This is a genomic window from Alistipes sp. cv1 (assembly GCF_900240235.1).
Taxonomy (GTDB): Bacteria; Bacteroidota; Bacteroidia; order Bacteroidales; family Rikenellaceae; genus Alistipes_A; species Alistipes_A hominis.
In genome coordinates this window covers 57,672-173,014 of record NZ_OEPW01000008.1, presented here as the reverse complement: position 1 = coordinate 173,014, position 115,343 = coordinate 57,672, and the positions used below count along the sequence as shown (strand labels likewise).

Annotated in this window: 98 protein-coding genes and 2 pseudogenes (2 of these 100 cut by a window edge); 67 read left to right on the top strand and 33 right to left on the bottom strand. The window is 54.9% G+C overall.

All coding sequences use genetic code 11. The features are described from left to right. The 14 genes from C1A08_RS12490 to C1A08_RS12425 form a co-directional block, all read left to right on the top strand. Positions 1-91 carry the 3' portion of a hypothetical protein gene (locus tag C1A08_RS12490; protein ID WP_101573888.1) on the top strand. 683 nt of this gene lie to the left of the window's left edge, so 91 of the gene's 774 nt are visible here — the last part of the coding sequence; its start codon lies off the left edge, out of view; its stop codon occupies positions 89-91. Positions 92-146: 55 nt separating this feature from the next. Beyond that, complete coding sequence (locus tag C1A08_RS12485) at positions 147-578, top strand: hypothetical protein (protein WP_055205245.1); 432 nt, start codon at positions 147-149, stop codon at positions 576-578. Next, positions 575-1,579: a hypothetical protein gene (locus C1A08_RS12480; RefSeq protein WP_101573886.1), complete on the top strand. Its 1,005-nt coding sequence runs from the start codon at positions 575-577 to the stop codon at positions 1,577-1,579. Before C1A08_RS12485 ends, C1A08_RS12480 begins: the two co-directional genes overlap by 4 nt. 3 nt (positions 1,580-1,582) lie before the next feature. After that, positions 1,583-3,955 carry a hypothetical protein gene (locus tag C1A08_RS12475; protein ID WP_101573884.1) on the top strand — a complete coding sequence of 791 codons (2,373 nt, stop codon included), beginning with the start codon at positions 1,583-1,585 and terminating at the stop codon, positions 3,953-3,955. 3 nt (positions 3,956-3,958) lie between these two features. Beyond that, a complete protein-coding gene (locus C1A08_RS12470) occupies positions 3,959-4,567 on the top strand; it encodes a hypothetical protein (RefSeq protein ID WP_101573882.1) in 609 nt (202 codons plus the stop codon). Positions 4,568-4,587: 20 nt separating this feature from the next. Continuing rightward, positions 4,588-4,854, top strand: coding sequence for a hypothetical protein (locus C1A08_RS12465; protein WP_101573880.1), 267 nt, complete (start codon positions 4,588-4,590; stop codon positions 4,852-4,854). Positions 4,855-4,937: 83 nt separating this feature from the next. Beyond that, entirely contained in the window at positions 4,938-5,204 is a 267-nt protein-coding gene (locus tag C1A08_RS12460) for a hypothetical protein (RefSeq protein ID WP_101573879.1), read from the top strand. 70 nt (positions 5,205-5,274) lie between these two features. Continuing rightward, positions 5,275-6,519, top strand: coding sequence for a hypothetical protein (locus C1A08_RS12455; RefSeq protein WP_101573877.1), 1,245 nt, complete (start codon positions 5,275-5,277; stop codon positions 6,517-6,519). Positions 6,520-6,542: 23 nt separating this feature from the next. Further along, a complete protein-coding gene (locus tag C1A08_RS12450; RefSeq protein WP_055205238.1) occupies positions 6,543-7,079 on the top strand; it encodes a hypothetical protein in 537 nt (178 codons plus the stop codon). Between the two features lie 73 nt (positions 7,080-7,152). Beyond that, complete coding sequence (locus C1A08_RS12445; RefSeq protein WP_101573873.1) at positions 7,153-8,376, top strand: phage portal protein; 1,224 nt, start codon at positions 7,153-7,155, stop codon at positions 8,374-8,376. Positions 8,377-8,388: 12 nt separating this feature from the next. After that, positions 8,389-8,856 (top strand): DUF6712 family protein, encoded by a 468-nt coding sequence (locus C1A08_RS12440; RefSeq protein WP_055205236.1) that lies wholly within the window; start codon positions 8,389-8,391, stop codon positions 8,854-8,856. Positions 8,857-8,867: 11 nt separating this feature from the next. Beyond that, positions 8,868-9,287 carry a phage holin family protein gene (locus C1A08_RS12435; RefSeq protein WP_055205235.1) on the top strand — a complete coding sequence of 140 codons (420 nt, stop codon included), beginning with the start codon at positions 8,868-8,870 and terminating at the stop codon, positions 9,285-9,287. Next, positions 9,284-9,781, top strand: a complete 498-nt coding sequence (locus C1A08_RS12430; RefSeq protein ID WP_101573871.1) for a transglycosylase SLT domain-containing protein — start codon at positions 9,284-9,286, stop codon at positions 9,779-9,781. Before C1A08_RS12435 ends, C1A08_RS12430 begins: the two co-directional genes overlap by 4 nt. Next, positions 9,756-10,247, top strand: a complete 492-nt coding sequence (locus C1A08_RS12425) for a hypothetical protein (protein ID WP_055205233.1) — start codon at positions 9,756-9,758, stop codon at positions 10,245-10,247. Before C1A08_RS12430 ends, C1A08_RS12425 begins: the two co-directional genes overlap by 26 nt. Positions 10,248-10,262: 15 nt before the next feature. Here C1A08_RS12425 and C1A08_RS12420 read toward each other — a convergent pair whose 3' ends face one another. After that, positions 10,263-10,817: an NUDIX hydrolase gene (locus C1A08_RS12420; RefSeq protein WP_101573914.1), complete on the bottom strand. Its 555-nt coding sequence runs from the start codon at positions 10,815-10,817 to the stop codon at positions 10,263-10,265. 281 nt (positions 10,818-11,098) lie between these two features. On the opposite strand from C1A08_RS12420, the gene C1A08_RS12415 reads away from it, so the two are divergent. The 5 genes and pseudogenes from C1A08_RS12415 (at position 11,099) to C1A08_RS12395 (ending at position 17,025) form a co-directional block, all read left to right on the top strand. Next, positions 11,099-12,922 (top strand): DEAD/DEAH box helicase, encoded by a 1,824-nt coding sequence (locus C1A08_RS12415; protein WP_101573869.1) that lies wholly within the window; start codon positions 11,099-11,101, stop codon positions 12,920-12,922. 213 nt (positions 12,923-13,135) lie between these two features. Beyond that, positions 13,136-13,405, top strand: coding sequence for a co-chaperone GroES (locus C1A08_RS12410; RefSeq protein WP_055205230.1), 270 nt, complete (start codon positions 13,136-13,138; stop codon positions 13,403-13,405). Between the two features lie 41 nt (positions 13,406-13,446). Further along, entirely contained in the window at positions 13,447-15,081 is a 1,635-nt protein-coding gene (gene groL, locus C1A08_RS12405) for a chaperonin GroEL (RefSeq protein ID WP_055205229.1), read from the top strand. A gap of 618 nt (positions 15,082-15,699) precedes the next feature. After that, a pseudogene (locus C1A08_RS12400) lies at positions 15,700-15,920 on the top strand (efflux RND transporter periplasmic adaptor subunit); the annotation flags it as partial. After that, a pseudogene (locus C1A08_RS12395) lies at positions 15,886-17,025 on the top strand (TolC family protein). The pseudogenes C1A08_RS12400 and C1A08_RS12395, both read left to right, overlap by 35 nt. 255 nt (positions 17,026-17,280) lie before the next feature. Here C1A08_RS12395 and C1A08_RS13575 read toward each other — a convergent pair. Both C1A08_RS13575 and dnaK read right to left on the bottom strand, forming a co-directional pair. Beyond that, positions 17,281-17,412 (bottom strand): helix-turn-helix domain-containing protein, encoded by a 132-nt coding sequence (locus C1A08_RS13575; protein WP_145996579.1) that lies wholly within the window; start codon positions 17,410-17,412, stop codon positions 17,281-17,283. A gap of 207 nt (positions 17,413-17,619) precedes the next feature. Continuing rightward, entirely contained in the window at positions 17,620-19,566 is a 1,947-nt protein-coding gene (dnaK, locus tag C1A08_RS12390; protein WP_081032614.1) for a molecular chaperone DnaK, read from the bottom strand. Between the two features lie 283 nt (positions 19,567-19,849). Between dnaK and C1A08_RS12385 the strand changes: the two genes are divergently transcribed. Continuing rightward, the gene (locus C1A08_RS12385; protein WP_055205217.1) at positions 19,850-20,614 is read left to right on the top strand and encodes a M48 family metalloprotease; all 765 of its coding nucleotides are present in this window, start codon (positions 19,850-19,852) and stop codon (positions 20,612-20,614) included. 21 nt (positions 20,615-20,635) lie between these two features. Further along, positions 20,636-21,547 (top strand): glycerophosphodiester phosphodiesterase family protein, encoded by a 912-nt coding sequence (locus tag C1A08_RS12380; protein ID WP_101573867.1) that lies wholly within the window; start codon positions 20,636-20,638, stop codon positions 21,545-21,547. Between the two features lie 79 nt (positions 21,548-21,626). Here C1A08_RS12380 and C1A08_RS12375 read toward each other — a convergent pair whose 3' ends face one another. Beyond that, on the bottom strand, positions 21,627-23,996 hold the full coding sequence (locus C1A08_RS12375) for a family 78 glycoside hydrolase catalytic domain (RefSeq protein ID WP_101573865.1): 2,370 nt from the start codon (positions 23,994-23,996) through the stop codon (positions 21,627-21,629). A 254-nt stretch (positions 23,997-24,250) separates the two neighbouring features. Between C1A08_RS12375 and C1A08_RS12370 the strand changes: the two genes are divergently transcribed. Then, positions 24,251-24,787 carry a DUF4251 domain-containing protein gene (locus C1A08_RS12370; protein ID WP_101573863.1) on the top strand — a complete coding sequence of 179 codons (537 nt, stop codon included), beginning with the start codon at positions 24,251-24,253 and terminating at the stop codon, positions 24,785-24,787. Positions 24,788-24,806: 19 nt separating this feature from the next. After that, positions 24,807-25,388 carry a DUF4251 domain-containing protein gene (locus tag C1A08_RS12365; RefSeq protein ID WP_055205221.1) on the top strand — a complete coding sequence of 194 codons (582 nt, stop codon included), beginning with the start codon at positions 24,807-24,809 and terminating at the stop codon, positions 25,386-25,388. Between the two features lie 101 nt (positions 25,389-25,489). On the opposite strand, the gene C1A08_RS12360 is transcribed toward C1A08_RS12365, so the two are convergent. Beyond that, positions 25,490-26,809: an acetyl-CoA hydrolase/transferase family protein gene (locus C1A08_RS12360; RefSeq protein ID WP_101573861.1), complete on the bottom strand. Its 1,320-nt coding sequence runs from the start codon at positions 26,807-26,809 to the stop codon at positions 25,490-25,492. A gap of 150 nt (positions 26,810-26,959) precedes the next feature. Between C1A08_RS12360 and C1A08_RS12355 the strand changes: the two genes are divergently transcribed. Then, entirely contained in the window at positions 26,960-28,492 is a 1,533-nt protein-coding gene (locus tag C1A08_RS12355; protein ID WP_180951583.1) for a hypothetical protein, read from the top strand. Between the two features lie 781 nt (positions 28,493-29,273). Next, positions 29,274-30,470, top strand: coding sequence for an MFS transporter (locus tag C1A08_RS12350; RefSeq protein ID WP_101573912.1), 1,197 nt, complete (start codon positions 29,274-29,276; stop codon positions 30,468-30,470). 56 nt (positions 30,471-30,526) lie between these two features. Here the strand turns inward: C1A08_RS12350 and C1A08_RS12345 are convergent, their stop codons facing one another. Further along, entirely contained in the window at positions 30,527-30,757 is a 231-nt protein-coding gene (locus tag C1A08_RS12345; protein ID WP_055205419.1) for a winged helix-turn-helix domain-containing protein, read from the bottom strand. A 222-nt stretch (positions 30,758-30,979) separates the two neighbouring features. Here C1A08_RS12345 and C1A08_RS12340 point away from each other — a divergent pair, with 222 nt between their 5' ends. From C1A08_RS12340 to C1A08_RS12330, 3 genes are all read left to right on the top strand, one after another. Next, positions 30,980-32,350 (top strand): aldehyde dehydrogenase family protein, encoded by a 1,371-nt coding sequence (locus tag C1A08_RS12340; RefSeq protein WP_101573857.1) that lies wholly within the window; start codon positions 30,980-30,982, stop codon positions 32,348-32,350. Between the two features lie 211 nt (positions 32,351-32,561). Continuing rightward, complete coding sequence (gene ffh / locus C1A08_RS12335) at positions 32,562-33,890, top strand: signal recognition particle protein (RefSeq protein ID WP_055205226.1); 1,329 nt, start codon at positions 32,562-32,564, stop codon at positions 33,888-33,890. Between the two features lie 18 nt (positions 33,891-33,908). After that, entirely contained in the window at positions 33,909-34,784 is an 876-nt protein-coding gene (locus tag C1A08_RS12330; protein ID WP_101573855.1) for a bifunctional 5,10-methylenetetrahydrofolate dehydrogenase/5,10-methenyltetrahydrofolate cyclohydrolase, read from the top strand. Here the strand turns inward: C1A08_RS12330 and C1A08_RS12325 are convergent. Together C1A08_RS12325 and C1A08_RS12315 are read right to left on the bottom strand one after the other, a co-directional pair. Then, the gene (locus tag C1A08_RS12325) at positions 34,775-35,428 is read right to left on the bottom strand and encodes a porin family protein (protein WP_257937126.1); all 654 of its coding nucleotides are present in this window, start codon (positions 35,426-35,428) and stop codon (positions 34,775-34,777) included. The two genes, C1A08_RS12330 and C1A08_RS12325, sit on opposite strands and share 10 nt — an antisense overlap. A 107-nt stretch (positions 35,429-35,535) precedes the next feature. Further along, positions 35,536-36,375 (bottom strand): aldo/keto reductase, encoded by an 840-nt coding sequence (locus C1A08_RS12315; RefSeq protein WP_101573853.1) that lies wholly within the window; start codon positions 36,373-36,375, stop codon positions 35,536-35,538. 244 nt (positions 36,376-36,619) lie between these two features. Between C1A08_RS12315 and C1A08_RS12310 the strand changes: the two genes are divergently transcribed. From C1A08_RS12310 to C1A08_RS12265, 10 genes are all read left to right on the top strand, one after another. Beyond that, the gene (locus C1A08_RS12310; protein ID WP_257937125.1) at positions 36,620-37,891 is read left to right on the top strand and encodes a DUF418 domain-containing protein; all 1,272 of its coding nucleotides are present in this window, start codon (positions 36,620-36,622) and stop codon (positions 37,889-37,891) included. A gap of 8 nt (positions 37,892-37,899) precedes the next feature. Then, positions 37,900-38,922: an aldo/keto reductase gene (locus tag C1A08_RS12305; protein WP_101573851.1), complete on the top strand. Its 1,023-nt coding sequence runs from the start codon at positions 37,900-37,902 to the stop codon at positions 38,920-38,922. Beyond that, positions 38,922-40,043, top strand: a complete 1,122-nt coding sequence (locus C1A08_RS12300; protein WP_101573849.1) for an alpha/beta hydrolase — start codon at positions 38,922-38,924, stop codon at positions 40,041-40,043. Before C1A08_RS12305 ends, C1A08_RS12300 begins: the two co-directional genes overlap by 1 nt. Continuing rightward, a complete protein-coding gene (locus tag C1A08_RS12295; protein WP_101573847.1) occupies positions 40,040-40,594 on the top strand; it encodes a flavodoxin in 555 nt (184 codons plus the stop codon). The genes C1A08_RS12300 and C1A08_RS12295 overlap by 4 nt, the downstream gene beginning before the upstream one ends. 109 nt (positions 40,595-40,703) lie before the next feature. Next, the gene (locus C1A08_RS12290) at positions 40,704-41,510 is read left to right on the top strand and encodes a helix-turn-helix domain-containing protein (protein ID WP_101573845.1); all 807 of its coding nucleotides are present in this window, start codon (positions 40,704-40,706) and stop codon (positions 41,508-41,510) included. A 2-nt stretch (positions 41,511-41,512) separates the two neighbouring features. After that, positions 41,513-42,037, top strand: a complete 525-nt coding sequence (locus tag C1A08_RS12285; protein ID WP_055206262.1) for a Crp/Fnr family transcriptional regulator — start codon at positions 41,513-41,515, stop codon at positions 42,035-42,037. A 63-nt stretch (positions 42,038-42,100) separates the two neighbouring features. Then, the gene (locus C1A08_RS12280; protein ID WP_306345985.1) at positions 42,101-42,538 is read left to right on the top strand and encodes a DUF4405 domain-containing protein; all 438 of its coding nucleotides are present in this window, start codon (positions 42,101-42,103) and stop codon (positions 42,536-42,538) included. Between the two features lie 121 nt (positions 42,539-42,659). Then, positions 42,660-43,112 carry a nuclear transport factor 2 family protein gene (locus tag C1A08_RS12275; RefSeq protein WP_101573841.1) on the top strand — a complete coding sequence of 151 codons (453 nt, stop codon included), beginning with the start codon at positions 42,660-42,662 and terminating at the stop codon, positions 43,110-43,112. Positions 43,113-43,129: 17 nt separating this feature from the next. Beyond that, positions 43,130-44,269, top strand: a complete 1,140-nt coding sequence (locus C1A08_RS12270; RefSeq protein ID WP_180951582.1) for a cupin domain-containing carboxymuconolactone decarboxylase family protein — start codon at positions 43,130-43,132, stop codon at positions 44,267-44,269. After that, positions 44,266-45,327 carry an alpha/beta hydrolase gene (locus C1A08_RS12265; protein ID WP_101573839.1) on the top strand — a complete coding sequence of 354 codons (1,062 nt, stop codon included), beginning with the start codon at positions 44,266-44,268 and terminating at the stop codon, positions 45,325-45,327. The genes C1A08_RS12270 and C1A08_RS12265 overlap by 4 nt, the downstream gene beginning before the upstream one ends. 194 nt (positions 45,328-45,521) lie before the next feature. Here C1A08_RS12265 and C1A08_RS12260 read toward each other — a convergent pair whose 3' ends face one another. Both C1A08_RS12260 and C1A08_RS12255 read right to left on the bottom strand, forming a co-directional pair. Beyond that, positions 45,522-46,652: an AAA family ATPase gene (locus C1A08_RS12260; RefSeq protein WP_101573837.1), complete on the bottom strand. Its 1,131-nt coding sequence runs from the start codon at positions 46,650-46,652 to the stop codon at positions 45,522-45,524. A 1,006-nt stretch (positions 46,653-47,658) separates the two neighbouring features. Next, a complete protein-coding gene (locus C1A08_RS12255; protein WP_145996578.1) occupies positions 47,659-48,081 on the bottom strand; it encodes a DUF6047 family protein in 423 nt (140 codons plus the stop codon). A 196-nt stretch (positions 48,082-48,277) separates the two neighbouring features. Between C1A08_RS12255 and C1A08_RS12250 the strand changes: the two genes are divergently transcribed. From C1A08_RS12250 to C1A08_RS12210, 9 genes are all read left to right on the top strand, one after another. After that, the gene (locus C1A08_RS12250) at positions 48,278-48,580 is read left to right on the top strand and encodes a hypothetical protein (protein WP_101573834.1); all 303 of its coding nucleotides are present in this window, start codon (positions 48,278-48,280) and stop codon (positions 48,578-48,580) included. A 121-nt stretch (positions 48,581-48,701) separates the two neighbouring features. Then, entirely contained in the window at positions 48,702-48,899 is a 198-nt protein-coding gene (locus C1A08_RS12245; protein ID WP_101573832.1) for a hypothetical protein, read from the top strand. Between the two features lie 726 nt (positions 48,900-49,625). Beyond that, the gene (locus C1A08_RS12240) at positions 49,626-52,211 is read left to right on the top strand and encodes a zinc-dependent metalloprotease (protein ID WP_180951581.1); all 2,586 of its coding nucleotides are present in this window, start codon (positions 49,626-49,628) and stop codon (positions 52,209-52,211) included. Positions 52,212-52,258: 47 nt separating this feature from the next. Continuing rightward, the gene (locus tag C1A08_RS12235; RefSeq protein WP_101573822.1) at positions 52,259-55,000 is read left to right on the top strand and encodes a TonB-dependent receptor; all 2,742 of its coding nucleotides are present in this window, start codon (positions 52,259-52,261) and stop codon (positions 54,998-55,000) included. Positions 55,001-55,033: 33 nt separating this feature from the next. Beyond that, positions 55,034-56,284: a DUF4876 domain-containing protein gene (locus C1A08_RS12230; protein WP_172970775.1), complete on the top strand. Its 1,251-nt coding sequence runs from the start codon at positions 55,034-55,036 to the stop codon at positions 56,282-56,284. Positions 56,285-56,305: 21 nt separating this feature from the next. Continuing rightward, positions 56,306-57,907: a DUF6850 family outer membrane beta-barrel protein gene (locus tag C1A08_RS12225; RefSeq protein ID WP_101573818.1), complete on the top strand. Its 1,602-nt coding sequence runs from the start codon at positions 56,306-56,308 to the stop codon at positions 57,905-57,907. A gap of 36 nt (positions 57,908-57,943) precedes the next feature. Further along, the gene (locus C1A08_RS12220) at positions 57,944-58,489 is read left to right on the top strand and encodes a hypothetical protein (protein ID WP_101573816.1); all 546 of its coding nucleotides are present in this window, start codon (positions 57,944-57,946) and stop codon (positions 58,487-58,489) included. Between the two features lie 2 nt (positions 58,490-58,491). Continuing rightward, positions 58,492-59,070: a PepSY-associated TM helix domain-containing protein gene (locus C1A08_RS12215; RefSeq protein ID WP_228385804.1), complete on the top strand. Its 579-nt coding sequence runs from the start codon at positions 58,492-58,494 to the stop codon at positions 59,068-59,070. Between the two features lie 54 nt (positions 59,071-59,124). Next, positions 59,125-59,331 (top strand): hypothetical protein, encoded by a 207-nt coding sequence (locus C1A08_RS12210; protein ID WP_101573814.1) that lies wholly within the window; start codon positions 59,125-59,127, stop codon positions 59,329-59,331. 220 nt (positions 59,332-59,551) lie between these two features. Here the strand turns inward: C1A08_RS12210 and C1A08_RS12205 are convergent, their stop codons facing one another. From C1A08_RS12205 to C1A08_RS12165, 9 genes are all read right to left on the bottom strand, one after another. Further along, positions 59,552-60,181 carry a TetR/AcrR family transcriptional regulator gene (locus C1A08_RS12205; RefSeq protein WP_101573812.1) on the bottom strand — a complete coding sequence of 210 codons (630 nt, stop codon included), beginning with the start codon at positions 60,179-60,181 and terminating at the stop codon, positions 59,552-59,554. A gap of 7 nt (positions 60,182-60,188) precedes the next feature. After that, positions 60,189-64,391 (bottom strand): acyl-CoA dehydratase activase-related protein, encoded by a 4,203-nt coding sequence (locus C1A08_RS12200; protein WP_101573810.1) that lies wholly within the window; start codon positions 64,389-64,391, stop codon positions 60,189-60,191. 243 nt (positions 64,392-64,634) lie between these two features. Then, the gene (locus C1A08_RS12195; protein ID WP_101573808.1) at positions 64,635-66,056 is read right to left on the bottom strand and encodes an OmpA family protein; all 1,422 of its coding nucleotides are present in this window, start codon (positions 66,054-66,056) and stop codon (positions 64,635-64,637) included. 17 nt (positions 66,057-66,073) lie between these two features. Next, positions 66,074-66,640, bottom strand: a complete 567-nt coding sequence (locus tag C1A08_RS12190) for a DUF3575 domain-containing protein (protein ID WP_055203614.1) — start codon at positions 66,638-66,640, stop codon at positions 66,074-66,076. 84 nt (positions 66,641-66,724) lie between these two features. Further along, the gene (locus C1A08_RS12185; RefSeq protein ID WP_101573804.1) at positions 66,725-68,989 is read right to left on the bottom strand and encodes a hypothetical protein; all 2,265 of its coding nucleotides are present in this window, start codon (positions 68,987-68,989) and stop codon (positions 66,725-66,727) included. Positions 68,990-69,026: 37 nt separating this feature from the next. Continuing rightward, complete coding sequence (locus tag C1A08_RS12180) at positions 69,027-71,000, bottom strand: fimbrial protein (protein ID WP_101573802.1); 1,974 nt, start codon at positions 70,998-71,000, stop codon at positions 69,027-69,029. 7 nt (positions 71,001-71,007) lie between these two features. Then, positions 71,008-72,417, bottom strand: a complete 1,410-nt coding sequence (locus C1A08_RS12175; protein ID WP_101573800.1) for a fimbrial protein — start codon at positions 72,415-72,417, stop codon at positions 71,008-71,010. 6 nt (positions 72,418-72,423) lie between these two features. Continuing rightward, positions 72,424-73,320 (bottom strand): FimB/Mfa2 family fimbrial subunit, encoded by an 897-nt coding sequence (locus C1A08_RS12170; RefSeq protein WP_101573798.1) that lies wholly within the window; start codon positions 73,318-73,320, stop codon positions 72,424-72,426. Between the two features lie 79 nt (positions 73,321-73,399). Continuing rightward, a complete protein-coding gene (locus C1A08_RS12165; protein ID WP_101573795.1) occupies positions 73,400-74,629 on the bottom strand; it encodes a hypothetical protein in 1,230 nt (409 codons plus the stop codon). A gap of 523 nt (positions 74,630-75,152) precedes the next feature. Here C1A08_RS12165 and C1A08_RS12160 point away from each other — a divergent pair. Beyond that, a complete protein-coding gene (locus tag C1A08_RS12160) occupies positions 75,153-75,755 on the top strand; it encodes an RNA polymerase sigma-70 factor (RefSeq protein WP_101573793.1) in 603 nt (200 codons plus the stop codon). A 218-nt stretch (positions 75,756-75,973) separates the two neighbouring features. Further along, positions 75,974-77,011: a FecR family protein gene (locus C1A08_RS12150; RefSeq protein WP_101573789.1), complete on the top strand. Its 1,038-nt coding sequence runs from the start codon at positions 75,974-75,976 to the stop codon at positions 77,009-77,011. A gap of 84 nt (positions 77,012-77,095) precedes the next feature. On the opposite strand, the gene C1A08_RS12145 is transcribed toward C1A08_RS12150, so the two are convergent. Further along, positions 77,096-79,012, bottom strand: coding sequence for a discoidin domain-containing protein (locus C1A08_RS12145; protein ID WP_101573787.1), 1,917 nt, complete (start codon positions 79,010-79,012; stop codon positions 77,096-77,098). A 794-nt stretch (positions 79,013-79,806) separates the two neighbouring features. Between C1A08_RS12145 and C1A08_RS12140 the strand changes: the two genes are divergently transcribed. The 4 genes from C1A08_RS12140 to C1A08_RS12125 are packed head-to-tail and all read left to right on the top strand — an operon-like array spanning position 79,807 to position 82,928. Continuing rightward, on the top strand, positions 79,807-80,877 hold the full coding sequence (locus tag C1A08_RS12140; protein ID WP_101573902.1) for an NAD(P)H-dependent flavin oxidoreductase: 1,071 nt from the start codon (positions 79,807-79,809) through the stop codon (positions 80,875-80,877). A gap of 43 nt (positions 80,878-80,920) precedes the next feature. Continuing rightward, positions 80,921-82,114 (top strand): DEAD/DEAH box helicase, encoded by a 1,194-nt coding sequence (locus C1A08_RS12135; RefSeq protein ID WP_055203362.1) that lies wholly within the window; start codon positions 80,921-80,923, stop codon positions 82,112-82,114. A gap of 27 nt (positions 82,115-82,141) precedes the next feature. Continuing rightward, positions 82,142-82,582, top strand: a complete 441-nt coding sequence (locus C1A08_RS12130; RefSeq protein ID WP_055203360.1) for a cold-shock protein — start codon at positions 82,142-82,144, stop codon at positions 82,580-82,582. Positions 82,583-82,613: 31 nt separating this feature from the next. Further along, positions 82,614-82,928, top strand: a complete 315-nt coding sequence (locus tag C1A08_RS12125) for an RNA recognition motif domain-containing protein (protein WP_055203358.1) — start codon at positions 82,614-82,616, stop codon at positions 82,926-82,928. Between the two features lie 150 nt (positions 82,929-83,078). Here the strand turns inward: C1A08_RS12125 and C1A08_RS12120 are convergent, their stop codons facing one another. The 4 genes from C1A08_RS12120 to C1A08_RS12105 form a co-directional block, all read right to left on the bottom strand. Beyond that, positions 83,079-85,661 (bottom strand): sensor histidine kinase, encoded by a 2,583-nt coding sequence (locus tag C1A08_RS12120; RefSeq protein WP_257937119.1) that lies wholly within the window; start codon positions 85,659-85,661, stop codon positions 83,079-83,081. Positions 85,662-85,926: 265 nt separating this feature from the next. Next, the gene (locus C1A08_RS12115; RefSeq protein ID WP_101573783.1) at positions 85,927-87,972 is read right to left on the bottom strand and encodes a sialate O-acetylesterase; all 2,046 of its coding nucleotides are present in this window, start codon (positions 87,970-87,972) and stop codon (positions 85,927-85,929) included. A gap of 28 nt (positions 87,973-88,000) precedes the next feature. Then, the gene (locus tag C1A08_RS12110; RefSeq protein ID WP_101573781.1) at positions 88,001-89,002 is read right to left on the bottom strand and encodes a hypothetical protein; all 1,002 of its coding nucleotides are present in this window, start codon (positions 89,000-89,002) and stop codon (positions 88,001-88,003) included. A 225-nt stretch (positions 89,003-89,227) separates the two neighbouring features. Then, positions 89,228-89,614 carry a hypothetical protein gene (locus C1A08_RS12105; protein ID WP_101573779.1) on the bottom strand — a complete coding sequence of 129 codons (387 nt, stop codon included), beginning with the start codon at positions 89,612-89,614 and terminating at the stop codon, positions 89,228-89,230. Positions 89,615-90,047: 433 nt separating this feature from the next. On the opposite strand from C1A08_RS12105, the gene C1A08_RS12100 reads away from it, so the two are divergent. Beyond that, the gene (locus tag C1A08_RS12100) at positions 90,048-90,701 is read left to right on the top strand and encodes a porin family protein (protein ID WP_055203349.1); all 654 of its coding nucleotides are present in this window, start codon (positions 90,048-90,050) and stop codon (positions 90,699-90,701) included. Between the two features lie 153 nt (positions 90,702-90,854). Here the strand turns inward: C1A08_RS12100 and C1A08_RS12095 are convergent, their stop codons facing one another. The 3 genes from C1A08_RS12095 to C1A08_RS12085 form a co-directional block, all read right to left on the bottom strand. After that, positions 90,855-91,388, bottom strand: a complete 534-nt coding sequence (locus C1A08_RS12095; RefSeq protein ID WP_101573777.1) for a GNAT family N-acetyltransferase — start codon at positions 91,386-91,388, stop codon at positions 90,855-90,857. A 1-nt stretch (position 91,389) separates the two neighbouring features. Next, positions 91,390-92,319, bottom strand: coding sequence for an EamA family transporter (locus C1A08_RS12090; RefSeq protein ID WP_101573900.1), 930 nt, complete (start codon positions 92,317-92,319; stop codon positions 91,390-91,392). 93 nt (positions 92,320-92,412) lie between these two features. Next, the gene (locus C1A08_RS12085) at positions 92,413-92,979 is read right to left on the bottom strand and encodes a Crp/Fnr family transcriptional regulator (protein ID WP_101573775.1); all 567 of its coding nucleotides are present in this window, start codon (positions 92,977-92,979) and stop codon (positions 92,413-92,415) included. Between the two features lie 176 nt (positions 92,980-93,155). Between C1A08_RS12085 and C1A08_RS12080 the strand changes: the two genes are divergently transcribed. Then, positions 93,156-93,971, top strand: a complete 816-nt coding sequence (locus C1A08_RS12080) for a glycerophosphodiester phosphodiesterase (RefSeq protein ID WP_101573773.1) — start codon at positions 93,156-93,158, stop codon at positions 93,969-93,971. Between the two features lie 217 nt (positions 93,972-94,188). Here the strand turns inward: C1A08_RS12080 and carB are convergent, their stop codons facing one another. Next, positions 94,189-97,413: a carbamoyl-phosphate synthase (glutamine-hydrolyzing) large subunit gene (gene carB, locus C1A08_RS12075; RefSeq protein WP_101573771.1), complete on the bottom strand. Its 3,225-nt coding sequence runs from the start codon at positions 97,411-97,413 to the stop codon at positions 94,189-94,191. Positions 97,414-97,717: 304 nt separating this feature from the next. Here carB and C1A08_RS12070 point away from each other — a divergent pair, with 304 nt between their 5' ends. Continuing rightward, the gene (locus C1A08_RS12070) at positions 97,718-99,052 is read left to right on the top strand and encodes a sigma-54-dependent transcriptional regulator (protein WP_101573769.1); all 1,335 of its coding nucleotides are present in this window, start codon (positions 97,718-97,720) and stop codon (positions 99,050-99,052) included. Positions 99,053-99,168: 116 nt separating this feature from the next. Here C1A08_RS12070 and C1A08_RS12065 read toward each other — a convergent pair whose 3' ends face one another. Further along, positions 99,169-99,666, bottom strand: coding sequence for a Dps family protein (locus C1A08_RS12065; RefSeq protein ID WP_055203329.1), 498 nt, complete (start codon positions 99,664-99,666; stop codon positions 99,169-99,171). A gap of 493 nt (positions 99,667-100,159) precedes the next feature. Between C1A08_RS12065 and C1A08_RS13570 the strand changes: the two genes are divergently transcribed. From C1A08_RS13570 to C1A08_RS12025, 8 genes are all read left to right on the top strand, one after another. Beyond that, the gene (locus C1A08_RS13570) at positions 100,160-100,279 is read left to right on the top strand and encodes a potassium-transporting ATPase subunit F (RefSeq protein ID WP_194285235.1); all 120 of its coding nucleotides are present in this window, start codon (positions 100,160-100,162) and stop codon (positions 100,277-100,279) included. 22 nt (positions 100,280-100,301) lie between these two features. Continuing rightward, entirely contained in the window at positions 100,302-101,999 is a 1,698-nt protein-coding gene (gene kdpA, locus C1A08_RS12055) for a potassium-transporting ATPase subunit KdpA (protein WP_101573767.1), read from the top strand. Between the two features lie 13 nt (positions 102,000-102,012). Further along, the gene (gene kdpB / locus C1A08_RS12050; RefSeq protein ID WP_055203323.1) at positions 102,013-104,046 is read left to right on the top strand and encodes a potassium-transporting ATPase subunit KdpB; all 2,034 of its coding nucleotides are present in this window, start codon (positions 102,013-102,015) and stop codon (positions 104,044-104,046) included. An 18-nt stretch (positions 104,047-104,064) separates the two neighbouring features. Beyond that, positions 104,065-104,658 carry a K(+)-transporting ATPase subunit C gene (locus C1A08_RS12045; protein ID WP_101573765.1) on the top strand — a complete coding sequence of 198 codons (594 nt, stop codon included), beginning with the start codon at positions 104,065-104,067 and terminating at the stop codon, positions 104,656-104,658. Positions 104,659-104,725: 67 nt separating this feature from the next. After that, a complete protein-coding gene (locus C1A08_RS12040) occupies positions 104,726-105,460 on the top strand; it encodes a hypothetical protein (protein ID WP_081032515.1) in 735 nt (244 codons plus the stop codon). 3 nt (positions 105,461-105,463) lie between these two features. Further along, a complete protein-coding gene (locus C1A08_RS12035) occupies positions 105,464-106,585 on the top strand; it encodes a sensor protein KdpD (protein WP_055203319.1) in 1,122 nt (373 codons plus the stop codon). Position 106,586: 1 nt separating this feature from the next. Next, positions 106,587-108,299 carry an ATP-binding protein gene (locus C1A08_RS12030; RefSeq protein ID WP_055203317.1) on the top strand — a complete coding sequence of 571 codons (1,713 nt, stop codon included), beginning with the start codon at positions 106,587-106,589 and terminating at the stop codon, positions 108,297-108,299. Between the two features lie 209 nt (positions 108,300-108,508). After that, positions 108,509-109,378 carry an aldo/keto reductase gene (locus C1A08_RS12025; RefSeq protein ID WP_101573763.1) on the top strand — a complete coding sequence of 290 codons (870 nt, stop codon included), beginning with the start codon at positions 108,509-108,511 and terminating at the stop codon, positions 109,376-109,378. Between the two features lie 62 nt (positions 109,379-109,440). Here the strand turns inward: C1A08_RS12025 and C1A08_RS12020 are convergent, their stop codons facing one another. From C1A08_RS12020 to C1A08_RS12010, 3 genes are all read right to left on the bottom strand, one after another. Then, positions 109,441-109,785: a hypothetical protein gene (locus C1A08_RS12020; protein WP_101573761.1), complete on the bottom strand. Its 345-nt coding sequence runs from the start codon at positions 109,783-109,785 to the stop codon at positions 109,441-109,443. A gap of 598 nt (positions 109,786-110,383) precedes the next feature. Continuing rightward, positions 110,384-110,896, bottom strand: a complete 513-nt coding sequence (locus C1A08_RS12015) for a hypothetical protein (RefSeq protein ID WP_101573758.1) — start codon at positions 110,894-110,896, stop codon at positions 110,384-110,386. Beyond that, positions 110,889-111,512 (bottom strand): hypothetical protein, encoded by a 624-nt coding sequence (locus C1A08_RS12010; protein WP_101573756.1) that lies wholly within the window; start codon positions 111,510-111,512, stop codon positions 110,889-110,891. The genes C1A08_RS12015 and C1A08_RS12010 overlap by 8 nt, the downstream gene beginning before the upstream one ends. Positions 111,513-112,214: 702 nt before the next feature. Here C1A08_RS12010 and C1A08_RS12005 point away from each other — a divergent pair. Beyond that, on the top strand, positions 112,215-112,403 hold the full coding sequence (locus C1A08_RS12005) for a helix-turn-helix domain-containing protein (RefSeq protein WP_257937117.1): 189 nt from the start codon (positions 112,215-112,217) through the stop codon (positions 112,401-112,403). A 598-nt stretch (positions 112,404-113,001) separates the two neighbouring features. Here C1A08_RS12005 and C1A08_RS11995 read toward each other — a convergent pair. After that, positions 113,002-113,613: a Panacea domain-containing protein gene (locus C1A08_RS11995; protein ID WP_101573752.1), complete on the bottom strand. Its 612-nt coding sequence runs from the start codon at positions 113,611-113,613 to the stop codon at positions 113,002-113,004. 497 nt (positions 113,614-114,110) lie between these two features. Here C1A08_RS11995 and C1A08_RS11990 point away from each other — a divergent pair, with 497 nt between their 5' ends. Both C1A08_RS11990 and C1A08_RS11985 read left to right on the top strand, forming a co-directional pair. Beyond that, positions 114,111-114,677 carry an ORF6N domain-containing protein gene (locus C1A08_RS11990; RefSeq protein WP_101573750.1) on the top strand — a complete coding sequence of 189 codons (567 nt, stop codon included), beginning with the start codon at positions 114,111-114,113 and terminating at the stop codon, positions 114,675-114,677. Between the two features lie 96 nt (positions 114,678-114,773). Further along, positions 114,774-115,343 carry the 5' portion of a linear amide C-N hydrolase gene (locus C1A08_RS11985; protein WP_101573748.1) on the top strand. 477 nt of this gene lie beyond the right edge of the window, so 570 of the gene's 1,047 nt are visible here — the first part of the coding sequence; it begins with the start codon at positions 114,774-114,776; its stop codon lies beyond the right edge, outside the window.

Below are 115,343 nucleotides of genomic sequence, written 5' to 3'. Positions count from 1 at the left end.
TTTCCGGATCGACGAGATCGAGCCGGTACGCCGAATGAATTGCCACGATTTTATGGATCTCGTGCAGAGCCGCATTAAAATGAACGGATAAACGGCTCTTTTCCGGACGATTTCGATGAAAAAACATCCTGTAAAACAAACTCAAAATGCCCAGAAATCAACTTTCGGCCCTGATCCGAAAAACCGCCGAGAAACTCGGCTATCACTTTTACGAAGGCTTCGAGTACCGCATGAACGAATGCGCGCTGAAATTTCCGGCCGTATGGCTGTCGCCGCCGAAAACGAGCCGTGTCGAAGGAAGGCGGGAACGGAAGATTACCTACCGCGTCGTACTGCAGCTGATGCAATGCAACCGCAAATTCGACGAATCCGCAAAAAATAGGGTATGGGACGGGCTGGAACGGGATGCCCTACGGCTCACCGACCGGCTGACCCCGCAGCAAAACGTCTTTTGCACGGAAAACATCTCGATGGCTCCGGCCGAATTCACGCTGACCCGACAGGGAGAACTATCGCTGCGGGTGGAATTCGACGTCCGCACGGACGATTGTCAAACATCAACCGACGAATCCCTATGAAAATCACCAAAATCCCCGCGCCGTACTCCCCGGCTTACCGGGACGCGCTGTTCCGGATTTCGGCAACGGCCGACGAAATCGTGGAGCTCGACATTTTCGACCACGCAGGTACCGGAATCATCGGCAGAAAAAGGCTTTACGGGTCGACTGTATACGACGTGAACGTAGCCGGCTACGCACAGGGGCAGTTCGAAGTGGCCCCGCTGCGAACCGTGCAATGCACGTTCGTCGCCCCGCCGAAACGGATCGTGAACCTGACGGTCGGATCGGGCAGCACGCGCAGCACGACCCGGCTGAACGCGGGGATACGAACGATCTATTCCTACGAAAAACTATCGGCGTCGCCGGAAACCCGGACGATCGGGCCGGAAGAGAGCGACGAAATCGCCGTCATCGCGGAAGGCGGAACGCTGAAAGCGGTCGCGGTCGTTGCGGGCACTCCGGCGACGCCGGTCACGCTGGCTACGAAAAACGATGCCGACGGGTTGCACGTATTCGGGTTGAAAATGGCGGACATGCGGGCGAAACTCAGGGCTGCCGGACTGAGAGAACCGACCGAAGGAGAAATCGTAACGGTCCGCATCCTGGACGGCGAGGACGAAGAGATGGCCTGCCAGCGGTACCAGGTAGCGCCGACCGGCGAACAGAACGTCCGAATATGCTGGTGGAACGGATACGGCCAGATCGACTACCATACGATGCGGTGCGTCCTGAGCAACGGATACGACATCCGCAAAGAGCGCGTATACACGGCCGACGGCTACCGCACGACCGGTTGTAGCCGGGAAAACAGGCTATCGCTGGCCTCCGATTTCGTCAACCGCGAAACGATGGAATGGCTGAGCGGAATCGCCGTAGCGCCCGGAGTGTGGATGGAGCAGAACTATGCGTTCGTCCCGCTGGACGTCCTGACCGAAACGGTAACGACCGTGTCCGAAACGCTCTCGCAACTGCAATTGACCGTCCGCAAAAGCGCCCGGGAAATCTACCAACACCAGTAAACCATGATGAAACTGTTTATCGACGGCAAACAGGCCGATACCGACCAGACGACCGCCGTGTCGATTTCGCTCGGAATCGCCTCGATCACCAAAATCGAAACCGGAAGGACGGGATACTCGAAAACGATCCGCGTGCCGATGACCGCACGCAACCGACTGCTGTTCGGCAACCCGGAAGAGATACACGCGGCCGAGCAGTTCAACCAGCAGCCGCATACGGCACGCATCGAAGCGGACGGCTGCACGGTACTCGAAGGCTCCCCGATGATGACCCGGTGCGAAAGTACGCCGGCAGGAGAGGGATGGTACCGAATCAACATCATCGGGGCCGGCAAAGAGTGGGTGCAAAAAGCAGCGGCGGAGATGTTCAATGAAATCGGGATCGCTTTTGAACATACGATCACGGCGGACATGGTCAAACAAAGCTGGACATGGGACGAACCGGTGCGTTTTTTCCCCGTGCAGCGCGACCGGTTCGCCGTAGCATCCGACACCGTTCAGCAGGGCGTTCGGATGCTGACCTTTACGGACTACCATCCGTTCTTGAACGTACGGGCGCTGGTCGATGCGATCGCGGCCGCAGGAGGTTATACGGTCGCGTCGACGTTCATGGACAGCGCATTTTTCCGGGCGCTGTACATCAGCGGGCGCTATCCGGAAAAAGAAGTCGAACCGCTGGCCGAACGGATGGGATTCCTCGCCGGACGGTTCGCCGATGCAACGGCCGTAGCGGACCGGTTCGGCAGGGTTTACGCCGATCCGCTGACCACGATCTCGTCGGTCGGGAACATCGTCGACACGGCCGATCCGGACGACATCTCCGACGGAGTTTCCGTGGCGGGCGTCTACAACCGCAACGGCTGCTTCCGGAAAGACGGGCAGCGGGCGGCTTATTACCCGACGGAGAGCGTAGCCGTAGGATTCGAATACCGGCTCCGTTACCGTTCGGACTACCGGATCGCCAGCCGGACGGCCCTGAAATGCTTCGACCGGGTCTACCTCGACGACAACATCGAACACCGCTACCAGGTGACCAACCGCAACGAAGACCGGCGAGAAACGTATCGCGACGGATGGAGCTACCGGCTGATCGTCTTCGACCACGCCGAAGCGAACACATACCGGTTTACCCACGAACTCGCAACGGACGGAACAACCTCCATCGTGAAAACCTTTTCGTCGCGGAGCACCCTAATCGAACCGCAAACCGGACAGACGATATCCAATCCCCGGTTATGGATCCAGTCGGGCGGCACCTACCTGCCGTTCACCGGGGACTGGGCGCTGTACGACGGCTATGTCGCCGAAACCGGACAAATCGACATCGAACTGACGGTCAGAAGTTCGGCAGCGACGGCATCTCCGTCGACCCCCCGCTATTTCCACCGGTTCCATTTCGGCGGAGCGGACGAAGGCATGGAGCTGACACTCGGCCGGGAGACGACGCTCAGGCCCGTTTTCATGCCGCATCCGTGCGAAGGGACGACCATCGGATTTGCCGACGTCGCGGCGCACGAGATCCGGCAGATCGCGCTGATCAATGCATTGAAACAGTTGTTCAATCTCTATTTCTACTCCGACACGCTGACCAGGACGCTCTATGTGGAACCGCGCGAAACATTCTACCGGAACGACGTCGTCGTGGATTGGAGCGAAAAAATCGACCGCAGCCGGCCCGTCGCGGTCGAAGAACCCGGCGCAGACCTGGCGCAGCACTTCACGCTGCGTTACCAGCCAGGAGACGGCAGCGCAGCCCGGTGGGACGAGTCCCACAAAGAGATCCTAGGACGCTGGAGCGCGCCGATCCTGAACCGGTTCGCCAAAGAAGGTGAACAAATTTACAGCAACCCGATCTTCACGCCGACCCTGAACAAAACCGGCGAGTATCCCGATGCGCCGGAAGCTTCGCTCGCCCAGGTCGGCGACCGCGACCGCAGCGGTAACGCGGAAGAGAATGAAAACCTGAATTTCCCACCGAAAATCGTCCGGTACTACGGTATGACCGCGCTGGACGGACATCCGTGGGGATGGCCGTCGTACGACAGCCAGTACCCCAAAATCGCGTTCCACGATCCGCAGGGGGAACAGCCGTTCACACTCTGTTTCGAAGACCGGGACGGAGCGGACGGATTGCACCGATATTACGACAAAACGGTGGAGCTATACAACCGGGGACGGAGAATCACGCTATACCTGTATCTGAAGCCGGAGGACATCGAACCGCTGATCGTTCCGAATACGCTGTGTCACGATTTCAGAGCCCTGTTCCGGCTGACGATCGCCGGGGAGACGCTGCTATGCCGGCTCGAAGAGATCTGCGACTACAATCCCGCTGGAGGACAATCTACGAAATGCATTTTTCTAAAAAACGTATAATCCATGAACACAGAACCCTATCGAATCTTCTGGGACGACGAGCTGTGGCTCGCCCGGCGGCTGCGGGAAGCGTCGGCAGACCCGGCCGGCGAAGACCGACGGCAAACGGCGTCCGGGAAAAAAGACGGCGGCATCTCGCGGATAACGGACGGAAAATCTCCGAACGGGGAAAGCCGCGTTCCGCAGCCGTTCGCCGGAACGGAAATTCCCGGTGAAAAGCGACTCCCGGCAGCGACTTCCCGCCAAACCGAGCCCGAAACGGAAACGGCTTTCAACCCCGCAGGTCCCGAAACGAAGCATTCCGGATACGGGCAGGCGACGGCGGCTTACGCACCTGCGACCGAACCGTTTCCGGCAATCCAGAAACCGGTCGATCCGACCCGTCGGCAAAACGGGTCGGGATACGGATCGCAAAACGAAACGTCACCGTACCCGCAACGAAGCGGGAACGACGATGAGCGCGGTTCCTCCCGGCTGTCGGAAGAGTCGCGCCGCGCAATCCGCGAAACCGTAAACGAACGGTTGTCGGAATTGAGGGTGTACGTGCTCGAATCGGACATCACCGAAGCGCAGCAGGCCGTTAAAAGCGTCGTGGAACAAGCATCTTTCTGAAAGCCATAAATCCGGAAAATATGACACGTTACGAAAAAGAACTGATCCGCATGATCGGCATACGGTTCGGAGAGCTCGCTCCGCAACAATTGGTCGAAAAACTGACCAGAATCGGCGTGATCGACATCACGCTGTGCAAAGTACTGACGATCCGGGAATTCGTAGCCGCACTGCAAAAGAACGGGATGAAAAAGATCGACGCGATGTGGATGGCGTCCGAACAATTCGCCTGCACCTACGAATACGTGCGCAAATGCATGTACTACTATACCGACGTAAACCTGTAACGAAAAGTCGGTTTTCGTAGAAAAAATTTCCGTGACGAACCGCGTACCTTCGCAGCACCATACAAACCACCAAACAATCAACCATGACAACGATCCGAGAACAATGGAACGCCCTACTGGGCAGGCTCGGCCTCGCTTCCGACACGGAGAACGGGGTGAGCGACAAACAACTGGAAACGCTGAACGAAGCGTTGGCGGAACCAGCCGACACGCCGGCCGAAGAGACGGCCGCCGGACAAACGGTAACGGCGACCCGAACGCTTCCGCACGAAGACCCATCCCCGACGGAAACACCCCGTTCGGCCAACCAGGCGGCCTACGACAGCGATCTACGCAATTTCAGACGATAAGGCCGGACTGCGTAAAGTAATATTTACTTTATAAAAGAACACTAAAACATTTTTGTAAACTATAAAAATTATGGCAAAAATCGAAAACCCTAAAAACTACACCGGACGCGACCTCGAAACGATCTTTTTTCGGCCGATGCTGAGCGGGTCGGACGCCGTCGACCTGGGCATCAAAATCCTGTACAACACCCCCGTTCCGACGACGCTCCAATTCTGGAAACGGGCGGGGGACATCCTGCAAAAATACACGGCGAGCGGCTGGAACGGAGGAGAAAGCGCAACCAAATTTCAAAAGCAGATCCAACTGTCGAAAGTAAAGGCGGAAGTCGGATACTCGGCCGACGACTACTTCAACATGGTTTACGAAACGATTGCCGGACGCAGCGACGTCAACCTGGACGACCTGTCCGGGACGGAACTGGAAGCCGCCGAAACGTCCCTGTTCCGGGAAGCCGTCGCGGAAAGCATCCGTGCGACGATGTGGCTCGGGGACACCGAACGCAACGGGCAGTTGGCAACCTTCGACGGATTCGTCAAACGCCTGCTCGCGGACAGCGGGCCCGGTGAAAACGACGTACCCTGCTTCTACCTGCCGGAAAATTTTGCCGGCAACAGCGACACCGACGCTGCCGAAAAAGTGTTCAAGAAGCTGTGGGAAGATGCGCCGGAAGTTCTGAAAGCGTTCAAACCGCAAGGCAATCTGGTTTATCTGGTAACGTCGGATATCTATGCCAGATACGAGGAAGAACTCGATAACGTGGTACTCGAATCGGCTTATCTCGCCAAGCAAAACGGACGCGAAGCGCTCTCATACCGAGGGATACCGGTAATCGACATCCAAGTAACGCCTTACCTGAAAACGTGCGGGGACATGCCGCAGACGTTCGCGCTGCTCACCGACCGTAGAAATCTGGCGATCGCGGTCAACACGGCCGACTTCCCGGGAACCGAAATCCGGATGTGGTACAATCCCGATCAGATGGAAAACCGACAACGGGCCATCTTTATGGCCGGATGCGACTACCTGCTCCCCGAAATGGTTTCGATGGCGGTCGGAGGCATCTCCGCGACACTGTCCTCGGACGGCATCGACGCTTCGGGCGGAGCGGTCAGCATCACCGTAAAAGGATACCGCGCCGTGAACAGCCTAACGGCGCAGGGACTCGCAAACGACGACAGCCCGGTAGGAGAAGCCGTCCCGCTGACCGGGGAACAGGGCGTTTTCGGCGGAACGCTGACCGGAAGCGGTATTGTCAAAATCCGCTGCACCGTCACCTACCTCAACGGGGAGAGCGGAGAATTCATCATCCAGTAATCAACCGATAAAACAGACCGATTATGTCATTGTCAAATTACGCCCGATCCAGAAGCCGACGAAACGGAGGGATCCGCCTGATCGGACTGGTCGAACAGAGCGACGTGGCCGAAGTGACCTACGCGAGCGCGGAGAAAGGATACTCCGCGATCCGGCTCGACGAAGACTGTTATTTTTCGAAATACGAATTCCGGGAAGATGAAGCCGAATACCGGGAGACCGTTTCGGTCGTCAACGGGGCGCAGGTCGTCACCCACGAGCTGATCTTCACGCTCGATAAGATGGGCAACGACAGCTCCCCGGCGATCACCTCGATCGCCGACGCCGCACGCAACGGGCTGATCGCCCTGCTGACGACTCCGAACGGGGATTCGTTCTTGGTGGGCTACTCCGTCGAGTTCGAAAAAGAACGGCCACTGAGACTCGTTTCGGCCAACGGAACGACCGGAAAACAGCTTGCCGAAGGAACGAACGAAGTCATCACGCTGCGCAGCCAAGACGTTTCGAAAGCCAAACCGTTCTTCGGGGATATGGAAACGCTGTTCTCCGCAGCCGGATAGCAATCGAAACCAACGGGAAACGGGAGCCGGCAACGAACGCTCTCCTGTTTCCCGTTGAAAAAAACTCATTCCGATGAAAACGAAAAATACATCCAGAAACCTGTATGTGCGCGGGAATACGGTCAATCCGTTCGCAGCGGCCGGCCCCGACAAGGCGGGAAACGAACGTTACTGGCGATGGGGATCGGACAACCTGTTCCCGAATGCCCTGGCGCTGATGTCGCGCCGGTCGCCCACACACCGGAGAATCATCAACGACAAAGCGGATTACATCTCGGGCAAAGGATTCACCTGCGATCCGGAACGCCGAACGCTGGCGGCCATCGCGGAACGGGCGAACGGGGCCGGAGAATCGCTGCGCGTGATCCTCAATAAACTGGCATTCGACAAATCGCTGTTCGGAAACGCATTTCTCGAAATAGCGACCGACCCGGACGAAACATCCCTGTCGCTGTTCCACCAGGACGCCTCGCGGTGCCGGGTCGCACGGGACGGAACGCACATCTTGCTGCACCACGACTGGACCACATTCACATTGCAGCAGGCCAAATCGCTGCCGCTCTACCCGGCATTCGAACCGGCCCCGGACGGGACGCTGCGGTCGATCGTTCATTATAAAGACTACGAACCGATGTTCGAACACTACGGACTGCCGGCCTACATCGCCGGACTGAACGTATCGGCGATCGCCTACAAGACCGACCAATGGAACATCAGCCGGTTGGACAACTCGTTCCAACTGTCGGGCATCATGGTGCTGGACGGAGACGTGGATAACGAACAGGACGCTTACGACATCATCTCGGCCGCAGAAAAACGATTCGCCGGAAAACCGGGACAGGTGATGTTCATGGTCAAAAACACCGAAGAGACGGACAACTCGAAATTCGTACCCATCGCCTCGGCCAACGAGGGAGACTGGAAACTGCTGCACGACCAGGCTACGTCGGACATCGTGGTCGCACATTCGTGGTTCCGGTCGCTGAGCGGACTGGACTATACGACCGGATTCAACGCCGAACGCATCCTGCACGAATATGAAATCGCCCTGAACACGCTGATTCTCGGAGAACAGCAGGAACTGCTGGAACCGATCCGGACGGTCATCGAACGCTGTCTGCACTGCGAGGCGGCGTCGTTGCAAGTCATCAACCGCCCTCCCACCCGATCGAAACCGCTGTACATGAAAGTGTGGGAAGCCCGCAAAAACGACGGGCTGAGCTACGACCCGGACGATCCGGAACAGAACCTCTACCTGGCGCAGATCACCAAATACGCGCTCCGCAACATCGACTAAACACGCAAAGACATGACCGACTTACTGATTACCGCCGCCGAAGTGCTGGAAACGGCCTTCCCGTCGAACGAATACGTTCCGGAAGGGATGATCGTCCCGGCCCGAATCGAAACGGCGCAACTGGGATTCCTGCGCCCGGTATTCGGCAAACTGTACGACAAACTGGGCGAAGAACCGTACGCGGCTTTTTGCCGGACATATATAAAGCCCGCGCTGGCTTACTACGTACGCTACCTGATGGTAGACGAACAGTGCGCCGCGATCGGTGCGGCCGGCATCCGGCAGAACAAATCCGCCTACACGGAAGCCGTCCCGGACAGCCGGCTGCACCGGCTGCGCAGGCAGGCGCGCAACGATGCCGACACGCTGCTGGACAAGGCGATCGACTACGTGGAAAACAATCCGGCGATGTTCCCGGAATACGACCCGAAAGAAAATATCCGCCGCCGGGTCTTGATAAAAGGCGGATTCATTCTGTAAAAACGCCTCGTATGAAACAAATGATCGGAACGATCTCTTCGGTCGCGGCCCTGTTCGCGCCGGTGCAACCGCTGGTATGCTGCGCGCTGGCATTCGTATGCGTCGATTTCGCAACGGGCGTCGCGGCGAGCTACAAACGCGCCGGACGCATGAAACGCCCGTGGGCCTTCGAAAGCGACAAGGCATGGAGAACCGTCTACAAGCTGGTCTTCGTCACGGTAGGCATCGCTATGACGTGGCTGATCGACACCTGCATCCTCCCGTTCGCAGGGCTGCGCCTGGCCAACCTGTTCACAGGATTCGTCTGCGGCGTGGAGCTGTGGAGCTACCTGGAGAATGCAGCCGAAATATCGGAACACCCGCTGTTCCGGAAACTAAAAAAATACATGAAACAGGAAATCGACCGAAAACTCGAAAAAGATTCGCTATGATCTACGAAAACAAAGTCCCGCCGGCATTCGCCGGTAAAGTAAAACAAATCGCGGCCCGACTCGGCGTCAACCCGGATCACCTGATGGCGATCATGTGGAGCGAAAGCCGCCTCGATCCCTCGGCGCGGAATCCGCGCGGCGGGGCCGTCGGGTTGATCCAGTTCATGCCGGCTACGGCGGAAGGACTCGGAACGACCGCAGAAAAACTATTGAAAATGACCGGGGAAGAACAGCTCGATTACGTCGAACTGTTTTTCAGGCCCTATGCCGCACGCTGCCGGACGTTCGCAGACCTCTATCTGGCTTGTTTTTTCCCGGCCGCCATCGGCAAACCGGACGGATACGTCCTACAGACCCGGCGGCTGCCGGCCCGTGTGATCGCCCGGCAGAACCCGATTTTCGACACCGACGGAGACGATAGGATCACCGTCGGCGAATTCCGAGCAAAACTGAAATCGCTGATTCCCGATGCGCTGCATCCGTACCTTTTTTAAATGCGGTCTGCCGGTACTGCTGACGGCGACGGTCGCAGGGAGCGGCTGCAGGACAAGCAGGAACCTGCAATCGCACGACCGGCAGTCGCTGCGCGACACGACGGCGACCGTCCGATCGGAAAAAGACAAGGTTGCGGAACAACTGACCGACGACTGGGAAAACTGGGAGATCGTCCGTACCGAATACGTTTTGAAAGGCCGCGACACCGTCCCCGATACGATGCGACGGATACCGGCGGGAATCAAACGGGTCACCCGCGTACGAGGTATCAGACACAGCACCTCGGTCAATAAAAAAGAAGAACAGGAAAAAACGGCGCAATCCGTACGACTCCGCCGGACGGAATCGCAAACGGAGACTGCGAAAACCGTAAAAAAATCCTCCGCCGGACGAATTGCACTGTATGCGATCGGGCTGGTCGCACTGTGGCTGGCGCTCCGTTCGATCGGAAAACGGTTATTGTAAAACCGGATCGAAACTCTAAAGCAAGCGATTCTCGGCAAAATACCGCCAAAGCGGAGCCGCATGCAACGCTTGTTTGACCCGGTCGGTCAACAGCAGATCACGGACCTCGTCCTGTGAAAGCAAGTGCACGGTCAGGTCTTCGGTCGCTTCGAGATGCTGCTCCGAAACGGGTTCGACATCCTCGGCGACAAAACAATGGGTCAGGTTGGTATGCGTAGACGGATTGGCCGAAACGGTCATCAGCTCGCGCCACGTTCCACGGCCGTAACCGGTCTCCTCAAGCAACTCCCGTCGGGCGGCGGCGAGCGGCGAGGCATCCTCCGGATCGCAAACCCCGGCACACAGTTCCATCAAGGCGCACCCCAGACCGTGCCGGTACTGACGAATGAAAACGAACTTCCGATCGCGGGTAATCGCAATCGTATTCACCCATTCCGGATATTCGAGAACGTAGTATTCGGGAACCGGATTCCCGTTAGGCAGCACGATGGATTCCCTGCGCACCGTAAGCCACGGACGGTTGAAAAGATACTCGCTCTGCAATACTTTCACTTTTTTCTCTTCGGACATTTTACACTCTTTAAACGCAACGGCAAGTTTACTCAAAATTTTCCGGGCTGCAAAACGATTTCAGGAAATCGGACAGACACCGGTAAGTCCGGAACAAAAAACGTGATACTGAGAGGAAAACCGCGACAAAAACAAAATTTGTCGCGGTTTTCCATTTATTTACGTATCTTTGCCGCAAATTTATGATTTGTCACTTGTATCGGAATTGCGTCGCCCTGACGCCATGACCTAAAAAATTTACATGTCGGTCATATTTTACACCACAATAACTATACATATACATGGTTCAATTAGAAGAATTCGGAGCGCTCGGACTGACCGATGTCACCCTCGAAGCCATTAAAGCGAAAGGCTTCGAAACCCCGTCTCCGATCCAGAAACTCACGATCCCCGTTCTGCTCGACGACGAAAAAACAAACGATATCATCGCACAGGCCCAGACCGGCACCGGTAAAACCGCCGCTTTCGGCCTGCCAATCCTCGAACGACTGCGCCCGCAGAAAGGAGCGACCCAAGCGCTGATTCTGGTTCCCACCCGCGAACTGGCCCTGCAGGTTACCGAAGAAATCCTATCGTTCAACGCCAAACGCAAACTCGTCATTTCGCCGATCTACGGAGGAGCTTCGATGACCGAACAACTGCGGCGTCTGGGCAAAGGCATCGATGTCGTAGTCGGCACGCCCGGCCGCATCCTCGACCACCTGCGTCGCGGAACACTGGACATCAAGGCCCTGAAATACCTGATCCTCGACGAAGCGGACGAAATGCTCAATATGGGCTTTATCGAAGACGTCGAAGAAATCTTGTCCAATACGAACGACTACCGCCGCATCCTGCTGTTTTCGGCGACCATGCCCGAACGGATCATCCGCCTGTCGAAAAAATACATGCGCGACGTGGAAATCCTGCGCGTACCGGCACAAGAAGTCACCACCGAACTGACCGACCAGATCTACTTCGAAGTGCGCGACAGCGACAAATTCGACGCGCTGACGCGAATCATCGACGTCGAACCCGAATTTTACGGGATCGTCTTCTGCCGCACCAAGATCGGCGTGGACGAAGTGGTCAACAAGCTGACCGAACGCGGGTATGCGGCCGAAGGACTGCACGGCGACGTTTCGCAGGTACAACGCGAAAAAATCCTGAAACGATTTAAGAAAAAGCTGGCCAATATACTGGTAGCCACCGACGTGGCGGCGCGCGGGATCGACATCAACAACCTGACCCACGTGATCAATTATTCGCTGCCGCAGGACACTGAATCCTACGTGCATCGGATCGGCCGCACGGGCCGCGCCGGCAATACCGGTACGGCGATCACGTTCATCTCGCATTCGGAATACCGGCAGTTCAGTTCGCTGAAACGGGAAATCAAAGTGGACATCAAGAAAGTCGCCCTGCCGTCGGCGCAGGACGTCGTCGAGATCAAAAAGACCAAGATCAAGGACGACCTAATCGAAATCGTCGAAAGCGAGTCGTACCGCAAATATACCGAAATGGCCGGCGAGGTGCTGCAAAACCTCGACCCGGAAGTGGCGCTGGCGGCCCTGCTGAAACTGGCGTTCAAAAACGAACTCGAAGAGAGCAGCTACCCCGAAATCCGTTCGATCAACGTCGACCGCAAAGGAACGGCGCGGCTGTTCATCTCGATCGGCAAAATGGACGGTTTCGACGCCCGCAAACTGACCGACATGCTGAAACGCGAGTGTCGGCTGCCGGACAACAAGATCGACGACGTACGGGTGATGGATAGCTATTCGTTCGTAACCGTGCCGTTCTCGGACGCCCGGCAGGCGATCCGCCAGCTCAACGACATCAACCGCGGAGGACGCCCGATCGCGGAACTCGCCAAAGACGGCGATTCCGGCGAAAACAAGGAACGTTCGGGACGGGACTTCCGGAAAGAGAAGCGCAAAGGCGCGCGGAAAGAGGATCGGAAAACGGAACGCAGGGACGCCGCCCGCAAATCCGGCGGAAATCCGAAAAAAGACGACTTCGACTGGAACAACGTCCAGTGGGATGCGGTCAATCCGGCAGCCGGCTGGGGCGGCAAAGCGGGCTTCGACAAACGGGCCGGCGGTAAGAAACGCGGCAAACGGTAACGCGCATACCGAAAACACACGGCCATTCATGTCAAAGTGACAGGGCAAACTGACAGAGAAAGGACTCCTTTGTCAGTTTTTTCGTTCGAAAACCTGACATTTCCCGTTTGGCATATTATGTGTAAAAGAATGGAACGTTTCCGTAAAAGGAATGTCCACCGGAAACGGCAAATGAAAACCAAACATTAACAAACTTAAAAAAATAACGACGTTATGAAAGTTAAACCATTAGCAGACCGGGTTCTGATCGAACCCAATCCCGCAGAAGAGAAAACGGCCGGCGGATTGTTCATCCCCGACACAGCCAAAGAAAAACCCCTCGCAGGTAAAGTGATCGCCGTAGGCCCCGGAACGGCCGATGTGAAGATGGAAGTGAAGACGGGCGACCAGGTCCTTTACGGCAAATACGCCGGCACCGAGATCAACATCGACGGTAAAGACTACCTGATCATGAAACAGGGCGACATCCTCGCCATCATCTAATCGTTCAACTCAGTATAAACCCAATTCAAACAATCAAGATTATGGCAAAAGAGATTAAATACAATACCGAAGCGCGCGAACAACTCAAGGAAGGCGTCGACGCGCTGGCAAACGCTGTGAAGGTAACGCTGGGCCCGAAAGGACGTAACGTTGTAATCGATAAGAAATTCGGCGCTCCGCAGGTGACCAAGGACGGCGTGACCGTAGCCAAAGAGATCGAACTCGAAGACCCGATCGCCAACATGGGCGCCCAGATGGTCAAGGAAGTGGCCTCGAAGACGGCCGACGACGCCGGCGACGGCACCACGACGGCTACCGTGCTGGCGCAGGCCATTGTCGGCGTAGGCGTGAAGAACGTAACCGCAGGCGCGAACCCGATGGATCTGAAACGCGGTATCGACAAAGCGGTCGGAACCGTCGTCGAAAACCTGCGCAAGCAGAGCCAGGAAGTGGGCGGCGACATTAGCAAGATCGAACAGGTAGCCACGATTTCGGCCAACAACGACAACGCGATCGGCAAGCTGATCGCCGAAGCGATGGGCAAGGTAAATAAGGAAGGCGTCATCACCGTAGAGGAAGCCAAAGGCACCGAAACGCACGTAGACGTAGTAGAAGGGATGCAGTTCGACCGCGGATACATCTCTCCGTACTTCATCACCGATTCCGAAAAAATGGAAGCCGTGCTCGAAAAGCCGCTGATCCTGATTACCGACAAGAAGGTTTCGACGATGAAAGAGCTGATGGGCGTGCTCGAACCCGCCGCACAGAACGGACGTTCGCTGGTGATCATCGCCGAAGACGTCGACGGCGAGGCGCTGGCAGCCTTGGTTGTCAACAAGCTGCGCGGCACGCTGAAGATCGCCGCCGTGAAAGCTCCGGGTTTCGGCGACCGTCGTAAAGAGATGCTCGAAGACATCGCTATCCTGACCGGCGGTACGGTGATCTCCGAAGAACGCGGCATCCGCCTGGATCAGGCTACGCTCGACATGCTGGGTTCGGCCGACAAGGTGATCGTCACCAAAGAAAACACGACCGTCGTAGACGGCGTTGGCAACAAGGAAGCCATCGCCAACCGCGTCGCACAGATCCGCAAGCAGATGGAAATCTCGACTTCGGATTACGATAAGGAAAAACTCGCCGAGCGTCTGGCCAAACTGGCCGGCGGCGTGGCCGTACTGTATGTCGGCGCTGCCAGCGAGGTGGAAATGAAAGAGAAGAAAGACCGCGTGGACGATGCGCTGGCCGCAACCCGCGCCGCCGTAGAAGAGGGCATCATCCCGGGCGGCGGCGTAGCCTACATCCGCGCCGTAGCAGCTCTCGAAAAGATGAAGGGCGACAACGACGACGAAACGACCGGTATCCAGATCGTGAAACGCGCGATCGAAGAACCGCTGCGCCAGATTGTAGCCAACGCCGGCGGCGAAGGCTCGGTAGTGGTCGCCAACGTCAAAGAAGGCAAGGGAGCTTACGGCTACAACGCCCGCGCCGACAAATACGAAGATATGTTCAAGGCCGGTATCATCGACCCGACGAAAGTGGCCCGCGTCGCGCTGGAAAATGCAGCTTCGATCGCAGCCATGTTCCTGACGACCGAATGCGTACTGGTCAATAAGAAAGAACCCGAAGCTCCGGCAGCGATGCCGCAGGGCATGGGCGGTATGGGCGGAATGATGTAATCGCCCGGCGAAACGGAAAAATCCCCGGCTTTGCAGCCGGGGATTTTTTTATGTCTGCCTCCGGAACCGCGTACGCTTCAACTTTTTCGACCGGACGGAAAAATTTCCCCTTACCGATTACGGGATGATCGCAGATGTTACCAAAACCATCTGCGATTTGACATTCAACAGGATACCACGAATATCCCCATATTCGTTTCATCATGCCTTATGGCGGCGGAAAGGTTTCCTTTTTCCATGACGGGCAGCCGTGACATGAACAAAGAACTGAGCAAAAAGCGGAATAGACATACGAGAACGCCTCTTGCCTATGGCAACCTTTTTAAAACCATGTGAAATATGTAAAAAGGTTGTTTTTTCTACCGATAGTCCTTTTTCTCCGGATCGGTCAAACTTATCAGATATAATAATGCAAAATCTTGATGAATAACTGTCTCGTAGTTCCTGACTGATTATTATTCTTATTCGCTAGCTTATTCGAATATACAGAACACAACATAAGCATTTCGGAACACTGTTGTCTACTGTACATTTGATAATTTCGCACACAAAATCAGAAAATGGACAAAAAATGGCTAAAATTAATCGGCTTGACCGGTTGTGCAATGCTGATGGCGTCAAGTATCAGGCACTATCGAACGTCTGTGCGTAAGCGAAGGCGAGAAAGTGCGCCGGGACAAGTTCTCTTCATCATCGACCAAGTGCCCTATAAAGCGGCCCTGCGGACAGCAACGGCGGACGTGGCGGCAGCCAGAGCGAACCTGAAAACAGCAGAACTGAACTTCAACAGCAGCAAGGAACTCTATGCGCAGAAAGTCATCTCACAGGTCAATCTGGAGATTGTCAGCAAAGTTGGCATATCTCCCCTCTCTGTATCTCTCCCCGCAAGGGACAATAAGCAGCTTCGACGGCGGCAAGGCTGCCAAAACCTACTCGGTGCCTGTTACCGCCAGTTGGGAGATAGATATTTTCGGTAAGTTACGTAACGCCAAGCGACAGTCGCAAGCATTGTATGCACAGAGCCAGGATTACAGACAAGCCGTACGCACGCAGGTAATAGCCGGAATCGCCAATACATATTACACGTTGCTGATGCTCGACGCCCAGCTCGAAATATCAGAGCAGACGAAAATATCGTGGAAGGAATCGGCTGATGCCACCCGCGCCCTGATGAACGCCGGAAGAGCGGATAACTCTGCCGTGTCGCAGATGGAAGCCGCTTATTACAGCGTGTGCGCCTCCGTACTTGACCTGAAAGAACAAATCAATCAAGTCGAAAACAGTATGTCGTTGTTGTTGGCTTCCACTCCTCATACCATAGAACGTGGCAAGTTAGACACCTTAAATATACCTACAAGCTTTTCTACCGGCATTCCAGTCCAACTGTTGTCAAACCGTCCGGATGTCCGGGCTGCGAAACGCTCCTTGGAACAGGCATTTTATGCCGCAAACCAGGCGCGTTCCGCTTTTTATCCATCCATAACACTGAGCGGAAGCGCGGGGGGGCAAATTCGGCAGGGAGTACGATTGTCAATCCCGGAAAGTTCCTCGCCTCGGCGGTAGGTTCGCTCCCACAACCGCTCTTTGCACGAGGGCAACTTACCGAACAGTTGAAAATAGCCAGCCAAGGCCCAGCAGGAAGAAGCTCAGCTCAGTTTCCAGCAGGCACTTTTGCAAGCCGGAACCGAGGTGAACAACGCCTTGACACAATATCAGACGGCGCGTGACAAGTCGGCACTGTACGAGAAACAGGTGGAATCCTTGCAGACAGCATATAAGAGCACTTCCCTTACCATGCAGTACGGCAATACGACCTATCTGGAGGTACTGACGGTACAGCAAAGCCTCCTGAGCGCCCAACTGACACAAGTAGCCAACCGCATCACTGAGATACAGGGGCTTATCAGTCTCTATCAGGCACTGGGTGGAGGATGTGAAGAGTGACTGTTTTAAGTCTATCCTCAAATATACATTTCATAAAGAAACTACATCCCAAAAGTTAGACACAAAACTTTTGGGATGTAGTTCAAAATGTGTTGCCGCCGAATTTTGAGACTACGTTACCCCTTTTTATTGCCTCTTTGCGGAGCTGTCAACAGAAAGTTTTTGAAGTCATAAATGAGTTTGGAGGCATTTCTTCTTCAAATGGGCTCTTACGAATATCCCAAGGAGCCTTTATTTACGTGACATCTATCAGTGTCATTCTCTCTCCGAGATTACGCGCACCTTGATCTTCCCCTGCCTAATCCATCTATATAACGTGGGCTTGGAAATATTGTATTTGTTGTAAACCTGAATCACCGATAAGAACTGACACCCCCTCGGCTCCATTAACAATGGCTTGTCGTCTTGCTTCCTTTTTTCAAAGCATGTTTTTTACTGCGGAATGTTTCATCTTTTTTATCACTTTAACATCAATTCATGAATCAGGTAGATAAATCACGTCAAAATAAGTATCCCCACGGTTAATCCGAATAAAAAAAGTGGAGCGTAACTCGTTGAGATACGCTCCACTTCGTTATTGATGATTGTTTGACCTTACTTCACTTCTTCGAAATCCACGTCGGTCACGTTGTCGTTCGAGGTCTGTCCGGCTCCGGCGCCCGCGCTGCCCGAAGCGGAGCCTGCGCCCGCATCCGCGCCTGCGTCGGCGCCCGGGTTCGCCTGCGATGCTCCGGCGGCCTGCTGTGCGTTGTAGATGTCCTGCGAAGCGGCCTGCCATGCGTTGTTCAGTTCGGTCGTCGCCGAGTCAATGGCGGCAATGTCCTGCGATTTGTGCGCGTCTTTCAACTTGCCGAGGGCGGCTTCGATGGCGCCCTTCTTGTCAGCCGGGATCTTGTCGCCGTACTCCTTGAGCTGCTTTTCGGTCGAGAAAATCATGCTGTCGGCGGCGTTGACCTTGTCGACGCGTTCGCGTTCGGCCTTATCTTTCTCCTCGTTGGCTTTCGCCTCGTCGCGCATCTTCTGGATCTCCTGTTCGGTCAGGCCGGACGACGCTTCGATCCGGATCTTCTGTTCCTTGCCGGTGCCTTTGTCTTTGGCCGATACGTTCAGAATGCCGTTCGCGTCGATGTCGAACGTCACCTCGATCTGGGGTACTCCGCGCGGTGCGGCCGGAATGCCGTCCAGGTGGAACCGTCCGATCGTCTTGTTGTCGCGGGCCATCTGGCGTTCGCCTTGCAACACGTGGATCTCCACCGACGGCTGGTTGTCGGCTGCGGTCGAGAAGACTTCGCTCTTGCGCGTCGGGATCGTGGTGTTCGCGTCGATCAGGCGGGTGAATACGCCGCCGAGCGTTTCGATTCCCAGCGACAGCGGGGTCACGTCGAGCAGCAGCACGTCTTTCACTTCGCCGGTCAGCACGCCGCCCTGGATGGCGGCGCCGATAGCGACCACTTCGTCCGGGTTGACGCCTTTGGACGGCGTTTTACCGAAGAACTCTTCGACCACTTTCTGGATCGCCGGGATACGGGTCGAACCGCCTACCAGGATCACTTCGTCGATCTGACTGTTGCTCAGTCCGGCGTCGGCCATCGCTTTTTTGCACGGCTCGATCGTCGCGCGGATCAATCTGTCGGCCAGTTGTTCGAATTTGGCGCGCGTCAGGGTCATTACCAGGTGCTGCGGAATCCCGTCCACCGGCATGATGTACGGCAGGTTGATCTCGGTCGAGGTCGAGCTCGACAGTTCGATCTTCGCCTTCTCGGCGGCCTCCTTCAGACGCTGCAGGGCCATCGGATCTTTGCGCAGGTCGATGTTATGCTGTTTTTTGAACTCGTCGGCCATCCAGTCGATAATCACGTGGTCGAAGTCGTCGCCTCCGAGGTGCGTGTCGCCGTTGGTCGATTTCACTTCGAATACGCCGTCGCCCAGTTCCAGAATCGAAATATCGAACGTGCCGCCTCCGAGGTCGTATACGGCGATCTTCATATCCTTGTTCGCCTTATCCAGGCCGTAGGCCAGCGCTGCGGCCGTCGGTTCGTTGATGATACGGCGCACTTTCAGACCGGCGATTTCGCCCGCTTCCTTGGTAGCCTGGCGTTGCGAGTCGGAGAAGTAGGCCGGAACGGTGATGACGGCTTCGGATACTTCGGTGCCGAGGTAATCCTCGGCGGTCTTTTTCATTTTCTGCAGGACGATCGCGGAGATTTCCTGCGGGGTATAGAGTCTGCCGTCGATATCGATGCGCGGGGTGTTGTTGTCGCCTTTGACCACTTTGTAAGCCGCCCGTTCAATGTCTTTGCCGACCTGATCGTAAGTCTCGCCCATGAAACGCTTGATCGACGTGATCGTACGCTGCGGGTTGGTGATCGCCTGCCGTTTGGCGGGGTCGCCCACTTTCCGTTCGTTGTTGTCCACGAACGCTACGATCGAAGGTGTCGTGCGGCGTCCCTCGCTGTTGGGGATCACCACGGGTTCGTTACCCTCCATCACGGCAACGCAGGAGTTCGTAGTACCTAAGTCAATTCCAATAATCTTTCCCATAGTCGTTATCTCGTTTAGTTGTTTTATGCTGAATTTTTTGTTTTCGAACTTGATTTATCAATCTTTATGCCAAGCGGCAAAACGGGCGGTTTGGCCGCTGCCGACTGCCAAAGAGGTTTCGATTGTCGGACATGCTGGCACGGAGTCTGCCATTTCGTCTGAAAAAATACCCGAATAAAAGGGTTCGTTGCAAATTTTGGGCCGCCGGTATTTTTTATGAAACGGAACGTCCGTTTTTTCTATATAAAGTTCTACATTTGCGCAGGATAAATACAACGATATTATGAAAAGGAATCTTGTTTTTGTATTGCTGCTGACGCTCTTCGGTACGGGGGCTTCGGCGCAGCTCAAGGTGGGCAAGCTGCTCAAGGCGGGCGGCAATCTGATCAGCGCCGTTACGCTGACCGATGCGGACATCGCCGAGATGAGTAAGAGCGCGGTTGAGAAGATGGATCAGGAGAATCAGGTCGATACGTCGGATTACCACCGGCGGTTGCAGCGGTTGACCGAGAACATCTCCGTCGACGGCCTGAAGCTGAATTTCAAGGTCTACCTGACCAAGGACGTCAATGCGTTTGCCTGCGGCGACGGCAGCGTGCGGGTGTATAGCGCGCTGATGGATACGATGTCCGACAGCGAACTGATGGCGATCATCGGTCACGAAATCGGTCACGTGGCCCGCACCGATACGAAAGATGCGCTGAAAAACGCTTACCTGCGTTCGGCAGCCCAGAATGCGGCCGGTTCGGTCAGCGGCAGCGTCGCCGCCAGACTGTCCGAATCGCAATTGGCCGAGTTGGCGAACTCGCTGGCGCAGGCCCAGTATTCGCAGAAGCAGGAATACGACGCCGACGAGTACGGATTCGAGTTCTGCCTGAAAAATAATGTCGATCCGTATGCGATGTACCATGCGCTCGATAAACTGGCCGATATGTCGAAGACGAACCGCAACAACGCTTCGGCGATCGTGAAGGCGTTTGCGACGCATCCGGACAGCTACAAACGCGCTCAGCGCATGAAGGAAAAGGCCGACGCACTGCAGCATTGATCGGCGTAAACGGATAAAACTATGAAAAAACTTTCGGGAATTTTTCTTATCTGCATCTTGGGCTTTTCGTGCGCCAGGAGTGGGGAAAGTGCCGTACCGACCCGGGTGGACAGCATCGTTTCGAGATTGGAAGATCCGGATACTCGGTCGGTAATCGTGGTGGCCCATCGGGGCGATTGGAGGCACAGCGTCGAAAATTCGCTTCAGGCCGTTCAAAATGCGATCGATATGCAGGTGGATGTAGTCGAAATCGATGTCCGCAAGACTGCCGACGGCCGTCTGGTCCTGATGCACGACGCGACGATCGACCGGACGACCAACGGCAGCGGCAAGGTTTCGGAACTGACGCTCGATTCGATCCGGAACTGTTATCTGAAAGCCGCCGACAGTACGCTGACCGATCTGCGGGTTCCGACGCTCGATGAAGTTTTCGAGATAAGCAGAGACCGGATCATGCTCAATATCGACAAAGGGTACTGGATATTCGACGATGTTTACGCGCTGGCCGAAAAGGCCGGCACCACCCGCCAGATTATTATGAAAGGGGATCAGGCGGCCGATCAGGTGCTCGAAAGTTTCGGGCGTTACCTCGACAGGGTTTTTTACATGCCGATCGTCAATCTGAACAAAGAGGGTGCGGAAGAAGCGATTGCCGATTTTCAGGAGAAAATCCGTCCGGTAGCTTATGAGTTGTTGTATAAAAGCGATACCTGCCAGACGCCGCTCAGGGTCAAAAATCAGTTGGCCGGGAAATCGTTGATCTGGTACAATACGATGTGGAACGGGATGTCCGGCAGCCGTTACGACGACCGGGCGGTCGATGATCCCGACCGGGTGTACGGTTACCTGATCGATTCGCTGAACGCGCGGATCATCCAGACCGACCGGCCGGGGTTTCTGATCCGTTACCTCGTATCGCGCGGACAGCACTGATTGTTTTCGAAGGTGATAAAAGGCAGGGAGCGGAAAATTTTCCGCTCCCTGCTTTGTTTTCGGCAGATATCGTTTGTCGTTAGAACCGGATCGGATTGACGCCCGGATGCAGTTTGACGGTTTTGCCGTTCCAGACGAAATCGCCGGTCAATTGCCCCGGCAGAGCGACTTGTCCGGATAATATATCCCCGTCGCGTTGCAGTTCGACCGTGATGTCGCCCTGCGGATGCGGTACGACGCCTTTGATTTGTTTCAGGCGTCCCGGATGCGGGGCGATCCGCACCGTAGCGAATCCCGGCGAAGCGGGTTCTACGCCGCAGACCGTTGCCAGCAGGTCGTAATTCGGGCTCGAACTCCAGGCATGGCAGTCCGAACGGGTTGGTTCGGGGGTCTCGGCGAAGGTGGTGAGGCCGATGTCGATCATCTGCTGCCACGGCCCGAGCATTTCGGTATAACGGTCTGCCAGACCGACCTTTTTCAGTGCGCGGATCAAATAGAATTTGTAATAGAACGTGGTTTGCGTGAGCGACGGATCGCTGTCGATCCGTTCGAATACGGCGCGCTGGTCTTTGTGCGGAATGGCGTCGGTCAGGATGCCCATGATGTTGACGTGCTGGCTGTAAGTCGGACTGCCGATATAATCCCGCAGCAATCCTTTCGATGCGTCCCAGCACTTTTCGTAAACGTTTTTCTTCAGTCCGGCGGAGATCGCCGCATACTCTTTCGCTTCGGCGGGCCGGTCGTAGCGGCGCATCAGGTCGGCTGCGTCGTCCAGCGCGGCGGCCAGTTGCAGCGTGGTGATCGCCGAACCGGACGAGTCGCTTTCGGGCGCGATACCTCGTTCCCACGAGGTGGCCCAGTCGGTGAAGTTCCAGTGCGGAAGACCGTTCTTCAGCAGGCCCGTGTGCGGATCGATCTTTTCGGTGAACCACGACAGCACGGTGCGGATGCCGGGTAGGAAGCTTCGCACGAAAGCGTCGTCGCTGCGGTGCATCCAATAGTCGTGGATCATGCCGATCCAGTAGAGCGAAAAAGGCGGAATGTACTGCGGAATGTGGCTCGGGTAACGGCTGCAGGTGATTCCCTCGTACGAGCGCGAAAGGTCGTACATCCGGATCGCCTTGCGCACCAGCCGGTCGTCGCCGGAGACGTACAGCGAGATCAGCGCCTGGATCCGCGTGTCGCCGGCATACTGCAATTGTTCGTAATAGGGGCAGTCGAAATAGGTCTCGTGGGCGCAGAGTCGGGCGGTGCGCCAGCCCGTTTCCCAAATTTTCTCCAATGCAGGGTCGTCCGATTCGAAAGAGCCGCGCACTTCGAACGGATAGCCCGTGTAGATGCCGTACAGATCTTCGACGACGAGCGGCGCCGCTCCGGTTTCGATGTCGAGTTGGATATAACGATAGGTTTTGAACCACAGCGGGCGGAACAACCGTCCGTCGGCTCCGTCGGGCAGGAACTCGTCCGCGAATCCGCGGCACTCGCGGCCGTCGATTTCGTTGCGGTTTCCTTTGCCCCGTTCGTCGAACAGCGCTTCGGAATAGGTCAGTTTGATTTTGCTGCCTTTGCCTCCGGATACTTTCAGTTCCGGGTAGGCGGTGGTCAGGAATCCCTGGTCGAGCAGCACGGTGCATTTCGTGCGGGCCGGGATTTTCAGCGGCGACCGGCCGTCGATGAACGTCGGCAGCGATGCGAGTCCCTGTTGCCGGCGCACGGCGGTCAGGCGTTGTTCGGTCAGTTCCATCATCGGGATGTCGCGCGGGGTCAGAATCCAGTCGCTTTCGCCGTAACCGGGCGCGCCGTAGGTTTTACCGGGCGAAAAGCCGGTGGCCGCATACCATTTCGAATCGTCGAAGCCGACGGTTTCCCACCCCCACGGGTATTTCGTGCCGTCGATTCGGTCGTGGCCGCCGATGTAGCCGGCTTCCGGACAGTTGAACAGCGGCGAGAAGGATTCGTCTCGCAGGACGAGCCAGCTACCGTCGGTGTTGACATCGTCTTCGACGGACGAATTGCCCTGTACGATCAGACCGGTCTGCCGGCTGATCTGCGCTCCGGGGCTACGGGGTCCCAGGTTCCATACCGTGACGGCCAGCACGTTTTGGCCCGGTCGCAGCAGCGGAGCGATGTCGACCGTTTCGTAGTACCAGCGGTTCAGATCGCCGCGCGCCGGGCCCCAGCACGCTTCTTGTCCGTTGACCAGCAGCCGGTAGCGGTTATCGGCCGAGATGTTGATAACGAACCGCTCCGGTTTTTTCGGCAGGTCGAGACGTTTGCGGAAGCGGTAGACGCCGTAATCGTACGGAGAAAAGCCTCCGTCACAGATCCATTGGGCGCTCCAGGTGCCGGTGAGCTGCCGTTCGCCGGGCTGTGCCGACGGCAGCGACGCTCCGGCCGACCAGCAGCCGACAGTCATCAGGAAGGTAAGTAACAAGCGAGTGTTTTTCATAAGAAGTTCGGTTAAATTCGGATAAACCCTCAAACGGGTTGAGACTAACAAATATAGGGATTAAACGGCGATTCGGTCGTACACTTCGGGATATTTGTAGTCTAAACGGTCTAATTTATTCGCTTTCCAATATTTAGGCAGGGAATTTGATTTTACACGGAGAAAGCATCATTGCGGGGATGGCATGAGCCTTTCCGAAATTGCTACGGTAAGCAAATTTATCAAAATTCATGTCACTTTAATCTATTAATGTTATGAAGTACGTTTATTTAATTCTGGCCGCTGCGTTGTTGGCGACGTCGGCCTCGGCCCAAACGGGAATGACCCGGGAACAGATGGAAAGTCGTCACCAGGAACGAGTACAAATGCGCGATACGCGTCATCAGACCGAGATCAAACAGATGGATTCGATCGTCCTGAACCGTTACTACAAGTTCATGCCGACCAGCTTCCAGCAGGAACCGGCCGGGAACATGCACCAGATCTATTCGATCATGTATTCGTTGGCGATGTACAAGGACTACGTGGACATCGATATCCCGTACATCGTAGGCGTGGTCGCTCCTTATCATTTGACGATCATGAACTACATTACGTTCGACATCCAGAAGTATACCGCCGTTCAGAACGAGGACGGGTGGACGATTTCTTTCTCGTCGAATCTCTATTCGGACAATACCTATACGTTTACGTTCAAAATCTACTCGATCACCCGCGAGGCCGTGCTGAACATCGCTTCGACCCTCTATCCGACGGTGACCTACTACGGTTCGATCCAGCAGATCTATTAAACTTCGGCGAAAAGACGTCATGAAAAAATGGTTGCTTTTTACGATGCTCGCCGCCGCGCTGACGGCCGCCGCGCAACAGCCCGACCGGCGCCAGCGCAGCGCCGCCGAACGCCAGTTGCGCCAGCAGCGTTTCATGGAGCGACTGGATTCGATGGTGGCGTCCGGAGATTTCCAGTTTCTGCCGGTGAGCATGGAGTGGGGGCCGCGGGGCGGCTCGCAGATCATCAACGACTTTTATTATTACATCGGGATTTTCAAAAACCGTTTGCAGGTGCATATTCCGGTGGTGATCGGCAGGGCAATGACCTATAATGCGGTCGTCAATTTCGACACCGACAAGATGACCGGCTTCCGGACGCAGCGCAACGACTCCGGATGGAAAGTGTCGTTCGCGGCTACGGATAATACCGGGACGGCCTATACGTTCGTCTTTACGATTTACGACCAGACCGGACAGGCCATACTGGATATGGTTTCGAACCGGAACCTGATGCAGTATTCGGGTACGATCGTCGCGAACGACAAACTGCCGGAATCTACCGATCCCGCGCCGCCGATGAAAAGGGGGCCGGACGGGAAACTGGTTCCCGAAGATATTTGACCGGGGGCGTGCCGGAACGTACCGATGCGGACCGCCGATATAAAAACAGCGGAGGCTTATAAAAGCCTCCGCTGTTTTTTGCGGATCGAAACGGGGAACGATCAGATTTTCGTCGTAGCTTTGATGTAATGGTGGTGCGCTCCGTAGCGGTCGAAAGCCGCGCGGTCGAGCGCTTCGCGGTGATCCGGATGCGCGACGCTGATAATCAGCCGCGCACGCTCCTGCAGCGATTTCCCGTACAGGTTGACCGCGCCGTATTCGGTGACGAACCAATGCACGTGCGAGCGGGTGGTCACCACGCCGGCGCCGAGGGTCAGTTCCGGGGCGATCTTGCTGATTCCCTTGTTCGTTACCGAAGGCATCGCGAGGATCGCCTTACCCCCCTCCGAACGCGATGCGCCGTAAATGAAGTCGATCTGGCCGCCTACGCCGGAGTAGAATTTCGTGCCGAGCGAATCGGCGCAGATCTGGCCGGTCAGATCGACCTGCAGGGCCGAGTTGATCGCCGTCACCTTCGGATTCTTGGCGATGACGAACGGGTCGTTCGTATAGCCGACGTCCATCATGGCGACGCCCGGGTTATTGTCTATAAAGTCGTATACTTTCTGCGAACCCATCAGGAACGTGGAGACCATCTTGCCTTTGTCGATGGCTTTGTTGCGTCCGTTGATCACGCCGCTTTCGACCAGCGGCAGCACGCCGTCGGCGAACATCTCGGTGTGGATACCGAGGTCTTTGTGCCCGGTCAATTGGGCGAGCACGGCGTTCGGGATCGCGCCGATGCCCATTTGCAGGCAGGCGCCGTCCTCGATCAGCGCGGCGCAGTGCTTGCCGATCGCCGTTTCGGTCTCGTTCGGGGTCGAGAAGTGAGCCTCTTCGAGCGGCTTGTCGTCCTGTACGAACAGGTCGATGTCGTCGACGTGGATGAACGCGTCTCCGAACGAGCGCGGAACGTGTTTATTGATGACGGCGATCACCGTACGGGCGCACTCGACGGCGGCCAGCGTGGCGTCGACCGAAGTGCCCAGCGATACGTAGCCGTGCGCGTCCGGGGGCGATACCTGAATCATCGCCACGTCGCACGGCAACGTGCCGCTGCGGTACAGTTTCTGGGTTTCGCTGAGGAATACCGGGATGTAGTCGGCGTAGCCCGATTGGGTCACCTTGCGGACGTTGCCGCCTACGAAAAACGAGTCGAGCTGGAAAATGCCTTCGAACTCCGGAGCCGCGTAGGGAGCGGGCCCTTCGGTGTGCAGATGGTGCACGTGCACGTGTTCGAATTCTTTGTTGCGTCCGCGGTCGCACATGGCGTTGATCAGGCACTGCGGCGCGCTGGCCACGCTGCTCAGGTGAATGTGATCGCCGGTTTTGATCACTTTCACCGCTTCGGCGGCCGGAATGAATTTGATTTGTTTGGTCATTATAAATTATCGTAGTTAGTTAGACTCGGGACTTTTGAATAAAACGGTGCAAATTTAAACATTAATTAATGGATAAAAAAGGCCTTTTGAGGATTTTTGATTTACTTTGCAACCTTTATGGTACGGCGCATTTGCTTATTTTCAGAGGATATGGCTTCTTTTTTCCGGGGAATCACACCGAAATACATCATTCTGACGGGGTGTCTGTTTACGCTTCTGTTCGCGTTTTTCAGCAACGAGGTATATCATCCGGACGAGCATTTCCAGATTCTCGAATACGCGCACATGAAGCTTTTCGGAACGCCCGTTCCGGCCGAACTGCCGTGGGAATACGTCCTGATGATGCGCCCCGGACTGCAACCGATGATCGCCTACGGACTCGGATGGCTGTTGGATGCCGGAGGAATCTATTCTCCGTACCTGTTGTTCTCGCTGCTGCACGTATTGAGCGGGGCGCTGTCCATCGTGTCCGTACTCGCATTTTACCGCGCCGTTCGCGGGACGCTATCCGGACCGAGCGAGGAGAAGTGGCTGTTGTTGCTGAGTTTTTTCCTGTGGTTCATGGTGTATCTCCATGTGCGGTTCAGTTCCGAAACGTTCTCGGGAAATTTGCTGTTGTTGCTGGTCTCGGTCTATTTGTCATACGGGCAGCGGGAGCGGAAGCGCCCTTTCGTGTGGGGCGCAGGGATGGGATTGTTGGCGGGCGCGGCCTTTATTTCGCGCTACCAAGTGGGATTCGCGTTGTTCGGATTCGGGCTCTGGCTGCTGGTGTTCGCCCGGCGCTGGCGACTGCTCGCCGGCCTGATTTTGGGAGGAGCCGCGATGCTGGGCGTCGGCGTGTTGGTCGATTACTGGCTGTACGGGACCTGGACCTGCTCGCCGGTCAATTACGTGAGGGAAAATATCCTGAATTCCCACATCGATAAGTTCGGCATCAAACCGTGGTATTTCTACCTGAGCGATACGGTCAGCAAGGGATTCGTCGTTTACGGCCTGGCGATTCTTGCGGCGACGTGCTGGTTTTTCGTTCGGAATCCCAAACACGTCATCACCTGGACGATGGTGCCTTTCCTGCTGGCGCACCAGTTGGTCGGCCACAAGGAGCTCCGCTTTTTGTTCCCCGTGCTGCCGTTTATTCCCTTTTTCGCCGTTTTGCTGGCGCGCGACCTGCCGCAGCGGTTGCTGCGAAACCGGATCGTCCGGTTGGTCGGCGTGCTCGCCGTCGTTCTGAACTTCGCGCTGATCGTTTATAATGTCATTCCGATCAAAAATACGGATATCTTTTTCTACCGGATGATGGACGACTACTGCCGCGGCAAAGAGCGGGTGTGCGTGCTGAACGTGAAGGACGAACCCACTTATTACAGCTACGGCGAATTCATGATCGGCCCCCGCGTGGTCACTGCCCGTTTTTACATGCCGCGCAATATGGAGCTTCGCTTGGCCGGTTCCATATCGGAACTGGAACGCGAGGCCCGGCGATTGCGCAGAACCTGCCCCGACGTGTTTATCTTGTCCGGCGACGAGCGCCTGCCCGAGCACACTGCGCTGCCGGTGGAGAAAGTCGCCTGGAATCCTTATCCGAAGTGGATTATCCGCTATTTCAATTTCAACGACTGGGTCAGCCTTAGTATCCGGCGTAAAAACCTCTACAAAGTCGGCGCGTCGGCCGGCGAAAAATAATCTTTTTTTACATAAGGGGGGCGTTTTGCCGCGGGCGGAGGCGTTCGCGTGGCGGACCGACCGTATTTGAGCTGGTTGCGTGGCGTCGTGCGGTATGAAAATGGAACCGGCTGCAAAAAAATAAAGAAAAGACAGCAGGGAGAATGATCTCCTCTACCGCTTTTCTCTCCTACTAACCTAAAACTACTAACCTAAAACTTCACTGCAAAGATAAAGATAAATCGGCCGCTTTTCCAAATTTTTATTAAATTTTTTTAATAATATTTGCATTTCGCTTTTCTTCTGTTGTGTTAATATCCATTTTATCAGTTGTTTAATGTTCGGTTTCCGATTCCGTTTTTTTCGGCCGGAACGGTTTGTAACGGGTATAAAAAAAGAAAAACAGCCGGCGGAATGGATCCGTCTACCGTTTTTCTTCCCTACTAACCTAAAAACTACTTATCTAAATGAACCTAAAACTTGAATGCAAATATAACGGTTATTTCATTTTCTTAAATAATTTTAAGATCCTTTCGATGTAGCATTTTGATTTAATGTTGTGAATATTTGATAACACATTGATTATTAATGTCTTGTCGTTTGTTTTCCCGATTGAAAACGGAGGCGGAATAACCGTTTGAAAATGACGTGTTTATTTTGCAAGGCGGTATTTTGCCGTTTCGGTCGCCGCGAAACGGACGGCTCGGTCCGTATTCCGTTTCGCGGCGAATGCGTCGGTTTCTCGGCGTGCGGGAATTCGGAAAACATCGCTACCTTTGCGCAGTTTCAAATCCATCGATCTATGAATAGAGACCGCCTCGTCACGCCGAGTTACTGCTGCATCCTGCTGGCTAATTTCCTGCTGTTTTTCGGCTTTTACCTGCTGATGCCGGTGATGCCGTTCTACCTGACCGAAGTGTTCGGGGCCGGGCGCGCTACGGTGGGCGTTGCGCTCTCCTGTTATGTGATCGCTGCGCTTTCGATCCGGCCGTTCTCGGGTTATTTGCTCGATACGTTTGCCCGCAAACCGCTTTATCTACTGGCCTATTTTGTGTTTACCGCTATTTTCGCGGGCTACCTGGTAGCCGGAACCCTGACGCTGTTCATGATTTTCCGCGTGGTGCACGGCTTTGCGTTCGGGGCGGTTACGGTGTCCGGGAATACCGTGGTAATCGATATCATGCCCTCGTCGCGCCGCGGCGAGGGGATCGGCTATTACGGTCTGGCCAACAACATCGCGATGTCGGTGGGGCCGATGGTCGGGTTGTTCATGCACGAGTCCTGCTCGTTCGAGACGATTTTCCTCTGTTCGCTCGCATCCTGCGCGTTGGGATTCGCGATGGCTTGCCTGGTGCGGACTCCGGCCAAAGAACCGGTCAAACGCGAACCGGTTTCGCTCGACCGGTTTATCCTGCTCAAAGGGCTACCGGCCGGTCTGGATTTGCTGTTGCTTTCGATCCCCTACGGAATGACCACGACGTACGTGGCGATGTATGCCGCGGAGATCGGGATTACGTCGAAAGTCGGGATCTTCTTTACGCTGATGGCCGTGGGGATGGCGATTTCGAGGATCTTTTCGGGACGCCAGGTCGATAAAGGGCGCGTGACGCAGGTGATCGCTTTGGGAATGTATCTGGTTTGCGTCTGCTTCTTCGTGCTCTCCTCCTGCGCTGCGATCGCGGTGTGGAATCCCGTGTTGTGCAAATACCTGTTTTTCGCCGTGGCGCTGTTTCTCGGCGTCGGTTTCGGGACGATGTTTCCGGCGTTCAATACGCTGTTCGTCAACCTGGCGCCGAACGGCCAGCGCGGAACCGCTACTTCGACTTACCTGACGTCGTGGGACGTCGGTATCGGCGCCGGACTGTTGCTGGGCGGGTATATCGCTCAGATCGGGTCGTTCGACAAAGCCTATCTGTTCGGCGCCTGCCTGACCGTCGTCTCGGCGCTCTATTTCAAACTGCGGGTGGCCCCGCATTTCGAGAAAAACAAACTGCGCTGAACGGGGAAGGTTCCCATCCGACGCAGTCCGGAACAAACGGTTGTGTCCGTCGGGGGTTAAAAAAAGAAATTGTTGGTTCCGACGGCTTCCTTCAGATAGACCTGCGTACTACCGCCTTCGTGTTCGAATTCGATCTTATCCTCGCGGGCCAGCCAGCCCAGCGCGGCGTTCAGATCGCGGTCGCGGAGCCGCAGTTTGTCGCGCAGTTCGTCGTAATTCCATTTCCTTCCGTCGCACAACAGGCCCCACACCATTCCGGCGTGCGTCCCAATGTTTTTTTTGCTCATTTCAGCCATTTGGCAACAAGATTAGTTGTGAATACATCCTATCTTTTCTACAAAAATCGGCAAAAATGGCGTGATATAGTGTCCTGATTCGCAGGATTGATGTCCTAAATGTCCGACGTGGAGCCAAGATACGGCATTTTCCTTTCGGGACGGTTTTCGGGGGAGCGGCGCTCCGTTCCGCGGAAAATGTTAACTTCGCCCGTAATAAAATAACCTGAAGATATGTCGGAAGATATGGAATCGCTCCTCCGCGGGCATCGCCGTTATTTCGCCGAGGGTCGTACGCGCGACGTCCGGTTCCGGGCGGAGGCGCTGCGCCGGTTGCGGAAAGCGCTACGGGATCATACGGACGCTTTGTGCGAGGCGTTGCGGTTGGATCTGCATAAGTCGGCGTCGGAAAGTTACCTGACCGAGATCGGAATCGTACTGCAGGAGATCGCCCGCCATCTTCGCCGCCTGAAGCGCTGGACGGCCGGGAGACGCGTGCCGTCGCCGCTGACGATCTTGCCGTCCGGAAGCCGCATCGTGCCCGAGCCGCTGGGCGTGGTGCTGATCGTCGCGCCGTGGAACTACCCGGTGCAGTTGCTGCTGAATCCGCTGGTCGGCGCCTTGTCGGCCGGCAACTGCGCCGTGCTGAAGTCCTCGCCGCTGGTTCCGCATACCGAGGCGCTGCTGAAACGACTGATCGGCGAGGTTTTTCCGCCCGGTTACGTGTCGTTTCTGGAGGGAGGGCCCGAGGTCGTCGAAGAGGTGCTGAAACAGCGTTTCGATTCTATTTTTTTTACGGGCGGATCGGCGTTCGGACAGACGGTGATGCGGGCCGCGGCCGAACATCTGACGCCGCTGACGCTGGAGCTTGGCGGAAAAAGCCCTTGCATCGTCGGACGGGATGCGGATATCCCGCTGGCCGCCCGACGGATCGTTTGGGGAAAATTGCTGAATGCCGGACAGACCTGCGTGGCTCCCGATTACCTGTTCGTACACGCCGACCGTAAGCGACAATTGTGCGTCGAGATGGAGCGGGCCGTCCGTCGTTTTTTCGGCGACGATCCGCGCCTCAGCGACGATTATCCGCGGATCGTTTCGGTGCAGGCTGCCGAACGGCTGCAGCGGATGATGCATGGTTCGGGAAAGATCCTTTTCGGCGGAACTTGCGATCCGCAGCAGCGTTACGTGGCCCCGACACTGATCGACGAGCCGGACGACGACAGTCCGGTCATGCGACAGGAGATTTTCGGGCCGCTGCTGCCGGTCAAAGGGTTTCACGATATCGAAACGGTGATCCGCTACGTGAACGAGCGCGACAAACCGCTGGCGCTCTATTATTTCGGCGGACGTCGGGAAGCCGACCGGGTGCTGCGCTCCACTTCGTCGGGCGGGGCCTGCGTCAACGATACGGTCGTGCAACTGGCCAACGGCCGGCTGCCGTTCGGCGGTGTCGGGCGCAGCGGCATAGGAAAGTATCACGGACGGTTCTCGTTCGAACTGTTCAGCAACCTGCGGGCCGTCGTGCGTTCGCCCCGGTGGATCGATATTCCGTTGCGGTACGCTCCGTACCGCAGTATCCGGTTGTTTAAAAAGTTTTTAAAATAGAGTGAGGCGGAGTGTTTCCGGGGGAACGGCTTGGAAAACGACGGAACCGGTTGTTTGCCGATCCGTTTGCAGGGGACGCTGCCGTCGGACGGATAATTGCGGCGGTGTTTGGCGCGGATTGTCTGTTTTTTAAAAATTATATCGTATTTTTGTAGGCTGGAGGCGGAAGCCCGTTTCCGACTTGTGCTGAATCTGAAAAAATCTTCGAAATATGTTTGAAAATCTTACCGATAAACTCGAACGGTCGTTTAAGATCCTGAAAGGAGAGGGACGCATCACCGAAATCAACGTCGCCGAGAGCCTGAAAGAGATCCGGCGCGCGCTGATCGACGCCGACGTCAACTATAAAGTGGCTAAGACGTTCACCGACGAAGTGAAAGCCAAGGCGCTGGGACAGAATGTACTGACGGCGGTCAAGCCCGGACAGATGATGACGAAGATCGTCCGCGACGAATTGGCCGAACTGATGGGCGGGACGATGAGCGATATCCACCTGGAAGGTTCGCCGGCCGTGGTGCTGATCGCCGGGTTGCAGGGGTCGGGTAAGACGACCTTTTCCGGCAAGTTGGCCAACCTGATCAAGAGCAAGAAAGGCCGCCAGGTACTGCTGGTGGCCGGCGACGTTTACCGTCCGGCCGCCATCGACCAGTTGAAGATACTAGGGGATCAGGTCGGCGTGGAGGTTTATACCGAAGAGGGTAGCAAGAATCCGGTGCAGATCGCCGAAAATGCCGTTAAATACGCGCGGGCCAATCACATCAATACGGTAATCGTCGATACGGCGGGGCGTCTGGCGGTCGACGAGCAGATGATGCAGGAGATCGCTGCGATCAAAAAGGCCGTTTCGCCGAGCGAAATCCTGTTCGTAGTCGATGCGATGACCGGTCAGGATGCGGTGAATACCGCCAGGGAGTTCAATGACCGGCTCGATTTCGACGGCGTAGTGCTTACTAAACTCGACGGCGATACCCGCGGCGGCGCGGCGATTTCGATCCGTGCGGTGGTCAACAAACCGCTGAAATTCATCAGTTCGGGCGAAAAGATGGACGCGTTGCAGGTGTTTCATCCGGAACGTATGGCCGACCGTATTCTCGGCATGGGCGACATCGTGTCGCTGGTCGAACGGGCACAGGAGCAGTACGACGAGGAGGAAGCCCGCAGGCTGAAGAAAAAGCTGGTCAAGGATCAGTTCAATTTCAACGACTTCCTGACGCAGATCACGCAGATCAAGAAGATGGGCAACCTGAAGGATCTGGCGTCGATGATTCCCGGCGTCGGCAAGGCGCTGAAAAACGTCGAGATCAACGACGACGTGTTCAAGCAGACCGAGGCGATTATTCATTCGATGACGCCGAAGGAGCGCGAGAATCCCGCGTTGATCAACGGCAGTCGCAAGCAGCGGATCGCGGCGGGCAGCGGGACGACCGTGCAGGAGGTGAACCGCCTGCTCAAACAGTTCGACGATACGCGCAAAATGATGAAGACCGTAGCCGGCGGTATGCCGCAAATGGCCAAGATGGCCGGACGGATGAAACGATAACGACTAAACACGTATACGATGCAGATAATAGACGGAAAAGAGGTGGCGGCCAGCCTGCGCCGGGAGATCGCGGCCGAAGTGGCGGCTTGGGTCGCCGGCGGGAACCGGACGCCGCATCTGGTGGCCATTCTGGTCGGCAACGACGGGGCGAGCCAGACGTATGTGGGACATAAAGAGAAGTGCTGCGGCGAGGTGGGGTTCCGTTCGACCGTGCTGCGGCTGCCGGAGGAGACGTCCGAAGAGACGTTGCTCGGCGAGATCGCCCGGCTGAACGCCGATCCGCAGGTGGACGGTTTCATCGTCCAGTTGCCGCTGCCGAAACATATCTCGGAACAACGGGTGATCGAAGCGATCGATCCGAAGAAGGATGTCGACGGTTTTCATCCGGTCAATACCGGGCGGATGATCTCCGGACTGCCGTCCTATCTGCCGGCCACGCCGGACGGGATTCTCGAATTGCTGAAATATTACGGGATCGAAACCGCCGGACGGCATTGCGTCGTGATCGGCCGCAGCAACATCGTCGGCCGTCCGATCGCCAACCTGCTGTCGCAGAAAGGCTGGGACTGTACGGTGACGCTGTGCCACAGCCGGACGAAAGATCTTAAAGAGGTGGTGCGCGGCGGCGACATCGTAATCGCGGCGCTCGGCAAGGCCGAATTCGTCACCGCAGACATGGTGAAAGACGGGGCGGTGGTCGTCGACGTAGGCATTACGCGCGTTCCGAGCGACAAGACCAAATCGGGCTGGAAGCTGCTCGGCGACGTCAAGTTCGACGAGGTGGCCCCGAAATGCAGTTACATTACGCCGGTTCCCGGCGGCGTCGGGCCGATGACGATCATCTCGTTGATGAAGAATACGCTGAAAGCCGCACGCAGGGAAGTTTACAAATAGATTGCGGCGGCAGGCGCCGTTCGATGCCGCCGCCGCGCGATCGTAAAAATCCCCTCCGGAATCCGGAGGGGATTTTTCGTGTTTCGACGGGCGTTTTCCCGGAAACCGGGTGGGCGCGTTGTTTTCCGTTTTGCCGAATCGGTCGTGGCCGTACCGGTGATCCGGCCGCTGTACTCTTCTTTCAGCTTGCAGCTGATGCCTACGGAGTGGTAACCGCCCACGAACGGTTGAAGGGTCGTCGCGCGTCCCAGCCGGAAATGGTAGGCGATCATCACAGGCAGTTGCAGGTACATCAGTTCGATCCTCGGGCGTATCTGCGAGGTGCCCGGAACGTCTTCGTAGGCGATATCCGGTTTGGCGCCTTTGTTCGAGAGATAGAGCCCCGTCTCCAGGTAGAGCGGATACCGGCGCGACAGCAGGATCTGGTCGGATACTCCCACGTGGAAACTCGACCGCGGGTCGGAGATTTTTTCCCCTTCCAGGTAGTTGCCCGTCATATCCGACAGGCTGTAACCGGCCCGTATGCCGAAGATATTCGTGCGGTACTGTTGCGCCGTGGCGACCGTGGCGAAGACCAGTAGCCCTTTAAAGAATGCCCTTTCAAGTTCCAGATTCTCGGTCGTCTTATGATTAGAGAGGTTCAATGCTACGTGATGATAACCGCACTGAACGCCTCCTACATTTATAGCGGGGCGTACTTTGTTCGTCGTAGGTTGCTACAATCAATACCGGCAGCGGAGCCAGTACCATTTTATTTCCATCCCATGAACATTCGAGTCGTTTCCGCGTCGTGGTGGTCGAAGAAGAGGCTCCTGCCCGTATCGAGCGTGGCGATGACTGCCATATCCTCGTCGGAAAGCGAAAAGTCGAAGATGTCGATATTCTGCCGCATCCGTTCGATATGGGTCGATTTGGGAATGATAATTACGCCGCGCTGGATAAGCCAGCGCAGGGCGACCTGAGCTACGCTTTTGCCGTATTTGCCGCCGATTCCGGCCAACAGCGGATTCGTAAAGAAACCGTTGCGACCTTCGGCGAACGGTCCCCACGACATGATGCGCGTACCGAACTCCTCCATGATTTTCTGCGGCTCGGTCTGTTGGTCGAATACGTGCGTTTCCACTTGATTTACCGCCGGCACGATCTCCACGTTGCTGGCCAGGTCGATAAAGTGGTCGGGATAGAAATTCGAAACGCCGATGGCACGTAGTTTACCATCCTTATATGCCTCTTCTAATGCGCGATATGCCCCGTAACGGTCGCAGAACGGCTGGTGCAGGAGCATCAGGTCGATATAGTCCGTTTGCAATTTACGCAGGCTCTCGTCGATGGAAGCTTTCGCTTTTTCATACCCGTAGTTCGATATCCACACTTTCGACACGAGGAAAATCTCCTTGCGGTCGATACCGCTTTTGCCGACGGCATTTCCTACGCCTTCTTCGTTGTGGTATGCCTGCGCCGTGTCGATCATCCGGTAACCCACTTTCAATGCATCGCTTACGCAACGTTCGCATTCGGCGGGCGATACCTGATAGACGCCGTAACCCATCTGCGGCATTTCGACGCCATTGTTCAATTTTACTGTGTCCATACGCTAATTATTTTGTTTTTACAGTTGTGTAAATGTAGGCATATTCACATATGTTACCAGCATAAAAAATACGGTTTGGATTGCATTTTTTGCGGTAAATTACATTGAAATTCAATCGTCCAGGATCGGACGATACAAAAACCGAGATAAGTGTAGTTCCAACCGAATTTATTGTAATTACGGTTTGAGGTTCTTCTCTAACTTTGCAATGTCGAACATGGACAACGTGGTTAAAGACAAATAATTGAAATTCGCATTAGCTATATTTATGGGACAGAACCAAACAGTAAAAGACAATCGTATTACCGTAATCGATGCCCTGCGAGGATTCGCCTTACTCGGTGTGGTACTGGTACACATGCAGCAACATTACAGCATTTTTAATTTCGGTGCATTTACGCCAACCGAACCTGCTTTCCCTGTTTTAGACGAGTGGATCGGTTGGTTGACCCGCAACGTACTCATGGGACGTTTTATAAATATTTTCGCATTTCTTTTCGGTATGAGCTTTTTCATACAAATGGATCGTGCTGCGAGAAAAGGAGTGGATTTCAGACAGCGTTTTATCTGGCGTATGGTAATACTCTTTTTGATAGGCGTAGTCGGAAGCGCATTTTATTCGGGAGATATCCTATCGTTTTATGCCCTATTCGGATTGGTGTTGGTATTATTGTATCCATTGAAGACCAGAGTACTTGTCGTAGTCACATCCTTGATTCTGATAGGCGCTCCTCGTTGGATATCTTTCGGTTACGATAAAATCGCGGCTCCTCGGGAAACGACCGTAGTTGCCAATGCCCCCGAAACGGAACGCGTGCGTGCCGAGCGTCCGCGCCAAATGGCCGACGTCGCACAAGAAACTCCGTCACTTGCCAATACCATCAAAAGCAACCTCACGGATGGTCGAATGCGGACATTAAATTACCAGTTCAATTGGGGCGGTCGTGGTTATCTGACTTTTGCCCTCTTTATTTTGGGACTCGTCGTCGGGCGTATCCGCTTTTTCGAGACGGTACACCTGCACACTCGCCGCAACATCTCACTATTCGTATCGTTTGCTGCCGGAGCGTGGGTTATCGGTCGAATGAACGGACTCCTGCCGCAAGAACATACCTCTTTCATGCAAGGTATTACCCCCTCTGCGACAGCGCTTTTCCGCATGACGTTGAACGATGTGAATATGGTTCTTTTCTCGGCAGCCATAACGATGGGATTCGTTATTCTGTATCACATGAAAGGTATAGGAAAATGCCTGAATCTATTGACTCCTTACGGGCGCATGGGACTTACAAATTACGAAGCGCAAGGCATTATAGGCTCCATCATATTCTCGCTTTGGGGTTTCGGCTCCATATTCGGCCGTTGGCATGCTACCGAATTATTTTGTTTGGGAATTGCATTTTATATAGTACAAGTCGTATTCAGTAGAATATGGCTCACTTATTTCAAATACGGCCCGCTGGAATGGTTCTGGCGTTCGGCGACCTATCTTAAATGGCAACCGTTTCGTAAATAATAGAAAATATGGAATACAGAACATTAGGATTGAGCGGGCTGAGGGTATCGGCCGTCGGGCTGGGCTGCATGGGCATGAGCCACGCCTACGGCGCTCCCGCCGACAAACGGGAAATGATGGAACTCCTTGCCGATGCCGTGGAAATGGGTTACACCTTCTTCGATACCGCCGAGGCGTATGGCACGGCCGACCGACCGCACGATAACGAAGAGTTGCTGGGCGAGGCCCTGCGTCCGTTCCGCGACCGTGTTGTCATCGCCACCAAATTCGGCATATCGTTCGACCGTCCCGAAGCAAGCGGCACGCACGCCGTGATCCCCGATTCGCGTCCGGCAGCCGTTCGTTGTTCGCTCGAAGGGTCTCTCCGCCGTTTGCACACCGACCGTATCGACCTCTATTACCAACACCGTATCGACCCGGCTATCGAACCGGAGGCGGTGGCGGAAGTAATGGCAGACCTTATCCGGGAGGGAAAAATCCTGCACTGGGGCATATCGGAAACGACCGAAGAATACCTGCGCCGCGCCCACCGTGTCTGTCCTGTAACGGCGATACAAAACCGCTACTCGATGATGGTCCGCCGACACGAAACGTTGTTTCCCGTACTCGAAGAGCTGGGCGTGGGGTTCGTCGCATTCTCGCCGCTTGCCAACGGATTGTTGAGCAACCGTTATACAGCCGAAACTACGTTTGATCCGGCAACCGACTACCGTGCCTCGATGCCGCAATACCGTAGGGAAAGTTTCGTGAAGAACCGTCCGCTGTTCGCCCTGCTCGAACGGTTGGCGGACGAACACCGCGCCACCGCCTCGCAGATCTCGCTGGCATGGATGATGAACAAACGTTCGTGGATCGTTCCCATTCCCGGAACGCGTTGCCTCTGTCGCCTGAAAGAGAACATAGGCGCAACGGATATACGCTTGTCTGCGGAAGAGGTACGGGCCATCGACGCCGAACTCGATACGATCGAAATGAGCGAGGTGTTCGGAGGTTCACCCATTATAGAGAAACCAAAAACCGAAGGAGAATAATGAAAAAAGTATGTATCTGCGTGCTGAGCATGGCGAGCCTGCTGTCCGGCACATTAAACGCACAGGAAACTATGAAAAAGAACAAAGCATTCGCTGCGGCCGATATGTCGAATTTCGAGAGCCACAACAGCAACCCGTTCGGCTTGGTGTATGCCGACGCCATTACAGAGAATAAAGCGGGAGCGGTAAATATTCATCCCATTACTTATGACCTGAACGGCCTGAAAATCGCCGCCAACGTCTATACTCCTGCGGGCTACGGTCCGGCGAAAAGTTATCCGGCCCTCGTCGTGGCGCATCCGAACGGAGGCGTTAAAGAACAAGTAGCAGGACTTTACAGCCAGCGCATGGCTGAACAGGGTTATATCTGTCTGGCATTCGACGCCGCCTATCAGGGAGCCAGCGAGGGCGAACCGCGCAACGCGGACAAGCCGGCCAACCGCATCGAGGACATCCGCCGGGCCGCCGACATCCTACTGCAATATCCGGGCGTAGACCCGCAGCGGGTGGGTATCCTCGGCATCTGCGGCGGTGGCGGCTACACGCTGAAAGCCGCGCAGACCGACAAACGGTTCAAAGCGGTGGCTACACTCAGCATGTTCAACACGGGACTGGTACGCCGTAACGGGTTTCTCGACTCACAGATAAATAGCGTGCAGGAAAGACTCGCCGATGCCTGCGCTGCCCGCCAAAAAGAAGCCGAAAGCGGCGAAATCGAATACGTCGGCGATATGAGCGGCGTGACGCCGGAACAGGCGGCCGCATTGCCTTTCGACCTCTACCGCGACGGCTACGAATATTACCTGCAAAGCCATGCGCATCCCAACTCCACGTTCCGTTACACCAAGAGCAGTCTGATCGACCTGATGGCGTTCGATGCCAGCGAGGGAATGTATCTGATCGAACAACCTTTGCTGATGATTGCCGGCAGCATCGCCGATACGTTTTACATGACCGAGCAATGTTACAGCAAGGCGACCGGCACGCAGCACAAAGAACTGTTCCTTATCCCCGGTGCGACGCATATCAAGACCTACTATGTACCGGAATATGTGAATCAAGCAGTGGGCAAACTGACGGAATTTTTCGGTAAAAACCTTGGATTATCGGAACGGATATGAAAACGAAATTGATGACACTGTTTGCCGCTCTACTGCTTTGTGCAGGGACGAATGCTCAGTCCGTCGCCACGAACGGAAGAACGACAAAAACGCTTGTCGCCTATTTCAGTTGGGGCGGCAATACGCAGCACGTTGCCGAACGCATCGCTTCGCTCACCGGCGGTACGCTGTTTCGCATCGAACCCGAAAAACCGTATCCCGCCGAATACAAGCCTTGTACCGAGGTAGCGAAAGCCGAAAAGGAAGCCGACGCCCGCCCGGCCATCAAATCGAAAGTGGAGAGTTGGGAACAATACGATACCGTATTCATCGGTTGTCCCGTTTGGTGGTGGACGGCCCCGATGATTATCAATACGTTCGCGGAGAGCTACGACTTCCGCGGGAAAACCGTCGTGCCGTTCTGCACCTATGCTGCCACCTACCGCGATGAAACGCTGGCGCGGATCAGGGAGTTGACCCCTGCCGCCGAACACCTGAAAGGATTCGGAACCACCGGAAAGGATACAAACGGAGTGGAAAGTTGGTTGCGGACGATTAATGTCATACGATAATCCGTCGGATAGTGTTAAAAACAGCAGGACTTGCAGTCGTGGTTCGCACGATTGCAAGTTCATTTCGGATTTATTTCTATTTTTGTATTTGAGGATAAACGGATAGGGCATGGAAGATCAGAAAGATATAATCGTCGCAGACAGGCTCGGCATCGTGAGGACGGATTGCGAGAAGGAGTATCTGGCTCATTTGCTCTGTCTGGGAGGAACGTGCCGTTATCGTTTCAACGGACGGCCTTTTGAACTGCACGCCGGAGACGTATCCATCGTACGTAAACGGAAAATGTTGGAGAAAATAGAACCGTCGGACGATTTCCGGTGTAAAATAATCTATGCGACTCCTGGTTTCATAAATTTGTGTACGCCGCAGAGCAATTACGGAATAAAAGGTTCGTTGGCGCTCTTTCTCAATCCCGTCATGCACCTTACTCCCGAGCAACAAATCGTGTGTCGCCGCGATTTCGACTTGCTGGAGCTACGCATCAAAGATACGGAGCACCGGTTCTACCGCGAGGTATTGATTAATGCTATGCAGGCGGCTATCCTCGACTTTTTCGATTTCCATGCCCGCATCTATGGCGAAAGCGACATCTCCACGCAGAACGCTTCCGTTATGAGCCGTTTCCTTAAGATGCTGGAAGAAGGAACGTACCGCGAGCACCGGGAAGTGACCTATTACGCCGACCGTCTGTGCGTTACATCCAAATATCTGTCGGAAGTGTCGAAAAAGGTAAGCGGGTATGCCGCCAACTACTGGATCAACCGTTATACGATACTCGACATTACCCGTCTGCTACGCGACAAATCATTGACGTTCGTCCAGATTTCCGATATGTTCGGCTTCTCGTCGCCCGCCTATTTCAGCCGCTACGTGCAGCAACATCTGGGTATGAAACCTACGGATTACAGGGAATAGTTATGGCATCGGATTATCTGTCTAATTTTTACGCAGTTGCAAAACAGTTGACGATTCCCCCGAAAACCATATTATTGGAAGAGGGTAAAGTTGCGGATAAACTCTATTTGATCCGTAAGGGTTGTCTGCGGCTGTTTTTCTATAACGACGGGAAAGACATTACTTTCCAATTCTTTTTTGAGGGGGATTTTGTCGCTTCGTTTGATAGCCTATATAAGCGCACGCCGAGCCTTTTCTACTTAGAGAGCATTGAGCCTGCCGAAGTCGCTGCGATAAAAAGGAATGATTTTTACGCCATTATCAAAGACGACCCACGGTGGAGGCAAGCGTATGAAGAAAAACTCATCGACCGGTTTCACTCCTATCAGCAACTATTCCTGTCGCGGATAAAAAATACGCCGCAACAACGATATGAAGAATTGCTCAAGGAATACCCGAATATCATTCAGCGGGTTCCGCAACATTACATAGCCTCTTATCTCGGCATTACCCCCGTCTCCCTGTCCCGTATCAGAAATCGCCGTTAGGCTTCGATCTTTACAATTGTTATCGTCTGCGTCCGATCGGAGTGGCGACCTTTGTCACATAGTATGAATCGGAAACAGATGAAAAAGATTTTTGTAATAGATTGGGGTCTAATTTTCACATTCGTTCTGTCTGCATGTTCGGGAATAGGATTACATATTGCCGGACACGGGAATGCCCACGAGGTGTGGCATAATTGGGCCGTATTTCACGTTTTAACAAGTTTTTTGTTCCTTATAACTGTAATATTCCATATAATTACACATTGGAGTTGGTATAGAGGAGTTGTAAAAAACGGGATAGGCAGAAAAAGCAGAGTTACGATGGCGCTATCTATCGTATTTTTATTCGTATCCGTTACGGGAATTGTTTTGCTTAATATTAATGGGGCGAACTCTCGAATAGGATTATGGCATTATAGGGTTGGAATTATCACATCGGTCCTTTCCATCGGACATGTCTTTAAACGCATTCCTGCCTTACGCAACTCTTTGAGAAGATAATTCAGGATAGACGGTGTCGCTTAATCGGAAAAAACTGCAGTTTTTTCCGATTTTTTTGTATCGACCGGTTTCGGGCTTCCCGCTATTTTTGCGAGTAGTAGGAACTTAACATCGGAAAGATATGAAATCAATAGCCATTATGGTATTTATGTTTCTGACCTTAACGGTCGGAGCAAAAGCGCAAGAGAATCAGAGAATATTTACAGCCGAAGAACAGGCGATAGTTGATTTATCGAACAGTAAGTGGGAATGGATGGCAGAGAAGAACGTGGAGAAGCTGGCGGAACTGTTTCACGAAAACTCGCAGTTCGTCCACATGGGCGGCTATTGGGGCAAACAGGAAGAGCTGAACACCATCCGCACGGGTGGCATCTGGTACAAGAAAACCGAGATACACGACGTACAGGTGAAGTTTGCGGCCGGAACGGCTACCGTTTACAGCCGGATTCATCTGCACTCGGTAGTCGGCGGCAACGCCGTGCGCTTTCCGTTTATCGTTACGGAGGTATATGTAATGGAGAACGGCAAGTGGCAGCTATCTACGCTTGCCTTTACACGGACATTAGGAAAATAATCAAACAAAAAACGGATATGAGAATTAAGAATTTATTTTTAACAGCTATGTTATCCATATCATCGGTTATAATTTATGCGCAAACTGCGGAAACCTTCCGGCAGCCTTATCCGCTCGGCGAAAAAATATCCCCGAACCCCAATTTTACGGGCGAAGTATGGCTTGCGCCTTTGACCGAAAAGGAAGAATTGAACGTCCCGATGGCAAATGTAACCTTCGAACCTGGTTGCCGCAACAGTTGGCACTCGCACAAAGCCGGCCAGTTGTTGATAGCCACCGCAGGCATCGGTTACTATCAGGAAAAAGGAGAGCCCGCCCGTCGGTTGTTTCCGGGCGACATCGTGGAAATAGCGCCGGATGTCGAGCATTGGCATGGGGCCGCACCGGACAGTTGGTTCGCCCATATAGCCATTACCGCCAATCCTCAAACCAACGCGGCGGCATGGCTCGAACCGGTAAGTGACGAAGAGTACCGTAAGGCCACGACTGAAGCGGAAAGCCGCTATGCCGAAGCGAACGAGGTGCTGACCGTCCGTGAGCAAGCCATCGTCGCAGTGGCATCTTATACGGGTAAAGGAGATTTGGAGCACCTGAAGCCGGCTTTTACGCAGGCATTGGAAACCGGTATGACCATTAACGAAATAAACGAAGTGTTGATTCACGCCTACGCCTATTGCGGGTTTCCGCGCAGCCTGCGGGCAATCCAGATTTTCATGCAGGTAGTGGACGAACGGAAAGCGGCCGGAATAAACGACCCGGTCGGTCGGGAAGCATCCGCAGTCAAGGACGACAGAAATCGCTACGAGCGGGGACGCGACGTGCTTGCCGAAATATCGGGTACGCCGGCCGATGCTCCGAAAGCAGGATATGCCGTATTCGCCCCTACTATCGAGCGTTTTCTAAAAGAACATTTGTTTACCGATCTTTTCGAGCGAGACTTGCTGACCTGCCGGGAACGTGAACTCGCTACGGTGTCCATCCTTGCAGGAGTGGGCGGCGTGGAACCGATGGCTGTCGGCCACATGTCTATTTGCCTGCATCTCGGTATTACGCCCGAACAACTCTCGGCATTGCTGAACATCGTTGAAATGAATCTCGGTAAGAACTATTCGGAACCGCTTCGCAAAGTGTTGAATCAAATAACGGAAAAGAAATGAAGAAGATAATTTTATCGGTATTGTTGCTGTCAGTTACAGCAATAGCCGGAGCGCAAGAACCTGTTGCAATAGTCAAACAAGGTCACTTCTCGGTAGGAGGTACAACCACACAGCGGCCGGGAGCATACGACAACCGTAAATTCGTCGGTTGGGTGGAGCAGGAAGAGACCGGCCAGAGTTATCGCGCCGATCATGCCTTCGTGGATTTCCAGATACCCGCTGATGCGAAAAAGCTGCCGTTGGTCTATGTGCACGGCTACGGAGGCTCAGGCGTTTGCTGGCAGATGACCCCCGACGGACGGGAAGGCTTTGCTACGTTGATGCTACGCCGTGGCTGGAGCAGCTATGTGGCGGATCTTCCGGGCAGGGGGCGTGCCGGACGCACATCCGCAACAACGACGGTAAAGCCCGTCACCGACGAGATGTTCTGGTTCGATATTTGGCGCATCGGCATTTGGCCGAATTATAACGAGGGCGTGCAATTCCCGAAAGATTCCGTGTCGCTTTCTCAATTTTTCCGTGAAATGACGCCCGATTTGAGCGACCACAAAGAGGATGTACCTGCCCTCGGTGCATTGGCTGACCGTATCGGCGACCATATTCTCGTCACCCACTCGGCGGGCGGTTTTCCCGGCTGGATGTCTGCCATGCAAAATCCACAGGTCAAGGCGGTCGTTTCGTATGAGCCGGGCGGATTCGTGTTCCCCGAAAGAGAAGTCCCGGAACGTATCGACGGGCTGACGGGAGGCGTAGCCGGAACGCCCGTTCCGACGGAACAGTTCGAGCGGCTCACGGAAATCCCTGTCGTCCTCTATTTCGGCGACTATATTCCCGAAACGCCGTCCGAGAATCTCGGCGATGAGAACTGGCGCGTGCGGCTCCAAATGGCCCGCAAGTTCGTGGAAACGATCAATCGACACGGAGGCAATGCAACGTTGGTGGAATTACCCAAAATCGGTATACATGGCAATACGCATTTTCTGATGCAAGATCTGAATAATGACGAATTGGCCGATTTACTCAATAGATGGCTGCAAGAGCAATTGCTGGCACAATGACTTGTATTATAGTCATATATTATAGAGTATAAAAACTACGGTGTCCGGAAGTTCTCCGACACTATCGGCGGTTTTGTGTCCCACAAAACCTATACTTGTTCCCCGGACGCATTCAGACATCGGCTGCCGTGCGTGCCACAGGACAGAACCAACGTTTTCCCACACAAGCAAGCTGATTCATCCGAAAAAAAAGCTTATGCCCCAAGTTCCCGTTTTAACCATACCGTCATTACAGGATCGGGAATGATAACTTGACGTTTTTCGATCTCGATAAGCTCTTTTTTTACCAACGCCCGTTTTACGATGCTGACATTGGCCGACGAGCCGAGTTGGTATTTACGTAGTACCTCCTGTGTGGTAAATTCACTATGAACCCCGTCTAAAATGGCTCGCAGGAAATTCATCTGATAGGTCGTAAGGCTCTCGGTCTGCTTCTCGAACAGCGGCGTGTTCTGGTCGATAATATCCTGATACGCTTCCTCGAAATCCCGTTCCGTAGCGATTTTGTCCGTATGAACCCATACCAGCCATGCCAACTGCTGCACATACGAAGAGTGATTGTCTACCCTTTGACAAATCTTTTCGGCCAGCTCTTTCGAGATCTGTTTGCCCGTAGCCTCGAAACGTCCGCAGATGTAGTCGATCCAATCCGTCGTTCCTATTTTCTGTAAATAAATGGCATCGCCGAACTTGTAAAACGGCAGGCTCTTTTTCTCGAACAGTTCGTTCATCAAATGTTTTTTGCTGCCGAACAGACAATAAGACACCGATTTTTGCAACTGCCATACGGAACGCAGCCGTTTCTGGAATGTCTTGGAATCCTTGAACTCGGCTATCTGTTGGAACTCGTCGATGCAGACGACGATATTGCAACCTTTCTTCTGCGCTATCTTTTCGGGGAGCTGCAGGATTTCATCACTATCGTTGCTCTTGGGATCTATTTCGAGCGATATGGAAAAATCTGTCATCGGATCTGCACCCATCGAGATTTTGGGGCTGATACGGGAAAGAAACAGTTTGATATTCTCCAGCCATTCGTCCACCTTCGAGGATGTTTGTTTGAGAACGGCGGAAGCAAAGGCATCGTAAAAATCCCGGTCGCTACGGCATGAGAAAATATCGAGATAAACGATTTTCAGTTTGTCGGACTGTGCCAGACGACAAGCTTTTTGCACCAAAGATGTTTTACCCCAGCGACGGGGCGAAATCAGCACCGTATTCACACCGTGCCGGAAATTTAGCAATAAACGCTCCGTTTCTTTCTCACGGTCGGTAAAGTTATCGCCCGATGTCGCAATGCCGAATATAAAAGGTTTGTTCTCCATAATCTTTAATTGTTGTTCCGCACAAAAATAAGTAATATATTTATTACTAACAATATTATTAGTAATAAAATTATTAGGAGCACGAGGATTTAGATCGAAACTCGTTTTTAGCTGTTGTCGCAATACGTCAATTTGTATAGTTACGATTGGACACTTATCGGCAATTCGCATCGTTGCAGGTATTAGTCATTTGCCAAAGCTATTTTTGTTCGGGCTTGCCCGTCTGCCACGGAACTAAGGGAGTGACCCCGACCGACATTCGTCGTCGAGAGAACTGCCATGTAATCTGCAAACAGAGGCAAAGGGCTTATCCAATACAAAGCGAATAGCGAAGAGGAAAACAAATATGCCAACCGGTGCTACGATTGACATAATAGTATTAAAGCGAAAAGGGGGAATAAAAAGGTTTGAAGTGTCAAACAAGCGGCAGAGACTAAAACATTCATGCTTTCCATGTTAGCAAAATGCCGTGATAACACGAAAAACAATTTAATTTAGTACGTTAGCCTCTATATATGCTAAAGTAAAGTAAAGTAAACTAAATTAAATAAGTAGGTAGGCATTTGCCTGCCTGTACGGTTATGGCTTTATGAAAATGATTACCATTGCAGAGGAACACGAAAAACTTGCTTTTCTCTTTTGGCTGCAATGATCATTCGACGATACGACGTTCAAACAGGCGGGGTAAAAATGGTATCGAAAACGGATGAAGGATGTCGAGAGTAGAAGTAAGTGCAAGGTAAGAAACGCAATGAAAATAAAAAATCGGAAAATGGCTTTAATTGACAATTTTGTTTTTCCTGTGTTCCGCGCCCAAAAGAACAGAACAGACATCTAACTTATCCACAAGCAATTAACCACCACATCTATAAGACTATCCAGGTCTCCGGCGCCGGAATCTGCTTGCGATCATAAAGGGCATCTTCAAAATGAAAACGATACATACCGTCTCCCCCCCCCCTTTTGGTAGTACCGATCGGTAAAAGCATTTAAATCCCATGAATTATTAGGATACCGAATATTCGCAGACGGGGTCACGTTCGCTGTGCACCGAGAAATATCCGTTAACCAATTCCTGATAGAATTGTTTAAGCCCCTGCAGTCCAAGCGGACTGTTGCTGAAAAATAACACCTCCCGACCGGTCTGTACGGCATGTATCGGCAATTCCGTTATCGGACAGTTGCGATAGGCCTGCCGGAATGCCTTTTGTTCATTCACGAAGTCAACATAGTCAAACGGATCGTCCACTTGCGGATGTTGTTGATTCATCACGTATGCAATTTTCGAATCCCGGCTCCGGGCATACATGGCATCGCGCAATCCGACGTGACATTTAGGCCCGGTACCATTTTCACGAACATCCGGCAGCAATTTTTCCCGGATGTACTGCTCATGAGACATCGTTTCCGGGGATGGAACTTCTTTCATGGAGGGAAAACGGTATTGCTCGATCAGTAGGTCAAGGATATAAGCACATACAACGGATTATACGGCTTGCACATGGGACTGTCGGAAGGACTGGCCGGTATCGGTCTCGCCCTGATGGCCGCCGTATCCGGCCGGGAACCCGATTGGGACGAATGCTTAATGATGAGTTGATATATTCCACTAACCGAATAAAGTCATGATTACGCGAACCGACATTATCAATTATCTGATCTGGAAACAGGGATACCGCTCGTACCTCGAGATCGGGCTCGACGATCCGGAACCGAATTTCACGAAAATCCGGTGCGAACTCAAAGAATCGGTCGATCCTTACGATCCGTCGAGCAACTTCTGTGCGGCATGGACGCAGGAAGACCTCAACCGGTTTCTCCCCTACCTGACTTACCGGATGACTTCGGACGATTTCTTTGCCGCTTATCCGGATAAAAAGTACGATATCGTATTACCTCGAAGCGCAAGCCGACCGCGATATCCGTAATTCGCTGATGCACCTGAACGAAGGCGGAGTCGTCGTGATCCACGATTGCCTGCCCGACTGCGAAGCCTCCCAAAACGAAGATCATCCCGACGGTTCATGGGTGGGCACGGTCTGAAAATCGATGGTAAAGTACACGCGACACACGCACTGCGACGTGAAAGTGATCGAAACGGACTGGGGCGTGGGCCTAATCGAATACACCGATAATCTCGACTTTCAGATTCCGGAGAAGCTGGATATCGAATACGATGTGTGCAGTAAGAAGAGGTATGGATTCTTACATATCTACACGGACAATCTGCATATGGTGTTTAAATGATAAATCAGAGGATTCCGAAAATCTGTAAAAGAGTAGGAAAACTATCTAATCTTTATGCCTTATAAGAAAACTTATATTGAAAAAAGAAGTCATAGCGAGGATCGAGCACGACGAAATGAATCAATTGAGAAGAGGAGCAGAAACTTATTTAGAATTCCAATGGTCGTGGAGGAATTTCTGATTCTGTTTGCAATCAGACTTGCGGCGTAACCTGTGGAGATAATAAAACTTGTCTCGTTTCATGCAATGGCACATGCGACGGCAGCTGCAATTACACATGAGGAAATACATGCCCTGAGACTTGTCATTACACATGTAAAGATTCCTGTCAAAATTATTGGATGAAAATCAATTAGAGCACGTAAAATTTATTTTGATTGAAATTGTATTAAACGGGGTCGCAAATGCGGCTTCGTTTTCGTTTCTCCAATCACATGGTCAGTCCTTCGAGGCACAGGAATCAGATTCATTGATATGAATGCCTTCCATTTAAATTACGCTGCAATTTTTGAATCAGATATTAATATCTTAACTCTATTTCATCTTGTCGATTTAACATTTGAGGATTGAAATGCCAGAAGTCGCCGACTTTTTCAGGGAAAGATTCTAGCGCCCCGCATGGAAGCATTAGGTATTCCCGGGGTGATTATCCCTATTTTTCAGTATTGGTCGCCGAGAGCGTCGCCCATACTTTTGTGGCACGAAAAAAACCAAATTCGACATACGATGAAAATGCTGAAAACATTCGCTTGCCTATTGCTCGCAACGACGGTAACAGCCGCTGCGGTTGCCAAAGACAAAAAATCCGGCAGGCGCAAGGCCGTCGTTGAGACGGCGGCGAAAGATACGACGGTCGACTCCCTGAGAAACAAAAGCCGCAAGCCGTACGAATCCGTAATTACTCCAGATGCGGAAACCGTCCGCGGATTGGTGACCCTGCATAAGGTCAAATCGAAATATTATATGGAATTGCCTTATTCGGTCATGGACGCCCAAATGCTGCTGGCCGCCCGCGTATCGGGCATCAGCAACAACCGGGACATCATTGCGGGACGGATGCCGCACGATCCGCTTTTGATTCGCTGGTCGGCCGACGATGACAAGGTGTATCTGCATACGGTCGACTGTTCGGCCGTATGCGATTCGGCCGAGAGTATCGCTCCGGGATTCGAACGGAATAAGATCGATCCCGTGATGCAGGCTTTCCCGATCGCCGCCGTGTCGCCCGACTCGTCGGCCGTTGTGATCGAGGTCGGAAGTTTTTTCGCCTCCGACCAGAAACCTTTCCGCCCGTTTCTGGACGCTTCCCCATTGGCCAAGTTGTTCGGGTTGAGAGAATCGATGCAGGGCAAATTCCAGAAAGAGATGTCCGGCGTCGTGTCCATGCAGGCATTTCCGGAAAACGTCAATTTTCGAACGCGGATGGTTTATACGGTTTACGACCATCCTTTCACGGCCGAGATGACCGTGTCGATGATCCGACTTCCCGAGACTCCGATGCGCCCGCGCTACGGTAGCCCGCGCATCGGTCTGTTCAACAGCCGCAAAGTGAAGTATTCGACCGATAAGGATTACCTGGAAACCGTCCGCTATCTCGAGCGTTGGAACATCGCGCCTCGGGACGAAGACCTCGAAAAGTACAAGCGCGGCGAATTGGTCGAACCGGCCAAACAGATCGTCTATTATGTCGATCCGGCTTTCCCCGACAAGTGGCGTCCCTATATCAAGGCAGGGATTGAAGACTGGCAGAAAGCCTTTGAGGCGATCGGTTTCAAAAATGCCATCGTCGCCCGCGACTATCCAGACGATCCACAGTTCAATCCGGACGATATCAGGAACACCTGCATTGTCTATTCGTCGACCAACGTGGCCAACGCGATGGGACCGTCGTGGACCGACCCACGCAGCGGCGAAATCTTACAGGCGTCCGTCTACTTTTTCCATAACGTGATCGAACTAGTGCACAACTGGCGTTTCGTCCAGACCGCCGCCGTCGATCCGAAAGCCCGCGCTGAGGTGTATGACACCGAAACGATGGGGCCGATGCTGCGCTATGTAATAGCCCACGAAGTGGGGCACACGCTCGGCCTGATGCACAACATGCGCGGGTCGTACGCTTATCCGGTCGACTCCCTGCGCTCGCCTTCATTTACGGAGAAATACGGCACGACGGCCTCGATTATGGACTATGCCCGCAACAATTACGTCGCTCAACCGGGTGACGGAGTGACGCAACTGCTGCCACCCCATCTCGGCCTATACGACTATTACGCGATCAAATGGGCCTATCAACCGATATTCGAAGCAAAGACTCCCGAAGAGGAAGTGCCCGTGCTGAACCGCTGGATCGATGAAAAGGCCGACGATCCGATCTATATTTACGGCGAACAGGCTATTTTCGGTGCGACGGATCCCGCTTCGCAAACCGAATCGCTCGGCGACGACGCGATGAAGGCTACCGAATACGGTATTCGGAACCTGAAGATCGTTGTCGACAGCCTGCACCTGTGGGCCGCCTATCCGGGTAAAGATTACAACCGCACCGAAAAACTTTACGAAGAGGTCTTCAAGCAGGCGCGCCGCTATTTGGGGCATGTCATGGTCTATCTCGGAGGTTCGTACCGCTACTATCCGATGGTCGGCTCCGACCAACCCGCGTTCGAGATGGTTTCCAAACAGAAACAAAAAGAGGCGCTGAACTTTATTTTCGATAAGTTGTACGAACTGCCCGACTGGTACGTCAATCCGCAACTGGAAAAACTGACGCGGCCGAAAAACGAGGACGTAACCGATTACCAGATGTCCACCGTTCGCACGCTGTTGCTCCCCGGACGGATCGCGCGCATGGAAACCAATGCCAAATTGACGCCTGAAGATGCCTATTCCGCGTCGGAGTACGTTGATGACATTTACAACCGAGTGTGGGCTTCGACGCTAAAAAACAAGCCGCTTTCGCACAGTGAGCGAATGATGCAATATGCGTTCGTGCAGAGTATGCTGCGCGGGATCGACGCGCTGGACAAGGAGTCATCGTTACGCGGCTTGACTGATTATCCTGCGGAAGACGAAGGCGCATTCTGGCCCTGCCGCCACATCGAATGCGGCCGGCACGGGAACGGTTTCGAAGACCAGATGACCGGTTCGACCCGTGCCACGGATGTGCAGTTGTATGCGACTTCTCTGTGTTATAATCAATTGCGCAAGCTCGGAAAGTTGCTGCGCGCCCGGGTTCAGAGTTCGACGGACGAGCTGGCCGAGCATTACCGCTATCTGAATTACGAAATCGAGAAGGCTTTGGAGAAAGGCCTCTGAACGACCGTTCAGCAGCAGGGCGAAGAAGTGTGAAAAGAAGGACTGTTATGGGATTCCGATTGTTCGTGATATGGTTGGGGACGTTGTGTCTGCCCCCGATGGTCGGGGCGGCTTTTACAGGAGCCGCTTCGCCTCGTAGCGCGCCGTTTCGCGTACGCGTCATTTCGGCGAAGGACGGCAAACCGTTGCAGGCGGCCGTGACGACCCTCGCTCCGTATGGCTTATGGGCGGTGGCTGGGACGGACGGCGAAGCCCTTTTTGCCGATGTTCCGCCCGGGAAAGCCGAATTGTCAGTCTCGTTGCTTGGTTACGAAACGGTCTCGCTAACCGTTGAGCTGAAAGCGGAAACCGAAGACAGCGTCCGGATCGCGATGATGCCTTCTTCGTTCGCGATGAAAGAGGTCGTTGTCGTCGCCGAGAACAACAAGAGCGGCCTCTCGACTTCGTCGTCGATCGGCCGTCAGGCGCTTGATCACCTACAGGCGACCAGCCTCAAGGATGTACTCCAGTTGCTCCCTGGTAATTTTCTGGGCAGCAATCCGTCGCTGATCAGCACCGGACAGTTCCGTAACCGGACGCTCGAAGCAGATAACAACAACGCTTTCGGCGGTTCAATCGTCGTCGACGGCATTCCGTTATCCAACAATGCGAACCTGAATGTCGAGGCAGGGGCGTTCAGCACCGCAGGCAAAGGGATCGACTTGCGCGGTATCGGTACCGACAACATCGAGTCAATCGAGGTGATCCGGGGCATCGCATCGGCCCGGTACGGCGATATGAGCAGCGGAACCATGCTAATCAAAAGCAAAGTAGGCCGGGCACCCGGTCGAGTGCTCGCGCGGATCATGCCCGGGATCCAGCAACTTTATGCCGACAAAGGTTTCGATCTGGGCCGCACCGGAACGCTGAATTTGAGCGCCGATTACGCGCACGGCAAGTCCGACCCGCGCTATGCGACCGATACTTATAACCGGGGGCTGCTCTCCTTGATTCATTCGAAGAATCTCGCCGACGGCCGTTGGGCGGTGACGACCCGGCTGGGGCTGAAGCTGATCCGCGACTGGAGCGGAGCCGACCCCGGCGAGCCGGAACTGGTACGCGGCATGTACGCGCAGAGCCGTCAGTACGGAATTACGTTCAGCCATTCGGGGCGGTTCGGCGCGGACAGGCTGTTGATGCGCAGTCTCCATTACGATATCGGATTTTCGTACAGCCGCGACGACGATTACCAAGTCAAGATGCTTGCACCGGCGGCCCATAACGCACCGGTGTTCAACGCGACCGGCAACTCGACCCAGCAGGCGGCAATCCTGCCGTCCCAGTACGTCGGCAGAGGCGGTACCGAAGGACGCCCGATCTCTTTTTATGTTCAGCTCGGCGACGATTTTTACCTGGGACAGGAAGGATTTCTCCATCGAATCGCCATCGGAGCCGAACTACGCAGCGAGGGGAATCTCGGACGCGGATTCTACAACGAGAATCCGAATCTGCCCCTCGCACAGCTGCGTTCGCGTTCCTTTCGCGACATCCCGTTCCTGACGCAATTTTCGCTTTACGGCGAGGACCAATTCGATCTGAAAATCGGCAAAACCCAGCTGAAAGTACAGGCGGGTCTGCGTTGGACACTGGCGCAACCCGGTAGAACGGAAAGTTTGTCGAGTGTGATGCCCCGGATCAATGCCGCCTACCTGCCTACCAGGGGACTGCGGTTTCGTTTCGGTTACGGCATTTCAGCCAAAATGCCGGGTTTGCTGTACCTCTATCCCGATCCTGGATATCTTGACATGCAGAATATCAGTGCGACGATCGACGGGACTCCCTATGTCGTTTATACGACCCGGGTCTACGATCTGACCAACGAGCAGCTGAAACCGATGAAAAACCGCAAGTTCGAAGCAGGTGCCGACGTAACGCTGCACAACGGGATGCGGTTCTCGGTGACGGCTTTCCACGAACGCGTGAACGACGGGTTCGGAACACTGACCGACGAGTGGATCGCGCCGACAGTGGCACGCTGGGCCTCTTCGGCGGTGTCCGTCGAGGACGGGAAGCTCGCATACGATCCCCAAAATCCCACTTCGATCGATACGGTACTGCACCGTATCGATCGTCCGGGCAACTGCCGTCGTTCGGTCAGCCGGGGGATCGAGTACGATTTCGAACTGGGACGGATTGAGGCGACCGGCACGAGCTTCTACCTGAACGGTTCTTATATCGTCACGCGAAACAACTCGTCGAACAAAGTCTACAATACGCCCGTCGGTAGCACGACGATCGAGCAAAAGACGATGGTTGTTTACCCGGAAGGATCGTCGACCTCGGTCGATCGGCGTTACAGCACGGCACTACGGATCGTGCAACACATTCCGTCGATCCGTTTCGTCGTATCGGCTACCGTGCAGGCCATTTTCTACGAGTACAACCGGACGATCAACATTCCCGAGGTTCCGGTGGGATACGTGACGGTCGACCGGAATCATCCCGGGGCGACGGTCTACGTACCCTTTACCGCGGCGCAGCTCGCCGATCCCGAGGCTCGTTTCGAGGGGTTTATGGTCAAGGATCAGATCTACAAATCGCAGATCAGCAACTTGCCTGAAACATGGCCGCCGCTGTGGTCGGTCAATCTGCGCGTGACCAAAGAAGTCGGCAACGGTCTTGGCTTCTCGTTCTATGTCAACAACGTGTTCTTCAAGCAACCGTGGCACAAGAGTTCGATCTCGACGACGCTCGTCGAGCGCAATTCGAACCTGTTCTCATACGGATTCGAAATAAATGCAAGTTTCTGAAAATCACAATTAACAATAAAAAAAACAATGAAAATGAAAAGATTACCCCAAATTACGTTGATGCTGCTCGCGGTTTTCGCGGCATTTACGTCCTGTAAGAAGGACGAGGATTTCAAGGGCATCGAGTCAACTGAATTCCGGATAAACTATCCGGATGGCTTCTCCTCCTCGGCTCGTTTCGAGGGAGAGGTAACACTCAAAGACCGCAATTCCGGTACGATCTATACAACCGAGGCGAAAGACGGCATAGCGACGTTCACTTACATCATGCAGGGCGTGTACGACCTTTCCGTGTCAAAAACGCTGACAGCCGCCCAGTTCAAGGAACTGGCCCCTGGACTGGGTGACGATCTGAAGAACGAGGTCGTGCTGAGCGGCCTGTCGCTGTCTGTCAACCTGCTCACCGACGAGGATGCGGCCAAAACGCACGAAGTAACGCTGAATTGGGCAGTCAAGGGCAGCCTGGTGATCAGCAAGATCTATTCGAACGGTACGAAAACGACAGCCGGCAAAACGTTCCTCAACGACCGGTACTGGGAGATTTTCAACAATTCGTCCGAAACGGTTTACCTCGACGGCCTTTGCCTGGCCTACCTGTGGGGCAATACGAACACTGCGGCCGTAACCAATCCGTTCTACGAACAGTATAAGGATGCCGTGTTCGTCAATACGGCAGCCCGTTTCCCCGGCTCGGGTTCCGAACACCCGCTCGCCCCCGGTGAGAGTGTCGTCGTCGCCCAGAGCGCCGCTAATTTCGTTACCGAAGAGCGTCCGATGGACATCGATCTAACAGGCGCCGATTTCGAAACCTATTATGCCGATTCGGACATGTCGCAGGACAATACGGCAGTTCCAAACATGGAGATCGTCTACAAGGCAATTGCCGGCGCCCGCGTATTCGGTATGGCTACCATGTCGGTCATCCTATTCCGCGCCACGGACGCCGAGATCGCATCTATGGAAAAGCTTCCGGAGCCGGGCAGTTCGTCGTCGAACGTGTTCCTAAAGATTCCTAACGGCATCATCATCGATGCCGTACAGCAATACAAGGCGGAAGACGCTAATCCGGTCATGCATGCGGAGCTCGACGCTTCGGCCGCCGTCCTCGGTCGTGAGGTGCCGGTGATTGCCGAGCGCAAGGTGGCTTATACCGCAACCGACGGCCGCAAAGTGCTCCAGGATACGAATAACTCGGGAGCCGATTTCGTCGTTTCGACGTCGGTAGACGGTACACCCGCTTTTCTCGTGCCGAGGCAATACGACAAACCCGTACTGAATAAGTAGCATCCAAACGAAAAGAATGGGATGAAACGGATCGGAATGTGCATATGGTTGCTGGTTGCTTCGTTGAGCCTCGGGGGACAGACCCTTTGGCCCGACGGGACATGGTGCGTTCCGTCGGGAACGACTCCCGAGCGTATGCTGCTCGAAGAGCGTAATCTTTGGCTCGGTTCAACCAATCCGGCGGCTTTGGGCGTCCGTCCGATGCCCGATTACGGGACAACCCGGCTCGGAGCGACTTCCGAGTCGGGTGCGTACCGTCGTCCGCAACAGGCCGCAGAGGCGCTGTCCGCCGGATTTCATTCCGACAGCTATCTGTCGCTGAAAGGACTACACCTGTGGGGCGCATTCGATTTCACACAGAAATGGCACCGCAACCGGGCCTGGGCCGACATCCGCGATCCGTATAACGGCAATCCCTATTCGGCGGGTAGTGCCGTTGCAAGTCGCTACCAAGAGCAGACAGTCGATTTTCATGTGAAGGCCTCATCGCACCGGATTGGCCGGCGGTGGTGGGTCGGCGCGGCACTGGATTACAGCACCGGCGACTTTTCCCGTTCATCCGACCCTCGGACGCGGACGCAGTCGCTCGATTTGGCCGTTCGCCCAGGCATAGCCGTTGAACTGTCGCCGCGCAGTACGGTCGGGGTGAACGGGTCGTACCGTTTTGCCAAAGAAAAGATGCTCAAGCCCGTTTGCAAAGAGTCGGACAATTACGATAAGTATCCCTATTACGCATTCAAAGGGATGGGTGAATACGACGAGCCCGACTTGCTTTCGTTTTCCCGCCGCTTTATGGCGAATTATTACGGAGGCGAAGCGCAGTACCGTTACGGTTCCGGCGGATTTTCGCTGATAGTGCGGGCGTCGGCGACCGTTCGGCGCGACCGCGTCGAAGGACAGAATCAGGCGAGTCCGGGCGATTACGGCGAAACGATATGGAGCGGGGCTATCAAAGGCCTGCTGGAACGCCCGCAGGGGCTTCATGCGTTCGAATTGCACTATGTCTCGAAGACGGGCCGGGCCAACGAGTTCTTACAAGAATCGGTCACCGTACAAAATCCCAACGGTTCATTTACGAGCTACTGGAGAACGATTTTTAGCGCGGTCAAATACCGGACTTCGCGCGACGAAGCGGGCGCCCGGTGGCGTTATTACCGGCTGGACGGCAGTAACGGCTACCGGTGGCATGTCGGTGCCGAACTACGGTACGGCGATTTTGAAAATCGTTACGTGCTGCCCGCATCTTCATTGGCCGCGTCGCGTGCCGGCGCCGAACTATCGGCCGGTATGCCGCTCGTTCGCGGCGCGGCGCACCAGCTCCGGGCAAATATAGCAGCCGCCTATGCCGCAGTTCCCAGCCGTTCGCTCACGGTCAACACCGCAGGGAAGTCCGATTTGCAAACCGGGGTTATCGACCCGGAGTATGCCTATTTCGGCCGAGCGCTGACCATTTGCGGCATAACGGTAGACTATGATTTCGCACTGCGGAAGACGAGCGGATTGAGGGGATTTGTGGCCGGGGCTTTCCGACTCATCCATGCCGGCGGAGCGGGCAACCGTTGTTTCGCAGGGCTGTCGCTCGGCATTCTGACGGGATACGGACGGTATCCGGAGGCCCGATAAAAATCAGAATCGAATATTGAAATTGAAAACACGAATATGAAAAAGTTTTTTAGTTACGCGATTTTACTGTTTTTGGCAGCCATGTATATGGCCGGTTGCGGTTCGGGATCGAATACGAAAACAGCCGAAGCCGTACCTATGACGGTAGACAGCCTGCTCGCCGTAGCCGGCGACAGGATAGGCGATAGCGTAGTCGTCGAAGGATTCTGCAAAACGATCTGTAAAAAATGCGGTCGCAAGTTGTTCCTGACCGGGGACGATTCGACGAAAACACTACGCATCGAGTCCGGGGAATCGATCGGTATGTTCGATGCCGGGGCGGTACATGCGATCGTTCGCGTCGAAGGCCGCATCATGGAGCAGCGCATCGACGAGGATTACCTACAGCAGTGGGCCGACCAGGCCGCCGAACGGTGCGAGAGCGCCGCTGCCGCCGAGCAAGAAACAGCCCAGGCCGATTTCGGTCGGTTACAAACGCGGCTCGACAAATACCGCGCGCGCATAGCCGAACGTAACAAGAAAGAGGGTAAAAACTACCTTTCCGTTTATTATATCGAAGCGGATGGGTACGAAATTCAGTAATTATGCCCGAACGCAAAATCATGTCCCACATCCGGCGCTGGAGCCGTGCGGTGCACCGCGACTTGTCATTCTTTTTCGGGGGGATCGTGCTGATCTACGCGATATCGGGATTTACGCTCAACCATAAACACGACTTCAACGCCGAATACGCGATCCGCCAACACCGCTTCCGTACCGAAGGAACGTTCCCGAAAAGCGAACACGACTACACGAAGAATTACGTGTTGTCGATGCTCGAGCCGCTGGGCGAGGCCACAGCATACACGAAGCACTATTTTCCGGATTCAACCCATATGAAAGCGTTTATCCGAGGCGGGTCGTCGCTGGTGGTCGACATGCGTACCGGCGAGGCCGTCTACGAATCGGTTAAAAAGCGTCCGCTGTTGAGCGTTATGAACCGTCTGCATTACAATCCGGGCCGCTGGTGGACCGTGTTTTCCGACGTGTTCGCCGGATCGCTCGTACTGATTACGCTAACGGGCCTCGTGATGGTGCATGGCGGCAAGGGCCTTTGGGGCCGGGGAGGAATCGAGCTGGTGGCAGGCATTCTGTTTCCGCTTTTGTTTATCGTTTTTTCATAGGTTTAGAGTGACGAGCATTCATTCGATAGGCGCCGATCCCCCATCGGAAATACGGTGTTTTCCGGCTCGAAACTTCCGGCCGATCCCGATACCAAATACAGGAAACGGGCTCTTCCAGAAATTACGTTCGATCCGCGGGGTGAGACGACCGTCAAACCCGTTGGGTGCATCATCGCCCGGATCGACGTCGTTATGCTGGACGCTCCCGTGGTACTGGGCAGGATGTACGTCAACCTGATCCCCGTACTCCCCATTCCTTGACCGCGAATCGCTGCGTCGAGACAATAGCGTTTTCAATCGAGGAATCGCAAAATGAACCGCAAACATGACGTATCTTCGCAAACTCGAAAGAACATGCTATCGAAGGGAACGGACTCTCGGTCCGCCTGTTCGCAGGAATACCGGTGACGAATCATCCGTCTGCATCTCCGCCGTTTGCCGCGCCGGGCGGATTGATCCGTTTCCGTCTGCATCGTCCGAACTATACGTCGCCGTTTTCGTCTTGCGGACACAGCAAACAGGCCATTTGCGACAGGACGTTGCGTTTCCATTCCCGTATGAAGACGGAGAACTGCTCTTTGTCTTCGAGCAGCAGCGTCGTCACCAGATTTTTCATCAGGAACGGGAAGGTCAGTTGCGAATAGAGCGTCAGAAAAACGATCCGGGACGGGACGGGACGGAGGATTCCTTCCCGCATCGCCGTTTTGAGCGCATTCTGGATATCGAGGATATACTTGTCGATCTTCAGTTCCCGGGCTGCTTCTATAAGATGATTCACGTCGCGTTGAATCTCCCCTATCATGAAATACGGCAGATCGGGATTGTTCAGAAACAGAGCGACGTATTCGTCGATAATTCGGTCGAGCCGTTCCATAAAAGGAATATCGCGTATCAGAATATCATGGATGCGCGGAATCACTTCCTGTAGGATGTCGCCGTAGATCGCCCGGAAGAGCCGCTCCTTGGTCCGGAAGTAGTAATGCAACGCCGGACGCGTAATGCCTACCGCCGCCGCGATGTCGCTCATGCTGGTATTGACGTACCCTTTTTCGATGAAAAGCCGGTGGGCGCACGCGATGACGTTCTGTTCGATATTTCCCGCAGGTTTCATAGCAAAGTTAGTTTTCAAGGTTATTGACAAAAAGTAAAAGCCGGTTCATAATATTCACGTCGCTAACGCTTCCGTCGAAGTCGAGCGACAGCAGGTTCATCTGCGGGTAAAGCCCGCGTATGCGTTTCTCCACGCCCTTCGAGACGATGTGATTGGCGATGCAGCCGAACGGTTGCAGGCTGACGACGTTCCGAACGCCGTGCCGGGCGAACATCGCCACCTCGCCGGGCAGCAGCCACCCCTCGCCGAACTGCGCGTTCAGCGATATGACCTCGGAAGCCGCTTCGGCACTCTCATACACGTTGCCGATCGGTTGAAAGTAGGGAAATTTCGAAGCGATGCCGTTGAAACGACCGATGAGCCGTTGCATACGCCCGGCTCCTTGCCGAAGCAGCCAGCCGGGAATCCGCGAGGAATCCAGTCCCGAACGATTTCGGATTTCGCGGTTGACGAACCCCTGCATGAAAAAATCGGTCAATATGGGCGATACCGCTTCGATCCGACGATCGGTCAGCCAATCGATCAATCCTTTTTGGGCGAAAGGATTGAATTTTAGGAATATCTCACCCACGATACCGACCTTCGGCCGTTCGATGGGACGGCATTTGCGGGAAAACGCTTCAACGGCGAAGCCCAGCGTTTCGGCAAAGGCATCCAGAATATTGCTTTCGGATTCGGATTCCAGAATCATTTTCGCGTCTTCCAGATACCAGTCGCGCAGCGAGGCCGCTTCGCCGGGCTCGGTTTCGCGCACGGCCGTAGCGTAATAGAGGCGCGCCAGGCAATCGGTGAACAGAACGGCTCCGATGGCACCGCGAAACACGCGCAGCCACGGAATACGGAACCCCGGCTGGGTCGTTTGCAGACCGCTGCCCGGCGATACGGATATAACCGGCACGTCGGCGAAACCGGCATTGACGAGCCCTTTGCGGATCAGGGCGATGTAGTTGCTGGCGCGGCATTGTCCGCCGGTCTGGGTGATGGCCACGGCCGTTTCGGTCGGGTCGTGCCGGCCCGACTGGAGCGCGTTCACGATGTCGCCCACGATCAGCGTCGCCGGATAACAGATTTCGTTGTTGGCATACCGCAATCCCGATTCTACCGAGGCTTGCGTACTCATGGGCAGGTTCTCGGCTTCGTATCCGGCACGTTTCAGCAGCGCCGGAATAAGCGGCGAAATAAACGGCGTAAAGAACGGAACGAGGATTTTCCGCTTGCGGTCCCGCTCGCCGAAATCGGGCGTCGTCACGAACGGCCGCGGCGCGGCCTGCGAAGCGTGCCCGAGTTTCAGGCTCTCGATCAGCGAGCGGATACGCAACTTCAGCGACCCGGTATTGCTCACGTCGTCGATTTTCAGCAGCGTGAGGCTTTTCCCGTGCCGTCCCAACAGGTCGCGCACTTCGTCGGTCAGCAGAGCGTCCGGGCCGCAGCCGAAAGAGGTCAGTTCGACGAACTGCACGTTCCGATCCTGCCGGCTCGCCCATGCGGCAGCCCGGAGAATGCGGTTGGCGTAGGCCCATTGCGCCACATAATGAGTGTCGGCGGTCGAAATATTTTCGCCGCGCACGATATCGTCCGTAATGACGTCGACGCCCATCCCCGCGACCATCTCCGCGATTTTATGCTGGATGAGCGGATCGGCATGGTAGGGCCGGCCGGCTACGAGAAGCGTCAGCCGGCCCGCATCGCGGCTGCGGCGCAGAATCCCGCCGTTAAGCTCCCTAAGCTGCCGAGCAAAAGCGCGCTGTTCGTCGAGCGCCCGCCGGAAAGCCGTCCGGATCTTCCGGCGCGCTACGCCCAGCGAAACGAGATAGTCGGAGCACTGGCGGTAGAGTCGCTTTTCGTTACGGAACGAAACGGTCGGCGAGTCGAGCGGGATCGAAAGATTGTCGACGCTCCGCACGACATCCGAATACCCGGCCACGATCGGACAACTGTAACTGTTGATCTCTTTGCCGTCCGGTTGTTCGTATACGACATAAGGCATCAGAATGCGGTCTACGCCCTTTTCGACGAGATCGCTGATATGGGCATGGACGAGTTTGGCCGGAAAACAGATGTTGTCGGACATCACGCGGCGCACGTTATGTTCGTAGGTTCGCATGTTCGAAGGGTCGGACAGCACGACGGAAATACCGCAGTCGCTGAGCAACGTATGCCAGAAAGGATACTCCTCGTAGGTATTCAAGCAACGGGGAATGCCGACGACCGGACGCCCTTCCCGGAGACCGGAGCGGTCGAAAAGCAGGCGCAATTTCTCGGCATAAGCGTTTTCGCCCTGCACGTCGCAGGAACCCTTGTTGGAAAAATGACGCTCGCACTTGTTTCCCGAATAGTAGGTGTTGCCGCCTGAGAAACGATAGCGCGTCACCATGCATCGGTTCTCGCAGCCGCGGCATTGCAGCATGTCCGAAGTGCAGGAAGCCGTTTCGAGCAGTTGTCCGAGGGACACGCCGGACGACCGAAGCCTTCCGGCATAGAGCGCGCAGCCGAAAGCGCCCATCATCTCCGGACGGTCGCTGCGGAAAACCTCGCGCCCGGTCAGCCGTTCGAAAGCCCGCACCACGGCGTCGTTGCGCATCGTGCCGCCCTGCACGACGATCCGGCCGCCCATCTCGTCGGCCGAACGGAGCTTCAGCACTTTGTAAAGGCAGTTCTTTACGACCGAGTAAGAAAGCCCGGCGGCGATATCGGCCATCGAAGCTCCCTCGCGCAGCATCTGCTTCACGCGGGAGTTCATAAAAACGGTGCAGCGCGTCCCCAGGTCGCAGGGATGGGAGGCGGTGCACGCCTGCGCCGCGAACTCCCCGACCCCGGAGCCGAGGCTCCGGGCGAAGGTCTCGATGAACGAACCGCAGCCCGACGAACAAGCTTCGTTGATCTCCATGCGCGTTACGGCGCCGTGCTCGACGAAAATGGCCTTCATGTCTTGTCCGCCGATATCGAGGATAAACGACACGTCGGGCGTTATCTCTTTGGCGGCAAGGTAATGCGCGATGGTCTCGATGACGCCCGCGTCGAGTCCGAAGGCCGCTTTGATGAGATCCTCGCCGTAGCCCGTTACGCAACTGCCCTCCACGACCGGATCGGCGCCCGCCGTCCGGCAGGCAGCGAGCAACTCGCGCAATCCCTGCCCGACCGCAGCGATCGGGTTGCCGTTGTTGGGCGCATAGTGGGTGAAAAGCAGTTGCTGCCGGTCGTCGAACGCCGCGATCTTCGTCGTCGTGGAACCGGAGTCGATGCCGAGCGTTATCCCGATCCGGCCCGGCGGAATCGGCACGGAGCGAAAAGTCCCGGTGTTCCGCTGCCGCCGCCAAGCGGTATGCGCTTCTTCATTTTCGAAGATGGCGGGAAGCGCCTTGTACGTGCGGTCGCCCCGCGTCGTATTCGCGGCGATGACAGCGAGCCATTCGTCCGCCGCGCGAAGCGAAGCATCGGTTCCGGAGAGCGCCGTACCCCATGCCGGCAACAGTTGGGCGTCGGCGGGGCAGATCGTTTGCGTTCCGTCCAGATGCAGGTACTCCGCAAACGCCTTACGCAACGACGGGAGGAATGCCAACGGCCCGCCGCAAAAAAGTACCGGAGCCTCGATGTCGCAGCCATGCGACAGCGTTACGACGGTCTGCACCGCCACGGCGTGGAAAATCGAAGCGGCGATCTCCTCCCGGCTCACGTTTTTGGCCAACAGGTTCTGGATGTCCGTTTTGGCGAAAACGCCGCACCGCGAGGCAATCGGATGAATGCGGACGGCCCGCTGCGCCAGACGGTCGAGTCCGGCGGGCGTCGTGTCGAGCAGGAGCGCCATCTGGTCGATAAAGGCCCCCGTACCGCCGGCGCAATTGCTGTTCATGCGCATGTCCGGCGTTTCGCCTTTCAGAAAAACGACTTTGGCGTCCTCGCCGCCGATGTCGATGAGGGTCGTCGCCTGCGGATGGTAACGCCGGACATAGGCCGTCGAAGCCACGACCTCCTGAACGAAAGGGATCTGCGTGCGCTCCGCGATGCCCAGCCCGACCGAACCGGTAATCGTCAAACCGAACAATTCGTCCCCGAACCGCTCGCCCAGCTCCGAAAAGACGACGGAAAGAGTTTCCCGAATACGGGCATTGTGACGAACATAGGTCGAAAAACAAATGTTGTCGTGGTCGTCCAATACGACGACCTTGAGCGTCGTGGAACCCACATCAAGACCTATTCTATTGTGTTTCATAACAAAACAATATTTCACCAACACTATCTGACTATGATGTCAGACACAAATGTAAACAAAAAAAATTCCGACATGGTTAATCGGAATGAAAATTATTTGCAATTTTTTTCAACGTCCGGTTGTCCGATCGGTCATTCCTAAAATTTATACCAACGGAAGACCAATACAAAAAAGATACCCGCCGCAAATGCAGCGGGTATCCCCCGTTTTCAGGCAATGCCTGAAACCTCCTTCGGTAAAACTCTAAAATTCGATTCTTTTGGCCTGCCCGATGTGTTCGAGATTGACCGATGCGTACGGATCGCCGGCGGCTTCGGCTTTCCGGAGAAATTTTTCGGCCGTGTCGTAATCCCCTTTCATCATGTAGCATACGCCTATGTAGTTGAATGCCGCAGGATTCTCCTGCTGACCTTCCAGTTCTTTCAAAGCGGCTTCGTAGTCTCCTTCGACCATGTGCCGCATAGCCCTGTTGATCCGCGTAACCCCGATGTTTTCAGGACTGTCCGGGTCAATCCACGTGGTGCGGCCGTGCTCGTCCGTAACCGCCGTAGCGACGGAAGCCGTCCGGTCGATGTCGTAGTAGACCTGCAAATATCCGGCATTCCGCAGGGCAGGATAAAAATTCTTCAGCATGTAGGCATACGGCTTTCCGTCGGCAAGCTGTTTCAATTTGGTCTTGCGCTCTTCCTGCTCGATGGCGTAGGCATCGATGATGTCGAGCACCTCCTGCCGGTACTCCATATCCGACTCGGCGACCATTTTACGCAAACCGTCCCAATCCTCGCGCCCGTTGTAAAGTTCGAACAGGCTCTCGTCGCGCGGCATGTCGAGGTTCTTCAGCAGGTAATCCCGGAACGACTCCGCACGCCTTTGCGCGAGCGCCGTGTTGCCGGCCAGCGTACCTTCCGGCGAAGCGTATCCGGCTATCATGATCCGTTTGAGCGACGCATTCGGATCTTCGTGGATAAGCTGGAACGCTTTCCCCACTGCGCCGAGCAACTCCTTGTTGCCGGGAATATCCATATCGATTACGTGCGACCCTACGGTAAACCGGATTACGGCCGTCCCTTTGTCGCGTTCGTTGAACAGGATGTCGTAACGGTTGGGATAATCCTCGACAGGATGCAGAAACGGATTCTCCAGGGAATATTTTTCGAGTTCGGTGAGCCGGTATTCGAGCGGCTCGCTGTTGTAAGCCGGCACGATCTCGTAATAGAGCAGCTTGTCCGCGGCGAGCGTCCGGGCCGGTTTCGTATCTTCGGAGCAACACCCGACCACGGTTTCGCCGAGCGACAGCGACACCGTATTCATCCAGGATTGATACGGAACGAGCGCTTTATAGCCGACCTTCGCAGGAGTATCCTTTCTTTTTAAGACATAGCCTTTGCCGCCGGTCGCTCTATTGCGGGTATCGTACAGGCTGCGCCGGTTGCCGGTTACGACGATCTGCTCGAGCGCCAGCCTGTCGGCCCCGTTGTAGAGCACGGGCGTCATCACGACCCGATAGTTCGGACGCAACTTTTCGATATTCACATCGAACGACACCTCCACCTCTTCGTTTACCTTACGCACCTTTGTATTCTCTACGGTCCATGTTCCCGGCGCCGCAGCCCAAAGGTCGGCTGCGAAAAACAGGGACAAGATTATAATTAGCGATCTTTTCATCAGACGTTCGGATTATATCAGTTAATTATGAATATCAGGTTAACGCCCAACTTGGTCGGGCCGAAATAGTTTTTGGTTCCGGATTCGAGCCGGGGACTACAGTCGCGGCACCCGTACTTGTCGTAGTCGAAACGGACGTATCCGACGCCGACGGTGGCCTCGATGCTCCACTTCCGCGCGAGCATCCACTGGTAACCGTAACTGAATCCGCCTCCGACGTACCAGCCGTCGTAACGGTGTTCCTTACCGTCCCGGGCCAGGCCGAACGGCAGTTTCACCTTCGAAATATTGTACTCTCCGCCGAGCAGGTGTACGCCGAAAAAGTGCCCGTTGAAACGTTCGCACAACCAGTAACGGAACTCGGGCTGCACCAGCCAGTGCTTGAACATTTTGCCGTCGTTCTTCTCGAACGGATTGTAATTACCCGATATATCGAGGGTCGTCGCCCGTCCCAGCCCCAGCTCGACGCCGAGGTTCGGCGTCGCCAGTACGTCGTAAACGACATTGTTCTTCACAGCGACTTTCTGAGCGCCGGTCGAAGCCGTCATCGCGGCAAAGGCGAGCAGAAGAATAACTTTTTTCATCATGACTTTTCTTTCGTTTATGGACCGGCCGCCCCGCGGACGGCCGGCTTTGTGAATACTGATAAACAGAGGTTGCGTTCGTCGTTACTCTGCGCGCAGCGTAATCGTGCTGGACGGTTCCCGCATGATCCTCTTCAACGTACGCGTAGCCCTGCGGTCGCTGCTTTCATGGATCTCGAACAGCATCAGGTGATCGAGACGCGTCCCGGGAATCATATACCACTGGCGCCATCCGTGTGCGAGCCCGCTGCCGATCTCTTCCGCTTCGATCTTACCCGTCTTGCCCTGGTTATTCGGATCGTGGTTGTCGTGCCTCAGCGCGAAAGCGCTCACCACGTACAATTCCTTGCCGTTACCCAGGTTCGTCGCATGGTTCGCCCGCTTGAATTGCCTGCGCAGGAACTCCGTGCTTACCAGGTAATACTCATAGGTCAACGTAGTGTACACATTCGGATCGTCATGGTACAACTGTACCGTCCGGGTCGTCGTAGCCTCTTCGAGATCGATCGCGGTCACCTTGAAGCTCACCGTCTGCAATCCCGGTTTGGCCGGAGTGTAATAGTAGTATCCGCCGCCGTCGTCGCTGAACCCGGTCATGTCCGACGGAGCCAGGCTCGGCGTGTAAAACAACACGAGATCTTGCCGCGCGAACGCGTCTTCGGACATATAGAAGGTTATCAGCGCCTCCTGACCGATGCCGTATCCCACGCAGTTTTGCAGATAAGCGGAATGGTGTCCGTTGATCGATACGAGCGTCAGCGCAGGCCCGACATACGCGGTTTTGAAGATCGGGTTCTCGATAGTCACCAATTCGCCGCCATGATCCCTCGAATTCTGGAAATCGACGGTCTGCTGTCCCGCTCCGGTCGCCATATAAATATAGCTGATGCTGCCGTCCGGGTTCGATTCGATCTGCAGGCTGTTCCGGCTCGCATTGGTCGGCTCCAAATTCCGGGCCGTAATTACGCATCGCAGCGGGAAATAGGCGGCCGGAATATCGTCGGAAATGTCGAACGTAAGCGTTTTCGAATCGCCTCTGCTGACGCCGGAAGGCATCCCCACCGGGTCGAACGTAAACTTCTCGCATGAAATGACGGTCACGATCCTCGACAGGGCGCCGGCGGAAATACGGATTTCCGCCTTTTTGAAACCTTCGTCGACGACCCGGACGTCGGCGTACACCTTACCCGAACCCCGGTCGACGTACAGGTTGCTCAGTATCCCTTCCTCGTCGGACAGCACCAGCGGGTTGCGGATATCGCCGTTGGTCACGACGTTGCTCTTCTCATACTTGACGTCGAGTTCGAGCCGCTGCGTCGCGGAACCGTCCCCCGGATTGGTAAGGATATTGACGATCGGATTGACCGTCAGCCGGTCGGAACCGTCCGATATCTCGGGAGATTCTTTGATGATCTCCGCGTAAATGTTGTTGATCGGCGGCGCGTCGATCGCGCTTTCAACGCTTCCGGAACCGATATTTCCCGGGATATAGTCCATGATCCTTATCCTGAAATGGGTATTGCGAACGATCGGATAAAGATTGAGTTCGCTGTCGATCAACTCGATTTTGTAATACTTTTTATAATCGCCGCCGGCGTGAAGTATCACGAAAGTCTCGTCATTGTAGCCGTTGTCGCTCTCGAACATGTATTTAGGCTCGAGATCCAGCGTCGTCGGTTTATCGGCGCACATGCCCGCATCGGCCGGAACGGTGGCCCGGTCGGCCGACCACTCGAACGGTTCCGCAATGCCCGGACTGAACGGAGCGATCGTTCCGCGGGTCGCATAGTTATAAAGCGCGAACCCTTCGACGGTAAACTGCTCGCGTTGCCCCTGGGCCATCAGATCCAGCAGATTCTGGTCGATCTCTACGGTCACCTTGGCTTGGTTGCGCAGCAGCCTCACCTGCGGGGGAGCATTGAAATTATCGACGGTCTTGCGGTCCCACAGCACCCAGGTATCCGATTCGAGATCCGGCACGAGGGTTCTCTCGTCTTTGCCGAGCGAGCCCCGCTCGTCGAACGCGCTCCAGTCGTAATTGGCTATGAAATGCACGATACGCGTACTGCCCGACACCTTCGCCTTGAACGTACCGCCCTGCAGGTCGGATGCGACCGAGCGGCCGAGGAACCGGCCGTCGGCATCGAATTGCAGTAGACTGATATCGTTTACCGTACTCTCGGCCGATTTGGTACGAACGACCGTATAATCGGGAACCGAATAAGAAAATTCCAGATCGGCCTCCCCGCTTACCGGCATGGAAACCGGTTCCGTTTCGGACTTCATGCAGGAAGCGAGAACCGCGATCAGCAAAAACGGCAGCGACAATTTATAAAATCTTGTTTTCATCACTTTACCTTAATTATTTCATTTGTCGTTAAAAAGGCTACAACGGACGGTCTATATCCCTTACGCATCGCACTTCCGCACTGCTGGCACTCTCCCCGTCGGTACCCCCGGACGGATTGAGGATACGGAACGCCGCATTGCTCGCCGGATCGGCCGTCCAGTAGCGGTGTCTGTCGGTAATGTCCTTGATTTCGCATTTGCTCACATTTTGCAGGACATCGAGCAACAGCATCTCGGCATAGGTCGGCATGCGCCAGTTTTTATAGGTCACTCCGTCCGTATCGGTCTCGGAGTAGTTCTTGCACCGGCTCACGGCGGCCCAGAAATCGACCCGATCGGTCGAAGACGACACTCTCGACGCGAACATGAAGTTCGGAGAGATCATCCACCGGTTACTCGCGGAAGGATCGGTATAACCGTTCTTATCCAGAGCGGGATAGCCTACCTGGCAATAACCGTACGCCATTTCCTGGCGGCCGTCGTTCACCGGATTGTAAGGATGGGGACCGGTATACAGTTTTCCGGTCAGCTCCTGGTAATACCCGCGGATGTGGGCGTCTCCCCAACTGCCCCTGGTCGGAACGTCGGGCATCGGAATCGTTCGCAGGTCGGCCTGTTTGATATTGACCGTATACATGTTTCGGTTTTTGTTCCCGTCCACGTCCTGCGACAAGATATGGCCGATCCAGATCGGCGGATACTGCGTAACCCGGACGCTCTGGACGATGTGGTCGCCGTTCTCCACGTCGAACGTAATCACCCTCGGAACGAAATTGTCCGGAATCGGGCTGTAAATCGTAATCGCCCCGTTGTGCACGAACGGATCGCGCGTAACGCTCACCCCCGTCGAGGAAACCTCGGCGCCTTCGACGAAAACTTTCAGGTTCCGCACCTCCACATTGTCCGAAGAGGATTGGAATCCCGTAACATAGGTATCTATGTTGTTCATCACGATGTCCTGCTCGTCGATGTAGAGGTACATGATGTTTTTGATCCACACTTCGATGTTATTGGTCGTCCAGTCCACCACCTGATAATCAACGTTTTCCAACAGGACGGCTTCCGGAGCGCTGGCTCCCCCGTCGCCGTCGATATGCGCCTTAATATTGTAAATGTAGTTGCGGCGGAGTTTGTAAAGGTGAGCCGGGTCGCCCCCGTCGGCCGAAAGGCGGTAGTTCACGGGGATCTTGTAATAGCTGCTTTCCGTCGCGGACGCCTTCTTTATAGGCACGTTCAGGTAGATGAAAGTCTCATCGGCCACCGCGGCGTTCCAGTCGTTGGCATACGAATAAAGGATGATCTGGTTCGGCTCGCCCGACACCAGGTCGGCGCCCGTATAGGATGCGGTAGTCGCCAGCGCGGGCGTATGAACGTCCCCGGTTTCCAGCACCCTGGCGTCGGACGCGTAGTTGACCAGTTTTTTGGTCACCTGTCCCGCCGGCTGGTAATCGGCGCCGTAACTGAGGTTCACCCGGATCTTGGCAACGCCCCTTTTGAGCGACACGTCGATGTTCTTATTGGCTTTCGTACCGTCGTTGAGTACCGTCGCGATCGACTTACCGTCCATCAGCAGATCGGTCTGCACCGCATCGGGATTCAGAGCCTGAGCAACGACCGCCGCTTTCAGCTCCGCGAGGGACATCGCCCCTGCGGCGGCCGTACCCGCATTCGCCACGACATAAACCGAATACCCGGTATTTTCCGCGAATGCGCTCCGGTTCTTCGAAATGCCGTACCGGGTCATTCCGTCGACCGGCACGATGCGTTGGTAATGGGCGCAGGCGTCTTCTCCCTCTTTGTAGATAAATACGTCGAGGGTCGAAATCTTATTTTCGTTCAGCGCCTTCTCGCCGTCTTCGGTCGCCTTCGTCCCCCCCTCTACCGGCAGCAAGACCTGAAGCGTCAGGTTATTGCCGTCCGGGGCGGAGCCGTCCGGATCTTTCTGGCACGATGCGGCGAAGAGCAGGACGGCCAGCGAAAAGATCGATCGTATGATATGCTTTGAAATCATGACTCTATTATTGTATTTGTTTGATCAGAATGTCGGTTTCGGTTCCCGGGTATTTCCGGCCTTCGGCGAAGCTGCCTCCCGCGTTATCGGGATTGATCTTCGCTTTTTTACCGTCGATCGAGATATAGAACTGCGTCTCGCGTTCGACGTTCGGGGTAAAACTCTTGGCCGGCACGATCCGTACCGAGTAGGAATCGGCCCGGGTTATCCCCTGCGAAACGTAGCCGCCTTCGGACAGCAGCTTGAAATCGTGCCCGTTGGTCAGGTTGGCCGCCCATACCGCTCCGTCGGGAGCCGTGAGCTTAAAATCGTAGGTAGCCGGGGCGGACTGCGAAACCTGTCCGTAATTCGCTCCGTAATCCACTCCCGAAAAGGCGAACGCGAGTTCGTCGTAAGTAATCGAAGAAAGCTCCGTGTCCCATTTCAGGACGTCCACGCGCAGGAACAACAGGTCGTTCGGCGCTCCGACAACCGCTTTGACCCGGTAAATCCGGTTGCGTTCCAAGTCGTAAAATCCCGCGGTATTCTTCAGATCGCCGCGATAGGTTACCGGGGCCCCGTTGACTTTCACATTCACCAACAGGTACGGGGTAGACGCGTCGTCCGGCGCGGCTCCCGACGGATCTTCTTCGCCGGAAATATTCTGATAACTGTAAAACGACTTTTCGGCGTCGGACGGTTTCAGCGCCGCATAGTCCGCATCGTCCGGAACCACGTCGAGGTATCCCGCCGTAGCGGGCGTATAGGTCTCCGTCCGGCGAATATCGCCTCCCGGCATCGCCTTGCTCTGATACTGAACGTTGCTGCGAACGACCTGGTTACGGAATTCGATCGAGGTCAGTTCCACGAGGTCGTCCGTCAATTCCGCCGACTTGAAAACATGCATGTCGACGCGTCCGACGAGTCTCTCCATTTCGACCGAAGCGTTGACGGCAGTTCCCGACATCGTCGTCGCCGTTTTGCCGATCATTGCGATGTCATCCGCCGAGAAAGACGAGGAAACTATTTCCAGCGCATCGAGCGTCGATTTGGGCGTATTCTCGTCGATGGTCACCGCCTGTCCGTTCGCCGTAAAGTTTTTTCCGGCATAGTTGGCGACGGCATAGATCGCTTTCTTGTCTTTGGTCACCCTGACCGACCGGACATAGCTGTTCGCAGCCGATTCCGGCGTAAAATCCGTTACCAACTCGGAAAATTCCAGATCGCCGTTGTCATGGTTGAATATGTACACGGCCAGACTGGTAAATTCGTCTTCGCCGGTGAGGGCGAGATCGCCGTTTCCGTTGCGGGTAAGAAGGGACAATGCCAGGCTGGCGTCCATTCCCGCCGGATCGTCCCCGGCGGTCTTGCTGCACGACAGCATCTGCACGGAGACGGCGAACAACAGAATGATTCTGGCTATCTTATACTTTTGCATGGATTCCTATTTTTGTATCGGATCGATGTCCTCTTCCTCCCAGGGAGCGACTTCTACCGAAGTATTGTTAAACCGGAAGCGTATGGCTATTTCCGCCTCGTCCTTGTCTTCGACGGAGATAGCGTGCTCGTTCATAAAATCCGCCAGTTCGACGGTTTTATAGCAAATCTCGCCGCCGCTGTTCGACAGTTTTAGCCGTATGTCGTTATCGTTCAAAAAACGAAAGGCGTTTACGCGTGCAACGTAGTCCCCCGTTTCCGCATCGTATGCGAGCTGAGCGCGGTAAACGCTTTTCAGAGCCGAGGCGCTCGCTCCGTCGAAACCCATCTGCGGATGCAGGTTCACGATATCCACCTCGATCGGCGCCGTTGCGCGGGTGGCGGGCGCCGCCGCCCCCGTAACATGCACGTGCAGCGGAATGTGTGCCTGATCGAACAGCAATTCTTCGTCCCTGAACTGACTTTGCACGACCGTTATCTTTTTGGTCGCGAAGTACACCCGGTCGTTTTCATGGTGTATAATGGGATCTCCCGCATAGTACGCGGCCGATCCCAGCACGGCCTTCGACAGTTGCTCGGCATCGTGTATTTCCGTCCCGTCGGTCAGGTTCGTCCATGCCACCAGGGAGTAATTTCCATCGGGCAGATTCAGGTTCACACCCTTGTGTGCCTGTAAGTCGGCGCCGCTTTTGGTGCGCCTCGCGACCAGGTTTCCGTCGCTGTCGTAGACGAACAGGGTCACGTTGTCCGATTTTTCGAGGAAGCGGCATTGTCCCGGAACGTCGCCGTAATAGTAAAACGATATCCGCGTACGCTCGCAGTCCAATCCGGAGCCGTCGTCACGGATACACCCCGATAGTGCAAAAACCCAAAACAGGACAATTATGTAATTGTATCCTTTCATTTCACTAGGTCGATTAGCTGTATCTTTTTCGTAAAAAGGGGGGAGGCCCGTCCTCCCCCCGCATTCAATTAAAGGATTACTACAACTGCTGGAACTCGGGATCGATGTTCTCTTCCTGCCAGTCGGCGATAGTAATGGTAAGGGTGATGTTATACGCGACCGGATTGAGATCGGTGTGCATGAACTGAGGTTTGATCTCGATGTTCACATTGTAGATCTTACCCGCTTCGAACGTTACGTTCCCCGAGGCGGTCGTATAATTCACCACGTTGGCAAACTTGGACAGCGGCAGCAATCTCGGATTGTAGGCGTCTTCGTCGTCGCTCGTAATGTCGGTAGCCGATACATTGGCCAGGCTGAAGTGCAGATACGGAGTCTGTCCGGGGAAGAAGTTGAACGCGAAACACTTCTTGGCGTCGGGATCGGTCGGATCGTTGAATTCGTCCAGGTCGTAAGCCGCATACGCGCCGGAGCTCCACTGGTTATAGCTTGCATAGGTCGCTTCGTCCGTTTGGGCGGCGTCCGAGCCGAAAAGCCATTTACCCTCGGTCGCTCTTTCGAAAGCGGTCGTATTGGTCATCAGCGACGCAGCCACGGCTGCTCCGTTGTATTGCTTGTAGAAGTTGTTGAAGTAAACTCCCAGCAGATCGCCGGTCAGACCTTCCCACTCTACGAGAGCCGATTTTCCGTTGGAAGTGTTGGTCACCGTTTCGCTTCCGCTCTCGACGAAGGATACCTTTTTAACCTGGATACGGGCCATCACCGATTTGATCGTAACGGTGCCGGTAAACGTATACACGTTCTCGTCGTTCACATTCTCTACGTTCACGTCGAATGCCGACAGCGCCCCTGTCCCGGCAAAAAGCACTTTGGAACCTTGTTGCTGGCTGTAAGCGGCCGCAACGGTCACTTTGTCGCCCACCCCGCCGGTAACGTAAGTTTCCGATCCTTTTTTATAATTGCCGTAAACGGCCAGGTCGGAGGCTTCGGTTCCCACATTCGGAATGAGGAGTCCCACATCGGTCAGCTTGTCCCAATCCGAATCGGCTGTCAGGTCTTTGTCGACCTCTACTTTTTTCAAAATCGTACCCGCCGAGTTCGTTACGAAAATGGCGATGTTGTCCACGTCGGCCGTCTTCAAAAGCGGATCCACCGGGCCGGCCGCTTTCGTCTGGACGCCGCCCATGGAGATTACGACGTGCTTCTCTCCGGCGGGAGCGGACGGGCCGCCCGGGTCGGTGTCTTTGGAACACGAGGCAAGTATGCCTAAACTCAAAAACGCTGCAAAAAAATAATTGAATGTTTTCATGATAAAAAGTAAATTAATTAGAGTTTCACACAATCGGTTATTTCGATCGAAAATCAAACATCGCAATCACGGTCGTCGAATCGGCAGTTCCGACATATGTCCGGATGTTTCAAGTTCGGTTCCATGTCCGATCAATTTTTCATACACTCATAATACAACCATTCGGGGGCAATATATAGATACGTTTACGCCTTTTTATCAACCAATTACGCAACAAAACCTATTCTCAAACTCCGATTCCGAAACAATTTTCCGAGACCGTTCTCGCCGTTTCGAAATGCGAAAACGACAAGGCCGCGATCTACCGTTTATCATGTCCGCCGAAACGCATATCGCAACTCCCGTCCGGCAGAACGGTCGGACGGGAACGGCTCGGATACGCAGAAAAAGAAACCGGAATACAGCGGGATCGCAACCCCGCCGTTTTACGGCCGGACGCGGGGAAGCATGACCGCACGAATTTCAAAATGTTAATTATTATTACCATATTTGCGGAATAAATATAAAATCACCTATCGCAGGAATGAATAAAGATTTAACCTGGAACGCCTCTGATAATAAAGATCGGGAATCGACCGAACGAACATCCCGCGAAAACGGGCCCGTTACGGTGGAACTGCTCGAAGCGCTCCGCGACGGGGATCACGAGGCCTACAAGACCGTATACCTGCATTACCGGGGCCCGATCGAGAACTTTCTATATAAATTGTTGCGCTCCCGCGAAGAAGCCGAGGAAATCGCGCAGCACGTATTTATGACCCTGTGGGAGAGGCGGGCCGAGTTGGACCCTTCCAAAAATATCCGTACCCTACTCTATACGATCGCACGGAATGCGGTGGTCAATTTGTTCAAACGCCAGCGGGTTTTCGAGAAATACCAGAAAATGCAGGACCCCGGCGAACAGGATCTTCTGACAGGCGAAGACCTGTTGATCGCGCAGGAAAAAGAACTACTCATAGAGCTGGCCGTCAAGAACATGCCTCCGATGCGCCGGAAAATATTCGAAATGAGCCGGCAGCAGAACCTCTCGCACGAAGAGATCGCGCAGCACCTTGATACGTCCAAACACAATGTCGCGAACCACCTGTCGCAAGCCCTGAAAAAAATCAAGCGCACGCTCAAATAGTCAATTCCCGCCGCAACCGGCCGGGGATCGCCCCATGCATCGTAAAAACCAGAACAACGCGCCGTTCGGATGAATCCGATTCTACTTTTGTATAAAACAGCTCTTTGATTGTATTATAATCATAACGGTCGTACGCTCCGTCCGGCATACCCGTTCCGCAATACGATTTCAAAAAATAATTCAAATAGATACTCCAGCATATCCGAACGACTGTATTTATGAGCACCGACCCGCAAAAAACGATCCAGGAGATCATCGACCTGTACCTCGGCGAAGAGCATCCCGACGAACATACCCAGGAGCAGTTCCGCGCCTGGCTTGCCGGCGACGGCCACCGGAAAGAGAAATACGAGGCCCTGGAAAAAGCGTTCGAAAGAGAAGTCCGGTTCGATCCGGCCCCGAGCCGCAAAGTACTGGACTCGTACCGGGAAATGACCGGCGCGGCGCGAGGCGCCGGCGTAGAACGCTCCCGGTCGCGAAAAAGAACGGCCCTGCGCATCGCCGCGGCGGCAGTTCCGGCACTGATCGCCGCCGCGACGATCTTATACCTGCTGAATCAACGCCTCAGCGAACATTTCGACGTGACCGTCCTGTCCGACGTGACCGAATCGACGGAGCGCGGAACGCAAAAACACATCATTCTGCCCGACGGTTCGCAGGCATGGATAAACAGCGGCAGCAGCATCGGATACTGCGACGATTTTGGATCGAAACGCACGGTTTACCTCGACGGAGAGGCGTATTTCATCGTGAAGGCCTCCGTACAGCAGCCGTTCACGGTGAAAACGGAAAACATGACCGCCGTGGCGACGGAAGCCCAATTCAACGTCAAGGCCTACTGCGACAGCGCAGCCTGCGAAATCGTCGTAGCGGAAGGCTCCCTCGACGCCTTCTGCGGCGGGCAAACCTATCGCCTGGCAGACAATACGCACATCCGGATGGACAACCGGTCGCAGCGCGTCACCGTGCACCGGATCGTCGACGGCGAACTGCCGCAATGGATGTCGCAGTTGCGATTCGAAGACACGCCGCTCGAACACGTGCTTTATATCATCTCCGGATTTTTCGGCGTGAAAATCGACCTGGCGGCCGAACTGGAACTGGAAGGGAACTTCACGGCCGCCTTCGAAGAAGGCCCGACGCTGGACAACGTGCTGCTTACGTTGCAAAATACCGTACCGGACTTCAATTACCGGATCGACGGGAACACGGTGCGCATCACGGAAAAACAGGTACGGGACGGAATGTCGAAATAACATAAGGCGTATAAAATTTACACGCTTTTGACATACGACCGGTTCGGGAGACCGCTTCCGGCCGTTTTCCGCAGGAGCACGGAATCACCACCACACCTGTTCGCCGTTTTCAAGGGTGAAAATACGCTCTTCTTTCCCCCGGGTATGGTCCCTCAACAGCAAAAGCGCATGGGACGGTATGTTGTCGTAATACAAATTCATGTTCTCCGCCTTTTTTTTACCGAGCGATTCCCAGCCGGATTCATCTTTCCAATAGAACAGTTCATAAACATCGCCGATGCGGATGTTGTTGTCGTCGCTGCGAAAAGCATACTCTACGCTGCCGATCGAAACCGGTTCGCCGAAATCCATCCCGGCCCAACTGTTATTGGGATCGGTAGAGTCAAAGAACGTGAAAGGATCGCCGTCGAACACGGCCTCCCTGGTTCGTCGGGGATCGTCGAGGTAGGAGCCCGGCGTTCCGATAATCGTTCCTCTCAGGGAACGATTCGAACCGGGGGGGTGGAACAGCAGTTCGGCCATGTTGTTAAATCCGGCAAGAGAAGAAAAATAACGCCAATACCGGTATTTCGGAGTTTCCGCAGGAATCCGCACCTCGCCGGCCGACTGAGCCTCCGTAAATTCGTGAATCGTAACGACATCGCTGAAATCCGGCCGATTGGCAGCCTGTATTTTACCGGATATCAACCTTTTGGTCACTGTCGTCATCGCGTGGTAATACGGATATTTCCGCAGCAATTTAAACGATTCGCGGTTTACGGTATCGGGAATCAGCAGGTCTACCTTGCCGTAGGCGTCAACCGTAAAAGGGTACGACAGCGGCGTGATTTTCTCCCCGTCGGAGCAATACACCGGAAGATAGGCGATGTCGCGTCCGATAGCTTCGAAAACCGCTTCCGATCCGCCGACCTCTCCGAATCCGACCGGGACCCAATTCCGATTGTCAAAAACCGCCACATAAGCGTACTTATTCCTCTTTTTTAGTGCGGGATCGATCCTGATCCGGACGTCTTGCGTAGACACATATTCGGCGGTAACATCTTTTATCGTCACGGTACTGAGAGACGAAGGAACCGCCTCCCCGCTATTGTTCAACCGGATAAAAACCGGATTGAGCGCATAGCATTGGCGGTAGACTTTAGCCATCATCTCTCCGGGACGGTGAGGCGTTCCCGGATCCGTGTCCAACGGAACGAACTCTTCGAAACGCCCGTTATTGGAGACCTGAATGACATTCCAGGAATGTCCCTGGGCCTGAGTCGGCCACTGAGGGGTAAAATCGACAGCCACGGGAATGCCTTTGCTTTGCAAAACCGCCTTAACGACAATCCCTTTATCCGTGCAATTGGACAAATGCATCTTCAGAAAAGTAGACATCCGGAGGATCGGCAGTCCCGTATACGCATAGGGCAACGTCGTTTTCAAATGGGAGTTCAGTCCCTGATTTATATTCAGCGCCGCCCAATGCGGAGAATGACAGGTAAATCTTCCGGCTCTCAGATCGGTCAGGTCGTACAACCGATCGGCCAATTCACAGCATTCGTCTTTCCAGTTATCCGCCTGAAAAGCCGGCGCGGCTTTGTAAGGAAGAATATATTCGCAAAAATCGTCAAACGTAAGATGAGCGGCCCAGGGCGCATTCGCCCAAGTTTCAAAAGCGTTTTCGATGTTTCGAATCAGATAGTCCGCTTTGAGTATCCGGATGTCCGATTGGCTGGAAGACGGTTTTACGGGGAACCGCTTGGAAACCGCCTCCATAGCCTTCACTTTGAATCCGGCCCAATCCTGATCATCGGCTTCTTTCAGATTCGTTTTTGCGAGTTCGAGCAAAGAAGTATCCAGAGGAGTCGCCAGAATCGAATCGACCTGATCGCAAAACGCATTGACGATCGCCGGATCGAGCGAATAATGCCCCGGCATGTTTTTAATCAGAAACTCGGCCGCACGGAGCTTCAGACTGTCCTCGCTTTTTCGACTGTAATGAGCCAACACCTTTTCCATTTCTCCGCGGTTAGGCCCCGCGCATCGGAGAGCCCATTCCAAAGTGGGTCTGTCTTTCGAACACGAGCAAACGGAGAGTAAAAAAAGAAGAGATAAAGATAAATAACGCATAATTTAAAAGTTAACAATTTTCCACCTGATCTGTTTGAATACGCTAAAGCATCGAACGTCGTTCAAAAAAATAATAAAATCAGACGAGAATCTACGCTGGCGTTTCGAGCGGAATCGTCCGATTACGACAACCGATAAAATAACTTTGTCAGCCGTTCCCATCCATATCGCTATACATTCTGCCTATATCCTATTTTTTTGAAAGTATCGACGACTCGTTGCATCCGTATATTATATAATTTCAGACGATATATTCCAGCCAAAAATAACAAATAAAAGCATTCGAAAACAAAACAGAACGAAATTTTCGAACGGGATCACAAAGCCGCAGCGGCCCAAAGCCGTTCTCGCCGCCGGAGAGGAACGCGACGCCCCGTTTCCGGCGCCGCCGGAATGCCGCGGATACCCGGCGACGGACCGCATTCGAAATAAAATGCGTGAAATCCCGTTATCTATGCAGAAATTAGCATAAATGAAAAAATAATATTACCTTTGTCGAGTAAACAACGCGAGTTCATTCTGATCTTTATCTTCTTTGCATTTTCCCGGACAGTTCCGTCCGGCTTCTTTCATCGTTGAAATCGACCTTTATAAGCTTTCTTTGTTTCGGCAATCAACTGCCCGAGTAGGTTTGTTACCAGGACTGAAGACGGCATATGTCAAATTTCAACGGTATTACGGAAATGAAATCATTTTTCATCGGCAAGTACGAAATCAAACTGCCCATCGTACAAGGCGGTATGGGCGTGGGCGTATCGCTCAACGGATTGGCTTCGGCCGTCGCGAACGAAGGGGGCGTCGGAGTCATATCGGCAGCCGGGCTGGGGCTGCTCTATCCCGGCTACAAAGGAAGCTATTCCGAGAAGTGCATATACGGGCTGCGGCAGGAGATCCGCAAAGCCCGCGAAAAGACTTACGGAGTGATCGGGATCAACATCATGGTCGCGCTCTCCAATTTTTCCGACATGGTACGCACGGCCGTCTCGGAAAATGCGGACGTGATCTTCGCAGGGGCCGGTCTTCCGCTCGATCTGCCGGGTTATCTGACCGAGGGGAGCCGGACGCAGCTCGTTCCGATCGTCTCTTCTTCCCGGGCGGCGCGACTGATTTGCGAAAAATGGTCGGCCAATTACGGGTATCTCCCGGACGCGATCGTCGTGGAAGGGCCGAAAGCCGGAGGGCACCTGGGTTTCAAAAAGGAGCAGATCGAAGACGAGCACTACTCGCTGGAGCATCTGATCCCGGAAGTGGTCGAAGTGGCCCGGAGCTATGCCGGCCGAAAAAACATTCCGGTCATCGCGGCGGGCGGAATAGCGACCGGCGAAGACATCGCGCGGTTTATGGCGTTGGGGGCATCGGCGGTACAGATGGGCTCCATCTTCGTTCCGACCGAAGAGTGCGACGCGTCGGTCGAATTCAAAAAAGTATATCTGAACGCCCATCGCGAAGACATACGCATCATTCAGAGCCCGGTAGGGATGCCCGGACGCGCTTTCGACGGGGAGTTCATCCGGAATGTGGCCGAGGGGAAGGAGAAACCCCGCTCCTGCCCGTTCCATTGCATCAAAACGTGCGACTACACCAGAAGTCCGTATTGTATCATCAAAGCGCTCTACAATGCAGCCAAAGGCAATATGAAAAAAGGCTATGCCTTTGCCGGCGGCAACGCTTATCTTTCCGACAAGATCAGGAGCGTCAGGGAAGTAGTCGAAAAGCTGAAAACGGACTTCTTCCTTTCCAAAGCCGCTTTTTGAGCGGCATCAACTTTTAAAAACGTCCGCGAATGCGGAATTTAGTATGACATTCAACGAACTGAACATTGCAGAACCGATCTTGAAAGCGGTCTGCGAAAAAGGATATAACGAGCCGACCCCTATTCAGGAACAGGCCATCCCGGTTGTCCTCCGGGGAAAAGATATTTTCGGAATCGCCCAGACGGGTACGGGAAAAACGGCGGCATTCGCCATTCCCATCCTGCAAATGCTGTCGGAAGACAGCGCCCGGGACGAACGATCTTCGGTAATCGAGCCCGGCGCGAGCCGCCGCGACCGGCGAGGAAGATCGCACGGGAAAAAAGAGTGCCGCGCAATCAGATCGCTGATTCTGACTCCTACGCGCGAGCTTGCCCTGCAGATCGGCGATTGCTTCACCGATTACGGCAAATACACCGGTCTGAAACACACGGCGATATTCGGCGGCGTGAAGCAGAATCCGCAAACGGAAAAACTACGGCAGGGCGTGGATATCCTGATCGCCACCCCCGGACGGTTGCTCGACCTGATCGCACAGGGAGAGGTGAAGTTAGACGCCCTGACGCATTTCGTACTGGACGAGGCGGACAGGATGCTCGACATGGGATTCATCGCCGATATCAGGCGGCTGCTGAAAGTGCTGCCGGCGAAACGTCAAACGCTCTTTTTCTCGGCTACGATGCCCAAGGATATCGTCGCGTTGTCGGGGTCTATCCTGCACGATCCGGTACGGGTGGAAGTGACTCCCGTTTCCTCGACGGTCGATACGGTCGACCAATGCGTCTATTTCGTCGAGAAACCCGAGAAAAAAGGCCTGCTGATATCGGTGCTTAAAAAAGAGTCCGACCAATCGGTACTGGTATTTTCGCGGACGAAACACGGCGCGGACAACATCTCGCGCACCCTGAAGAAAGCCGGCATCCAGAGCGAAGCGATCCACGGAAACAAATCCCAAGGACAGCGACAACGGGCCCTGAGCGACTTCAAATCGGGAAAAATCAAAGTCATGGTGGCCACCGACATCGCTGCGCGGGGCATCGACATCCATGAACTCAACCTGGTAATCAACTACGATCTGCCCGACGTAGCCGAAACCTACGTACACCGCATCGGGCGCACCGGCCGCGCAGGACATACGGGAAGAGCCCTTACGTTTTGCACCAGCGACGAGCAGGTAATGGTAAAAGACATTCAGAAACTGACCGGCAGAAAACTGGCGACAGTGCGTCACACCGCTTAATCGTTTTATTAACTTTAAAATATATTAATGGCAGGATCACAATCATTTGGGAAAAGAGAAAACGAAAAGAAAAAGCAGGCCAAACGCCTCGAAAAGCAGAAACGCAAGGAAGAACGCCAGGCGACCGGCACCAGTTCGTTCGACGACATGATCGCTTATGTGGACGAGAACGGCAATTTCACCGACGTACCGCCCGAAGAACGCAAGAAAGAAGCGGTCAAGCTGGAAGACATCGTCATTGCCGTTCCCAAGAAAGACGACTCCGAACCGGAGATACAGAGAGGCCGGGTCGAGCATTTCAACGAAGGGAAGGGATACGGCTTTATCAAGGATCTCACGTCCGGCGAGAAGTATTTCTTCCATGTTTCGTCTGCGCCCGCGGGCATCTCGGAAGGCAACACCGTTACTTTCGAGACGGAGCGGAGCGCACGGGGCATGAATGCGATAAACATCACATTGACAAAATAACGATACGATTCACTCACAAAAACAGAAAAAAATGAATATTTACGTTTCACACCTGAACTTCGCTACGAAAGACGACAGTTTACTGAATTTATTCGCGGAATACGGAGAAGTATCTTCCGCCAGCATCATCATGGATCGCGAAACCGGTCGCTCGCGCGGGTTCGGTTTTGTCGAAATGCCCAATGACGCCGAAGGCCGGAAGGCCATCGAAGCGTTGAACGACACGGAGTTCGAAGGCAAAGTCATCGGTGTGAACATCGCCCGGCCGAAAACCGAAAGAAGCAACGACGGCTATAATCGCGGCGGAGGTTACAACCGCGGCGGAGGCGGATACGGCAGACGATAAGCGGCTGTAGGCATACGCGCATCGCACGACTCCTCGACCGGGCTTCGGCGATCATACGGATCGGAATCGGGTTTTCCCCGGTTCCGATTTTATTTGCAGAAAACCGTAGCGTTTTCCGAGGGGGACGAAAAGCTTCCCCGTGCAAATCCGTTATAAAAACGCTTTGCCGACGGGACGGAGAGGCAGTGTAAACCAGAAGGTGGAACCTTCGTCCGGCACGGACTCGACGCCGATCCGCCCGCCCAACTTCGAAACGATCGTTTCGCAGATCGAAAGCCCGAGACCCGTCCCCTGGGCAAACGCGTCGAGTTTGACGAAGCGACCGAACACGTCCCGCTGCTTCTCCGGCGGAATTCCGCATCCGGTATCCGAAACATAGAAATACAATTCCCCGTCGTTCCGATCCCGGTAACCGAAACGGATGTTTCCTTCGGCCGTGAATTTGATCGCATTGGTCATGAAATTGGTCACGACCTGCATCAACCGGTTCGGGTCGGTGCGGATCCGGTAATCGCTCTCCGGCTCTTCGAACCGCACATCCACCGGATGACCGTCCGGAATCCGCAGCCGGATGCTCTGTTCGATCCCGGAAAACATTTCCCGCAGATCAACGTCCGACTCGGTGAATTCGAGCGTTCCGGCCTCGATCTTAGACAGGTCGAGGATATCGCCGATCAACTGGAGCAACAGTTCGTTGTTGTTTTCGATGATCGAAATATACCCCCGTTTCTCCTCTTCGTTCTCCGTATCGGCCAGCACGCTCGAGAAACCGACAATCGCATTCAGCGGCGTCCGAATTTCGTGGCTCATATTGGCCAGGAAAGCCGATTTCAAGCGATTCGACTCTTCGGCTTTCTCTTTGGCCTCGCGCAGATCCTGTTCGAGTCGTTTCTGCACGTCGATCTGTAGCGAAGCGCCGACCAGTTGCACCGGGCTCCCCGAAGCGTCGCGCTCGCGGATGACGGCGAAACTCTTCGCCCACTGGTAGCCGCTCTGCACGTAGATCACCCGGTACTCCTGTTGCAGGATGTCGTTCCGGCCGGCCAGCAAGTCGGCGTAAGCGGCGCGCATCCGCTCCCGGTCGTCGGGATGGATCATCGCATAGTACTGTTCGTCCGAGACGATCAAGTGCTCGCCGGAATGATCCTCCATCCCGGACGTATAAGAGAGATCGCAGTCGACCAGCCCTCCCCCGACGTCCCACGTCCAGGGAGTCAATCCGGTCGCCTGCAGCACCAGTTTATACTTTTCATTCAGCTCCTCCTGCTCGGCGCGGTGCCGTTCCATCCGCGCCAGGGCCAGGTGCTCTTCGGTACGGTCGATACAAAATACGTCCTTAATCCCCGCTTCGCTGCTGCTGAACACCAGCTTGTCGTAATAGCGCAGCCCCTTCGCACCGTCTACGACGAACGAATGAACCGTCTGTTCGGTCTCCGCCAGACAGGAGAGTTTGTCGCGGCAGGACAACGCTTCGCTCAGCCGTTTGCCCAGGATCTGCCGGCGTGTACATCCGAATACCTGCTCAAAGGCGGGATTCACATCAAGAAACTCGAAATCGGAACCGGACGATCCGCCGGCGATCCGCTTGCGCAGATAGATCACCGGCATATTGTCGACCAGCTTCCTGTATTGCGAGAGCAGTTGGAACTCGCGGTTCTGCTGCCGCTGCCGCTGCATGAACCAGCGCAACCTCATCACGACCGCCGATACCAGCAACAAAAGCAGCGCTCCCAGAACGACCAAGTGAAATTTGTATTTCTGGAAAAAGCCCGGAGGAACCTGCGTATATACGGCGTCTTTCGGAAACAGGGCCGGATCGACCCCTTGGTGTACGAGGTGGTGATAGTCGAGGTAAGCCGCCGGAGCGCCGCCGTCTCGCCAAGAGATGTCGCGGGCCGGCTTTCCTTCGAGAATTTCCCGGATAACGGCGCTGGCCACCCGACTGAACTCGATCGCCGGAATGTAATATCCGCCCGCGAAGCTACCCTCCTCGTGATCCCGGTCGGTCAGCGTAAAAATCGGCGTGTGGGCCAGCCCGAAGATCACCCGCTGCACGTGATCGTCCAGGTATTCATGCCGGTTCTGGGTAACGAACCAGGAGTAGTAGATAATCCCTTTTTTATCGTCGAAACCCGAAAGCGTATCGAGCAACTGTCCGGTCGTCAATTCCGGCGTGCTGAGCGATTCGAACGCCAGATCCGGGAAATATTTCTTTACCGTCTGCCGCACCTCTTCCCGGATGCGGAGGCTGATGTAGCGATGATCCGAAATCAGGGCCACGGTATTCATTCCGGGCTGCAACTGCCGCATCATCTCGATCGTTTCCCGGATAAAAGAGGGCTGTTTGAGGATGGTCAGGTTATATCCTTCGGCAATCTCCGAAGCCGGCACCGCCGTACGGCTGTCGAGGTTTCCGCCGAGCAAATCCTCGATCGAAGCAGGCATCGAATCGCGCGAATAGCAGATCACCGTCGGCACTTCCTTCCACTCCCTGTCGAACAGGGGACGGCAAACGAGCCAGCCGGGATCGCCGATATAGATGACCGCCCGGGGCGGAACGGGATATTTGGCGAGCAGCATCTCCCGTTTGGCTCGGGCGTCCTCGGGCGTCTTCATCATCGGGACGAGCAGCTCCTCGGTATCGACGCGCACCCCTTGTTGTCTGACCTCCTCCACCAACGACCGGTACAGGACATCCGACCATGCTTCGCCGAACGAAGCGGAATTCAGCAACAGAACGTAATTGCCGTTATCGGATCGCTGTCCATAAACCGATGGAAACCAACCGATGAGAAAAAATAAAATACACAGCCGCTTCTTCATAATTGCAGGCCGCAAGGACCCGGATATCCGTTTACCAAATTCCAACGGTTAAAAGTAATAAAAATTGCCACACCTAAAATTTCTCAGGTATAAAAGCGGCCAGAAACAGAAATATAGCTTGAAAACCCGACTCACCGGGTCCGTATCCCACGAACCGGAATCGTCGGTGCGCCTCCTACAAATCGTCGTCGGTCGGCAGCGGCCATTCGTCGGTGCGGAAAGGCGCCGCGGGTAGCCCCGCGCTGTTGACCAGGTTCGCTTCCCGCGTAAAGTTAGCCCATCCGTAACGCACGGCGACCGGAGACGGCACCGCCTCCGAACGGACGGTCACGCCGACCCCGTCCGGATCGACCGTAGCCGTAGCCGGGTGGAAACGCCGGTCTTCGCCGGCGACCGAAAAACCGGAAAGCGGCTTGCCGTCTCCCGAAGAGAGTCCGTCCGCGGTCTCGCGGAAAGTCAGCACGGCCGCACCGTCCCGGTATTCCACCCCGTCGAGCAGCGGACTGCTACGCACGATATCTTTAAAGCCGTACACGTCGTGCAAAGCCAGATTCGCCAGGCGGGCGCCCACCTCCTTTTTATAAGGCGGGTGAATATTGAGCGAATCGCCCAGATGAAAGGCTACCACCATACCGGTATTCTCCCTGCGGTCGAGCAGGCGGCGCTGCACATCCCGTAAATGCGGCCAGGCGGATTCGATCTCCGAACCCGACTCCCGGCCGTCGTAGCCGGCCAGTTGGACGAAATAAAATTTCAGAGCGGGATCGCCCCACCGCTCGCGCCAAGAATCGACCAGCATCGGGAAAAGATGTCCGTACTGCCGGGCTTTGGATGCGCTGGATTCGCCCTGATACCACAGAATTCCGCTGATTCCGTACGGGATCAGCGGCGCGACCATGCCGTTGAACAGATCTCCCGGCGTATGCCGCTGCCCCGCCACATCCCAGCACCACGGGAAACGCTCCTCCACCGGCAGGCCGTTTTCGAGCTGATGGATCGACTGCACGAAGCGGTCGTGGATCGGTTTGGTAACCGGATCTTCGACCAACTCGGAACGCGGCATCCAACTCTCGATGGCCGTCCCGCCGAAATAAGCGCCGATGACGCCGACCGGCACGCCCAGACGCTCTTTCAGTTCCTGCGCGAATGCGTAGGAGACCGCCGACCAGCGCGGCACGCCTTCCGAGTCCGCCTTCTGCCACCGTCCTCCGGCCGTAAACACCGGCTCCTGCGACGACCACTGGAATGGGACGAACAGGCGGATATCCGGATCGCTAACCATCGGCACATTGCTCTCCCACACTTTCATCTCCATGTTGGACTGTCCAGAAGCGAACCACACCTCGCCCACAGCCACGTCGCGGAGCGTCGCGGTATCCTTTCCCGAAACGACCCGCATCACCAGCCCGGTGTCGGCCGCGAGCGGCCTGAGCAGTATCTTCCAGTCGCCTGCGCTGTCGGCCCGCGTCTTGTAACTTTTTCCCGCGAAAGTCAGCCTGACCGACGCGCCGGCGGCGGCCCGGCCCCAGACCGGAACGCGGCGTCCGCGTTGCAGCACCATCCCGTCGCTGAAAACCATCGGCAACCGCAGGTTCCCCGCCAGGTTCTCGGGCACGGGACGATCCAGGCTGTAATCCGTGAACGTCACCGCATCGCACGCCGCATAGAGCCCGGTAACGCCCAGGCCGAAAGCCGGCATATGGTTTTCGATTCCGATTTTGAGCAACACCGTTCCGTCGGCGTTGTCGGTAACGACGATCTTCCACGGCCGCCAGTCCTCCCGGTCGACGACCGGAGCCCGGACGATGGAAAGATTATACTCCCGCTCCGGCTGCAAAACGGGAAAATGAGCCTCCTGCCACATGCGGAAATTACCGTACTGCCAGCGAAGCGTCTGGAGAGCCGTATAACCCGCCGCGGGAGTGATCCGCAGTAAATGGTAGTCATCTTTGTTTTCAATGTGCAGCGCAACGCCGAATCCGGCGCCGGCACAGACGTCCGACAACCTGAAGTTCACGCTCAGGTTAAACCATTCGCAATCCCAGAGGCCGCTGCGGTCGACCAGCAGGCAAGGTTGTTCCCCCGCTTCCGGAACGATCCCGGAGGCTCCGGTTTGCCACTTTCCGGAGAGGGTCTCCCAACGGGGAGCCTCGCCGTACGCTGCCGCACTACACAGCGCCAGCACGGCCGCCAGCACGAATCCGTAACAAGTATTTTTCATCGTTTCACTCGTATTCGTTAAAATCAGGTCATTCGACGGCCCGGACGCTCAGGTTCCGCACCATCAGCCCCGCATCGAAAGTTCCGGGAACTTCCCATCCGAAATTCATCCCCATCAGTTCCAGATCGTCGAGGTCGGTATGCAGAAACTGTCCTTTGTCCTTCATCGCGGCAACGCCCTGCCGGATCAGCGGCAACAGGTCGAGCCGGGCACGATGCCACTTCAAATCGTGGAAAGAAACGTCCCCCCAGATCGTGCGGGGCGGAATGGCGTAAATATAAGTCGCCGTGCCGATATCCCACTGCACGTACTCCGTGGAGTCGAGCCGCGGGTAACGGTAATCGAACGACGGGACGCCGACCCACAGCGAGAGTTGGTAATCCGGCGAATCGGGATTCACGTTGCGCATAAAAAAATAGAACGGCGACTGGGCCGTATGCAGGCTCTCGTTGAATTCGGCATCGGTCATCTTTTTGTCGCAATGGACGATCCGCAGCTCCATCGTGAAATCGAGACGGCTGATCCGGCCGACGTTCGGACGGTTCTCGAAATCCTGCTGGATCAGCAGGTGCGGCCACGCGTCGCTGCCGGTACGCGGGGCTTCGTATTCGGTACTCGTCGTAATGTCGAGCAGCAGCGTACCGTCGGCAAAGCGGGTGACCTTCTTGCCGGGATTGGCGTACGTAACGCCGTCCCGCCCTTCGACCGGAACGGTTCCGCCCAGATCGTACTTGCTGGCCCACTGGGCCATTTGCCAGACAGGATCGGCGTCGCCCCGCCCGAAACGGATCGTATCCGTATTGGTCTTTTCGACCCCGCCGTTCTGCTGCACGATTTCGGGCCACAGCGGCGATACGGCCAGCCCCTTTTCGAACTTCGGATCGCCGAGAACTTCCACCCCGGCCGGTTGTTTTTTCCCGCTGCGGCTTTCGCGGCCGGCCGCGTCGCATTTCGGACTTCCGCCGAAACAAAGCGTGATCCCGGCCAGCGTCAGTATCCCGACCGCGACAGCACCTTTTCGTATTCTCATAACTTCCGTATTTTCAGATTCGGATCGTTCGCCGGCAGTCTCCCCGGACGAATTTTGTAAAGATAGCGATTGAAACGGAATCTACCAATCCGGCCGGAATAAAAAACAGACACGCCACCTCCGGATACGACAGGACAGCCTTCCTCCGGCACGCATCGATCGATAAACGCACCGGCAGAAGGCTGCCCCGTAGCCGCGCCGAAGCACGGATCGTTTCGTCCGCCGTTATTTAGGATCGACCGTAAACGTTTTGGAAAAAGCGACTTTGCCGTCGTTCTGGTAATTCAGCGTAACGGTGAAGCCTACCGGCTTGGTAATATCGCCGAAATCAATACTTTCCATAGATTTTTCGATCTGTTTTACCATCAGATCGAACATCTCCCGGGCTTCCGATTCGGTCAAAATCTTCGTTCCGACCTGATTGCACATGCTCTCCAATTCGCTGTTGATCAGCGTGACGGTCAGCGCGTCGAGATCGCCGGCTTCGGTAATGGCCGCGCGCATGACATAGGCGTGAACGGCATCATCGTTCTTATCGTCCTTACAACCGGAAAAAAGCATCGCAACGCTCAGGCAGGCCAATACGGCCGTAAACAATTTCGTTTTCATCATCTTTGAAATAATATTTAGTAATTCATTAAAAGCGTCCTCCACTCTTTTTATCCGGACGTTCCCACGGGAAAAATACCGGTCCGGCGGCGCGATACGGATCGTTTACGGAAACGGCAACCGGAATCCGCCGAAAGAAACCGCAAAAGTAATTAAATATTTTCCCATTCCAAATATTCAGACGCATACCCTCGTCGCTCCCCGGGAAAACGCCTATCCAAAGAATCCCACCGAACGCAAAACCCGTACCGCCGGTTACGCTAATTTACACGGACAACGAGGTTTATTTTTGGAATTTCCACGAATAACCTTTTAATTTGTATCGTAATGAACTTCTCCGGACAGAAAACACAAGGCACTGCGATAGTTCGCCGGCCCTGACAGACATTATTAAACTGCTATTTACAAACTTTACAAACCACTCAAACACAACTTTATGAAAAAAATCGTCTTTTTGCTCGTAGCGGCGATCGCTGCCGGCGCCGTTTCGGCTCAGAAACCTTTCACGTTCGGACCCAAAGTCGGAATAAACGTTACGGACCTGCATCCCGACGGTCTCGACGACATCAATCACCTCTCCGGCACGAAACCCGCGCTGGTGATCGGCGCTTTCGCCGAATACCGGGCGGCCAAATGGTTCGCCGTTTCGCTGGACGTTTTGTATTCGCGCCAGGGTTCCAGCGCCGAAATCACCCAAGGCGCGCTCGGCTCCGAACACAAACTCAAATTCAACAACCGGCTGAACTACCTGAATATTCCGATCCTGGCCAACTTCTACGTCACCAACGGACTGGCGCTGAAAGCGGGTATCCAGCCGGGCTTCCTGCTCAGCGGCAAATACAGGGCAAAAGTCGACGGCGGCTCCTGGAATACCGAAGACACGAAGCATTATTTCAAATCGACCGACTTCTCGATCCCGGTAGGCATCTCCTACACGTTCGAACAAGGTCTGGTCATCGACGCCCGTTACAATATCCCGGTCACCGACATCGCGACGGATGAATTCAAGGAAGACTTTAGCGGCGGCAACGAGGAACTGAACAAAATGACCAACCGCGTATTCTCGCTGACCGTAGGCTGGAAATTCTAAGCGATTCGCCGATAACCCTAAAAACGTCCTCTGCCGGAGGACGTTTTTTTATGCCCGCAACCGAAAAGAACGGCTTTCTGCGACCCGGACAGCGAAAAAAGAAACGAGCCCGGATAACGTAGGGATATCTGGCCCGGTCGGCGAATCGGAGGATCAGCGCGCCAGCGGGTCGCGGTACACATCTTTTTTAATCCGTTCGATAAATTCGGGCAACCGTTCGGGCGTATCGTTGCCCATGATCCACAGCGGAGCGGCATCGCCGAAATTTTCGTAGGACGGCTGCACGTAGCTCCGATCGACGATCCGGTAGCCGTTGCGCCGGTAAAAAGCGACGCGCCGGGCGGTCAGCTCGTCCTCGGCCGGCTCCACTTCGAGCAGCCGGATTCCGGGCAGCGAGGTCTCCACGTGCTCGAGCACCTGCTGTCCGATTTTACGGTTCCGCATATGCGGCGCCACGGCCAGGTGTTCGAGGTAGTAAAACTCGCCCATATCCCAGTAGACGAACAGGCCGCAAAGCTCGCCGTCCGACTCGATCATATTGAAATGCATCGCAGGCGTCGCGCCGATCATCCGCCGGAGCTGCCCGACGGTACGCCGCTCGCTGCTGCAGAACGCCTCTTCGTAGAGGGGAACCAAGTGTTCCAGACGGCTGTCCTGTCCGTCGGTTATCCGAATCAGTTTTATCATATCACCTCGCTTTATAAAAATTCGACAAAAAGTCCGGAATCAGCCGCCGGACGGAGAACCGCCCCGGCCGGCCGCCGAGAATCACCGTCACGACCGCTGCCACGATCAGCGCGACGCCGGCGAACTGTTCCGCGACGAAACGTTCGCCGAGGAAAAAAATCCCGAGCGCGACGGCGGTCAACGGTTCGAGACAACCGAGAATCGCGGTCGTCGTCGAACCGATCCGCTGTACGGCCAACACCAACGTCAAATCGGATACCAAAGTGGGAATCAGAGCCAACAAAATCAGGTGGACGGCAGCCGACCAGTCTGGAATGGATTCGGGAATTTCCCCTTTTACGAACAGGTTCCCGGCGAAAATTATCGTTGCCGAAAGCAGGATGAAAAACACCATTTTGAGTCCCTTCATATGCTGCACGCACGATTTGTTGACGCCGACGATGTAAACGGCGTACGTAGCTACGGTCGCGAGCGCCAGTGTCAGCCCCTTCATCCCGACCGCGGCATCCGTTCCGCCCGAAAGCAGCCACACGCCGGCGACGGCCGCAAGCGCGGCGACCATCACGGACACCGAAATCCGGTCTTTGAAAAACAACGCCATGATCGCGGCGACCAGCAGCGGATACAGGAAATGGATCGTCGTGGCGACCCCGCTCGGAATATACAGGTAAGCGATCGTCAGCAGCAGCGACGTGAAAGCGTACAGCGCCCCCAATCCGAATAGCACGCCGAATTCCCGGAGCGTAACGCGCAGGTCCGCCCGCCGGAGCAGCAGATAGGCTCCGACCACCGCGGACGACAGCGCAAAGCGGTAAAACATCACCGAATCGACCCCCATGCCGCCGCGGATCACAGGAAGTGCGAACAGCGGAATCATCCCGAACGTCGCCGACGAGATCATCGCCAGCAGAATGCCTTTGAATTGTTTCATACGAATCACCCGATTGATCTTACAGGCCGCAAAAGTCCGTAAAAAATTTTCGTTTCCGGTTAACAAATGTTAAAAACGAACTTTCGGGGGAATCTATTGTACGCCGGCGCGGATCCGACTCAGGGAAACCTGCGAAATGCCGAGGTAAGAGGCGATATCCCGCAACGGAGCTTTTTGCAGAATTTCCGGCTCGCGTTCGACCAGCAGCCGGTAACGTTCGGCCGCCGTCAGGAAATAACGCTCGACGAACAGCCGTTCCATCCGCAGGATGATGCGGTCGGACATCCGCCGGCCCCAGTTGGCCAGTTCGACCTCCTTCTCGAAAAGCCCGTCGAGCGTCTCGTTCGAAATTTTCAGCAGGTCGCACTCTTCGAGCAGTTCGACGTTCTCGTATCCGGACGAGCGAAACAGGTAGGCGTTCATCGACAACAGCGACATGCCGGCGGTCGCAAACCAGATCGTCGCATCCTTCCCGTCCCGATACAGGAATCCGCGCGCGAATCCCCGCACGATGAAATAGCTGTACTTTTCGACCACGCCGTCGCGGATCAACAGGTGTCCCTTCGGCAGCGTGACGCGCTCGGTATGCCGCAGAAACAACTGCAACGCACCGTCCGAAACCGGGTACGCTTCCCGCATTTTTTTGATAAATTCTTCCATATCCCTGCCGTTCGGCACAAAGATAGCGATTCGTTCCCGATCCCCGGAGCTACCGGTGATTTTCATTCTCCGGCAAACGAAAAAAGACGGCCTGCGCTTGTTTTTCACGGCATTGCATATTATTAATTTCTATCTTTGCTCTTGTAAACCATATATTAATTATCAAAACGACTCCTATGCTTCGCAAATTTTCGAATACCCGTTCCGTTTTTTTCGGTCGAGCAGGACTGATATTTTTCATGGCCTTCTTATGTTCGTCTTATTCCGGGAAGCAAACGGTACTTATCCATTCCCACAACGATTACCAGAAAAATATTCCTTTTTACCGCGCTTATTCCCAGCAGGTGCATACCATCGAGGCGGATATTTATGCGGCTCCTGCTTCCGATGGCTTGCTGGTGGCGCACGATCCTCACGAACTCGATTCGGCGCTTTCGCTCGATGAAATGTATCTCGAACCGCTGATCTTTTTATTCGGGCAAAACGAAGGACGCCCCTGGCGAGGTTCGGAGCAGGTGCTCACGCTGATGATCGACCTGAAAACTCCGCTGCACCCGACCATTGACCGGCTGATCGCCAAGTTGAAAAGACATCCCGAAGTGTTCGATCCTTCGGTAAATCCGTACGCTGTGAGGATCGTGATCTCGGGCAGTCGGCCCGACCCTGAGGCTTTCGGGGAGTATCCCCGCTTTATTTCTTTCGACGGATTCATCGACGTGGACTATACGCCGCAGCAGCTCGAACGGGTGGCTTTCATCAGCGAGCCGTTTTTCCGCTACTCGAAATGGAAAGGGGGTGCAGACACGCTCTCCGCCGAAGACCGGCAGGTAATCGAAAGTCTGGTGGCGAAGTCCCACAAAACGGGGAAACCTATCCGGTTTTGGGGGTCTCCGGACACCGTCAACGCCTGGGAAACGTTCCGCGAACTCGGCATCGACATCATCAACACCGACCGTCCGGAAGCCTGCACCCTTTATTTCCAGGAGCATTGACCGGTCGCTTCTCCCTTTCGGAAGAATGATCCGCCGGGATAACCGAACGTGCGTTGCATCCGCATAGCGACTGTAATTTAGAACAGAACTATTGCCTATTCGTTACCTCATCACAAAAAGAAAAGCGCAACAAGTCGGTAATTGACTTGTTGCACCATTCTAAAAGAAATCCCCGCATTCCCCCGTTTAAACGTCTCGGTACGGAAACGGGGAAGGATTACAACTTATATTCCTGCCAGCTCTTGATCTGAATATCCTTCTCCTTCATTTCGCAGAAAGCCTCGATGAAGGCGCTCGCGAGACGGGCGTTGGTAATCAACGGAATGTTGTGGTCGATCGCGCCGCGGCGGATCTTGTAGCCGTTGGTCAGCTCGCGGTGCGAGTGGTTCTTCGGGATGTTGATGACCAGGTCGAATTTATGCGCGGAAATCATATGGATCACGTTGTCCGCCTTCCCTTCGTCCGGCCAGCTCACACATGCGGCCTTCACGCCGTGCTCGGCGAGGAATTTCTCCGTTCCGCCGGTCGCATAGATCTCGTAGCCGTTGTCCTGCAGCATCTTGCAGGCGTCCAGCAAGTCCACCTTCGAACGGGTGTCGCCCGAGGAGACCATCACGGCCTTTTTCGGAATACTGTACCCGACCGAAATCATCGACGTCAGCAGCGCTTCGCTGAAATCGTCGCCGATGCAACCCACTTCGCCGGTCGACGACATATCCACGCCGAGCACCGGGTCGGCATTGTGCAACCGCGAGAACGAGAACTGCGACGCCTTCACGCCGATCCAGTCGATATCGAAATTCGTGTTGTCCGGTTTTTCGTACGAAGTGTCGAGCATGATCCGCGTCGCGGTCTCGATGAAGTTGCGTTTCAGCACCTTCGACACGAACGGGAAGCTGCGCGACGCGCGCAGGTTACATTCGATCACCTTCACGTCGTTGTTCTTCGCAAGGAACTGGATATTGAACGGGCCGCTGATGTTCAGCTCTTTGGCGATCTTGCGACCGATCTTCTTGATGCGGCGGGCGGTTTCGAAGTAGATCTTCTGCGCCGGGAATACCAGCGTGGCGTCCCCCGAGTGGACGCCGGCGAATTCGACATGTTCCGAAATCGCGTATTCGACCACTTCGCCGTTGTGCGCCACGGCGTCGAATTCGATCTCCTTGGCGTTCTGCAAGAACTGCGACACGACCACCGGATACTCTTTCGACACTTTGGCCGCCAGCTTCAGGAACGTCTCCAGTTCCTCGGCGTTGTAGCATACGTTCATCGCCGCGCCCGAAAGCACATACGACGGACGCACCAGCACCGGATAGCCTACCTTGCCGACGAAGTCGTACACTTCATCCATGTGCGAAAGCTCTTTCCAGGCCGGCTGGTCGATGCCCAACTGGTCGAGCATACTCGAGAACTTGTGGCGGTTTTCAGCGCGGTCGATCGACAGCGGAGACGTGCCGAGCACCGGAATATCCTGGCGGTGCAGCCGGATCGCGAGGTTGTTCGGGATCTGTCCGCCCACCGAAACGATCACGCCTTTAGGCATCTCCAGGTCGAGTACGTCCAGCACCCGTTCGAACGACAGTTCGTCGAAATAGAGCCGGTCGCACATATCGTAGTCGGTCGAAACGGTCTCGGGGTTATAGTTGATCATGATCGACTTGTAACCCAGCTTGCGGGCCGTCTGCACGGCATTCACCGAGCACCAGTCGAACTCGACCGAACTGCCGATCCGGTAAGCGCCCGAACCGAGCACGACGACCGATTTTTCATTCTTGAAATAAGGAACCTGGTGCTCCGTCCCGTCGTAAGTCACATAGAGGTAGTTGGTCAGCTCGGGATTTTCCGAAGCAACCGTATTGATCCTTTTGACCGACGGCAGCACATTGTTCTTCTTGCGGACGGCGCGGACGCGCAGCGACTCCTTCTCGATATTGCCGTCCGGGTCTTCGACGAAGCGGGCGATCTGGAAGTCCGAAAAACCGAGCCGCTTGGCTTCTTGCAGTACGGCCGCGGGCACGTCTTCGATCTTATCGTACTTGCTCAGCACGAGCGAATAGTCGTGGATATTTTTCAGTTTGCCGAGGAACCAGGGGTCGATCTTGGTCAGGTTGTAGATCCGATCGATCGAATAACCTTCTTCGAACGCCTTGGCGATCGCGAAGATACGCAGGTCGGTCGGATGCGACAGTTCTTCTTCGAGGTTACCGAATTCCAGGTCGCGGTTGCCGACGAATCCGTGCATCCCCTGCCCGATCATCCGCAGTCCTTTCTGGATGATCTCCTCGAACGACTGGCCGATCGACATGATCTCGCCGACGGACTTCATGCTCGATCCGATCTGGCGCGAAACGCCGGCGAACTTGCTCAGGTCCCAACGCGGGATTTTGCAGATCAGGTAGTCGAGCGACGGGGCCACGTAAGCCGAATTCGGCGTTCCCATCTCGCCGATCTGGTCGAGCGTATAGCCCAGGGCCAGTTTGGCCGCCACGAACGCCAGCGGATAGCCCGTAGCCTTCGACGCCAGCGCCGACGAACGGCTCAGCCGGGCGTTCACCTCGATCACGCGGTAGTCGTCCGTCTCGGAGTTGAACGCGTACTGGATATTGCATTCGCCGACGATCCCGATGTGGCGGATCACCTTTTTGGAAAGTTCCTGCAACAAGGCCAGTTCCTGGTCGTCCAGCGAACAGGTCGGGGCCACCACAATGCTCTCGCCGGTGTGGATTCCCAGCGGATCGAAGTTCTCCATACTGGCCACCGTGAAGCAGTGGTCGTTCTTATCGCGGATCACTTCGAATTCGATCTCCTTCCATCCCTTCAGCGACTCCTCGACCAGTATTTGCTTCGAATAGGCGAACGAGCTTTCGCACAGCGTCCTGAACTCATCGAGGTTGCTGCATATGCCGCTGCCCAGGCCGCCCAGCGCATAGGCCGAACGTACCATCACCGGGAACCCGATCCGGTTGGCCGCCTCGATGGCCGCCTCCATGCTTTCGACAGCCTGGCTGACCGGGGTCTTGACTTCGATCTGGTTCAGTTTCTTTACGAACAAGTCGCGGTCTTCGGTCGTCATGATCGCTTCGACCGACGTTCCGAGCACCTGCACGCCGTATTTCTCCAACGTGCCGCTGAGGAATAATTCCGTTCCGCAGTTCAGCGCCGTCTGTCCGCCGAATGCCAGTAAAATGCCGTCGGGACGCTCTTTTTTGATAATCTCCTCGACAAAATAAGGAGTTACGGGCAGGAAATAAACCCGATCGGCGACTCCGTCCGAAGTCTGGATCGTAGCGATGTTCGGGTTGATCAACACCGTTGAAATTCCTTCGGCTTTCAGCGCCTTCAACGCCTGCGAACCGGAGTAATCGAATTCTCCCGCCTGTCCGATTTTCAATGCTCCCGAGCCGAGCACAATGACTTTTTTGATTTCTTTGTTTACTGACATAGGTTAAAGATGTTTAAAGTCGACCTAAAAATTTCGTAAATGTACGGCGTTTTTTCGAATTATTAAGTCTGTGACGGCCACTTTTTTCGGCGGTCCGGCAACCGGAATCCGGAGGATCGCAGCCCGAGCGCCGGACATACCGGAGCCTCCGGAATCGCCCCGCCGGATTTCATTTCAGCATATAACACTACATATCAACGTATTAATAAAAACGAACGACTCTAAATGCGCGCCAACGGATTCCGGCCGGAAAATAGTTCCTCCTTTTTTTTACCTTTGCGAAAAAATAAATCCGATCCGGCATATGGACAAGGTACTTATCATCGACGACGAACGGCAGTTGCGCGGCCTGCTGGCGCGCATCATCGGCCTGGAAGGATACGAAGTGATTCAGGCCGAAAACTGTGCGGCGGGACTCCGCCAACTGGAACGCACGCGCCCCGAGGTCGTGTTGTGCGACGTCAAACTGCCGGACGGCAACGGAGTCGACCTGGTCGGCCGGATCAAGGCGATCGCGCCCGATGCCGAAGTGATCCTGCTGACCGCCTACGGCAACATTCCGGACGGCGTGCAGGCGATCAAGAACGGCGCGTTCGACTACATCACCAAAGGCGACGACAATCCGAAGATCATCCCGTTGCTGAGCCGCGCGATGGAAAAAGCCAAAGCGCAACGGAAATCCGCCGCCGGACGGCAGCCGGAAACGGCTCCGTCGTTCGAGGCGGTCATCGGCTCGTCGAAAGCGATGCGAGACGCCGTTGAATTGGCCCGCAAGGTCGCGGCCACAGACACCTCGGTACTGCTCACCGGCGAAACGGGCACCGGCAAAGAGGTTTTCGCACAGGCCATCCACCGGGAAGGCGGCCGCAGGGGGAAAGCGTTCGTGGCGGTCAACTGCTCGGCATTCGCCAAAGATCTGCTCGAAAGCGAACTGTTCGGCCACCGGGCCGGAGCCTTCACCGGCGCCGCCAAAGACAAAAAAGGACTGTTCGAGGAGGCCGACGGCGGCACGATCTTCCTCGACGAAATCGGCGAGATGCCGATAGATCTGCAAGCCAAATTGTTACGAGTACTCGAAAGCGGCGAATTCCTGAAAATCGGGGAGACCAAACCGCGAAAGGTCGATATGCGCGTAATCGCCGCGACGAACCGCGACCTGCCCGAAGAGATCCGGACGGGCAATTTCCGCGAAGACCTCTACTACCGGCTGTCGGTTTTCCAGATCCGGCTGCCGTCGCTTCAGGAGCGGCCCTCCGACATCGACGAGTACGTCCGCCATTTTGCCGGTATTTTCGCCGGAAAAATGGGAAAAAAGATCGACGCCGTCGATCCCGGTTATCTCGACCTGCTGAAACGGCACGCCTGGCGCGGTAACGTGCGCGAACTGCGGAACGTCGTCGAGCGCAGCATGATTATGGCCGAAGGCACGACGCTGCGCGTGGGGGATCTGCCGATCGAATTCCAACGTGAAAACGGCTCCGACGGGAACGACGCTCCGCCGACCTCGCTCGACGCGATCGAAAAACAACACATCGCCAAAATACTCAGCTACACCGGCGGCAACAAAACCGAAACGGCCCGCCTGCTGGGAATCGGCGTTACGACGCTCTACCGCAAAATCGACGAATACGGATTGTAAATACCTGAAAATATCCTCCGCCGTTCGATCCGGATCGAACGGCGGAGGCTTTCCAAAAACAGCGGGACGGGAAATCTGAATTTCCCGTCCCGCTGTTTATTTCGTCGATCCGGAAACTATTTCCCGGAGCAGGAAGACTTGCCGGCAGCGTATGCGGTGAGCATCCAGACCATTTTCTCCTGTTCGGCCAGGTAATCGGTCAGCATGGAAACCGTCACTTCGTCTCCGGCCTGCGAAGCAACCGACAACGCCTTGCGCTCCTCCCCGATCAGATACCCGTAAGTATCGAGTATGTGTTCGAGGGCCTCCCCGCCGCAGGAAACATGATCCACTTCGGCGATCTTCGCCACTTTAAGATACTCGCTGAACTTATTCGAAGGCACTCCGCCGAGCTGAAGGATGCGTTCGGCGATCTGGTCCACTTTTTCGGCCGCATCGTCGTACAGCTCCTCGAACTTCGCATGCAGCACGAAAAATCCGTGTCCTTTGATGTTCCAGTGAAAACCCCTGAGATTCATGTAATGAACCTGAAAATCGGCCAGCAACTGCTGAAGCGATACAACTACTTTACCGGCAGCCCCGGCTTCGAGATGAAGATAATCCAACGTTTTCATAATTTTTATTTTTTAGATGGTTATTCGTTTTCTTTTTTCTTGAGACAAAGATAATATGCATTTAAATATAAATCAAATCAATAATTTTTATATAATTATAATTTAATCAAATACTATCGTTTCCCGGCACCTGCCCGGTACGCCGGAACGCCCGTTTCCGGAAAGACCTGCAAATACGGTGCAATCCTGCTGCCGAAACACCGTTTTCCGCATCCGGGAACGGCGGCGAACGTGCGCAGCTTCCCTGAAAATCCTTCCGTTTTGGAAAGCGCACCCTTTCATTTCGGTAGGGTTCTCTAATACGCATCCGGACGACTCCTAACCATAAACAACTACATATCAAAACAATACATACAACGCTCAAAGAAACGGCATCCGGTTCGCTTTAAAACGGCACGAATACGAATTACTAAAATCAATCGAGTATGAATGAAATTTTGATGTTTCTGTTACTGTGTGCGGCAGGCGGTCTCTGCTTCTGCTTTTTCTTCAAATGTATCGGCCTGTTCGACAAAATCTAAAAACGACGACCATGTTTACAGTACTGTTTATCCTCAGCATCCTGATCTTCGGCTACCTGATGTATGTCTTGGTCAGACCCGAACAATTTTAACGAAACCAATCCTTAAAAGTAAATGAATACGGAAATTTCAGGCGTCGTCTTGCAACTGGCGCTGCTGATCGCGCTCAGTTACCCGCTCGGACGCTACATCGCAAAAGTATATAAGGGAGAAAAAACGCCGCTCGACTTCATGGCTCCGGTCGAACGGTGGATTTACCGTTTTTCCGGCATCAATCCCCACGAGGAGATGAACTGGAAACAGTTCCTCCGGGCCCTGCTGACCGTCAATCTGTTCTGGTTCCTGTGGGGCATGATTCTGCTCGTGGCCCAAGGCGTCCTGCCGCTGAACCCGGACGGCAACCCGGGCCAAACGCCCGACCAGGCGTTCAATACCTGCATCAGCTTCCTGGTGAACTGCAACCTGCAGCATTACAGCGGCGAAACCGGACTGACCTATTTCACGCAACTGTTCGTCATCATGCTGTTCCAGTTCATCACAGCCGCCTGCGGCATGGCGGCGCTGGCCGGCGTTTTCCGGGCGATGGCCGCGAAAACGACCCGGACGATCGGAAACTTCTGGGTCTACCTCGTCAAAAGCACGACCCGTATCCTGATGCCGCTGTCGCTGCTGGTCGGCATCCTGCTGATCCTGAACGGCACGCCGATGACCTTCGACGGCAAACAAACGCTGACGACCCTCGAAGGAACCGAACAGACGATCTCCCAGGGCCCGACCGCCGCGATCGTCCCGATCAAACAACTCGGCACGAACGGCGGCGGCTACTTCGGCGTCAATTCGGCCCATCCGCTCGAAAACCCGAACGCTTTCACGAATATTCTGGAATGTTGGTCGATCCTGATCATTCCGATGGCGATGGTCTTCGCGCTGGGCTTCTACCTGAAACGCCGTAAGCTGGCCTGGAGCATCTTCGGCGTGATGCTGTTCGCCTACGTGGTCGGGATCGCCGTGTCGGTCGACCAGGAGATGGGCGGCAGCAAACAAATCGCAGCTATGGAGATCCGGCAGGATATGGGCAGCATGGAGGGCAAGGAGATCCGGATCGGGTCGGCCGCATCAGCGATGTGGGGCATGACCACGACGGTCACGTCGAACGGCTCGGTCAACAGCATGCACGACAGCCAGACCCCGCTGAGCGGTATGCTGCAAATGCTGAACATGCAGATCAACTGCTGGTTCGGCGGCGTGGGCGTCGGCTTTATGAACTATTACGCCTTCATCATCATCGCCGTCTTTATCAGCGGGCTGATGGTCGGCCGCACGCCGGAATTTCTCGGTAAGAAGATCGAAGCGCGGGAGATGAAGATCGCGACGATGGTCGTACTGATGCATCCATTGATTATCCTGGTCGGCACGGCGCTGGCCTCCCACCTGGCGGCGCAAAATCCGGAACTGGCCGGCGCTTGGCTCAACAATCCGTCGTTTCACGGATTCAGCGAAATGCTCTACGAGTATACCTCTTGCGCAGCCAATAACGGCTCCGGTTTCGAGGGACTCAGCGACAACACGCCGTTCTGGAACATCACCTGCGGGATCGTGTTGATCCTCGGCCGCTACTTCCCGATCGTCGGACAAGTGGCGATCGCCGGACTGCTGGCTTCGAAAAAATACATACCCGAAAGCACCGGAACACTGAAAACCGATACGGCAACCTTCGCGCTGATGACCTTCGCCGTGATCGTCATCGTGGCCGCCCTGGCATTTTTCCCGGCGCAGGCGCTGGGTCCGATCGCCGATTATTTAAGCAAATAAACGATTGAAAACCATGAATAAGTCCAATTCGCTGTTCGATAAACAGCTCATCAAAGAGAGTCTCGGTGCATCGGTACGCAAACTCGATCCGAGGACGATGATTAAAAACCCGATCATGTTCACCGTCGAGATCGTCACGGCCGTCATGTTCGTCCTGCTGTTCTACATCCTCATTTCGGGGGATACGACCCAGGGGTCGTTCGGATACAACCTCGTCGTTTTCGTCGTGCTGTTCATTACGCTGCTGTTCGCCAATTTCGCAGAGGCGATCGCCGAAGCGCGCGGCAAAGCGCAGGCCGATTCGCTGCGCAAAACGCGCGAGGAGACCCCGGCCAAACTGGTCAACGGCAATACCGTTCGTATCGTCAGCAGCAACGCGCTGAAAAAAAACGATATCTTCGAATGTGAGGCGGGCGACATCGTCCCGGCCGACGGCGAGATCATCGAGGGGCTCGCCTCGATCGACGAAAGCGCCATTACCGGCGAAAGCGCGCCGGTAATCCGCGAGGCCGGCGGCGACAAAAGCTCCGTCACGGGCGGTACGAAAGTGCTGTCCGACCGCATCCGCGTCCGGGTGACCGCCATGCCGGGCGAAAGTTTCCTGGACAAAATGATTTCGCTCGTCGAAGGCGCTTCGCGGCAGAAAACGCCGAACGAAATCGCGCTGACGATCCTGCTGGCCGGGTTCACGTTGGTATTCGTGATCGTTTGCGCCACGCTGAAACCCTTCGCCGACTACGTGGGGGCCAACATCACGATCGCCGCGTTCATTTCGCTGTTCGTCTGCCTGATCCCGACCACGATCGGAGGACTGCTGTCGGCGATCGGAATCGCCGGAATGGACCGGGCGCTGCGTGCGAACGTCATCACCAAATCGGGCAAGGCCGTCGAAACGGCCGGCGACATCGACACGCTGCTGCTCGACAAAACGGGAACCATCACCATCGGCAACCGCAAGGCGACCAAATTCTACCCGGCACCGGAGATGGATATGGGTCGGTTCGTCGAGGCCTGCATGTACTCGTCGCTGTCCGACGAAACGCCCGAGGGGAAATCGATCATCGAACTGGGGCGCGAACAGGGCCGCCGCGTGCACGAACTGAGCACGATCGGCGCGCGGATGATCCGTTTCTCCGCCGAGACGAAATGTTCAGGCGTAGACCTGGCCGACGGCCGGCGAATCCGCAAAGGCGCTTTCGAATCGATCCGCCGGATCGTCGAGGGGGCCGGAAATCGGTTCGACGACGAAATCATGAAACTCGTCACGCTGATCTCGGAAAACGGCGGAACGCCGCTGGTCGTATCGGAAAACGAACGGGTGATCGGCGTCATCGAACTGCAGGACATCATCAAGACGGGCATCCGCGAACGGTTCGAACGCCTGCGCAAGATGGGCGTCAAGACCGTCATGGTTACCGGCGACAACCCGCTGACGGCAAAATACATCGCCGAAAAGGCCGGCGTGGACGACTTCATCGCCGAAGCCAAACCCGAAGACAAAATGGAGTACATCCGCCGCGAGCAGCAGAGCGGCAAGCTGGTCGCCATGATGGGCGACGGCACGAACGACGCGCCGGCGCTGGCGCAAGCCGACGTGGGCGTAGCGATGAACAGCGGCACGCAGGCTGCCAAAGAAGCCGGCAACATGGTCGATCTGGACAACGACCCGACCAAACTGATCGAGATCGTCGAGATCGGCAAACAACTGCTGATGACGCGCGGCACGCTGACGACATTCAGCATCGCCAACGACGTAGCCAAATACTTCGCAATCGTCCCGGCACTGTTCATCGCCTCGATCCCATCGCTCGAAGCGCTGAACGTCATGCACCTGCACTCGCCGCAAAGCGCGATCCTGTCGGCCGTAATCTTCAACGCGGTCATCATCCCGCTGCTGATTCCGCTGGCCCTGCGCGGCGTGCGGTACAAACCGATCGGCGCATCGGCGCTGCTGCGGCGCAACCTGTTCATCTACGGCCTGGGCGGCGTGCTCGTCCCGTTCGTCGGAATCAAACTGATCGACCTGCTGATCAGCGTATTTTTCTAACCCGTAAAAAAGAAAATCATGAAAACATTCTGGAAATCCATCAAAATAACGCTCGCGTTCTGCGCGCTGCTGGGCGTGGGTTACGTCCTGATCCTGTGGGGAGTCGGCAGCATAGCCGGGCCGAACGGCGGCCGGGCGGCCGTCGTTACCGAAAACGGCCGAATCGTCGGAGCGGCAAACGTCGGACAATCGTTTACGAAAGCGACCTATTTCTGGGGCCGTCCTTCGGCGGTCGAGTACAACGGGAGCGGTTCGGGCGGCAGCAACAAGGCTACGACCAACCCCGAATACCTCGATGAAGTAAAAGCCCGCATCGACACCTTCCTGACCTTTCACCCGTACCTGCTGCGGCAGGACGTGCCTTCCGAGATGGTCACCGCCAGCGGCAGCGGACTCGATCCGGACATCTCCCCGGCCGGAGCCTACGTACAGGCGCGGCGCGTGGCCGAAGCCCGCGGACTTTCCGAGCAGACCGTCAGGGAACTGATCCGGCAGACGATCCAAAAACCCTGGCTGGGTCTTTTCGGAACCGAGAAGGTAAACGTACTGCAACTGAACGTAGCCCTCGACCGGCTGAAACCGGCGGCCGCATCTGAAACGGGCACGCTGTGAGACTTCCGGCAAACCATTCGAATTAAAAACAATTTAAAAACAACCCGACTTTTAAAACAAATCGACCATGAAAAACAAATTTAAAACCGCAATCGTTTTATTTGCCGTACTGACCGGAATGCTGCTCGCAGACTGCGCAATGGCTCAGGAAAAAGGCGTACGGGTCAAAGTCGGAGCCGATTTCGTCAGCAGCTACATCTGGCGCGGCTCGTACAACGCCAACGCCAGCATACAACCGACGCTCGGCATGACGGCGGGCGATTTCTCGCTGACCGCATGGGGATCGGCCGACTTTACCGGGGACTACAAGGAAGCCGACCTGACGGCCGCCTACACATTGGGCGGACTGACCCTCTCGCTGACCGACTATTACTGGACGCCCTCATCGGAACGTTACACCGAAAAATACTTCCGTTTCGGCGCCGACTCGCCGCACATGATCGAAGTGGGAGGAGCTTACTGTTTCGGCGAACGTTTCCCGCTGACGCTGGCCTGGAACACGATGCTGTTCGGCGCCGACCGCGACGACGAAGGACGGCAGAACTACTCGACCTATGCGGAAATTTCGTATCCGTTCGCAGTCAAAAGCGTGGACATGATCGCAGCGGTAGGATTTACGCCGTGGGCCACCGAGAATATGTACGGCACTTCCGGATTCGCAGTTTGCAACGTCACGGTCGGAGCGACCAAGGCGATCCGTTTCTCGGACTCGTTCTCTCTGCCGATTTTTACGCGGCTGATATGGAATCCGGCCAAAGATGATGTTAACTTTGTAGGCGGATTCTCAATTATGCTGGATTAATTTATGGATCAAAAACAGAGCGTACAGCACTTCCTCGATCTGATCAAGCGTTCGCACCGGGGCAAATTCAAAATCTACATCGGTATGATCGCCGGCGTAGGCAAGTCTTACCGGATGCTGCAAGAGGCACACCAACTGCTCGAAGTGGGCGTGGATGTGAAGATCGGCTATATCGAAACGCACGGACGTCCCGACACCGAAGCCCTGGTGTCGGGGCTTCCCGTCATTGCGCGTCGCAAACTGTTCTACAAAGGCAAAGAACTCGAAGAGATGGATCTGCAGGGCATCCTGAACACCCATCCGGAGATCGTCATCGTCGACGAGCTGGCCCACACGAACATCGAGGGCAGCGAGCACGCCAAACGGTGGCAGGACGTGCTGCAAATCCTCGAAGCCGGGATCAGCGTCATCAGCGCCGTGAACATCCAGCACATCGAAAGCCTCAACGAAGAGGTGCAGCGCGTCTCGGGCATCGAAATCCGCGAACGCATCCCGGACAGCGTGCTGGCGATGGCCGACGAAGTAGTGAACATCGACTTGACGGCCGAAGAGCTGATCAAACGGCTGAAAGACGGCAAAATCTACAAGCCGGAGAAAGTGCAGGTCGCGCTGGACAACTTTTTCAAAGAGGAGAACATCCTGCAACTGCGCGAACTGGCGCTGAAAGAAGTCGCGCTGCGCGTCGAAAAGAAAGTCGAGAACGAAGTATCCGAAAACCTCGGCGTGCGCCACGAAAAATTCCTCGCGGTAATCGACAGCGGCGACAAAGGGCCGCGCCGCGTGATCCGCAAGACCGCCCGGCTGGCCACGCGTTACAACGCCAGATTCGCCGTACTCTACGTGCAAACTCCGCGCGAAAGCGCCGACCGCATCCCGCTGGCCAACCAGCGTTACCTGATCAACAACTTCAAACTGGCGTCGGAACTGGGCGGCGAAGTGTTGCAGGTGCATTCCGACCGCGTGATCGAAAGCATCATGGACGTGTGCTCCAAACAAAAAATCAGTACGGTGTGCATCGCCCAACCGAAATTTACGCTACTTTCGCTGGTAAGGACGGCTTTCTTTTTCCGGCGTCTGCTCAACAAACTGTATCGACTGAGTATCGACCTCGTAATATTATCCTGATATGCTGATTCAACGAAGACTGACGCTGGGCATCGGCGCGCTGTTCGCCATGATCCTGCTGCTGGGCATCCAGTCCGTAGGCTATATTCTCGACCTGTCGCGGGCCTCCGGGAACATCCTGACCGACAATTACAACTCGCTGCACTACGCCCGCAGCATGATGACGGCGCTCGACAGCCTGACCTTCGACTCGACGTCGATGACCGAACTGCTGGATAACCTCGCGTTGCAACGCAGGAATATCACCGAATCGGACGAATTCCGCGTGACGGACAACCTGAGCTCGAAGATCGACAAACTGTCGGATTCGGTCACGCTGGACAAGATCCTGGAGATCCGCAGCGACCTGTACAAGATCATGGATCTGAACATGACGGCCATCCGCGAAAAGAGCCGCCTGGCCGGGACGACCGCCGAGGACGCTATGTTGCGGATCGCCGTCAGCGCGATCCTGTGCGCGCTGATCGCCTTCGTGCTGCTGATCCGCTTCCCGCAAGCCGTCGTCCGGCCGATCCGCGAACTCAAAAAAGGGATTATGGAAATCGCGAATTTCCACTACGACAAACGTCTCGACTTCAGCCGCAACAAGGAGTTCCGCGCCGTAGCCGAATCGTTCAACAACATGGCCGAAAAACTGTCGGAATACCAGCGCAGCACGTTGGACGACCTGATGATGGCCAAAAAGCGAATCGAAGCGGTCGTCAACAGCCTGCACGAACCGATCATCGGTCTCGACCCGGATAAAAAGATCCTGTTCATGAACGACGAAGCGTTCACGATCCTGAATCTGAAGCCCGAAGAGGCCGTCGGCCGCAACGCGACGGAAGTGGCGCTCAACAACGACCTGCTGCGGCGGCTGATCCGCGAACTCTACTCGGACGACCCGAATAAGGAGCCGCTGAAAATCTACGCCGACAACAAGGAGAGCTATTTCCAAATGGAAAACATCCCGCTGTACGTCACGCCGGTCGGCGAAAAGAAGAAAAGTTTCATCGGCAATATGATTATCCTGAACAACATCACCAAATACAAGGAGATCGATTCCGCCAAAACGAATTTCATCTCGACCGTCTCGCACGAGATGAAAACCCCGATCGCGTCGATCATGATGAGCCTGCACCTGCTCGAAGACAGCCGGCTCGGGCCGCTGAACGACGAGCAGAAAGCCCTCGCGCAGAGCATCCGCGAAAACAGCGACCGGCTGCTCGGCATCACCGGCGAGCTGCTGAACCTGACCCAGATCGAGACGGGCAAGCTGCAACTGATGCCGAAGGTCACCAAACCGATCGAACTGATCGACTACGCGGTGGCGGCGACGCGAGTGCTGGCCGAACGTTTCGGCTGTTTCGTCGAAGTCGAATACCCCGAAAAGATCGCGAAGCTGTTCATCGACAGCGAAAAAATCGCCTGGGTGGTCACGAACCTGCTGTCGAACGCGATCCACCACTCGCCCGAAGGGGCGCGGATCATCGTCGGCGCGGCGCAGCGCGACAACAAGGTCGATATTTTCGTGCAGGACTTCGGACGCGGCATCGACCCGCGCTACCACAAGAGCATCTTCGACCGTTACTTCCGCGTGCCGGGCACGAAAGTGCAGGGCAGCGGCCTCGGACTGGCTATCTCGAAAGAGTTCGTCGAGGCGCACGGCGGCACGATCGGCGTCGAGAGCCAGATCGGGCACGGCAGCCGGTTCACGATCACGCTGCCCGTCTGACCGCCGCGGAAAAGCGACCGCCGGACGCGCAAACGACTGAAACCGCCCGGTAAAGCGCAGAACCGCCGGACGCCGGCGCGAAGAAACGCAGGCGAAAGCCCGGCCGGAAACACGAAGGGAAAAGCCGTCCGGCGGAAATCGGGCGCGACCGTCCGGAACGGCACGGGTTATGCAGAAAAAACGGGGGAACAGACTAAATACAACGCATTATGAAATCACCGAAAGAATCATTCAAATCGCTGAAAGACACGTTTACGCTGAGCAACGGCGTGCAAATACCCTGCGTCGGTTTCGGCACCTACCTGACGCCGGACGGCGAAACGGCCGTCAGTTCGGTCATCGAGGCCGTCCATGCGGGTTACCGGCATATCGACACGGCTGCCGTCTACGGCAACGAAAAGAGCGTCGGCAAAGCCATCTGCAAGTGCGGCACCGACCGCAAAGAGCTGTTCATAACCAGCAAGGTGTGGAACAGCGCGCAGGGCTACGAAACGACGCTGCACGCATTCGACAAAACCCTGTCCGACCTGGAACTGGACTACCTCGACCTGTACCTGATCCACTGGCCGATCCCGAGAAAGCACGACGACGACTGGCAGCAACTGAACCGCGAAACGTGGCGGGCGATGGAAAAACTATACAGGGAAGGGCGCGTGCGCGCCATCGGCGTCAGCAACTTCAAGCCGCGCCACCTGGACGCGCTGCTCGAAAAGGCCGACATCGCGCCGATGGTCGATCAGATCGAACTGCACCCGGGTATGCCCCAGGACGAAACGGTCGAGTACTGTCGGGCGCGGGACATTCTCGTCGAGGCGTGGGGCCCGTTGGCCCAGGGACGACTGTTCGAAAGCGTCGAACTGGACGTGCTCGCGGCCAAGCACCGCAAGAGCGTGTCGCAGATCGTCCTCAGATGGCACCTACAACGGGGCATCCTGCCGCTGCCGAAGTCCATCACGCCGTCGCGGATCGTCGAGAACGCGCAACTGTTCGACTTCGAACTCAGCTCGCAGGAGATGAATTTCATCACGCACATAAAATGCGAAAGTTCGGGACTCGACCCGGACACGTTCCGGATGTAACCCCGTCGCACCGGGCGCGCCCGTATGCGGACACCGGATCGCCGGCGTCCGCATACGTTTTTTTACTGCACGGCCCGTCCTCCTCCCTCGGCATCCTGCCGGGAAAACAATTCGCTGACGATCAATTGCAACTGGTAGGTCTCGGGACTCATGACCTTCAAGAAATCCAGGCCGCGAGAGATACGAACGACAATCTCCTGAAACAAACCCGTTTCTTTCGGAGTCGCCTGCCGGACGATCCGGTATGCGTCCGGCAGCCAGCAGTTCCGCGACATTCCCCGGCCGTTGAACATCACCCGAAGCAGGATATATCCGCCGTCGATACACTCGAAAACGCCGAAAGCGTCCTCATAGGGTTCCTCCGTGGAAGAGAATAGATACAACTCACCATGTTTCAGCACAACCATAACTCACTGATTATTCGTTAAACAACTATTATAACTAATTCTATATCGTCCACTTATAACCCGAAACCGCCCCCGGACACACCCCCTTGGACCAAAAACAAAAAAAAGCACGGAACCCGCAAGCTCCGTACTGAGGCATCGCCAAACGCCCTACACAAAAACAAGCAGAATCCGTGCTATACTCACGTATGCACGAGTCTCTCCTGTTATCTGTGCGTAGAATGAATTTGGCGATTTTCAGTACCAGATACAGCAATCGAGTCACCTCAATGTATGTCTATTTCATCTTCTCCTGGTTGGTTTTGAGTTCTTACCGTGTCCAAAAATAGACAAATTTTTGTTATAATCGTTGTTTTTTGTCCGTTTCAGACAATTTCAGCGACTTATCCCGAACGACATCAAAAACAGTACCGTCCTGCATCCCCGGACAGAAATCGCGTTTTTCAGAATCCGGCTCACAGGACGCTCTGACTCGGTCCGGAGATCGATTCCGGCCCGGCGGCCGCGCTGGGCGACGCGAGACTCTCTCCGGCGAAAACGCGCGTCCGGCTCCGGGGCGAAGACCGCCCCGGACGACGCGCCGAGCTGCGCCGGCCCTTCAGCCGCGCGCGTCCGTCGCAGCCCCCTCGACACAGGCTTTCAGCCGCCGCACCGTCTCGGGATACCGCTCGAAACCGAACACGTCCACCGGCGGCGGAGACACCCCGCGAATCCGGGCGGCGCGCACCAGGCGCAGCACCGTCTGGAATTGCAGGAACAGCAGCCACACCTCCGGCCTGCCCGGTTCGGGAACGTCCGCCAGCCTCCCGCCCCGGGCGAAATAGAGTCCGCAGGCGTATGCGAATGCGAACACGGGCAGCGCGCCCCGCTCCGGCAGCCCGCACGGTTCCGACTTCGTCTTGCCTTCGATGAAAAAGGCTTCGCAGGCGCACACGTCATCCGCGATCCACGCCCCGAGCAGGCGGTCGGGAACCGCGTCCGGCAAGACCCCCACCCCGCCGTCCGGCAGGCCCGGCCCGCTTGGTCTATGGGTCTTACCGGCCCGGTCGATCCCGGCGTACCGCTCGAAGAACCGGATCGTAGCCCCGAGAGCCGTCTCCCGGCTACGCATGGCGCAGGCCCCGACTCCGGGCGTTTTGGGACGGCAGGTCGGGGAGATGACTGCCGAGGATCGTGCGGAACAGCACCAGTTCGCCGGGATAGTGCATCGCGTAGCTGTCGCCGATCCGGACAAACGGACTGCCGTCCCGGTAACGGTTTTCGAGCACCGTGAAGCGCGGCGGATAGGCGTGGAAGGCGAACAGCCGGATGTTGCGGACGGGGCGGCGGAAAAGCCGGCGCGAGCGCAGAACGGCATCGACATAGTCGAGGAAGGTGACGATCATGCCGAGGTAGTCGCACTCCTGCAGGTAGACGATCCGGCGGCGGCCGTCGAACAGGTACTCGGTGAAGCGGTACGCGCATGACGCGCACTCCTCCGACCGCAGCAAACGGCAGTAGTCGTCGGGGCCGAGCACCTCGACGGTCACGCCGAAGCGACGGCCGTAACGCGCGAGCAAGCGGTCCATCAGTTCGCGCACCGGGGCGAAACGGGGCCGGCTCAGGTCGGGGCGGTCGCCGTGCCGGACGCGGAGTATGCGGAGTATCCGGCGCGGAACGTCTTCGGAACGGACGTTGAAGTGCCGCCCGATAAATTCGCAGCAAGTTTCCAGATTTCGGGGATTCATCGTTTTTCGGTTTATAAGATTTGAAAGAGGGTAACAGGATATTCGACCGGAAGAAAGACCGCCGCCCGGCGCGCTCCATGAGAAACGCAGTTTCTCCGGAAAGTTTTTGCGCCGTTTTTACAAAAACGGCAGTCCGAGCGCCGAAGGCCCCGCCGCACCGCTCAATAAGGACTTTCGACCGCAGGGAGAAAGTCCGCGCGGCGGACAAAGCGGCAGCTTTGTAAGTATGGTTTGAGAGAGGGAAGCCCGTTCGGACAAGGCACAAAAAAAGGCAAGGACGCAGGTGCAATTTTCCGACGGTCGGCCATAGGAAGCCATGTGTGGTAATTGCCCTTACGCCCAAGCCCCGCCCCGGTAACTCGTACCGGGGCATGACTCAGGTTTCAGACAAAGTTTACGCCACACTAAACCTGTCGCAGTGTTACATTTTATCTACAACAGTTCCTATGTTTACCGCCGGCATAAAGGTTTGTCTTAACCTTTACAATTTTACGCTACGGTCTAAGCCGTATTCTGATATCGCAAATTTAGCATAATTTCTGCATTTAAAATTTAAGTCGTTGTGGCAAATATACAAAACAAGATTTTATAATGTAAATATTTACAGCATAAAAATGGGACTATTCCCATTTTTTTGTATTTATGAAAACCAGGAAGCCCAAAAGGACAGACGAAATACTAACCGGCATGATTATTCAGCGAATGAAAGATTTGCGAAACAGTCATAAACACTCACAAGAGTATGTCGTCGAAAATACAAAACTGGATATTCCTCATTTCGAGAATGGCAGTTACGTTCCGTCCGTAGTATCGCTTTCGATATTCTGCAAATTCTACAACCTCACCCTCGACGAGTTTTTCGCCCCGATGAACTATCCGCCGAAAGAATAAACGCAAGTATAAACACACAAAACAGGAGTTGACAATCAACCCCTGTTTTTATTTTAACAAAAAAGCCGGATAATCTATCGAAAGGATTTTTTAGAGAAACGACTATTTAAAAACAGACCTCCTAAAATCATTAAACTGAAACCAAATCGTTTATTTTCGCCTTAATTCCCCGTTTGATGTCTTTGCTATTCTTCATACACTTTATAAATCTTCTGTATTCGCTGTCGGACAATACACCTTTTATTTCCATATCGTACCGCCTCGCAAGGAAATCGGTCATCGAAAGTTCCAAAACATTATTTTGATAATAAACGAACGTATGCTTCGGAAAAGAATATTTGTTTTTGCAGATCTCCCTGCCCTGTTCAAAAATATAAAATGAAAACACATGGTCCACACTGTTACAGCAACCGTGACGTACCTTATTATCAGGCAATTTTTGCTTCGACGTAGTCAATGTTCTGATAAATGTCAGATGCTCGCTATCTACGGCTACGACCAATAAAAACTTATCCTTCTGACCGTTGCCGTCCTCGAATTGATAATTCTTGATGTGTACGATGCATCCCGCCTCAAAGACCATGTCTGACAAAATTAATTACTTCGCAATGGATTCCTCGAACAAAAGAGATTCGTAAGCAGACATATACACCTGCTGTTTCTCTTCTTTGGATTTTAATAAATCATTCAACGGAATGGAATAATTGGAACGTCCTCCCTGCAACTTGAAATCCAATTTATTCTTCTTTACCTGCTGAGACCACAAAGAATTATCCGTATGCAACAGATCTATCAATTGCTGAACGGTATACGATTTATATTTCGCTACGATACCTTCTATCAAAGACATCTCGTAATCGGTAAACTCACTGTCGTCAAAACTCCTTTTCGCTTTGATATACCTTGCATCCGCGCAAGTCGAATTAACCGGATTTTTTGCCGTTTTTATACCTATATATTTATGTAAAGATATATTTTTATTATTCCCTAAAACATCATCTCTGATCTCATCATATATCTCTTGCGCGACCGGACCTTTCTCCCACACCTTATATTCCAGCCACGTTACAGGCACACCGCTTTCTTTCATTGAAGTCTCGTCAATAATGTAAAGTAACTTCAATGCCTTCGTCATAGACAAGTCACTTATGTTTTGCGCAAGATATACAAGTAAATTACCTATCTTGTCATTCAAGACTTTCCTAAACATAGGTCAAATTTTTAAGGGCGCAAAGATACGTCTTTTTTCTAAAAGCAATACAACTTACGTACAAATATAACGATATATTTCAAAATATCTTTGCACAAGAATTGTTTTTATTTATACACGTATAATAAATATACATAAAATCGAAGGCAATGGTTGCGGATCATATAATTAAAAAGGCGCGGATCAGGACGATCCGCGCCAAGGCAACAATCCGCCGGAATGATCGGTTGCCCACTCTGCCCGCGAATTCTGGCAAACCCGGCAGAGTACGAGAATTGGATAAGTACGAAAAATCTTCGCATTTCGGTCCACGTCCGGCTTAGGCAGTTTCATAAATTTACGAAAAAAACCGCGATTCGAAACGGTCCGGCATCTTTTTTATTCCTTATTTGTTATAATAACGCCGATTTACGCTACTATTTCTGCAAAAACGATTCTTTTCCCCATTGAAAACCAACCACAACCGCTAACTTTGTAGAAGCATAATACCCAAGCTTATGGAATTAGAAACTATCAAAAACAAAATCTACGAAATCCGAGGACAACAAGTCATGCTCGATTTCGATCTGGCCGAACTGTACCAGGTCAGCACCAGCGCACTGAACCAATCGGTAAAACGGAACGCCAAACGGTTCCCGCCCGATTTCATGTTCCAGATAACTCAAGAAGAGTTCGACAGCTTGAAATCACAAATTGTGACATCAAGTTGGGGAGGCACGCGCAAATTACCGAACGCATTCACCGAACAGGGACTGGCCATGCTCTCGGGAGTGCTGAACAGCGACACAGCCATCGACATGAACATCAGGGTCATGCGGGCGTTCGTCTCGATGCGGGCCTTCCTGCTGAACGGAAACATCGCCGCCGAACTCAACCAGTTGCACTGCCGGGTAAAAAAACTGGAGAGAACGTCGGACGAAACGCTCGAAGCGATCAACGACCTGAGCGAAGACTGCCGCCGCGAAACAGACGAAATCTATTTCGCCCTGTCGCAACTCGCCCGCAAGAATTGCGAACTGCAAACCCAACGCATCGCCGGATTCCGCAAAACGGACAAAAAATAATTTCTCCCGGCGCCGCGCGGCGCCGGCGCTGGCTCGTTTCTTGCTTCGGTTACGACGGGCGTACCGCACGTACGCCCCGAATCGAACCGAAAATTTATGAAAGCATACACAATCTTACTCGGCACGGGGCTGCTCCTGGCAGCCGGCGGGCCCGAATACGCGGACGCATGCACCCGCGTCGTTTACGAAGGAACGAACCGGACGGTAGTGACCGGACGCACGATGGACTGGAAGGAAGACCCCCGCAGCAACCTGTGGATCTTCCCGCGCGGCATGGAGCGAAACGGCCAGGCCGGAAGCAATTCGCTGAAATGGGTCTCCAAATACGGCAGCGTGATCACGTCGGCCTACGACATCTGCACCACCGACGGCATGAATGAAAAAGGACTCGTAGCCAACCTGCTGTGGCTCGCCGAGTCGGAATACCCGGCCCGCGACGGCCGGAAACCGGGGCTCTCGGTCGCCGCCTGGACACAGTACGTGCTGGACAACTTCGCCACCGTGGACGAAGCGGTCGAAGCGCTGGCGAAGGACGACTTCGACGTGGCGTCCGACCTGATGCCGGACGGCTCCCGGATGGCTACGCTGCACCTCTCCGTCTCGGACGCCGGCGGGGACAACGCGATCTTCGAATACATCGGCGGGAAACTGATCGTCCACCACAGC

What these genes read in the sequence shown, in the direction of transcription:
- C1A08_RS12270 (WP_180951582.1), top strand. Translation starts at nt 43,130, where the DNA reads ATGAGAATTAAGAATTTATTTTTAACAGCTATGTTATCCATATCATCG.
- C1A08_RS12175 (WP_101573800.1), bottom strand. Translation starts at nt 72,417, where the DNA reads ATGCAAAAGTATAAGATAGCCAGAATCATTCTGTTGTTCGCCGTCTCC.
- C1A08_RS12355 (WP_180951583.1), top strand. Translation starts at nt 26,960, where the DNA reads ATGGCTTCTTTTTTCCGGGGAATCACACCGAAATACATCATTCTGACG.
- C1A08_RS12480 (WP_101573886.1), top strand. Translation starts at nt 575, where the DNA reads ATGAAAATCACCAAAATCCCCGCGCCGTACTCCCCGGCTTACCGGGAC.
- C1A08_RS12125 (WP_055203358.1), top strand. Translation starts at nt 82,614, where the DNA reads ATGAATATTTACGTTTCACACCTGAACTTCGCTACGAAAGACGACAGT.
- C1A08_RS12160 (WP_101573793.1), top strand. Translation starts at nt 75,153, where the DNA reads ATGAATAAAGATTTAACCTGGAACGCCTCTGATAATAAAGATCGGGAA.
- C1A08_RS12065 (WP_055203329.1), bottom strand. Translation starts at nt 99,666, where the DNA reads ATGAAAACGTTGGATTATCTTCATCTCGAAGCCGGGGCTGCCGGTAAA.
- kdpA (WP_101573767.1), top strand. Translation starts at nt 100,302, where the DNA reads ATGAATACGGAAATTTCAGGCGTCGTCTTGCAACTGGCGCTGCTGATC.
- C1A08_RS12215 (WP_228385804.1), top strand. Translation starts at nt 58,492, where the DNA reads ATGCCCGAACGCAAAATCATGTCCCACATCCGGCGCTGGAGCCGTGCG.
- C1A08_RS12010 (WP_101573756.1), bottom strand. Translation starts at nt 111,512, where the DNA reads ATGAATCCCCGAAATCTGGAAACTTGCTGCGAATTTATCGGGCGGCAC.
- groL (WP_055205229.1), top strand. Translation starts at nt 13,447, where the DNA reads ATGGCAAAAGAGATTAAATACAATACCGAAGCGCGCGAACAACTCAAG.
- C1A08_RS12135 (WP_055203362.1), top strand. Translation starts at nt 80,921, where the DNA reads ATGACATTCAACGAACTGAACATTGCAGAACCGATCTTGAAAGCGGTC.
- C1A08_RS12380 (WP_101573867.1), top strand. Translation starts at nt 20,636, where the DNA reads ATGAAAAAACTTTCGGGAATTTTTCTTATCTGCATCTTGGGCTTTTCG.
- C1A08_RS11995 (WP_101573752.1), bottom strand. Translation starts at nt 113,613, where the DNA reads ATGTTTAGGAAAGTCTTGAATGACAAGATAGGTAATTTACTTGTATAT.
- C1A08_RS12265 (WP_101573839.1), top strand. Translation starts at nt 44,266, where the DNA reads ATGAAGAAGATAATTTTATCGGTATTGTTGCTGTCAGTTACAGCAATA.
- C1A08_RS12440 (WP_055205236.1), top strand. Translation starts at nt 8,389, where the DNA reads ATGACCGACTTACTGATTACCGCCGCCGAAGTGCTGGAAACGGCCTTC.
- C1A08_RS12365 (WP_055205221.1), top strand. Translation starts at nt 24,807, where the DNA reads ATGAAAAAATGGTTGCTTTTTACGATGCTCGCCGCCGCGCTGACGGCC.
- C1A08_RS12360 (WP_101573861.1), bottom strand. Translation starts at nt 26,809, where the DNA reads ATGACCAAACAAATCAAATTCATTCCGGCCGCCGAAGCGGTGAAAGTG.
- C1A08_RS12165 (WP_101573795.1), bottom strand. Translation starts at nt 74,629, where the DNA reads ATGAAAACATTCAATTATTTTTTTGCAGCGTTTTTGAGTTTAGGCATA.
- C1A08_RS12100 (WP_055203349.1), top strand. Translation starts at nt 90,048, where the DNA reads ATGAAAAAAATCGTCTTTTTGCTCGTAGCGGCGATCGCTGCCGGCGCC.
- C1A08_RS12250 (WP_101573834.1), top strand. Translation starts at nt 48,278, where the DNA reads ATGATTACGCGAACCGACATTATCAATTATCTGATCTGGAAACAGGGA.
- C1A08_RS12485 (WP_055205245.1), top strand. Translation starts at nt 147, where the DNA reads ATGCCCAGAAATCAACTTTCGGCCCTGATCCGAAAAACCGCCGAGAAA.
- C1A08_RS12315 (WP_101573853.1), bottom strand. Translation starts at nt 36,375, where the DNA reads ATGGACACAGTAAAATTGAACAATGGCGTCGAAATGCCGCAGATGGGT.
- kdpB (WP_055203323.1), top strand. Translation starts at nt 102,013, where the DNA reads ATGAATAAGTCCAATTCGCTGTTCGATAAACAGCTCATCAAAGAGAGT.
- C1A08_RS12285 (WP_055206262.1), top strand. Translation starts at nt 41,513, where the DNA reads ATGGCATCGGATTATCTGTCTAATTTTTACGCAGTTGCAAAACAGTTG.
- C1A08_RS12200 (WP_101573810.1), bottom strand. Translation starts at nt 64,391, where the DNA reads ATGAAACACAATAGAATAGGTCTTGATGTGGGTTCCACGACGCTCAAG.
- C1A08_RS12195 (WP_101573808.1), bottom strand. Translation starts at nt 66,056, where the DNA reads ATGAAAAGATCGCTAATTATAATCTTGTCCCTGTTTTTCGCAGCCGAC.
- C1A08_RS12330 (WP_101573855.1), top strand. Translation starts at nt 33,909, where the DNA reads ATGCAGATAATAGACGGAAAAGAGGTGGCGGCCAGCCTGCGCCGGGAG.
- C1A08_RS12045 (WP_101573765.1), top strand. Translation starts at nt 104,065, where the DNA reads ATGAAAACATTCTGGAAATCCATCAAAATAACGCTCGCGTTCTGCGCG.
- C1A08_RS13575 (WP_145996579.1), bottom strand. Translation starts at nt 17,412, where the DNA reads ATGGAGCCGAGGGGGTGTCAGTTCTTATCGGTGATTCAGGTTTACAAC.
- C1A08_RS12040 (WP_081032515.1), top strand. Translation starts at nt 104,726, where the DNA reads ATGAAAAACAAATTTAAAACCGCAATCGTTTTATTTGCCGTACTGACC.
- C1A08_RS13570 (WP_194285235.1), top strand. Translation starts at nt 100,160, where the DNA reads ATGTATCGGCCTGTTCGACAAAATCTAAAAACGACGACCATGTTTACA.
- C1A08_RS12435 (WP_055205235.1), top strand. Translation starts at nt 8,868, where the DNA reads ATGAAACAAATGATCGGAACGATCTCTTCGGTCGCGGCCCTGTTCGCG.
- C1A08_RS12145 (WP_101573787.1), bottom strand. Translation starts at nt 79,012, where the DNA reads ATGGAAAAGGTGTTGGCTCATTACAGTCGAAAAAGCGAGGACAGTCTG.
- C1A08_RS12190 (WP_055203614.1), bottom strand. Translation starts at nt 66,640, where the DNA reads ATGAAAAAAGTTATTCTTCTGCTCGCCTTTGCCGCGATGACGGCTTCG.
- C1A08_RS12020 (WP_101573761.1), bottom strand. Translation starts at nt 109,785, where the DNA reads ATGGTTGTGCTGAAACATGGTGAGTTGTATCTATTCTCTTCCACGGAG.
- ffh (WP_055205226.1), top strand. Translation starts at nt 32,562, where the DNA reads ATGTTTGAAAATCTTACCGATAAACTCGAACGGTCGTTTAAGATCCTG.
- C1A08_RS12095 (WP_101573777.1), bottom strand. Translation starts at nt 91,388, where the DNA reads ATGATAAAACTGATTCGGATAACCGACGGACAGGACAGCCGTCTGGAA.
- C1A08_RS12220 (WP_101573816.1), top strand. Translation starts at nt 57,944, where the DNA reads ATGAAAAAGTTTTTTAGTTACGCGATTTTACTGTTTTTGGCAGCCATG.
- C1A08_RS12110 (WP_101573781.1), bottom strand. Translation starts at nt 89,002, where the DNA reads ATGAGAATACGAAAAGGTGCTGTCGCGGTCGGGATACTGACGCTGGCC.
- C1A08_RS12180 (WP_101573802.1), bottom strand. Translation starts at nt 71,000, where the DNA reads ATGATTTCAAAGCATATCATACGATCGATCTTTTCGCTGGCCGTCCTG.
- C1A08_RS12260 (WP_101573837.1), bottom strand. Translation starts at nt 46,652, where the DNA reads ATGGAGAACAAACCTTTTATATTCGGCATTGCGACATCGGGCGATAAC.
- C1A08_RS12080 (WP_101573773.1), top strand. Translation starts at nt 93,156, where the DNA reads ATGCTTCGCAAATTTTCGAATACCCGTTCCGTTTTTTTCGGTCGAGCA.
- C1A08_RS12350 (WP_101573912.1), top strand. Translation starts at nt 29,274, where the DNA reads ATGAATAGAGACCGCCTCGTCACGCCGAGTTACTGCTGCATCCTGCTG.
- C1A08_RS12085 (WP_101573775.1), bottom strand. Translation starts at nt 92,979, where the DNA reads ATGGAAGAATTTATCAAAAAAATGCGGGAAGCGTACCCGGTTTCGGAC.
- C1A08_RS12070 (WP_101573769.1), top strand. Translation starts at nt 97,718, where the DNA reads ATGGACAAGGTACTTATCATCGACGACGAACGGCAGTTGCGCGGCCTG.
- C1A08_RS12005 (WP_257937117.1), top strand. Translation starts at nt 112,215, where the DNA reads ATGAAAGATTTGCGAAACAGTCATAAACACTCACAAGAGTATGTCGTC.
- C1A08_RS12185 (WP_101573804.1), bottom strand. Translation starts at nt 68,989, where the DNA reads ATGAAAACAAGATTTTATAAATTGTCGCTGCCGTTTTTGCTGATCGCG.
- C1A08_RS12475 (WP_101573884.1), top strand. Translation starts at nt 1,583, where the DNA reads ATGATGAAACTGTTTATCGACGGCAAACAGGCCGATACCGACCAGACG.
- C1A08_RS12035 (WP_055203319.1), top strand. Translation starts at nt 105,464, where the DNA reads ATGGATCAAAAACAGAGCGTACAGCACTTCCTCGATCTGATCAAGCGT.
- dnaK (WP_081032614.1), bottom strand. Translation starts at nt 19,566, where the DNA reads ATGGGAAAGATTATTGGAATTGACTTAGGTACTACGAACTCCTGCGTT.
- C1A08_RS12150 (WP_101573789.1), top strand. Translation starts at nt 75,974, where the DNA reads ATGAGCACCGACCCGCAAAAAACGATCCAGGAGATCATCGACCTGTAC.
- C1A08_RS12430 (WP_101573871.1), top strand. Translation starts at nt 9,284, where the DNA reads ATGATCTACGAAAACAAAGTCCCGCCGGCATTCGCCGGTAAAGTAAAA.
- C1A08_RS12105 (WP_101573779.1), bottom strand. Translation starts at nt 89,614, where the DNA reads ATGATGAAAACGAAATTGTTTACGGCCGTATTGGCCTGCCTGAGCGTT.
- C1A08_RS12115 (WP_101573783.1), bottom strand. Translation starts at nt 87,972, where the DNA reads ATGAAAAATACTTGTTACGGATTCGTGCTGGCGGCCGTGCTGGCGCTG.
- C1A08_RS12030 (WP_055203317.1), top strand. Translation starts at nt 106,587, where the DNA reads ATGCTGATTCAACGAAGACTGACGCTGGGCATCGGCGCGCTGTTCGCC.
- C1A08_RS12275 (WP_101573841.1), top strand. Translation starts at nt 42,660, where the DNA reads ATGAAATCAATAGCCATTATGGTATTTATGTTTCTGACCTTAACGGTC.
- C1A08_RS12255 (WP_145996578.1), bottom strand. Translation starts at nt 48,081, where the DNA reads ATGAAAGAAGTTCCATCCCCGGAAACGATGTCTCATGAGCAGTACATC.
- C1A08_RS12130 (WP_055203360.1), top strand. Translation starts at nt 82,142, where the DNA reads ATGGCAGGATCACAATCATTTGGGAAAAGAGAAAACGAAAAGAAAAAG.
- C1A08_RS12425 (WP_055205233.1), top strand. Translation starts at nt 9,756, where the DNA reads ATGCGCTGCATCCGTACCTTTTTTAAATGCGGTCTGCCGGTACTGCTG.
- C1A08_RS12385 (WP_055205217.1), top strand. Translation starts at nt 19,850, where the DNA reads ATGAAAAGGAATCTTGTTTTTGTATTGCTGCTGACGCTCTTCGGTACG.
- C1A08_RS12345 (WP_055205419.1), bottom strand. Translation starts at nt 30,757, where the DNA reads ATGAGCAAAAAAAACATTGGGACGCACGCCGGAATGGTGTGGGGCCTG.
- C1A08_RS12090 (WP_101573900.1), bottom strand. Translation starts at nt 92,319, where the DNA reads ATGAAACAATTCAAAGGCATTCTGCTGGCGATGATCTCGTCGGCGACG.
- C1A08_RS12375 (WP_101573865.1), bottom strand. Translation starts at nt 23,996, where the DNA reads ATGAAAAACACTCGCTTGTTACTTACCTTCCTGATGACTGTCGGCTGC.
- C1A08_RS12455 (WP_101573877.1), top strand. Translation starts at nt 5,275, where the DNA reads ATGGCAAAAATCGAAAACCCTAAAAACTACACCGGACGCGACCTCGAA.
- C1A08_RS12205 (WP_101573812.1), bottom strand. Translation starts at nt 60,181, where the DNA reads ATGAAACCTGCGGGAAATATCGAACAGAACGTCATCGCGTGCGCCCAC.
- C1A08_RS12280 (WP_306345985.1), top strand. Translation starts at nt 42,101, where the DNA reads ATGAATCGGAAACAGATGAAAAAGATTTTTGTAATAGATTGGGGTCTA.
- C1A08_RS12445 (WP_101573873.1), top strand. Translation starts at nt 7,153, where the DNA reads ATGAAAACGAAAAATACATCCAGAAACCTGTATGTGCGCGGGAATACG.
- C1A08_RS12305 (WP_101573851.1), top strand. Translation starts at nt 37,900, where the DNA reads ATGGAATACAGAACATTAGGATTGAGCGGGCTGAGGGTATCGGCCGTC.
- C1A08_RS12450 (WP_055205238.1), top strand. Translation starts at nt 6,543, where the DNA reads ATGTCATTGTCAAATTACGCCCGATCCAGAAGCCGACGAAACGGAGGG.
- C1A08_RS12415 (WP_101573869.1), top strand. Translation starts at nt 11,099, where the DNA reads ATGGTTCAATTAGAAGAATTCGGAGCGCTCGGACTGACCGATGTCACC.
- C1A08_RS12300 (WP_101573849.1), top strand. Translation starts at nt 38,922, where the DNA reads ATGAAAAAAGTATGTATCTGCGTGCTGAGCATGGCGAGCCTGCTGTCC.
- C1A08_RS12295 (WP_101573847.1), top strand. Translation starts at nt 40,040, where the DNA reads ATGAAAACGAAATTGATGACACTGTTTGCCGCTCTACTGCTTTGTGCA.
- C1A08_RS12470 (WP_101573882.1), top strand. Translation starts at nt 3,959, where the DNA reads ATGAACACAGAACCCTATCGAATCTTCTGGGACGACGAGCTGTGGCTC.
- C1A08_RS12460 (WP_101573879.1), top strand. Translation starts at nt 4,938, where the DNA reads ATGACAACGATCCGAGAACAATGGAACGCCCTACTGGGCAGGCTCGGC.
- C1A08_RS12140 (WP_101573902.1), top strand. Translation starts at nt 79,807, where the DNA reads ATGAAATCATTTTTCATCGGCAAGTACGAAATCAAACTGCCCATCGTA.
- C1A08_RS12410 (WP_055205230.1), top strand. Translation starts at nt 13,136, where the DNA reads ATGAAAGTTAAACCATTAGCAGACCGGGTTCTGATCGAACCCAATCCC.
- C1A08_RS12465 (WP_101573880.1), top strand. Translation starts at nt 4,588, where the DNA reads ATGACACGTTACGAAAAAGAACTGATCCGCATGATCGGCATACGGTTC.
- C1A08_RS12245 (WP_101573832.1), top strand. Translation starts at nt 48,702, where the DNA reads ATGGTAAAGTACACGCGACACACGCACTGCGACGTGAAAGTGATCGAA.
- C1A08_RS12170 (WP_101573798.1), bottom strand. Translation starts at nt 73,320, where the DNA reads ATGAAAGGATACAATTACATAATTGTCCTGTTTTGGGTTTTTGCACTA.
- C1A08_RS12370 (WP_101573863.1), top strand. Translation starts at nt 24,251, where the DNA reads ATGAAGTACGTTTATTTAATTCTGGCCGCTGCGTTGTTGGCGACGTCG.
- carB (WP_101573771.1), bottom strand. Translation starts at nt 97,413, where the DNA reads ATGTCAGTAAACAAAGAAATCAAAAAAGTCATTGTGCTCGGCTCGGGA.
- C1A08_RS12235 (WP_101573822.1), top strand. Translation starts at nt 52,259, where the DNA reads ATGGGATTCCGATTGTTCGTGATATGGTTGGGGACGTTGTGTCTGCCC.
- C1A08_RS11990 (WP_101573750.1), top strand. Translation starts at nt 114,111, where the DNA reads ATGGAATTAGAAACTATCAAAAACAAAATCTACGAAATCCGAGGACAA.
- C1A08_RS12340 (WP_101573857.1), top strand. Translation starts at nt 30,980, where the DNA reads ATGTCGGAAGATATGGAATCGCTCCTCCGCGGGCATCGCCGTTATTTC.
- C1A08_RS12290 (WP_101573845.1), top strand. Translation starts at nt 40,704, where the DNA reads ATGGAAGATCAGAAAGATATAATCGTCGCAGACAGGCTCGGCATCGTG.
- C1A08_RS12240 (WP_180951581.1), top strand. Translation starts at nt 49,626, where the DNA reads ATGAAAATGCTGAAAACATTCGCTTGCCTATTGCTCGCAACGACGGTA.
- C1A08_RS12025 (WP_101573763.1), top strand. Translation starts at nt 108,509, where the DNA reads ATGAAATCACCGAAAGAATCATTCAAATCGCTGAAAGACACGTTTACG.
- C1A08_RS12015 (WP_101573758.1), bottom strand. Translation starts at nt 110,896, where the DNA reads ATGCGTAGCCGGGAGACGGCTCTCGGGGCTACGATCCGGTTCTTCGAG.
- C1A08_RS12225 (WP_101573818.1), top strand. Translation starts at nt 56,306, where the DNA reads ATGAAACGGATCGGAATGTGCATATGGTTGCTGGTTGCTTCGTTGAGC.
- C1A08_RS12420 (WP_101573914.1), bottom strand. Translation starts at nt 10,817, where the DNA reads ATGTCCGAAGAGAAAAAAGTGAAAGTATTGCAGAGCGAGTATCTTTTC.
- C1A08_RS12230 (WP_172970775.1), top strand. Translation starts at nt 55,034, where the DNA reads ATGAAAAGATTACCCCAAATTACGTTGATGCTGCTCGCGGTTTTCGCG.